The 115,343-nt window shown below is 55.6% G+C and carries 104 protein-coding genes and 1 pseudogene (1 of these 105 running past the window's edge); 46 read left to right on the plus strand and 59 right to left on the minus strand.

Annotated elements, in window-relative coordinates:
• Nucleotides 1-304: 304 nt before the first annotated feature.
• The gene (gmhB, locus tag HFD87_RS13175) at nt 305-865 is read right to left on the minus strand and encodes a D-glycero-beta-D-manno-heptose 1,7-bisphosphate 7-phosphatase (protein ID WP_064691120.1); all 561 of its coding nucleotides are present in this window, start codon (nt 863-865) and stop codon (nt 305-307) included.
• Between the two features lie 189 nt (nt 866-1,054).
• On the opposite strand from gmhB, the gene metN reads away from it, so the two are divergent.
• The 6 genes from metN to proS all read left to right on the plus strand — a co-directional run bounded on the left by metN (nt 1,055) and on the right by proS (nt 6,618).
• A complete protein-coding gene (gene metN / locus HFD87_RS13180) occupies nt 1,055-2,086 on the plus strand; it encodes a methionine ABC transporter ATP-binding protein MetN (protein WP_010254188.1) in 1,032 nt (343 codons plus the stop codon).
• Nucleotides 2,079-2,732 carry a methionine ABC transporter permease MetI gene (locus HFD87_RS13185; protein WP_003852613.1) on the plus strand — a complete coding sequence of 218 codons (654 nt, stop codon included), beginning with the start codon at nt 2,079-2,081 and terminating at the stop codon, nt 2,730-2,732. The genes metN and HFD87_RS13185 overlap by 8 nt, the downstream gene beginning before the upstream one ends.
• A gap of 34 nt (nt 2,733-2,766) precedes the next feature.
• On the plus strand, nt 2,767-3,582 hold the full coding sequence (locus HFD87_RS13190; protein ID WP_010254184.1) for a MetQ/NlpA family lipoprotein: 816 nt from the start codon (nt 2,767-2,769) through the stop codon (nt 3,580-3,582).
• 128 nt (nt 3,583-3,710) lie between these two features.
• The gene (rcsF, locus tag HFD87_RS13195) at nt 3,711-4,109 is read left to right on the plus strand and encodes an Rcs stress response system protein RcsF (RefSeq protein WP_010254182.1); all 399 of its coding nucleotides are present in this window, start codon (nt 3,711-3,713) and stop codon (nt 4,107-4,109) included.
• A complete protein-coding gene (tsaA, locus tag HFD87_RS13200) occupies nt 4,106-4,810 on the plus strand; it encodes a tRNA (N6-threonylcarbamoyladenosine(37)-N6)-methyltransferase TrmO (protein WP_167423539.1) in 705 nt (234 codons plus the stop codon). Before rcsF ends, tsaA begins: the two co-directional genes overlap by 4 nt.
• An 89-nt stretch (nt 4,811-4,899) precedes the next feature.
• Nucleotides 4,900-6,618 (plus strand): proline--tRNA ligase, encoded by a 1,719-nt coding sequence (gene proS / locus HFD87_RS13205; RefSeq protein WP_167423540.1) that lies wholly within the window; start codon nt 4,900-4,902, stop codon nt 6,616-6,618.
• A gap of 232 nt (nt 6,619-6,850) precedes the next feature.
• Here the strand turns inward: proS and arfB are convergent, their stop codons facing one another.
• Complete coding sequence (arfB, locus tag HFD87_RS13210; protein WP_010254175.1) at nt 6,851-7,261, minus strand: alternative ribosome rescue aminoacyl-tRNA hydrolase ArfB; 411 nt, start codon at nt 7,259-7,261, stop codon at nt 6,851-6,853.
• 217 nt (nt 7,262-7,478) lie between these two features.
• On the opposite strand from arfB, the gene HFD87_RS13215 reads away from it, so the two are divergent.
• Complete coding sequence (locus tag HFD87_RS13215) at nt 7,479-7,679, plus strand: YaeP family protein (protein WP_167423541.1); 201 nt, start codon at nt 7,479-7,481, stop codon at nt 7,677-7,679.
• The gene (gene rof / locus HFD87_RS13220) at nt 7,666-7,926 is read left to right on the plus strand and encodes a Rho-binding antiterminator (RefSeq protein WP_010254167.1); all 261 of its coding nucleotides are present in this window, start codon (nt 7,666-7,668) and stop codon (nt 7,924-7,926) included. Before HFD87_RS13215 ends, rof begins: the two co-directional genes overlap by 14 nt.
• Nucleotides 7,927-7,966: 40 nt before the next feature.
• On the opposite strand, the gene HFD87_RS13225 is transcribed toward rof, so the two are convergent.
• The 21 genes from HFD87_RS13225 to rpsB all read right to left on the minus strand — a co-directional run bounded on the left by HFD87_RS13225 (nt 7,967) and on the right by rpsB (nt 31,993).
• On the minus strand, nt 7,967-8,275 hold the full coding sequence (locus HFD87_RS13225) for a cytochrome c (RefSeq protein ID WP_010254164.1): 309 nt from the start codon (nt 8,273-8,275) through the stop codon (nt 7,967-7,969).
• Nucleotides 8,275-9,594 carry a tRNA lysidine(34) synthetase TilS gene (gene tilS, locus HFD87_RS13230; RefSeq protein WP_167423542.1) on the minus strand — a complete coding sequence of 440 codons (1,320 nt, stop codon included), beginning with the start codon at nt 9,592-9,594 and terminating at the stop codon, nt 8,275-8,277. Before tilS ends, HFD87_RS13225 begins: the two co-directional genes overlap by 1 nt.
• A gap of 52 nt (nt 9,595-9,646) precedes the next feature.
• Nucleotides 9,647-10,036, minus strand: coding sequence for a VOC family protein (locus tag HFD87_RS13235; protein ID WP_010671867.1), 390 nt, complete (start codon nt 10,034-10,036; stop codon nt 9,647-9,649).
• Nucleotides 10,037-10,100: 64 nt separating this feature from the next.
• Nucleotides 10,101-12,251: a lysine decarboxylase LdcC gene (locus HFD87_RS13240; protein ID WP_167423543.1), complete on the minus strand. Its 2,151-nt coding sequence runs from the start codon at nt 12,249-12,251 to the stop codon at nt 10,101-10,103.
• Nucleotides 12,252-12,419: 168 nt separating this feature from the next.
• Nucleotides 12,420-13,376, minus strand: coding sequence for an acetyl-CoA carboxylase carboxyl transferase subunit alpha (accA, locus tag HFD87_RS13245; RefSeq protein WP_010254150.1), 957 nt, complete (start codon nt 13,374-13,376; stop codon nt 12,420-12,422).
• A gap of 12 nt (nt 13,377-13,388) precedes the next feature.
• A complete protein-coding gene (dnaE, locus tag HFD87_RS13250) occupies nt 13,389-16,871 on the minus strand; it encodes a DNA polymerase III subunit alpha (RefSeq protein WP_033756640.1) in 3,483 nt (1,160 codons plus the stop codon).
• A 31-nt stretch (nt 16,872-16,902) separates the two neighbouring features.
• Nucleotides 16,903-17,529, minus strand: coding sequence for a ribonuclease HII (gene rnhB / locus HFD87_RS13255; protein WP_022625455.1), 627 nt, complete (start codon nt 17,527-17,529; stop codon nt 16,903-16,905).
• Entirely contained in the window at nt 17,522-18,670 is a 1,149-nt protein-coding gene (gene lpxB, locus HFD87_RS13260; protein ID WP_010254138.1) for a lipid-A-disaccharide synthase, read from the minus strand. Before lpxB ends, rnhB begins: the two co-directional genes overlap by 8 nt.
• Nucleotides 18,671-18,673: 3 nt before the next feature.
• A complete protein-coding gene (lpxA, locus tag HFD87_RS13265; RefSeq protein ID WP_010254134.1) occupies nt 18,674-19,462 on the minus strand; it encodes an acyl-ACP--UDP-N-acetylglucosamine O-acyltransferase in 789 nt (262 codons plus the stop codon).
• Nucleotides 19,463-19,465: 3 nt separating this feature from the next.
• Nucleotides 19,466-19,921, minus strand: a complete 456-nt coding sequence (gene fabZ / locus HFD87_RS13270) for a 3-hydroxyacyl-ACP dehydratase FabZ (protein WP_003852639.1) — start codon at nt 19,919-19,921, stop codon at nt 19,466-19,468.
• Nucleotides 19,922-20,073: 152 nt separating this feature from the next.
• A complete protein-coding gene (lpxD, locus tag HFD87_RS13275) occupies nt 20,074-21,099 on the minus strand; it encodes a UDP-3-O-(3-hydroxymyristoyl)glucosamine N-acyltransferase (protein WP_010254128.1) in 1,026 nt (341 codons plus the stop codon).
• 3 nt (nt 21,100-21,102) lie between these two features.
• Nucleotides 21,103-21,600: a molecular chaperone Skp gene (gene skp / locus HFD87_RS13280; RefSeq protein ID WP_010254125.1), complete on the minus strand. Its 498-nt coding sequence runs from the start codon at nt 21,598-21,600 to the stop codon at nt 21,103-21,105.
• A gap of 110 nt (nt 21,601-21,710) precedes the next feature.
• Nucleotides 21,711-24,122 carry an outer membrane protein assembly factor BamA gene (gene bamA, locus HFD87_RS13285; RefSeq protein WP_010254119.1) on the minus strand — a complete coding sequence of 804 codons (2,412 nt, stop codon included), beginning with the start codon at nt 24,120-24,122 and terminating at the stop codon, nt 21,711-21,713.
• 51 nt (nt 24,123-24,173) lie between these two features.
• Complete coding sequence (gene rseP / locus HFD87_RS13290; protein WP_010671861.1) at nt 24,174-25,520, minus strand: sigma E protease regulator RseP; 1,347 nt, start codon at nt 25,518-25,520, stop codon at nt 24,174-24,176.
• Nucleotides 25,521-25,532: 12 nt separating this feature from the next.
• The gene (gene cdsA, locus HFD87_RS13295; protein ID WP_124889710.1) at nt 25,533-26,390 is read right to left on the minus strand and encodes a phosphatidate cytidylyltransferase; all 858 of its coding nucleotides are present in this window, start codon (nt 26,388-26,390) and stop codon (nt 25,533-25,535) included.
• Nucleotides 26,391-26,408: 18 nt separating this feature from the next.
• Nucleotides 26,409-27,161, minus strand: coding sequence for a (2E,6E)-farnesyl-diphosphate-specific ditrans,polycis-undecaprenyl-diphosphate synthase (gene ispU, locus HFD87_RS13300; RefSeq protein ID WP_010254107.1), 753 nt, complete (start codon nt 27,159-27,161; stop codon nt 26,409-26,411).
• 181 nt (nt 27,162-27,342) lie between these two features.
• A complete protein-coding gene (gene ispC / locus HFD87_RS13305) occupies nt 27,343-28,539 on the minus strand; it encodes a 1-deoxy-D-xylulose-5-phosphate reductoisomerase (protein WP_167423544.1) in 1,197 nt (398 codons plus the stop codon).
• 111 nt (nt 28,540-28,650) lie between these two features.
• Nucleotides 28,651-29,208: a ribosome recycling factor gene (gene frr / locus HFD87_RS13310; RefSeq protein WP_010254103.1), complete on the minus strand. Its 558-nt coding sequence runs from the start codon at nt 29,206-29,208 to the stop codon at nt 28,651-28,653.
• A gap of 143 nt (nt 29,209-29,351) precedes the next feature.
• On the minus strand, nt 29,352-30,077 hold the full coding sequence (pyrH, locus tag HFD87_RS13315; RefSeq protein ID WP_010254099.1) for a UMP kinase: 726 nt from the start codon (nt 30,075-30,077) through the stop codon (nt 29,352-29,354).
• 157 nt (nt 30,078-30,234) lie between these two features.
• Nucleotides 30,235-31,086: a translation elongation factor Ts gene (gene tsf / locus HFD87_RS13320; RefSeq protein ID WP_010254097.1), complete on the minus strand. Its 852-nt coding sequence runs from the start codon at nt 31,084-31,086 to the stop codon at nt 30,235-30,237.
• Nucleotides 31,087-31,267: 181 nt separating this feature from the next.
• Nucleotides 31,268-31,993, minus strand: a complete 726-nt coding sequence (gene rpsB, locus HFD87_RS13325) for a 30S ribosomal protein S2 (protein ID WP_008925636.1) — start codon at nt 31,991-31,993, stop codon at nt 31,268-31,270.
• A gap of 318 nt (nt 31,994-32,311) precedes the next feature.
• Here rpsB and map point away from each other — a divergent pair, with 318 nt between their 5' ends.
• The 4 genes from map to HFD87_RS13345 all read left to right on the plus strand — a co-directional run bounded on the left by map (nt 32,312) and on the right by HFD87_RS13345 (nt 37,352).
• A complete protein-coding gene (gene map / locus HFD87_RS13330; RefSeq protein WP_010254092.1) occupies nt 32,312-33,106 on the plus strand; it encodes a type I methionyl aminopeptidase in 795 nt (264 codons plus the stop codon).
• Between the two features lie 66 nt (nt 33,107-33,172).
• A complete protein-coding gene (gene glnD / locus HFD87_RS13335) occupies nt 33,173-35,827 on the plus strand; it encodes a bifunctional uridylyltransferase/uridylyl-removing protein GlnD (RefSeq protein WP_167423545.1) in 2,655 nt (884 codons plus the stop codon).
• A gap of 83 nt (nt 35,828-35,910) precedes the next feature.
• A complete protein-coding gene (dapD, locus tag HFD87_RS13340) occupies nt 35,911-36,735 on the plus strand; it encodes a 2,3,4,5-tetrahydropyridine-2,6-dicarboxylate N-succinyltransferase (RefSeq protein WP_010671859.1) in 825 nt (274 codons plus the stop codon).
• 224 nt (nt 36,736-36,959) lie between these two features.
• Nucleotides 36,960-37,352 carry a DUF3461 family protein gene (locus tag HFD87_RS13345; protein WP_010254085.1) on the plus strand — a complete coding sequence of 131 codons (393 nt, stop codon included), beginning with the start codon at nt 36,960-36,962 and terminating at the stop codon, nt 37,350-37,352.
• A gap of 60 nt (nt 37,353-37,412) precedes the next feature.
• On the opposite strand, the gene HFD87_RS13350 is transcribed toward HFD87_RS13345, so the two are convergent.
• The 3 genes from HFD87_RS13350 to dgt all read right to left on the minus strand — a co-directional run bounded on the left by HFD87_RS13350 (nt 37,413) and on the right by dgt (nt 41,825).
• Entirely contained in the window at nt 37,413-38,570 is a 1,158-nt protein-coding gene (locus HFD87_RS13350; RefSeq protein ID WP_010254083.1) for a CdaR family transcriptional regulator, read from the minus strand.
• A 184-nt stretch (nt 38,571-38,754) separates the two neighbouring features.
• Nucleotides 38,755-40,200 (minus strand): serine endoprotease DegP, encoded by a 1,446-nt coding sequence (degP, locus tag HFD87_RS13355; RefSeq protein WP_010671858.1) that lies wholly within the window; start codon nt 40,198-40,200, stop codon nt 38,755-38,757.
• 134 nt (nt 40,201-40,334) lie between these two features.
• Nucleotides 40,335-41,825: a dGTPase gene (dgt, locus tag HFD87_RS13360; RefSeq protein WP_010254077.1), complete on the minus strand. Its 1,491-nt coding sequence runs from the start codon at nt 41,823-41,825 to the stop codon at nt 40,335-40,337.
• Between the two features lie 92 nt (nt 41,826-41,917).
• On the opposite strand from dgt, the gene mtnN reads away from it, so the two are divergent.
• From mtnN to HFD87_RS13375, 3 genes are all read left to right on the plus strand, one after another.
• Complete coding sequence (mtnN, locus tag HFD87_RS13365; protein WP_086905233.1) at nt 41,918-42,616, plus strand: 5'-methylthioadenosine/S-adenosylhomocysteine nucleosidase; 699 nt, start codon at nt 41,918-41,920, stop codon at nt 42,614-42,616.
• Nucleotides 42,609-43,403, plus strand: a complete 795-nt coding sequence (gene btuF, locus HFD87_RS13370) for a vitamin B12 ABC transporter substrate-binding protein BtuF (protein ID WP_045140762.1) — start codon at nt 42,609-42,611, stop codon at nt 43,401-43,403. Before mtnN ends, btuF begins: the two co-directional genes overlap by 8 nt.
• Before the next feature lie 123 nt (nt 43,404-43,526).
• On the plus strand, nt 43,527-43,778 hold the full coding sequence (locus HFD87_RS13375) for a hypothetical protein (protein WP_167423546.1): 252 nt from the start codon (nt 43,527-43,529) through the stop codon (nt 43,776-43,778).
• Nucleotides 43,779-43,808: 30 nt separating this feature from the next.
• Here HFD87_RS13375 and erpA read toward each other — a convergent pair whose 3' ends face one another.
• Nucleotides 43,809-44,156, minus strand: a complete 348-nt coding sequence (erpA, locus tag HFD87_RS13380; protein ID WP_010254064.1) for an iron-sulfur cluster insertion protein ErpA — start codon at nt 44,154-44,156, stop codon at nt 43,809-43,811.
• A 203-nt stretch (nt 44,157-44,359) separates the two neighbouring features.
• On the opposite strand from erpA, the gene hemL reads away from it, so the two are divergent.
• On the plus strand, nt 44,360-45,640 hold the full coding sequence (hemL, locus tag HFD87_RS13385) for a glutamate-1-semialdehyde 2,1-aminomutase (RefSeq protein ID WP_010254062.1): 1,281 nt from the start codon (nt 44,360-44,362) through the stop codon (nt 45,638-45,640).
• A 277-nt stretch (nt 45,641-45,917) separates the two neighbouring features.
• On the opposite strand, the gene fhuB is transcribed toward hemL, so the two are convergent.
• The 6 genes from fhuB to hrpB all read right to left on the minus strand — a co-directional run bounded on the left by fhuB (nt 45,918) and on the right by hrpB (nt 57,146).
• Nucleotides 45,918-47,897, minus strand: a complete 1,980-nt coding sequence (gene fhuB / locus HFD87_RS13390; protein ID WP_167423547.1) for a Fe(3+)-hydroxamate ABC transporter permease FhuB — start codon at nt 47,895-47,897, stop codon at nt 45,918-45,920.
• Nucleotides 47,897-48,775 (minus strand): Fe(3+)-hydroxamate ABC transporter substrate-binding protein FhuD, encoded by an 879-nt coding sequence (fhuD, locus tag HFD87_RS13395; protein ID WP_167423601.1) that lies wholly within the window; start codon nt 48,773-48,775, stop codon nt 47,897-47,899. The genes fhuB and fhuD overlap by 1 nt, the downstream gene beginning before the upstream one ends.
• A 10-nt stretch (nt 48,776-48,785) precedes the next feature.
• Nucleotides 48,786-49,580, minus strand: a complete 795-nt coding sequence (fhuC, locus tag HFD87_RS13400; RefSeq protein ID WP_167423548.1) for a Fe3+-hydroxamate ABC transporter ATP-binding protein FhuC — start codon at nt 49,578-49,580, stop codon at nt 48,786-48,788.
• Nucleotides 49,581-49,619: 39 nt separating this feature from the next.
• Complete coding sequence (gene fhuA / locus HFD87_RS13405; RefSeq protein ID WP_167423549.1) at nt 49,620-51,824, minus strand: ferrichrome porin FhuA; 2,205 nt, start codon at nt 51,822-51,824, stop codon at nt 49,620-49,622.
• A 199-nt stretch (nt 51,825-52,023) separates the two neighbouring features.
• Nucleotides 52,024-54,564, minus strand: coding sequence for a bifunctional glycosyl transferase/transpeptidase (mrcB, locus tag HFD87_RS13410; protein WP_010671853.1), 2,541 nt, complete (start codon nt 54,562-54,564; stop codon nt 52,024-52,026).
• Between the two features lie 98 nt (nt 54,565-54,662).
• Nucleotides 54,663-57,146 carry an ATP-dependent helicase HrpB gene (hrpB, locus tag HFD87_RS13415; protein WP_167423550.1) on the minus strand — a complete coding sequence of 828 codons (2,484 nt, stop codon included), beginning with the start codon at nt 57,144-57,146 and terminating at the stop codon, nt 54,663-54,665.
• Nucleotides 57,147-57,182: 36 nt separating this feature from the next.
• Between hrpB and thpR the strand changes: the two genes are divergently transcribed.
• The 9 genes from thpR to panD all read left to right on the plus strand — a co-directional run bounded on the left by thpR (nt 57,183) and on the right by panD (nt 64,240).
• Nucleotides 57,183-57,740 (plus strand): RNA 2',3'-cyclic phosphodiesterase, encoded by a 558-nt coding sequence (gene thpR, locus HFD87_RS13420; RefSeq protein WP_010671851.1) that lies wholly within the window; start codon nt 57,183-57,185, stop codon nt 57,738-57,740.
• On the plus strand, nt 57,718-58,422 hold the full coding sequence (sfsA, locus tag HFD87_RS13425; RefSeq protein WP_167423551.1) for a DNA/RNA nuclease SfsA: 705 nt from the start codon (nt 57,718-57,720) through the stop codon (nt 58,420-58,422). The genes thpR and sfsA overlap by 23 nt, the downstream gene beginning before the upstream one ends.
• Nucleotides 58,423-58,669: 247 nt before the next feature.
• Entirely contained in the window at nt 58,670-59,125 is a 456-nt protein-coding gene (dksA, locus tag HFD87_RS13430; RefSeq protein WP_010254035.1) for an RNA polymerase-binding protein DksA, read from the plus strand.
• A 73-nt stretch (nt 59,126-59,198) separates the two neighbouring features.
• The gene (gluQRS, locus tag HFD87_RS13435; RefSeq protein WP_010254032.1) at nt 59,199-60,077 is read left to right on the plus strand and encodes a tRNA glutamyl-Q(34) synthetase GluQRS; all 879 of its coding nucleotides are present in this window, start codon (nt 59,199-59,201) and stop codon (nt 60,075-60,077) included.
• An 86-nt stretch (nt 60,078-60,163) separates the two neighbouring features.
• Nucleotides 60,164-61,582 (plus strand): polynucleotide adenylyltransferase PcnB, encoded by a 1,419-nt coding sequence (gene pcnB / locus HFD87_RS13440; RefSeq protein ID WP_203583884.1) that lies wholly within the window; start codon nt 60,164-60,166, stop codon nt 61,580-61,582.
• Complete coding sequence (gene folK / locus HFD87_RS13445; RefSeq protein ID WP_159226628.1) at nt 61,579-62,064, plus strand: 2-amino-4-hydroxy-6-hydroxymethyldihydropteridine diphosphokinase; 486 nt, start codon at nt 61,579-61,581, stop codon at nt 62,062-62,064. The genes pcnB and folK overlap by 4 nt, the downstream gene beginning before the upstream one ends.
• Nucleotides 62,065-62,147: 83 nt before the next feature.
• Entirely contained in the window at nt 62,148-62,942 is a 795-nt protein-coding gene (panB, locus tag HFD87_RS13450) for a 3-methyl-2-oxobutanoate hydroxymethyltransferase (RefSeq protein WP_010254026.1), read from the plus strand.
• A 15-nt stretch (nt 62,943-62,957) separates the two neighbouring features.
• Nucleotides 62,958-63,812, plus strand: coding sequence for a pantoate--beta-alanine ligase (gene panC, locus HFD87_RS13455; protein WP_022625439.1), 855 nt, complete (start codon nt 62,958-62,960; stop codon nt 63,810-63,812).
• A gap of 47 nt (nt 63,813-63,859) precedes the next feature.
• A complete protein-coding gene (gene panD / locus HFD87_RS13460; RefSeq protein WP_010254022.1) occupies nt 63,860-64,240 on the plus strand; it encodes an aspartate 1-decarboxylase in 381 nt (126 codons plus the stop codon).
• Between the two features lie 65 nt (nt 64,241-64,305).
• Here panD and HFD87_RS13465 read toward each other — a convergent pair whose 3' ends face one another.
• From HFD87_RS13465 to HFD87_RS13475, 3 genes are all read right to left on the minus strand, one after another.
• Entirely contained in the window at nt 64,306-65,319 is a 1,014-nt protein-coding gene (locus HFD87_RS13465) for an acyltransferase family protein (RefSeq protein WP_010671846.1), read from the minus strand.
• A gap of 424 nt (nt 65,320-65,743) precedes the next feature.
• A complete protein-coding gene (locus tag HFD87_RS13470) occupies nt 65,744-66,514 on the minus strand; it encodes an ABC transporter permease (RefSeq protein ID WP_010254018.1) in 771 nt (256 codons plus the stop codon).
• Nucleotides 66,511-67,440, minus strand: a complete 930-nt coding sequence (locus HFD87_RS13475) for an ABC transporter ATP-binding protein (protein ID WP_010671845.1) — start codon at nt 67,438-67,440, stop codon at nt 66,511-66,513. Before HFD87_RS13475 ends, HFD87_RS13470 begins: the two co-directional genes overlap by 4 nt.
• 108 nt (nt 67,441-67,548) lie before the next feature.
• Between HFD87_RS13475 and can the strand changes: the two genes are divergently transcribed.
• Nucleotides 67,549-68,205, plus strand: coding sequence for a carbonate dehydratase (gene can / locus HFD87_RS13480; protein WP_029519477.1), 657 nt, complete (start codon nt 67,549-67,551; stop codon nt 68,203-68,205).
• Between the two features lie 80 nt (nt 68,206-68,285).
• Here can and hpt read toward each other — a convergent pair whose 3' ends face one another.
• Complete coding sequence (hpt, locus tag HFD87_RS13485) at nt 68,286-68,822, minus strand: hypoxanthine phosphoribosyltransferase (RefSeq protein WP_010254010.1); 537 nt, start codon at nt 68,820-68,822, stop codon at nt 68,286-68,288.
• A gap of 235 nt (nt 68,823-69,057) precedes the next feature.
• Between hpt and HFD87_RS13490 the strand changes: the two genes are divergently transcribed.
• Nucleotides 69,058-70,341 (plus strand): cystathionine gamma-synthase family protein, encoded by a 1,284-nt coding sequence (locus tag HFD87_RS13490; RefSeq protein ID WP_022625436.1) that lies wholly within the window; start codon nt 69,058-69,060, stop codon nt 70,339-70,341.
• On the opposite strand, the gene cueO is transcribed toward HFD87_RS13490, so the two are convergent.
• Nucleotides 70,342-71,940 carry a multicopper oxidase CueO gene (gene cueO, locus HFD87_RS13495; RefSeq protein WP_167423552.1) on the minus strand — a complete coding sequence of 533 codons (1,599 nt, stop codon included), beginning with the start codon at nt 71,938-71,940 and terminating at the stop codon, nt 70,342-70,344. It abuts the gene before it with no gap.
• A 181-nt stretch (nt 71,941-72,121) separates the two neighbouring features.
• Here cueO and HFD87_RS13500 point away from each other — a divergent pair, with 181 nt between their 5' ends.
• The 3 genes from HFD87_RS13500 (at nt 72,122) to speD (ending at nt 74,273) form a co-directional block, all read left to right on the plus strand.
• On the plus strand, nt 72,122-72,469 hold the full coding sequence (locus tag HFD87_RS13500) for a YacC family pilotin-like protein (protein WP_003854673.1): 348 nt from the start codon (nt 72,122-72,124) through the stop codon (nt 72,467-72,469).
• Nucleotides 72,470-72,571: 102 nt separating this feature from the next.
• A complete protein-coding gene (speE, locus tag HFD87_RS13505) occupies nt 72,572-73,435 on the plus strand; it encodes a polyamine aminopropyltransferase (RefSeq protein WP_010253980.1) in 864 nt (287 codons plus the stop codon).
• A gap of 28 nt (nt 73,436-73,463) precedes the next feature.
• The gene (speD, locus tag HFD87_RS13510; protein WP_010253978.1) at nt 73,464-74,273 is read left to right on the plus strand and encodes an adenosylmethionine decarboxylase; all 810 of its coding nucleotides are present in this window, start codon (nt 73,464-73,466) and stop codon (nt 74,271-74,273) included.
• 248 nt (nt 74,274-74,521) lie between these two features.
• Here the strand turns inward: speD and HFD87_RS13515 are convergent, their stop codons facing one another.
• The 3 genes from HFD87_RS13515 to HFD87_RS13525 are packed head-to-tail and all read right to left on the minus strand — an operon-like array spanning nt 74,522 to nt 77,525.
• Nucleotides 74,522-75,286 carry a DeoR/GlpR family DNA-binding transcription regulator gene (locus HFD87_RS13515; RefSeq protein WP_033756597.1) on the minus strand — a complete coding sequence of 255 codons (765 nt, stop codon included), beginning with the start codon at nt 75,284-75,286 and terminating at the stop codon, nt 74,522-74,524.
• A gap of 6 nt (nt 75,287-75,292) precedes the next feature.
• Nucleotides 75,293-76,273, minus strand: coding sequence for a D-threonate 4-phosphate dehydrogenase (locus tag HFD87_RS13520; protein ID WP_022625433.1), 981 nt, complete (start codon nt 76,271-76,273; stop codon nt 75,293-75,295).
• On the minus strand, nt 76,266-77,525 hold the full coding sequence (locus tag HFD87_RS13525) for a four-carbon acid sugar kinase family protein (protein WP_167423553.1): 1,260 nt from the start codon (nt 77,523-77,525) through the stop codon (nt 76,266-76,268). The genes HFD87_RS13520 and HFD87_RS13525 overlap by 8 nt, the downstream gene beginning before the upstream one ends.
• Before the next feature lie 187 nt (nt 77,526-77,712).
• Between HFD87_RS13525 and HFD87_RS13530 the strand changes: the two genes are divergently transcribed.
• The 5 genes from HFD87_RS13530 to HFD87_RS13550 all read left to right on the plus strand — a co-directional run bounded on the left by HFD87_RS13530 (nt 77,713) and on the right by HFD87_RS13550 (nt 83,130).
• On the plus strand, nt 77,713-78,861 hold the full coding sequence (locus HFD87_RS13530; RefSeq protein ID WP_167423554.1) for an iron-containing alcohol dehydrogenase: 1,149 nt from the start codon (nt 77,713-77,715) through the stop codon (nt 78,859-78,861).
• Nucleotides 78,862-78,872: 11 nt separating this feature from the next.
• Nucleotides 78,873-79,757 (plus strand): dihydrodipicolinate synthase family protein, encoded by an 885-nt coding sequence (locus HFD87_RS13535; RefSeq protein WP_167423555.1) that lies wholly within the window; start codon nt 78,873-78,875, stop codon nt 79,755-79,757.
• Between the two features lie 79 nt (nt 79,758-79,836).
• Nucleotides 79,837-81,252 (plus strand): sodium:solute symporter family protein, encoded by a 1,416-nt coding sequence (locus HFD87_RS13540; protein ID WP_031292876.1) that lies wholly within the window; start codon nt 79,837-79,839, stop codon nt 81,250-81,252.
• Between the two features lies 1 nt (nt 81,253).
• Nucleotides 81,254-82,450 carry an exo-alpha-sialidase gene (locus HFD87_RS13545; protein ID WP_154209897.1) on the plus strand — a complete coding sequence of 399 codons (1,197 nt, stop codon included), beginning with the start codon at nt 81,254-81,256 and terminating at the stop codon, nt 82,448-82,450.
• Nucleotides 82,451-82,458: 8 nt separating this feature from the next.
• A complete protein-coding gene (locus HFD87_RS13550) occupies nt 82,459-83,130 on the plus strand; it encodes an SDR family NAD(P)-dependent oxidoreductase (RefSeq protein WP_181955683.1) in 672 nt (223 codons plus the stop codon).
• 61 nt (nt 83,131-83,191) lie between these two features.
• On the opposite strand, the gene yacL is transcribed toward HFD87_RS13550, so the two are convergent.
• From yacL to HFD87_RS13565, 3 genes are all read right to left on the minus strand, one after another.
• Nucleotides 83,192-83,569: a protein YacL gene (gene yacL / locus HFD87_RS13555; protein ID WP_010253973.1), complete on the minus strand. Its 378-nt coding sequence runs from the start codon at nt 83,567-83,569 to the stop codon at nt 83,192-83,194.
• A gap of 190 nt (nt 83,570-83,759) precedes the next feature.
• Complete coding sequence (acnB, locus tag HFD87_RS13560) at nt 83,760-86,357, minus strand: bifunctional aconitate hydratase 2/2-methylisocitrate dehydratase (RefSeq protein ID WP_167423557.1); 2,598 nt, start codon at nt 86,355-86,357, stop codon at nt 83,760-83,762.
• A 553-nt stretch (nt 86,358-86,910) separates the two neighbouring features.
• On the minus strand, nt 86,911-87,420 hold the full coding sequence (locus HFD87_RS13565; protein ID WP_010253965.1) for a phenolic acid decarboxylase: 510 nt from the start codon (nt 87,418-87,420) through the stop codon (nt 86,911-86,913).
• Between the two features lie 105 nt (nt 87,421-87,525).
• Here HFD87_RS13565 and HFD87_RS13570 point away from each other — a divergent pair, with 105 nt between their 5' ends.
• Nucleotides 87,526-88,425, plus strand: a complete 900-nt coding sequence (locus HFD87_RS13570; RefSeq protein ID WP_167423558.1) for a LysR family transcriptional regulator — start codon at nt 87,526-87,528, stop codon at nt 88,423-88,425.
• Between the two features lie 427 nt (nt 88,426-88,852).
• Here the strand turns inward: HFD87_RS13570 and HFD87_RS13575 are convergent, their stop codons facing one another.
• From HFD87_RS13575 to pdhR, 8 genes and pseudogenes are all read right to left on the minus strand, one after another.
• On the minus strand, nt 88,853-89,794 hold the full coding sequence (locus HFD87_RS13575) for an Rpn family recombination-promoting nuclease/putative transposase (protein WP_167423559.1): 942 nt from the start codon (nt 89,792-89,794) through the stop codon (nt 88,853-88,855).
• Between the two features lie 236 nt (nt 89,795-90,030).
• A pseudogene (locus HFD87_RS23005) lies at nt 90,031-90,120 on the minus strand (CRISPR-associated protein Cas1); the annotation flags it as partial.
• Nucleotides 90,121-90,201: 81 nt separating this feature from the next.
• A complete protein-coding gene (locus HFD87_RS13585) occupies nt 90,202-90,627 on the minus strand; it encodes a type II toxin-antitoxin system HicB family antitoxin (protein WP_010253955.1) in 426 nt (141 codons plus the stop codon).
• Nucleotides 90,628-90,653: 26 nt separating this feature from the next.
• A complete protein-coding gene (locus HFD87_RS13590; RefSeq protein ID WP_010253953.1) occupies nt 90,654-90,833 on the minus strand; it encodes a type II toxin-antitoxin system HicA family toxin in 180 nt (59 codons plus the stop codon).
• A gap of 182 nt (nt 90,834-91,015) precedes the next feature.
• Nucleotides 91,016-92,440 (minus strand): dihydrolipoyl dehydrogenase, encoded by a 1,425-nt coding sequence (gene lpdA / locus HFD87_RS13595; RefSeq protein ID WP_010253950.1) that lies wholly within the window; start codon nt 92,438-92,440, stop codon nt 91,016-91,018.
• Between the two features lie 160 nt (nt 92,441-92,600).
• On the minus strand, nt 92,601-94,502 hold the full coding sequence (aceF, locus tag HFD87_RS13600) for a pyruvate dehydrogenase complex dihydrolipoyllysine-residue acetyltransferase (RefSeq protein WP_122459252.1): 1,902 nt from the start codon (nt 94,500-94,502) through the stop codon (nt 92,601-92,603).
• A 14-nt stretch (nt 94,503-94,516) separates the two neighbouring features.
• Nucleotides 94,517-97,183, minus strand: coding sequence for a pyruvate dehydrogenase (acetyl-transferring), homodimeric type (gene aceE / locus HFD87_RS13605; RefSeq protein ID WP_010253944.1), 2,667 nt, complete (start codon nt 97,181-97,183; stop codon nt 94,517-94,519).
• A 101-nt stretch (nt 97,184-97,284) separates the two neighbouring features.
• Nucleotides 97,285-98,049: a pyruvate dehydrogenase complex transcriptional repressor PdhR gene (gene pdhR, locus HFD87_RS13610; protein WP_010253942.1), complete on the minus strand. Its 765-nt coding sequence runs from the start codon at nt 98,047-98,049 to the stop codon at nt 97,285-97,287.
• Nucleotides 98,050-98,564: 515 nt separating this feature from the next.
• Between pdhR and aroP the strand changes: the two genes are divergently transcribed.
• The 3 genes from aroP to HFD87_RS13625 all read left to right on the plus strand — a co-directional run bounded on the left by aroP (nt 98,565) and on the right by HFD87_RS13625 (nt 102,487).
• Nucleotides 98,565-99,920, plus strand: a complete 1,356-nt coding sequence (aroP, locus tag HFD87_RS13615; protein WP_033756570.1) for an aromatic amino acid transporter AroP — start codon at nt 98,565-98,567, stop codon at nt 99,918-99,920.
• A gap of 198 nt (nt 99,921-100,118) precedes the next feature.
• Nucleotides 100,119-101,531 carry a glycoside-pentoside-hexuronide (GPH):cation symporter gene (locus tag HFD87_RS13620; protein ID WP_167423560.1) on the plus strand — a complete coding sequence of 471 codons (1,413 nt, stop codon included), beginning with the start codon at nt 100,119-100,121 and terminating at the stop codon, nt 101,529-101,531.
• Nucleotides 101,528-102,487, plus strand: coding sequence for a family 43 glycosylhydrolase (locus tag HFD87_RS13625; RefSeq protein ID WP_050679548.1), 960 nt, complete (start codon nt 101,528-101,530; stop codon nt 102,485-102,487). Before HFD87_RS13620 ends, HFD87_RS13625 begins: the two co-directional genes overlap by 4 nt.
• Here the strand turns inward: HFD87_RS13625 and ampE are convergent.
• Both ampE and ampD read right to left on the minus strand, forming a co-directional pair.
• The gene (gene ampE / locus HFD87_RS13630) at nt 102,469-103,323 is read right to left on the minus strand and encodes a beta-lactamase regulator AmpE (RefSeq protein ID WP_010253930.1); all 855 of its coding nucleotides are present in this window, start codon (nt 103,321-103,323) and stop codon (nt 102,469-102,471) included. The two genes, HFD87_RS13625 and ampE, sit on opposite strands and share 19 nt — an antisense overlap.
• Nucleotides 103,324-103,339: 16 nt before the next feature.
• Nucleotides 103,340-103,891 (minus strand): 1,6-anhydro-N-acetylmuramyl-L-alanine amidase AmpD, encoded by a 552-nt coding sequence (gene ampD / locus HFD87_RS13635; protein WP_010671836.1) that lies wholly within the window; start codon nt 103,889-103,891, stop codon nt 103,340-103,342.
• A gap of 198 nt (nt 103,892-104,089) precedes the next feature.
• Here ampD and nadC point away from each other — a divergent pair, with 198 nt between their 5' ends.
• From nadC to hofC, 4 genes are all read left to right on the plus strand, one after another.
• Nucleotides 104,090-104,986 carry a carboxylating nicotinate-nucleotide diphosphorylase gene (nadC, locus tag HFD87_RS13640; protein ID WP_010671835.1) on the plus strand — a complete coding sequence of 299 codons (897 nt, stop codon included), beginning with the start codon at nt 104,090-104,092 and terminating at the stop codon, nt 104,984-104,986.
• 174 nt (nt 104,987-105,160) lie between these two features.
• The gene (gene ppdD, locus HFD87_RS13645; protein ID WP_010253922.1) at nt 105,161-105,616 is read left to right on the plus strand and encodes a prepilin peptidase-dependent pilin; all 456 of its coding nucleotides are present in this window, start codon (nt 105,161-105,163) and stop codon (nt 105,614-105,616) included.
• Nucleotides 105,603-106,988, plus strand: a complete 1,386-nt coding sequence (gene gspE / locus HFD87_RS13650) for a type II secretion system protein GspE (protein ID WP_158149560.1) — start codon at nt 105,603-105,605, stop codon at nt 106,986-106,988. The genes ppdD and gspE overlap by 14 nt, the downstream gene beginning before the upstream one ends.
• Nucleotides 106,981-108,180, plus strand: a complete 1,200-nt coding sequence (gene hofC, locus HFD87_RS13655) for a protein transport protein HofC (protein ID WP_167423561.1) — start codon at nt 106,981-106,983, stop codon at nt 108,178-108,180. The genes gspE and hofC overlap by 8 nt, the downstream gene beginning before the upstream one ends.
• A gap of 25 nt (nt 108,181-108,205) precedes the next feature.
• Here hofC and HFD87_RS13660 read toward each other — a convergent pair whose 3' ends face one another.
• Entirely contained in the window at nt 108,206-109,246 is a 1,041-nt protein-coding gene (locus HFD87_RS13660) for a GMP reductase (protein ID WP_167423562.1), read from the minus strand.
• A gap of 234 nt (nt 109,247-109,480) precedes the next feature.
• On the opposite strand from HFD87_RS13660, the gene coaE reads away from it, so the two are divergent.
• Genes coaE through yacG form a run of 3 tightly spaced genes read left to right on the plus strand, consistent with a single transcriptional unit; the run spans nt 109,481 to nt 111,043 of the window.
• Nucleotides 109,481-110,089: a dephospho-CoA kinase gene (gene coaE / locus HFD87_RS13665; protein ID WP_010253911.1), complete on the plus strand. Its 609-nt coding sequence runs from the start codon at nt 109,481-109,483 to the stop codon at nt 110,087-110,089.
• A 4-nt stretch (nt 110,090-110,093) separates the two neighbouring features.
• The gene (gene zapD / locus HFD87_RS13670) at nt 110,094-110,837 is read left to right on the plus strand and encodes a cell division protein ZapD (protein ID WP_033756556.1); all 744 of its coding nucleotides are present in this window, start codon (nt 110,094-110,096) and stop codon (nt 110,835-110,837) included.
• An 8-nt stretch (nt 110,838-110,845) separates the two neighbouring features.
• On the plus strand, nt 110,846-111,043 hold the full coding sequence (gene yacG / locus HFD87_RS13675; protein WP_010253903.1) for a DNA gyrase inhibitor YacG: 198 nt from the start codon (nt 110,846-110,848) through the stop codon (nt 111,041-111,043).
• Nucleotides 111,044-111,078: 35 nt separating this feature from the next.
• Here yacG and mutT read toward each other — a convergent pair whose 3' ends face one another.
• The 4 genes from mutT to lpxC all read right to left on the minus strand — a co-directional run.
• The gene (gene mutT / locus HFD87_RS13680) at nt 111,079-111,474 is read right to left on the minus strand and encodes an 8-oxo-dGTP diphosphatase MutT (RefSeq protein WP_033780583.1); all 396 of its coding nucleotides are present in this window, start codon (nt 111,472-111,474) and stop codon (nt 111,079-111,081) included.
• A gap of 154 nt (nt 111,475-111,628) precedes the next feature.
• A complete protein-coding gene (secA, locus tag HFD87_RS13685) occupies nt 111,629-114,337 on the minus strand; it encodes a preprotein translocase subunit SecA (RefSeq protein WP_010671827.1) in 2,709 nt (902 codons plus the stop codon).
• A gap of 74 nt (nt 114,338-114,411) precedes the next feature.
• Entirely contained in the window at nt 114,412-114,918 is a 507-nt protein-coding gene (secM, locus tag HFD87_RS13690) for a secA translation cis-regulator SecM (RefSeq protein ID WP_231113919.1), read from the minus strand.
• 299 nt (nt 114,919-115,217) lie between these two features.
• Nucleotides 115,218-115,343: the end of a UDP-3-O-acyl-N-acetylglucosamine deacetylase gene (lpxC, locus tag HFD87_RS13695; RefSeq protein ID WP_010253894.1), read on the minus strand. The gene runs 792 nt beyond the window's last position; only the last 126 of its 918 coding nucleotides appear in the window; its start codon lies beyond the right edge, outside the window — the gene reads right to left on this strand; the stop codon is at nt 115,218-115,220.

Raw genomic sequence — 115,343 nt, forward strand, 5'->3', positions numbered from 1 at the left:
CGGAGACGCTGATATCAATCCTGCGAGTGCCCACACAGATTGTCTGATAAATTGTTAAAGAGCAGTGCGAACAGTGCGTTAGCGTCCTGTCGCGAGGTGGCGTATATTACGCTTTCCTCCTGCAGAGTCAACCTCTATTTCAGAAGTTTTTCTCCGGCGGCGCAGTCTCCTGTGCCTCCTGACCCGTTTTCCGTTTCCGGTTTGCCGTGTCAGTGGAGGCGCATTATAGGGAACGGCTCAGATAGCGCAAGTGCAAATTGAGACTTTTTTTCTGTTCGTCTGAAATTTGCACAAAAGCGCCGTTTTACCCCTTTTTAACGCGCGCCGGAAGCTCTGCCAGGCTATTAATCACCCAATCTGCTGCTGCTTCACCTTCAGCAGTGACCGGTTTGCCGCTGCGCACCAGTACTTTCTTGCCGACACCGGCAGCCTGCCCTGCCAGCATATCTTCCAGCTTGTCACCCACCATATAAGAAGCGGCCATATCAATATTCAGTTCTTCCTGCGCCGTCAGCAGCATACCCGGCTGAGGCTTGCGGCAGTCACAGGCCTGACGGAACTCTGCTACTGTTGCTTCAGGATGGTGAGGACAGAAATAGATGCCATCAAGATCAACATCGCGATCGGCCAGCGACCAGTCCATCCATTCTGTCAGCCGCATAAAGGTATCTTCAGTAAACATACCGCGCGCGATGCCAGACTGATTGGTCACGACCACCAGAGCAAAACCCATTGCCTTTAGTTGTTGCAGCGCTTCAATCGTGCCGTCAATAAACTGGAAGTCATCGATCTCATGGACATAGCCATTATCGACATTAAGGGTGCCATCACGATCAAGAAAAATAGCGGGGACTTTATTCGCCACGTAGAAACTCCTGCTGTAAAAATTGCCGATCAGTATCGCATGATTGCTATAAAAGGGAGAATGTCAGATTGAATCACTTCCATTGATTTAGACGTCTGGATGCCTTAACATCCATCCAGCTTTTATACCGAATAAAAGCGACGAGGCTTCCCACACCACGGACAACGCAACACGATAATAAATAACATAATGATTAAACTAGAAAATATCACCAAGGTGTTTCAGCAAGGCACGCGGTCTGTTCCGGCGTTAACGGATGTCAGCCTGCACGTGCCTGCCGGACAGATTTATGGCGTTATCGGTGCTTCCGGTGCCGGTAAAAGTACGTTGATTCGTTGCGTTAACCTGCTGGAGCGCCCTACTTCGGGCCGCGTACTGGTAGACGGTGCTGATTTAACCGCACTCAACGAACGTCAGTTAACCCAGGCGCGCCGCCAGATCGGCATGATCTTCCAGCACTTTAATCTGATGAACTCCCGTACCGTCGCGGGTAACGTCTCTCTTCCACTGGAACTCGGTAATCTCTCCCGCGCTCAGATCACGGCTCGCGTAACTGAGCTGCTGGAACTGGTGGGATTATCAGACAAGCATGATGCCTGGCCCGCCAATCTGTCGGGCGGACAGAAGCAGCGTGTCGCGATTGCCCGCGCCCTGGCCAGCAATCCCAAGGTTCTGCTGTGTGATGAAGCCACCAGCGCACTGGATCCCGCGACGACCCGCTCTATTCTGGAATTGCTTAAAGACATTAACCGCCGGCTTGGGCTGACGATTCTGCTGATCACTCATGAAATGGATGTAGTGAAACGCATCTGCGATCAGGTTGCGGTCATCAGTCACGGTGAACTGATTGAGAAAGATAGCGTCAGTGAGGTCTTCTCTCATCCTAAGACACCGCTGGCGCAGCAGTTTATTCAGTCTACGCTGCATCTGGATATTCCGGATGATTACCAGCAGCGCCTTTCTGCGACCGCCGCTGAAGGCACCGTGCCTCTGCTGCGGCTGGAATTCACCGGTAAATCGGTTGATGCGCCGCTGCTGTCTGAAGCTGCCCGCCGTTACAACGTGAATAACAACATTATCAGTGCCCAGATGGATTACGCCGGTGGCGTGAAGTTCGGCATTATGCTGGCCGAAATGCACGGCACAGAAAGCGATACCCGCGAGGCGATAGCCTGGCTGAAGGAGAATCATGTGAAAGTAGAGGTGTTAGGTTATGTCTGAAGCGATGATGTGGTTGCTGGGACGGGGCGTGTGGGAAACGCTGATGATGACCTTCGTCTCGGGCTTTTTCGGTTTTGTGCTGGGTCTGCCGGTCGGCGTTTTACTCTATGTCACCCGTCCGGGCCAGATTCTGCAGAATCAGGGACTTTATCGCGTGCTCTCCGCGCTGGTGAATATCTTCCGCTCCATTCCTTTCATTATCTTACTGGTCTGGATGATTCCTTTTACTCGCGTAATCGTCGGCACCTCAATCGGACTGCAGGCGGCCATCGTTCCGTTGACCGTTGGCGCGGCACCGTTTATCGCACGTATGGTTGAAAATGCCTTGCTGGAACTGCCAACCGGACTGATTGAAGCGTCACGAGCTATGGGCGCCACGCCAATGCAGATCATCCGTAAGGTTCTGCTGCCGGAAGCGATGCCTGGCCTGGTGAATGCTGCGACCATCACCCTGATTACCCTGGTTGGTTACTCCGCCATGGGTGGCGCGGTGGGTGCCGGTGGTCTGGGCCAGATCGGTTATCAGTATGGTTATATCGGATATAACGCCACTGTGATGAATACGGTATTGGTGTTGTTAGTGGTTTTGGTGTATCTCATTCAATTCTGTGGCGACCGCATCGTGCATGCGGTGTCCCATAAATAAGCCAGCAATATCACATTATTAAGAAGGAAAGGATATGTCTTTCAGATTCAAGAAAATTGCCGCTGTGGGTGCACTGATTGGCGCGATTGCGCTGGCAGGATGCGATCAAAAAGAGAAAGACCCTAACCACATCAAAGTGGGTGTGATTGTCGGTGCTGAGCAGCAGGTTGCTGAAGCAGCGCAGAAAGTTGCCAAAGAGAAATATGGTCTGGACGTTGAGCTGGTCACCTTCAACGATTACGTACTGCCGAATGAAGCGCTGAGCAAAGGCGATATCGACGTCAACGCTTTCCAGCACAAACCGTATCTGGATCAGCAGATCAAAGATCGTGGCTACAAGCTGGTTTCAGTGGGTAACTCCTTCGTCTACCCAATCGCGGGCTATTCGAAAAAGATTAAGTCACTGGATGAGCTGCAGGATGGCGCTCAGGTTGCCATTCCAAACGACCCGACCAACCTGGGCCGTACGCTGCTGCTGCTGCAGAAAGTGGGTCTGATCAAGCTGAAAGATGGCGTGGGCCTGCTGCCAACCTCGCTGGATATCACTGAAAACCCTAAGCATCTGAAAATTGTTGAGCTGGAAGCGCCGCAGCTGCCACGCTCACTGGACGATCAGCAGATCGCGCTGGCGGTTATCAACACCACCTACGCCAGCCAGATTGGCCTGACACCAGCCAAAGATGGTATTTTCGTCGAAGATAAAGATTCACCGTACGTGAACCTGATTGTGGCGCGCGAAGATAATAAAGATGCGGAAAACGTGAAGAAATTCGTCAAGGCTTACCAGTCTGACGAAGTCTACGATGCCGCTAACAAAGTCTTTAACGGCGGCGCGGTTAAAGGCTGGTAATTCAGCTGTTCATCTCCTTAAGGGCGGCGCTATGCCGCCCTTTCTGTTATTGGGTGCCCTGCCCGACTTGTTATTTATTCTTGTCCTTGTTTCAATAACGCCACTTTTTGAAACCTGAGGATGTTGCCATGCGTTTTTTACCGCTCTGCTTGTTAGCATTGATGCTGACAGGGTGTGTTCATGAGTATCACCCGATAAGCAGCGCACCGTCCCGGCCGCAGCAATCCAGTGAACCCACCCGCAAGCCTGTGTCACGACCGGCACCGGTTAAGCTCTATACTGATGCCGCCGATCTGGTCAGCAAGCCGTTCCGCGATCTGGGTGAAGTCTCCGCTGAAGATTGCCAGATGAGTAATCAGAACTCCCCAGCCAACATCGCTACTGCACGTAAACGCCTGCAGATCAAAGCGTCACAGATGAAAGCCAATGCGGTGCTGCTGCATCAGTGTGAAATCGTCACCGGCACGCCAGGCTGCTATCGTCAGGCGGTGTGTCAGGGTTCGGCACTGAAAGTCAGCAATCAATGAGTGAATTCGCCTTTGCGCAAATTGGGGTAATCCGCTCACCGTGGAAGGAGAAGTTTGCCGTACCGCGCCAGCCAGGGCTGGTGCAGGATGGCGGCGGCGAACTGCACCTGCAGCCACCTTACAATCAGCCGGAAGCGGTGCGTGGTCTGGAAGCGTTCAGCCACCTCTGGCTGCTGTTTGTCTTCCATCAGACGATGGAAGGTGGCTGGCGTCCCACGGTTCGCCCTCCCCGGCTCGGCGGCAATGCGCGCATGGGGGTATTTGCGACACGTTCAACGTTCCGTCCCAACCCCATTGGAATGTCGCTGGTTGAACTGAAAGGTATCAGGATTGAAAAACAGCAGGTGATCCTGCAGCTTGGCAGTCTGGATCTGGTGGATGGCACGCCGGTGGTGGATATCAAACCTTATCTGCCCTTTGCCGAAGCGCTGCCCCATGCCCAGGCGGGTTTTGCTCAGGCGGCCCCTGCGGCTGATATGCCGGTTCGCTTCTCTGCGCTGGCCCAACAGCAGCTTCACCAGCAGTCTCGCTACCCCAATCTGGCACGCTTTATCAGTGAGGTGCTCGCTCAGGATCCCCGTCCCGCTTATCGTCAGGGCGAAACGCAGGAACGGGAATATGCAGCCTGGCTGATGGATTTTAATGTACGCTGGCGCATTGACGATGCCGGTACGGAAGTGATCGCTATCGACCCGCGTTAAAACCCGCTTTTGAGCCAGTGATCTCACTGGTACACTAGCCGCCAGCAAAATTCTGTCTGTGACTTTCCGATCAACTGGAACCGTAATCAATGCGTACTACTCAATATCTGCTCTCTACTCAGAAAGAGACGCCTTCCGACGCTGAAGTGATCAGCCACCAGCTGATGCTGCGCGCCGGTATGATCCGCAAACTGGCTTCTGGCTTGTACACCTGGTTACCGACCGGGGTTCGCGTGCTGAAAAAAGTCGAAAACATCGTTCGTGAAGAGATGAACAATGCGGGCGCGGTTGAGATTTTAATGCCGGTTGTACAGCCCGCCGACCTGTGGCAGGAGAGCGGTCGCTGGGAGGAGTATGGCCCGGAACTGTTACGTATTGCAGATCGCCACGAGCGTCCGTTCGTGCTGGGTCCGACGCATGAAGAGGTGGTCACTGACCTGATCCGCAATGAGCTGAGCTCTTATAAGCAGCTGCCGCTCAACCTGTATCAGATTCAGACCAAATTCCGTGATGAGGTGCGTCCGCGCTTTGGCGTGATGCGTTCGCGCGAGTTCATCATGAAAGATGCTTACTCGTTCCACGTCTCCCAGGAGTCGCTGCAGGAAACGTATGACGCGATGTACCGCGCCTATAGCCAGATCTTCAGCCGCATGGGACTGGATTTTCGCGCCGTTCAGGCCGACACCGGCTCCATTGGCGGCAGTGCATCACATGAGTTCCAGGTCCTGGCGCAGAGCGGTGAAGATGATGTGATCTTCTCTACCGATTCTGATTACGCCGCCAACATTGAGCTGGCTGAAGCCGTCGCACCCGCCGGTGAACGTGCCGCGCCGTCGCAGGAGATGCAACTGGTTGAGACGCCAGACGCAAAAACCATCGCGGAACTGATTGAGCAATTCAGTGTGCCTGTTGAAAAGACAGTGAAAACGCTGATTGTTAAAGGTGCTGAAGAGAGCGGTCATGCGCTGGTTGCCCTGCTGGTACGCGGCGATCATCAGCTGAATGAGATCAAAGCAGAGAAGTCAGCTATCGTTGCGTCACCGCTGGTGTTCGCGACGGAAGAAGAGATTCGTGCCGCTGTCGGTGCCGGACCGGGTTCAATCGGGCCAGTAGGTCTGCAGATGCCGATCATTGCCGACCGCACCGTGGCGAAAATGAGTGACTTCAGCGCCGGTGCCAACGTCGATGGTAAGCACTACTTCGGTATTAACTGGGAGCGCGATCTGCCGCTGGCCAGCGTGGCAGATATCCGTAACGTGGTCGAAGGCGATTTAAGCCCGGATGGCAAAGGCACGCTGCAAATTAAACGCGGTATCGAAGTCGGTCACATCTTCCAGCTGGGTACCAAGTATTCTGACGCGCTGAAAGCCTCCGTTCAGGGTGAAGATGGCCGTAATCAGGTGATGAGCATGGGCTGCTACGGCATCGGCATCACCCGTGTGGTGGCGGCAGCCATTGAGCAGAACCATGACGATCGCGGCATCATCTGGCCAGCTGCACTGGCACCTTTCGAGGTTGCGATTCTGCCAATGAATATGCAGAAATCGTTCCGGGTTAAAGAGCTGGCGGAAGAGCTGTATGCCACCCTGCGTGCTAAAGGCGTTGAGGTTATTCTGGATGACCGTAAAGAGCGTCCGGGCGTGATGTTCGCTGATATGGAACTGATCGGTGTGCCACACACCATCGTCATTGGTGATCGCAATCTCGATAATCAGGAGATTGAGTACAAATCACGTCGTGCCGGTGAGAAGCAGATGATTAAGCAGGATGAAATTGTTGAATTCCTGCTGAAGGCTCTGAATAAGTAAGTTCTTAGCGTTAATCAAAGCGGGCTGAATCTGGCCGCAACAGATGAGCTCAACGCGAAGGGAACCGGGTCAGGAGAGGAAAGCGTCCCGCGCCAGGGACGGTGCGGGCCGAGCGGCCATGGATGGCTTTAGCGACTTTCCGATCTGACCCCGTTCCCTGAGCAGGCTCGATCTCTTCGCCGCTCGCCCCTGACGTTGTAAGTACTCAAACGCCCCGCCTGCGGGGCGTTTTTTATTGTACCTTGCCGCGCATCGATTTAGTTGAACTGCGGCGGGCTTTTCCTTCCAGACGGCGCTCTTTTGAGGCGCGGGTCGGCCGCGTGGCGCGCCGGGCTTTTTCCACGGTACTCAGCTCCTGGATCAGATTAACCAGACGTTGCAGCGCCGCTTCACGATTCATCTCCTGACTGCGATACTCCTGCGCCTTGATCACTACAACGCCATCACCGGTAATCAAATGATGAGTGGCGGTGAGCAGCCGCTCTTTATAAAACGCGGGCAGTGAAGAGGCAGCGATATCGAAGCGCAGATGAATGGCGGTGCTGGCTTTATTGACATGTTGTCCGCCTGCGCCCTGAGCACGAATCGCCGTCAGCTCAATCTCACTCTCCGGAATCTCAACCGAACGGGATAGCATAATCATAAGCTCGCTCCCCACACCTTAACCACGTTGACCTCCGATAACCTGTTCATCAAATTAACCTTTTGTGCTCTGATTTATTCCGCCTCAGACAGCGGAATCTGTCACTTTAGCAGTGATTCGCGCACTGTTCCTGCTTTACGCAGGCTGATTTCCTCTAAATGGCTATGATATAGTCGCCAGTTAACCAGAGTATTTACGCTCTGCCGAGGAGGGCCACGTGCAAAATTATTGTGAGTTAGTTCGCCGGAAGTATGCCGAAATCGGCAGCGGGGATTTAGGTTACATACCGGATGCGATTGGCTGCGTATTGAAGGCACTTAATGATGTTGCCGCAAATACTGAGCTAAACTCTTCTGTCAGGGAACAGGCGGCCTACGCCGCTGCTAACTTATTGGTGAGCGACTATGTTGATAAATGAAGCGTACCAACCTATCAATTGCGATGATTACGATAATCTGGAACTCGCCTGCCAGAACAACTGGATGCTGTCGCTGGAAATGAAAGATGGCGAGCAGCTTAAGGCAAAAGCCAAAGAGATCTTTTCACGTAAGAACGTTGAATATCTGGCTATCGATCTTTCCGGTGAACATCGCGAATTACGTCTCGACCATATCGCCAGCTTCACCCATCCCGAGTTGGGTACGGTGGTTGTCAGCGCAGAGTAACCTACGCATTCAGGGCGGGACCTTTCCGCCCTGTTAAACTTCAGGGCTGCAACGAACTGTAGTACGCCGCTAAATCCGCCATATCGCTGTCACTCAATCCCGCCACAAACGCCTTCATGACTTCAGCCTGACCGCCACTGCGTTCGCCCTTTTTATAGGCCTGCAGCGCATGTTCCAGATAAGGTGCGTGCTGCCCGGCCAGGTCAGGATAGAGCGGCACCGCCGCTTTTCCTGCTGCGCCATGACAGGCCATGCAACTGCCCGCTTTCTGTGCGCCGCGCTGCGCATCACCCGCTGCCCATGCCGGTAACACGGTGACCGCTAAACAGGCAATAAGCCACTGTTTCATTATTGTTGTTCTCCTGCGCCGCATGCTCCGTCCCAGACTATCTGCCAGCCCTGCTGATCAGTGGCCGCGCCATCACGGGTGACAAAAAGAGTCGGAACGCAGACCAGCGTCTGGTTATAAAAAATTAACGGCAGCCGTTCACGCTGCCACGGCGGTATCTGCAACTCCTGCCACAGTTTTTTCATTTCCCTTCCGCCACGACGGCCCACCAGATGGACATGACCCTGTGCGTGAAACCGCACGCTGACCTGCTCATCCGGCTCAGGATAGCGCAACAGGCTCTGCGACTGGCTGGCACGCAGCGTGCCAAGATTCTGCGGTAACGCCAGCGGCTGGCAGAGATTGGGCCATGCCAGCTCGGTGTCGCGCAGTGAACTGAACAACGGCAGCCAGTAGAGCTGCTGACGGTAACGACGAAGTTCAGCCTGACCGAATCGCAGCCGGGGCTGCGCATCCTCCCGGCTCGCCATCACTTCGTCGTGGATGCGTTTCAGCGCTTCACGGGACGGCATCGCCCCACCCTGTCCGGCGATCCAGCGCCGCAATAAGGCATTAGCACGCAGCTCACTCATGCCCATTAAGGGTGGAAAGTGCAGGCTGCCATCAGGCTGGATCAGCTCTGCCAGTTGCCCGGTGAGCAGTTCATCCAGCAACTGCTCCTGCTCACTGCACAACGCCGCACTGCGGGCCGTTGCCCCGGCAAAATGGGGCCAGCGCTGGTGAAGCTCAGGCAGCAGCCGCTGACGCAGAAAGTTGCGGTCGTAGCGAAGATCCTGATTGCTCTCATCTTCAATCCACGCCAGCTGATGCGCGTCGGCATAGGCTTCAAGCGACTGTCGCGTCTGATTCAGCAGCGGACGCACCAGCTGATGTGAACCCAGCGTGCGTGTAGCGGGCATCGCTGCCAGCCCGGCGGGACCACTGCCGCGCTTCAGCGCCAGCAGGAATGTTTCGCACTGATCGTCGAGGTGCTGCGCAGTGAGTAACACTTCGCCCGGCTGCAGTGCCGCACTCAGCGCCTGATAACGGGCGGTGCGGGCGGCCGCTTCAATGCCGTTTTCCCTGCCATCAACGTTAACGCGGAGCACTTCACAGGGCAGCTGCCACTGCGCGCAAATCGTCTGGCAATGGGTTGCCCAGCGATCGGCATTCGGGCTAAGCCCATGGTGAACATGCAGTGCCCGCAGGCGCAACTGAGGATGCTGCTGCTGCCAGCCGCGAAGCTGATGCAGCAGCACGGTTGAATCCAGTCCACCGCTGAATGCGACCACCAGGGCGGCATCAGGTTGCAACAGGTTGTCAAAAGCGGGCAAAGACATGGCAGAATCCAGAAAATCGGGCCACTGAATGTCGCCCGCTGAGCGCGCTATTTTACGCCTGATAAAGCTCCAGCGGCAAACCATCCGGATCGGCAAAGAAAGTGCATTGTTTACCGGTCAGGTCATCAATGCGAATCGGCTCGCAGATAACGCCTTTATCGGCCAGCGTCGCGACGGCAGCGGCAACATCTGGCACGGTAAAGGCCAGATGACGCAGGCCACACGCCTCGGGATGGCTGACTCGCGCCGGCGGCTCAGGAAAAGAGAACAGCTCAATGGTATAGCGATCCTGTAGGGCAAGGTCGCCTTTCCAGGAGTCCCGCGCTTCGCGGTAATATTCGCCCATCAGACGGAAACCCAGTACGTCACAATAGAATGCTTTGCTGCGCTGATAGTCAGAGGCGATGATGGCGATGTGGTGAATAGCGGTTAACTGCAACATGTTCAATTACCTGATTCGGGCAGGCTGTCCGCAGACACCCTGCCGCTGATAGTCGTTTAAAGGTTTATGCGAGGTCGTTTTTCAGCACGCGGACGCGATACTCGCCCTCTTCGGTCAGGCTGGCACCGTGAATATCCGTTTCGAAGCCCGGATAATGCCGTCCAATGCTGCACAGCATCAGCAGAAAATCGAGCACCGCGCGGCTCTTCTCAGTAATCATCTCGCCTGGCATCACCAGTGGAACGCCTGGCGGATAAGGCAGAATCATATTGGCTGACACCCGCCCGACCAGCTCGCTGAGTTCCACCGTTTCGATATTGCCCTTCACCTGCTGCTGAAATGCCTGATGCGGCGTCATCTTCATTTCGGGCAGGACATCAAATGCCTGCAGCATCAGACGCGGCAGATCGTGATGGCGGATCAGCTGATGGATCCCCTGCGCCAGTGTCTGAATGCGCATATTGCGATAGAAGTCAGGATCTTCGGCATAGAGATCCGGCAGCATGTTTTTCACCCGCAGATTAAGATCGTAGGCGCGTTTGAACTCGGTCAGTCCGCGCAGCACGCTCATCGCTTTGGTTTTGTCGATGCCGATGCTGAACAGAAACAGCAGGTTATAGGGGCCGGTTTTCTCCACCACGATGCCACGCTCATCCAGAAACTTCGCCACCAGCGCCGCCGGGATCCCCTCTTCCGCCATCTTCCCCAGTTCGCTCATGCCCGGCGTCAGAATGGTGACTTTGATCGGATCCAGGTACATGTGATCGCGATCGGCCTGAGTAAATCCGTGCCACTCTTCGTCGCCGGGCTGGATCGGCCAGCATTGCGCTTCATCAACATCTTCCGGCTGCCAGATATCAAAGAACCAGCTGTCGGACTCTTCGCGCAGGCGCTGGATCTCCCGACGGAAGTGCAGCGCGCGCTCCACCGAGCGATTGATCAGTCGTTTACCGGGATTGCCACGCAGCATGGCAGCAGCAGTTTCAATAGAGGAGACGATGGCGTAATTGGGCGAGGTGGTGGTGTGCATCATGTAGGCTTCGTTAAACGTCTGTTCGTCGTAGTCGCCCTTAATGTGAATCATTGATGCCTGCGAAAACGCCGCCAGCAGTTTGTGGGTCGATTGCGTCTCATACACCACTTTTCCCGGGATGCGGTCGCCACTCATGCCACTTTTACCGGCGTAGATCGGATGGAAATTGGTGTAAGGCACCCACGCTGAATCGAAATGAATCGACGGTACATCCAGTGTCTCTTTGATGTACTGGGTATTGTAGAGCAGCCCATCATAGGTGGAGTTGGTGATCACCGCATGAACCGGCCACGTGGCACGGTCGGTGGCAGCCACCTTGAGCGAAATACTCTCGCGGGTGAACTCCTGCTTCGGGATACCGCCGAGAATACCCAACGCATTGCGGGTCGGCTTCAGCCAGATGGGGATAAGATCGCTCATCATCAGCAGATGGGTCAGTGACTTGTGGCAGTTGCGATCGATCAGCACGGTGCTGCCCGCCGGTGCGGCATACATGCCGACAATTTTGTTCGACGTTGAGGTCCCGTTGGTCACCATGTAACTCTGCTCGGCACCAAAAGTGCGTGCAATGTACTCCTCCGCTTCAAGGTGCGGACCGGTGTGATCAAGCAGCGAACCCAGTTCGGTAACGGAAATTGAGATGTCCGATTTCAGGGTATTGGCCCCGAAGAAATCGTAGAACAGGCAGCCCACCGGGCTCTTCTGAAACGCGGTACCCGCCATATGGCCCGGCGTGCAGAAGGTGTACTTGCCCTCTTTCACATAGGTGAACAACGCTTTAGTCAGCGGCGGCGTAATGTGGTCGAGATAGTCATCGGTATATTGCCGGATATGCAGCGCGATATCGTCGGCGGCATTCAGCGCGTACTCAAAAAAGTGCAGCGGCATGCGCATCTCATTGACGCTGATATCCATCTGCGAGTGGGTGTTGATAAAGGCGTACAGCGGCAGGTATTCGTTGAGCTGATTAATCTCACCGCAGAGTTCCGGACTGTTGTGCGCGTCCCAGTCGAAGATGACGCCGCTGATACGCGGATTGTGCTCGATCAGTTTCAGCAGATCGTCACTGTTTTTCGGGTAAAGCAGCCTGAAGCCTTGCAGATTTAACGCCGCGTCGAGTTCGCGTAACGGTTCATCTTTATAAAACACGCCGTGCGCGCCCATGATCGCCAGAATATTCAATGCCCATCTCCCTGATTATTGTGGAACCGGACAAGCATAACCGCTAACCCGCGGAAGGTGTAGCAAGGCGGCTATCGGATGGCGCTGAAAGAGAGGGGAATAGCGTGCGGAGATAAACCGGCGGCATAAAAAAGCGGACCGGAGTCCGCTTTTATTGATGGGGCTAAATCAGGCGTAGCCGTAGCTCATCAGGCGCTGATAACGACGATCCAGCAGCTCTTCAGTGCTAAATCCATCGAGATCGGCCAGATCGGCCAGCAGCTGCTGCTTCAGTGACTGCGCCATATCAACCGGACGGCGATGCGCGCCACCCAGCGGCTCAGGGATCACCGAGTCAATCAGCTTCAGCTCTTTCAGACGGTGAGCGGTAATGCCCATCGCTTCAGCGGCCAGCGGCGCTTTGTCAGCGCTTTTCCACAGAATAGATGCACAGCCTTCCGGCGAGATCACTGAATAGGTGCTGTACTGCAGCATATTCACTTTGTCGCCCACGCCAATCGCCAGCGCACCACCTGAACCGCCCTCACCGATGACCGTACAGATCACCGGCACTTTCAGGCCAGACATTTCACGCAGGTTGCGGGCAATCGCTTCAGACTGCCCACGCTCTTCCGCGCCCACACCCGGATAGGCACCCGGTGTGTCGATGAAGGTGATGATTGGCATTTTGAAACGCTCAGCCATCTCCATCAGGCGCAGCGCTTTGCGATAACCTTCCGGTGCTGGCATGCCGAAGTTACGGCGAATTTTCTCTTTGGTTTCACGGCCTTTCTGGTGCCCGATGATCATCACCGGACGTCCATCAAGACGTGCAATCCCGCCCACAATCGCTTTGTCATCGGCATAAGCACGGTCGCCCGCCAGCTCATCGAAATCGTCGAAGGCGTTGCGCACGTAGTCAAAGGTGTAAGGACGCAAAGGATGACGCGCCAGCTGAGCGATTTGCCATGCGCCCAAATCGGCGAAGATCTTACGGGTCAGCTCAACGCTTTTCTCACGCAGACGCTGAACTTCTTCATCCAGATTAACGTGTTTATCATCCTGACGACCAATTGAGGTCAGCGAATCGATCTTCGCTTCCAGTTCTGCAATTGGCTGTTCAAAATCCAGGTAATTAAGACTCATAATGTTCCTGTTCTAGTCAAACTCCAGTTCCACCTGCTCCGATCCAATCAACGAGCGCAGATCGTTAAGTAAACGATCGCTGGGCGAAATTCGCCACGCTGCACCAAAGCGCAGCTTCGCTCGCGCGTCGGCTCTCTGATAGTAGAGATGCACCGGAATAGTCCCTGATCGATGAGGTTCCAGAGACTGACGGAGTCGGTTTAATAGCTGGTCATCAATTTGCCTGTCCGTCAGCGAGATAGCAAGTCCGCGCGCGTATTTTTCGCGAGCTTCGTCGATGTCCATGACTTCACGAGCGGTCATTTTAAGGCCACCACTGAAGTCATCAAAGCTGACTTGTCCGCTGACGATCAGAATTCGGTCTTTCTCCAGCAACTGCTGGTATTTATCTAACGCATCGGTAAATAACATCACCTCAAGACGACCGGAGCGATCGTCCAGAGTACAGATACCAATTCGGTTGCCGCGTTTGGTGACCATTACCCGTGCCGCGATCACCAGACCGGCCGCCACGGTAATTTTACCCCGATCGGTAGGATGCATATCTTTCAGCCGCACCCCGCCAACATAACGCTCAATTTCTTTCAGGTACTGATTAATCGGGTGGCCGGTAAGGTAAAGCCCCAGCGTTTCCCGTTCGCCATCCAGCTGCACCTGCTCAGGCCACGGCGTGACGCTGGCGTACGATTTCTCAACCTGCTCCGGCTCTTCCGCCAGTACGCCAAACATATCAGCCTGGCCAATCGCTTCCGCTTTCGCGTGCTGATCGGCCGCTTTTAACGCGTCACTGAGTGAACTCATCAGCGCAGCGCGATGCGGTCCAAGGCGATCAAAGGCCCCGGACATGATCAATTTTTCCATTACCCGACGGTTGATCTTTTTGGTGTCGGTACGGGCGCAGAGATCAAACAACTCGCGGAAATAACCGCCTTCGTTACGGGCGTCGATGATCGCTTCGATCGGGCCTTCACCGACGCCTTTGATCGCGCCGATACCGTAAACGATCTCGCCCGCGTCATTAACATGGAACTGATAGAGACCGGAGTTGATATCAGGCGGCAGAACTTTCAGTCCCATCCGCCAGCACTCATCGACCAGGCCAACCACTTTCTCGGTGTTATCCATATCGGCGGTCATGACCGCAGCCATAAACTCAGCCGGATAGTGCGCCTTCAGCCACAACGTCTGGTAGGAGACGAGTGCGTAGGCCGCAGAGTGTGACTTGTTAAAGCCATAACCTGCAAATTTTTCTACCAGATCGAAGATCTTCATCGACAGTTCCCCGTCGATGCCCATACTTTCGGCACCGTCGCGGAATACAGAACGCTGTTTGGCCATCTCCTCGGGTTTCTTTTTACCCATGGCGCGACGCAGCATATCCGCACCGCCCAGCGTGTAACCGGAGAGAACCTGGGCGATCTGCATCACCTGTTCCTGATAGAGGATGATGCCGTAGGTCGGTTCCAGCACCGGTTTCAGGCTTTCATGCTGCCACTGAATGTCGGGATAGGAGATCGCTTCACGGCCATGCTTACGGTCAATGAAGTTATCCACCATGCCGGACTGCAGTGGGCCAGGACGGAACAGCGCCACCAGTGCGATCATATCTTCGAAGCAGTCGGGCTTCAGACGCTTAATCAGATCTTTCATGCCGCGCGATTCAAGCTGGAACACCGCAGTGGTTTCCGAGCGCTGCAGCATATCGAAGCTTTTCTTATCGTCCAGCGGGATAGAGGCGATATCGATCGGCTCCAGCCCCTGCTTTTCCCTGCGCGGGTTGATCATCTTCAGCGCCCAGTCGATGATGGTCAGCGTACGCAGACCCAGGAAGTCGAACTTCACCAGGCCGGCATATTCCACATCATTTTTATCGAACTGAGTTACCGGGAACTGCCCATGCTCATCACAATAGAGCGGCGCAAAATCGGTGATCTTCGTTGGCGCAATGACCACGCCGCCCGCATGTTTACCGGCGTTACGCGTGACCCCTTCCAGCTTGCGCGCCATGTCGATCAGCGCTTTAACCTCTTCGTCCGCGTCATACATGGCGGGAAGCTGCGGTTCAGCAATAAAAGCTTTTTCCAGCGTCATGCCGGGATCGGGCGGGATCAGTTTTGAAATGCGGTCAACGAAGCCGTAAGGATGTCCCAGCACGCGGCCCACATCGCGAATGACCGCTTTCGCCGCCATGGTGCCGAAGGTAATAATCTGGGAAACCGCTTCACGTCCGTACATATCTGCAACGTGTTCGATCACCTGATCGCGCTTCTCCATGCAGAAGTCGACGTCGAAATCGGGCATCGAGACGCGTTCCGGGTTCAGGAAGCGTTCGAACAGCAGGTCAAATTCCAGCGGATCGATATCGGTGATTTTCAGCGCATAGGCCACCAGCGAACCGGCACCGGAACCACGCCCCGGCCCGACCGGCACGCCGTTGTCCTTGGACCACTGGATGAACTCCATTACGATCAGGAAGTAGCCGGGGAAACCCATCTGGTTAATAACGTTGAGTTCAATCTCCAGACGTTCATCATATTCCGGGCGTTTCTCAAGGCGTTCGGCTTCGTCCGGGAACAGGAACTCAAGACGCTCTTCCAGACCCTCACGGGATTTCACCACCAGATAATCTTCGGTGGTCATGTCACCGGTCGGGAACTGCGGCAGGAAGTACTCGCCAAGCCGGACCGTGACATTACAACGCTTAGCAATCTCTACGCTGTTTTCCAGCGCTTCCGGGATGTCCGAGAAGAGCTCGCACATCTCCTCTTCGCTGCGCATATATTGCTGAGGACTGTAGTTGCGCGGACGCTTGGGATCATCCAGCGTATAGCCATCATGAATGGCAACGCGAATTTCGTGCGCATCGAAATCTTCTGCATTGATAAAGCAGACTTCATTGGTGGCAACCACCGGTATTCCCTCTGCAATCGCCAGTTCAACTGCCGCATGCAGATAGCTCTCTTCGTCCTGACGGCCGGTACGAATCAGCTCCAGGTAGTAGCGATCGGGGAAATGTTGCTGGTAAAACGACAGGCATTGCGAAACCAGGGCATTGTTGCCGCGCAGCAGGCTGCGACCCACATCGCCACGCCGTCCGCCCGACAGCAGGATTAATCCTTCCTGCAATTCAATCAGCCAGTCGCGGTCGATGATCGGTCCGTCCACGCCATACCCACGCTGATAGGCACGGGAGATCAGCAGCGTCAGGTTCTGGTATCCGGTATTACTGGACGCCAGCACGGTAAGCTGTGTCAGCTCATCCCCCATCAGCTCACTGGCAACGTTGAAATCGGCACCAATGACCGGCTTTATCCCTGCGCTATGTGCGCCACCGTAAAATTTCACCAGGCCACAGAGGTTAGTGAAGTCGGTAATCGCGATAGCCGGCATGCCAAGGGCAGCCGCCTTCTTGATTAACGGCCCGGTTTTCGCCAGGCCATCAATCATCGAATAGTCACTGTGGACACGCAGATGTATAAAACGGGGTTCAGCCATATCAGTTTCCGGTTAAAACAGCGTCAGGCTATTAAAGCGTAAGGGTCTGGCGTGCAGCCAGTACTTCAGCATCGAGCAGCGCATTGCGAACGGGCGCAAAACTGCGACGGTGGTGCGGCGTGACGCCATACTGCGTCAGTTTTTCCATATGCAGCGCCGTCGGATAACCTTTGTGCTGCGCAAAACCATACTGCGGGAACAGCAGATCGAGTTCGGTCATCTCCTGGTCACGCGACACTTTGGCGATGATCGATGCTGCACTGATTTCGGCAACCAGACTATCCCCTTTAACTACCGCCTGTGAAGGCATTGGCAGTGCCGGGCAACGATTACCATCAATCAGCACATAATCGGGCTGAATGCCGAGGCCAGCTACGGCGCGCTGCATCGCCAGCATAGTGGCATGCAGAATGTTGAGCTGATCGATCTCTTCAGGCTCTGCGCGTCCCAGACTCCATGCCAGCGCTTTCTCTTTGATTTCGTCATACAACGCGAGGCGGCGCTTTTCAGACAGTTTCTTCGAGTCGGCCAGGCCGGTAATCGGGTTTGCCGGATCGAGGATCACCGCGGCAGTAACGACCGCGCCAACCAGCGGACCGCGCCCCACTTCGTCCACACCGGCAATCAGTCTGGCGACAGGATAGATAAAATCAGGCATTCACCAGCTCCAGTACCGCATCCGCTGCCTGCTCATCGGCGTTCCAGCGGATCTGTTGATGTAATTCATGAAACGTCTGCAGGAGTGTTTCTCGCTCAGGCCCGGCATGCAGCAGCGGATCTAATGCTGCGGCCAGGGCTTCAGGCTGACACTCATCCTGCAGTAACTCTTTGACCAGCTCACGCCCTGCCAGCAGGTTTGGCAGCGAGACGTAAGGGGTTTTGACCAGCCGTTTCGCCAGCCAGAAGGTGGCCGGCTTCATGCGATAACCGACGACCATCGGGCATTTTGCCAGCATACACTCCAGTGCGGCAGTGCCTGACGCCAGGAGTGCGGCATCGCTCGCAATCATCGCCTCACGTCCCTGACCATCAAGCAGATGCATCGGCAGTTCGGGGGCGGTTTCGGCTTTAATCTTCTCAAACTGTTCGCGGCGACGGGCGTTGACCAGCGGCACCACGATTTCCAGTGCCGGATAGTGACGACGCAGCAACTGAGCGGTTTTCAGAAAATCGGCGCTGAGCATTTCCACTTCCGCACCCCGGCTGCCGGGCAGCAAGGCCAGGCAGAGCGCATCATCGGCAATGCCCAGATGACGGCGTGCAGCCAGCTTATCGGGTTGCAGCGGCATGGCATCCGCCATGGTGTGACCGATAAAACGACAGGGAACGTTATAGCGATCGTAAAAAGCTTTTTCAAATGGCAGAAACGCCAGCACCAGGTCGGTGTTACGACCAATCTTAAAGACACGCTTTTGCCGCCATGCCCACACCGAGGGGCTGACATAGTGGATAGTGCGAATGCCAGTGCGTTTAAGATTGCCTTCCAGCGTGATATTGAAATCGGGCGCATCAATCCCGACAAAGACATCGGGTCGGAGTTCGGTAAAACGCCGGGTGAGATCGCGACGGATTGTCAGCAGGCGTCGAAGGCGACCGAGCACCTCGACAATGCCCATCACCGCCAGCTCTTCCATCTCATACCAGGCTTCACACCCTTCTGCCTGCATCAGGGGACCCGCCACGCCGACAAAGCGTGCATCCGGATGACGGGCTTTCAGGGCACGGATCAGACCTGCACCAAGAATATCGCCGGAGGTTTCTCCGGCGACCAGGGCAATCGTTAAGGGACGCGCTGACATGGATTAACGAATTAATCCACGGGTTGAACGGGTGAAGAAATCGTAGAAAGGTTGCACTTCGCTGTGCTGCTGTGCGATGGCTTCGATCTCCGGTTTCACTTCCTCCAGCGTTCTGCCGCTGCGATAGAGCAACTTGTAGGCGTTGCGGATAGCGTGCAACGACTCTTTGCTGAAGCCACGACGCTTGAGACCTTCGATATTGATCCCGAACGGCGTAGCGTGGTTGCCCTGCGCAATAACGTAAGGCGGCACATCCTGCGCCACGCCCGAACAGCCGCCAACCATCACGTGAGCACCGATGATGCACCACTGATGTACCGCTGTCATGCCGCCAATAATGGCGAAATCATCGACCGTCACGTGACCACCCAGGGTGGCGTTGTTGGCGAAGATACAGCGGTTGCCAATCACGCAGTCATGCGCGATGTGAGCATTAACCATCAGCAGATTATCGCTGCCCACTGTGGTGACCTGGCCACCCTGCGTGGTGCCGCGATGAATCGTCACGCTTTCACGGATGCGGTTACGATCACCGATCTCAACCCGTGTTGGCTCACCGGCATATTTCAGATCCTGATTCACTTCGCCAATTGAGGCGAACTGATAAATCTGATTATCTTTACCGATGCGCGTGTGGCCGTTCACCACAACATGTGACTTCAGTACCGTTCCTTCACCGATCTCAACATTCGCACCAATAAAGCAAAACGGGCCAATGTGAACGCGGGCGCCAATAATAGCGCCCTCTTCGATGACAGAACTGGGATGGATAGTGGCTGTTGGATCAATCACGAATTATGCCTCCCGGCTGCGGGCACACATCATGGTCGCTTCACAAACGATTTTCCCGTCGACAGTCGCTACGCCTTTAAAGCGGGTCAGACCACGGCGGGTTTTCTCGAAAGTGACTTCCATGATCATTTGGTCGCCTGGTACCACAGGGCGCTTGAAACGGGCACTGTCGATACCGGCAAAGTAGTAGAGTTCGCCTGGCTCCAGTTTACCTACGCTTTTAAACGCCAGAATACCGGTAGCCTGCGCCATCGCTTCCAGGATCAGAACGCCAGGAAAAATCGGTTTACCAGGGAAGTGCCCCTGGAAAAACGGTTCATTAACAGAAACGTTCTTCACTGCACGCAGGTATTTGTGCTCTTCAAATTCCAGCACGCGGTCTACCAGCAGAAACGGATAGCGGTGCGGCAGCAGCTCTAAAATCTCTTCAATTTTCAGAGTATGAGTTTCAGTAGTCAAAATACTCTTCCTGTCCTAAAAATCTGATGACATCAATAACACGGCCTGCACAGATCAAAATGATCTTCCGCAGGCCGCAAATAGGTTCTGTGGCGCCGGGCTTCCCTGCTTAACATTTTTATTATGAAAGCCGGTCAGTTTTGGGATGGCGGTTAGTCGTCTTTGCCGACCTTGCGCTCGATGGCTTTTAAGCGTTTGCTCATGTCATCGATGTTCATCACCAGCGCTGCAGTTTTGCGCCAGGTTTTGTTGGGTTGCAGCGGAATGCCTGATGAATAGACACCAGGCTCTGTGATAGGACGCATGACCATACCCATACCGGTCACCGTTACTTTGTCACAGATTTCCATATGGCCGTTAATGACGCTGGCACCGCCAATCATACAGTAACGCCCAATTTTCAAACTACCCGCCATGATCACACCGCCTGCAACCGCAGTATTGTCGCCAATAACTACGTTGTGAGCGATCTGGCACTGGTTGTCTATGATAACACCATTGCCGATCAGAGTGTTATCCAGCGCACCGCGATCGATAGTGGTGCAGGCACCTATTTCTACGCGATCGCCGATTATCACCGCGCCTAACTGCGGGATTTTCACCCAGTTACCACGATCGTTGGCATAGCCGAAACCATCAGAACCGATGACGGTACCTGACTGAATCAGGCAATCCTGACCGATTTCAATTTCGTGATAAACAGAGACGTTGGCCCAGAGACGGGTACCGCTGCCGATACGGGTTTTTTTGCCAACAAAACATCCTGCACCAATGACCACGTTATCGCCCAGCTCAACATCCGCTTCGATCACCGCATTGGCGCCAATGGCGACGTTGCTGCCGAGTCGGGCTGAGGGATCGATCACTGCACTGGGGGCAATATTTTGCGCTGGCTGTGGCGTGGTATCGAGTATTTGTGCCATACGCGCATAGGTCAGGTAGGGATCTTTCACCACCAGCGCTGCGGTATTGCACCACTCCAGATCCGCTTCCGTCAGCACCACGGCTGAGGCCTTAATCAGGGCGAGTTGCTCGCGGTAACGGCTGTTTGCAAGAAAAGTGATTTGGCCAGTTGTGGCGGATTGCATAGAAGCAATGCCGGAGATGACGATATCGCCATCTCCGTGCAATTCTGCATCCAACTGCTGGGCTAAATCAGCCAGTCGAATAGATGACATGAATTATTTAACCTGTTTCAGCACGTCAGCAGTGATGTCTTTTGCGTTTGACGCATAAGCCACCGCGTTAGCGTCGATCACGACGTCGTAACCATCGCTGTCAGCGACTTTCTTCACGGCATCCTGAATACGGCTCAGCAGCTTGTTACGCTCTTCCATCTGACGACGGCGATTATCCTGCTCAAAAGACTGGGCTTTTGTAGAGAAAGCTTCACGCTGAGACATGACATCTTTTTCCATACGGCTGCGTTCGCTCGCCTTCATGGTAGAACCGTCACGCTGCAGACGCTGCATTTTGGTTTGCAGATCGCGCTCCTGGCTCTGCAACTCAGTTGCACGGCCTTTGAACTCGTTTTCCAGCTGTTTAGCAACAGTCGCACGTTGCGGTAACTGTTGGAAAATGCTGGACACGTTTACCACTGCAATTTTGTCGGCAGCCTGAACACCAGCGGAGACCGCTAAAGCAAGACCCAGACCTGCGGCACACAACAACTTTTTCACTATAAACTCCTTACCATCAACGTTTGTGTCAGCGACACAGTGTTTGCCCCGGAACAGCAACAGGTGCTGTCCGGCAGCAATACTTCAGCTATGCATCCATGCTCAGAACATTACCAGGTTTTACCAATGTTAAACTGGAACTGCTCTGACTTGTCTCCATCGACTTTCTTCATCGGCTGGGCGTAAGAGAACACCAGCGGGCCGAGCGGTGACATCCACTGTAGCGCAACACCGCTGGATACACGGATATTGTTTGGATCGCTGTAGTCAGGAATGCCCGCCGCACGCGTTTCCGCGGTATTTTCCCAATGGGTATCCCACGCTGTACCGGCATCGACAAACACCGAGGTACGAACCGAGTTAGCATACTTCTCGCTCAGGAACGGCGTTGGCGTAATCAGCTCAAGGCTGGCAATCGCCATGGCGTTACCGCCCACCGCATCGTCAGACTTACAGACGCCATTTGGATCGGCGATTCGGCAGTTCGACGAGTTGTTATTTAAGTAGGCTGCTTTCGGTCCAATGGTGTTGGACTGGAAGCCGCGCACGGTGCTTGAACCACCGGCGTAGAAGTTCTCGTAGAACGGCATCTCTTTGCCGTCGAGACCATCGCCATAACCTACGCGACCACGGCCTAACAGCACCCAGGTACGATCCTGGTTAATCGGCACATACTGCTGAGTATCCAGCGTGGCCTTATAGAAGCTGTTATCCGAGCCCGGAATCGTCACCTTACCGTTCAGGTTGGTACGGTTACCGGACGTCGGGAAGAAGCCGCGGTCAAGGGTGTTATAAGTCCAGCCGTAGTTAAAGGTGAAGTCATCTGCTGAGAAATCACCTTCATCATTGAGCTGCTGCGGCTTGCCGACCGAGTCAAGATAACGCCACATCGCCACCTGAGGCTGCATGTTTGACAGGTCATTGTGGACATAGCCCAGACCGACACGCAGGGTGTTGTTTTCGTTAACCGGGAAGCCAAGCGTGCCATCCAGACCATAACTTTTGTTGGTATAGTCAGAAAGGTCCGCGTTATCTGCTTTAAAGTCGTTGTAGAACAGACGACCACCCAGACTGACACCATCAACGGTAAAGTAAGGGTCAGTCAGCGAGAATTCAGCATAGGTCTGGTAATCGTTCTTGGTCCCGCTGATGCCCACGGTATTACCGGTGCCCAGCCAGTTATCCTGCGTGACGCCGACCTGGAAGCTCACACCACTTTCGGTGCCGTAGCCGACGCCGAAGTTAAAGGTACCGGTGTTACGCTCTTTAACCTTGTAGACCACGTCAACCTGGTCCGGCGAACCTGGCACACGCTGAGTATCCACATCAACGGTTTCAAAGTAACCGGTACGGTTCAGACGCTCTTTACCCTGTTCAACCAGATCGCTGCCCAGCCACGCGCCTTCCATCTGACGCATTTCGCGACGTAACACGGAGTCTTTCGACGTGTCATTGCCTTCGAAACGGACGTTACGGACATAATAACGGTTACCTGCATCCACATTGATATGCAGTTTTACGGTTTTGTCGGCGTCGTTGATTTCTGGCTGTGTTGCCACGCGCGGATAGGCATAGCCGTAGCGGCCCAGCAGTTTCTTGATGTCATCTTCCATTTTCGTGACTTTGGCGCCGTTATAAAGCTCGCCTGCCGGAATCTTGGTCAGATGTTCAATTTCTGCTGAATGGCCCGCCATGCTGCCATTGACGATCACGCCAGCGATTTTGTACTGGTCACCTTCGGTGATGTTCACCGTGATGTAGATGCCTTTTTTATCAGGCGTCAGACTGACCTGCGTTGAATCGATGTTAAAGCGTGCGTAGCCACGATCCAGATAGAAGCTGCGCAGGGTTTCAAGGTCACCCGCCAGTTTCTGCTTCTGATATTTACGATCGCCGACCACGTTCCACCATGGCACTTCATCGCGCAGCTGGAAGCGGGAAATCAGCTCATCGGAGCTAAAGGCTTTATTACCGACGATGTTGATCTGCTGAATTTTTGCAGAGACACCTTCAGTAAAGACCAGCTTCAGATCCACACGGTTACGCGGCAGTGGCGTGACCACGGCTTTCACGTTGGCGGTATATTTACCTACGCTGTAGTAGAAATCCTCAAGTCCCTTCTCGATAGAGGAGATGGTGGTACGGTCCAGCGCTTCGCCGACACGGACACCTGAGGCTTCCAGATTTTGTTTGAGCTGATCCTCTTTCACCGCTTTGTTACCGGTGAAGGTAATGCTGGCAATGGTAGGACGTTCTTTGACCTGGACAATCAGCGTTGTACCGTCTCGCAGGACCTGAACATCCTCAAAGTTGCCAGTAGCGAACAGCGAGCGAATGGTATTTCTGACATCATCGTCATTCACCGTATCGCCAACCCGTACTGGCATGCTCAGCAGAGCCGCGCCGACGGCGACTCGCTGCAGCCCTTCGAAATGAATATCCTTCACTACGAAATCGTCTGCACCGTAAACGGTGGCGCTGCTAAACAGCAGCGACGCTATGAGCAACTTTTTCATCGCCATCGTTGTTATGCGTTTTCCTAACACATCCCTCGAATGTTCGCGTTCCAGCGGTTACAAACGTGAGAAATCATTGAAAAGTGCAAGCCCCATTAACAGCACCAGTAAAATTGAACCGATGCGATAACTAAAGTCCTGAACTCGCTCGGACACCGGTCCACCCTTGATCTTTTCGATCGCCAGGAAGAGCAAGTGCCCACCATCTAAAACCGGCAGAGGGAACAGGTTGATGATGCCCAGGTTGACGCTAATCAACGCCAGGAACATCAGGTAGTAAATCAACCCATACTCTGCTGACAACCCTGCACCCTGCGCAATCGAAATTGGCCCGCTCAGGTTGTTCAGCTTCACATCACCGGTTATTAACTTGCCCAGCATGGAGACGGTGAGCTTCATCAGTTGCCAGGTTTTTACACTAGCCTCACCGATAGCCGCAAACGCGCCATACTGTCTTACCGTCTTGTACTCTTCTGGCAGAGGAACAATGCGCGGAATGACACCCGCAAATCCCGCTTTACTGCCAGATTTCGCTTCTGGCGTCATCGTCAGCGCAATAGACTCACCGCCGCGATCCACCTCAAGCGCCATGCTTTTGCCGGGGTTATCCCGGACCTGCGTGACAAAAGTCTGCCACTGCGATAATGGCTGACCATCGACTTTAACGATCCTGTCGCCTGCTTGCAAACCGGCTTCACTGGCTGGCGAGTTCGCCTGCACTTCTGCCAGCGTGGTCTCAATCTGCGGACCGCGTGGCTGAATCCCTAACGCGACGACCGGATCCTGCTTATCAGGCTCAAACTGCCAGTTACGCAAATCCAGCTGTTTCTGCTGGGTTGCGTCCTCGCCAAATCGAGCCACTGTTAAGGTGGTGCTGCTGTCGCCGATTTTACCCACCAGCGCCATACGCACAGCATCCCAGTCAGGCGTTTCGATACCGTCAACAGCCTTAAGTTCCATGCCGGGCGTAATTTGAGCTTCCGCAGCCACCGAACCGTTTAAAATTTCACCGATTACCGGGCGCACACCGGGCACGCCGTGAATAAACACAACCCAGTAGGCAAAGATGGCAAAGATGAAATTAGCGACAGGACCTGCCGCAATGATGGAGGCGCGTTGCCAGACGGCTTTGTTGTTAAAAGCCTGATGACGAAATTCGGCTGGCACGCTTTCAACACGCTCGTCGAGCATTTTAACGTAGCCGCCAAGGGGAATCAGCGCGATGACAAATTCGGTGCCGTGGCGATCACGGCGCTGCCAGAGCGACTTACCAAAACCAATGGAAAAGCGCTCAACTTTGACGCCACAGCGACGAGCGACCCAGAAATGGCCAAACTCATGAACGGTAATTAATACGCCCAGCGCAACGATAAAGGCGACGAAACTCCAGAGTATGCTCAACATCTTTGCCTGTCCTTAAAGGGTGCGAAACACCAGCAGCAATAAACAGGCAAACACCGGCACCGCCGCAGTCAGACTATCAATACGATCAAGAATGCCACCGTGACCAGGAATCAGATTACCACTGTCTTTGATGCCCGCTTCACGTTTAAACATGCTCTCAGTGAGGTCGCCCAGCACAGAGGCCAGCGTCGCGATAATCGCGCAAATCACCAGCGTACCGGTGGAAACCGTCAGTGGCGCCAGCGTCGCAAACAGCACTGCAATCAGCGCCGAGGTGACCAGACCGCCCAGGAAGCCTTCCCAGGTTTTGCCTGGTGAGACCTTTGGCGCCAGCTTGTGCTTGCCGAACATCTTGCCAAACATATAGGCACCTGAATCCGCTCCCCATACCAGCAGCAACACAAACAGCAGCCACCAGGCACCGGCGAAGTGGTCGGTGTCATAGTGATACTGGCGCAGCGCCACCATGCCCCAGAAAAAAGGGACCAGCGTTAACACGCCAAAGAGTAAGCGAAGTGGACGCGAATGGCGCCAGAAGGCCGCAGAAGCGGGATAGGAGAGCACCAGCAGCAGTGCAACGATCCACCACACCAGCGACGCCCAAAGCGATGTCGCGATCTGTGGCAGATGCACCGTGTGTTGATAAGGTGGCAGCGTAAACTGCATCAGCGCCAGCAGCAGACCACAAAGTACAGCCAGCCAGACGCGCTGTTGCCGTGATGCCATCCCTGCAAACTGGCCCCATTCCCAGGCTGCCAGCATGCAGATAACGATGGTTGTCAGGGCGAAGCCAACAGGCGGTAACCAGAACAGTGCAGCTATTACCAGCGGAATTAATATCAACGCGGTAATCAGACGAGACTTCAGCAAAGGTTACCCCCAGATTGCTCAGGCGCCGCCTGGTGCAGCGCCGCCAAAACGACGCTCCCGCAGAGAGAATGCATTCAGTGCACCTTCAAAAACGTGTTCATCGAAATCCGGCCAGAGCACATCGGTAAAATAGAATTCAGCATAGGCAATCTGCCACAGCAGGAAGTTGCTAATCCGATGCTCTCCCCCGGTCCTTATCACTAAATCCACTGGCGCCAGCTCCTGCATACAGAGCTGCGACGTCAGGCTCTCTTCGGTAATCTGGTCAGGTCGCAGTAATCCTTCCTGAACCTGTTCAGCCAGTTTTTTCACGCCTTCGATAATATCCCAACGGCCGCCATAGTTGGCAGCAATGTTGAGCGTCAGGCCACTATTATTTGCGGTCAGCGTCTCAGAACGGCGAATACGTTCCTGAATACGCGGGCTGAAACGGCTGGTATCGCCAATGACGCGTAAGCGAACATTGTGTTTGTGCAGGCTCTTCACTTCACTATCAAGCGCCCAGACAAAGAGTTCCATTAACGCGGTGACTTCCTGCGGCGGACGACTCCAGTTTTCACTGCTGAAGGCGTAAAGCGTCAGGGCTTCAAGATTGTTACTGACCGCAAAGCTGACGGCACGGCGTACCGATTTAACGCCAGCTTTGTGGCCTGAAATGCGCAATTTTCCCTGATTTTTGGCCCAGCGGCCATTGCCATCCATGATGATAGCGACGTGGCGCGGACCGTTTCCCTGCTGGTCATCAGTGTTGTTGTGATTGTTAGACGACATAACGCTTAACCAATTCCTTTCATCAGAAATGCTGTGGTTTCTGAATACATTGCGCCCGATTCAAATCCCGACACACTCTCAGTGCCGGGCCACACCGAATTCGGTGACAGACCGTGAAACGCGAGCCAGCGACTATATCATTTTCACCTGAAGCGAACAAATGGCCTCATAACGATCGGCATCACGACGTGAAACGCGGCAACATTTCTGTCGCCAGCGCGCGCGCAGTGCGATCGATTTCAAGGACAGCGTCCACCGAATCCGGCTCCGGACACACTTGTGCCGCCATCACCTCACTATTTAGCGCGGCAATGTCGGTGAAGCGGATCTGGTGATTCAGGAAAGCCGCGACGGCAACCTCGTTGGCTGCATTCAGCGTGGTGGTCGCCGCCTGTCCTGCATCACAGGCATCAATGGCCAGTTTCAGACAGGGGTAGCGACTAAAATCAGGTTCTGCAAAGGAGAGCGCCGACATGCGGGTAAAATCCAGCGGCGTCACGCCTGCATTGATGCGCGAAGGCCAGGCCATGCTGTGGGCAATCGGCGTACGCATATCAGGAGAACCTAATTGAGCCAGCACGCTGCCATCGCAGTATCGCACCATGGAGTGAATCACCGACTGTGGGTGGAGTATCACTTCCATCTGCGCTGCGCTGGCATTAAACAACCAACGGGCTTCAATGTACTCAAGACCTTTATTCATCATGGTGGCCGAATCGACAGAGATTTTTCTCCCCATCGACCAGTTCGGATGTGCACAGGCCTGATCTGGCGACATGGCGCTGAGATCCGCTAAATCTGTGTCACGAAAAGGACCACCCGATCCCGTAAGGATAATCGACTCAATGCCATTATCCCGCAGGTCAGCGTAACCTAACTGATGCTGGATGGTAGCCGGTAAACTCTGAAAAATGGCGTTATGCTCGCTGTCGACCGGTAGTAACTGTGAGTTATGATGACGCACGGCCTCCATAAACAAACGGCCGCAGGTGACAAGCGATTCTTTGTTGGCCAGCAGCACCGTTTTTCCGGCGCGAATGGCCGCCAGCGTCGGCAGCAAACCCGATGCGCCAACGATCGCCGCCATCACCTGATCCACCTCATCCAGCGCGGCCAGCTCACAGGCTGCCTGAACGCCGGAGAGCACTTCAGTATTGACCCTGATTGCTCTCAGTCGCTCACGCAACGCAGCGGCGGATGCCTCGTCTGCCATGCAGGCGTAGCGCGGTGTAAAGGCCGCACACTGCTCGGCCATCAGCGCCACGTTATGGCCGGCAACCAGCGCCGTAATCTGATAAAGCGCCGGGTTGGCGCGCACCACCGCCAGCGTACTGGTGCCGATTGATCCGGTGGATCCCAGCAGAGTTAATCGCTTCATGAAGCTATCCGTGTGAAGTCAGCGTGCCCACAGGCACAATGTAAAACGCCGCCAGATGTCGCATTCATACGAATACCTCTCTGTACGGCGTTTTGTCCGGCAGTGATGAGATTAGAAATCCATCAGCTCCGTCTCTTTTTCTGACAGTGCAGCATCAACTTTCTTGATGTACGCATCGGTCATTTTTTGCACTTCATCCTGCGCACGACGTTCGTCGTCTTCGCTGATCTCTTTATCTTTCAGCAGCGCTTTGATTTTATCGTTGGCATCGCGACGGACATTACGTACCGACACACGGCCCTGCTCGGCTTCGCCGCGCACGATTTTAATCAGATCTTTACGACGCTCTTCTGTCAGCGCAGGCAGCGGAACACGGATGTCGGTACCGGCTGAACTTGGGTTCAGACCGAGATCGGACTTCATGATCGCTTTTTCGACTGCCGGACTCAGTGAACGATCAAACACGTTGATTTTCAGCGTGCGTGAATCTTCCACAGTGACAGAAGCCAGCTGACGCAGTGGCGTCGGCGTGCCGTAATATTCGACGACGATGCCGTCGAGCAGCGAAGGTGAAGCACGACCGGTGCGCACTTTGCTGATGGTGGTTTTGAATGCTTCAACGCATTTTTCCATGCGCGTGTCAGCATCTTTTTTGATGTCGTTAATCACGTTGAAACCCTTGGATTCGGTTTGACCTGGCCAGTTCCGGCGTAACCGGAAGCGGGATCGATAATCATCGATAATCCTGACTGGTGCGCGATGCATTATCATCGCGCTGACAGAATATACCTTATTTTATCTCGCCTCGGGTATTAATGCGTAATCAGGGTGCCTTCTTTTTCACCCATCACTACGCGACGCAGTGCGCCAGGCTTATTCATGTTGAAAACACGGATAGGTAATTTGTGGTCACGCGCCAGGGTAAAGGCCGCAAGATCCATCACTTTCAGCTCCTGATCCAGCACTTCAGCATAGGTCAGTTGCTCATACAGCGTTGCGTCCGGGCTTTTCACCGGATCCGCAGAGTAGACGCCGTCCACTTTGGTCGCTTTCAGCACGACGTCCGCTTCAATCTCAATGCCGCGCAGGCATGCTGCAGAGTCAGTGGTGAAGAACGGGTTACCGGTACCGGCGGAGAAGATCACCACGCGGTTGTTACGCAGCAGGCTGATCGCTTCTGCCCAGCTGTAGTTGTCACAGACGCCATTCAGTGGAATCGCTGACATCAGGCGTGCATTCACATAGGCGCGGTGCAGTGCATCACGCATCGCCAGGCCGTTCATCACGGTTGCCAGCATACCCATGTGGTCACCCACAACACGGTTCATGCCGGCCTGCTGCAGGCTCGCTCCACGGAACAGGTTCCCTCCGCCAATCACCACGCCAACCTGGATGCCCAGTTCAACCAGCTCTTTTACCTCTTGTGCCATGCGGTCAAGCACACTCGCGTCGATACCAAAACCTTCAGCGCCTTGCAGGGCTTCGCCGCTGAGTTTAAGCAGGATACGTTGATAAACAGGTTTTGCGTTGGTCGCCATGGTTAGTTCTTCCTGGAAGATTGGGTGTAAAGGAGAAGTAAATTCTGATCGATCATCCGCTTACCGCAATGAAATTGCTATTGGGATGAAACTGAAAACGTATCTGTTGCGATTCACAGACAAAAAAGAACCGCCATCTGGCGGTTCTTTCAAAGCATTAAGACTGTTTGGACATTGCTGCAACTTCTGCAGCGAAGTCAGACTCAACTTTCTCGATGCCTTCACCAACTTCGAAGCGGATGAAGTTGATAACGTCAGCGCCCTGCTCTTTCAGAGCCTGGCCAACGGTTTTGCTTGGGTCGATAACGAAAGCCTGACCAGTCAGAGAGACTTCGCCGGTGAATTTCTTCATACGGCCTTCAACCATCTTCTCTGCGATCTCTTTTGGCTTGCCAGACTGCATCGCGATGTCCAGCTGAACCTGGTACTCTTTATCAACCACGTCAGCAGAAACGTCTTCTGGCTTAACGAATTCAGGCTTGCTTGCCGCAACGTGCATCGCGATCTGTTTGATCAGATCTTCGTTAGCGCCTTTGGTTGAAACCAGAACGCCGATACGTGCGCCGTGCAGGTAGCTGCCCAGCTCTGCGCCTTCCAGGATAGCAACGCGACGGATGTTGATGTTCTCACCGATTTTAGCAACCAGTGCAACGCGCTCTTCTTCGAACTGCGCTTTCAGAACTTCAACGTCGGTAACGCGATCAGCTGCAGCCACATCCAGAACTTTGTCTGCGAACGCCTGGAAACCGCCATCTTTTGCAACGAAGTCAGTCTGGCAGTTTACTTCCAGAATCACGCCGTAGTCGCCAACGATCTTGGTTTTGATTACGCCATCAGCAGCAACGTTGCCTGCTTTTTTCGCTGCTTTGATTGCGCCAGACTTACGCATGTTCTCAATCGCCAGCTCAATGTCGCCATTCGCTTCAGTCAGCGCTTTTTTGCAATCCATCATGCCAGCGCCAGTACGCTCACGCAGTTCTTTTACCAATGCAGCGGTAATGTCAGCCATTCCAGAATCCTCGGTTCGTGCCTGTGTACGTTTGCACCAGCAGACACTTATTTGCGGAAAATTTACTCTGTCCCGCCGTCCGGTTGGGGGCGTGACAGACTTAGATAAAATAAAGGGGCCAGTATAGGCCCCTTACAGATCACATCTGAATGCTAAGGGCTCTTATGCAGAGCAAACCTTATTAAGCGTTTTCTAAAGACGCTTCTTCAGCTTGCTCAGCCAGGTCCTGAGAGCGGCCTTCGCGAACGGTGGTCGCAACGGCAGTCAGGTACAGGTTTACAGCACGGATCGCATCGTCGTTACCTGGGATAACGAAATCAACGCCATCTGGATCTGAGTTGGTATCAACGATAGCAAATACCGGGATACCCAGGTTGTTTGCTTCTTTGATTGCGATGTGTTCGTGGTCAGCATCGACAACAAACAGCGCGTCTGGCAGACCGCCCATATCTTTGATACCGCCCAGGCTGTTTTCCAGCTTGGCCAGCTCACGCGCACGCATCAGCGCTTCTTTTTTGGTCAGTTTGTCGAAAGTACCATCCTGAGACTGAATCTCCAGATCTTTCAGACGCTTGATTGACTGACGCACGGTTTTCCAGTTAGTCAGCATGCCACCCAACCAGCGGTGGTTTACGAAGAACTGGTCGCAGCTCAGTGCAGACTCTTTTACCGCCTGAGCAGCAGCACGCTTAGTACCTACGATCAGGATCTTACCTTTACGGGAAGAGATCTTGTTCAGTTCAGCCAGAGCTTCGTTGAACATAGGTACAGTTTTTTCCAGGTTGATGATGTGAACCTTGTTACGAGCACCAAAGATGAATGGCTTCATTTTTGGGTTCCAGTAACGGGTCTGGTGACCGAAGTGAACACCAGCCTGGAGCATGTCGCGCATGGAAACAGTTGCCATGATAAAACCTCTAAAGTTTGATTGGGGTTGGGCCTCCATGTATCCCATACGACCGACCTCTTTCAAGGCACCCCGGCGTATGTGTCGATACATGTGTGTTTTATTACACATAATGAGAGTTATGCGTTTCCTGCTGACCGAAACGGCCATACAGAGAATCGTCGGCGCGCTTTATACCACAACCAGCCCAGGGACGCCAATAAATGATCGCTGACGGAGGTCAGCGCGTTCTCTATTTGGCAGCCCATTTGCTGGCTGCTAACATGACAGCACAGAACTTATTATTGTCGAAAATTTCGACAACTGCGGATTAATTTAATGGCAATTTCAATTAAAACCCCTGAAGAAATCGAAAAAATGCGCGTCGCGGGCCGACTGGCCGCCGAAGTGCTGGAGATGATCGAGCCTTACGTAAAACCGGGTGTGACCACCGGTGAACTGGACCGCATCTGCCACGATCACATTACTCAAAAGCAACAGGCCGTCTCCGCCTGCCTCGGCTATCACGGCTTTCCGAAGTCGGTCTGCATCTCGGTGAATGAAGTGGTGTGCCACGGGATCCCCAGCGATGATCGTCCGTTAAAAGATGGTGATGTAGTGAATATCGATGTCACCGTAATTAAAGATGAATACCACGGTGATACCTCAAAGATGTTTATCGTCGGTAAGCCGACCATTCAGGGCGAACGCCTGTGCCGTGTCACGCAGGAGAGCCTCTATCTCTCACTGCGTCTGATCAAGCCCGGCATCCGCCTGCGCGAACTGGGCCGCGCCATCCAGAAATATGTTGAAGCCAACGATTTCTCTGTGGTGCGCGAATATTGCGGCCACGGTATCGGCAAGGGTTTCCATGAAGAGCCTCAGGTGCTGCATTACGATGCCGATGATGGCGGCGTGGTACTCCAGGCAGGTATGACCTTTACGGTAGAACCGATGGTCAACGCCGGGGATTACCGCATCCGCACCATGAAAGATGGCTGGACGGTAAAAACCAAAGATCGCAGCTTGTCCGCGCAGTATGAGCATACTATTGTGGTGACGGAGAACGGCTGTGAGATTTTAACCCTGCGCAAAGACGACACGCTGCCCGCTGTGCTCGTCGCCGAAGGGTAATTCCCCCATTACAGATCAAGCCGGCGCTGAGCCGGCTTTTTTTTGGCTAAAAAAGAGAAGAGCTGCATGAGCGTGAGTCTGTCAGAAGATGTGAAAAACGGTCTGGTCGATTCGCCAGCCGAATGGGGTGACGACCAGCTGACGCGTGACATTCTGAAGCCGCGGCTGGAGCAGTTTCAGCAACATCTGGCCGCCGCGTTTGATGCCGGTGAACCCGTTGAGCCGCTGATTGATGCCCGCACGCTGTTTATCGATCGTCTGCTGCGTCGCCTGTGGCGCTTTTTTGGCTTTGATGAGATGCCGGCTATCGCGCTGGTCGCCGTTGGCGGCTATGGCCGTGCCGAGCTGCATCCACTCTCTGATATTGACGTCCTGATCCTGAGCCGCCAGCCGCTGAATGAACAGGCTGCGCAGCGCACCAGCGATCTGTTAACGCTGATGTGGGACCTTAAGCTGGAAGTGGGTCACAGCGTCCGCACGCTGGAAGAGTGCCTGCTGGAGGGGTTATCTGACCTGACCGTTGCCACCAATCTGATTGAGTCACGCATGCTGACCGGCGATGTGGCGCTGTTTCTGGAATTACAGAAAAACATCTTCAGCGACGGTTTCTGGCCCTCATCCTGCTTTTTCGCCGCCAAAATTGAAGAGCAGCAGGAGCGCCACAAGCGTTATCACGGCACCAGCTATAACCTCGAACCGGACATTAAAAGCAGCCCAGGTGGCCTGCGGGACATTCATACGCTGCAGTGGGTCGCCCGACGCCATTTTGGCGCCACCACGCTCGATGAGATGGTCGGCTTTGGTTTCCTCACCGACGCGGAGCGCAGCGAACTCAACGAATGTCAGGCATTTCTCTGGCGCATCCGCTTTGCCCTGCATCTCTCCCTACCCCGTTACGATAACCGCCTGCTGTTTGATCGCCAGCTCAGCGTGGCACAACGCCTGAATTATCAGGGCGAGGGCAATGAGCCGGTCGAGCGGATGATGAAAGATTTCTATCGGGTCACGCGGCGTATCGGCGAACTGAATCAGATGCTGCTGCAGCTGTTTGATGAGGCGATTCTGGCGCTCTCCACCAGCGAAAAGCCCAGGCCTATTGATGACGATTTCCAGCTGCGTGGCGATTTGATCGACCTGCGCGACGAAACGCTGTTCCGGCGAGAGCCGCAGGCGATTCTGCGCATGTTCTACGTCATGGTGCGTAACGACAGCATCAAAGGGATCTACTCCACCACCCTGCGTCACCTGCGCCATGCGCGTCGTCATCTTAAACAGCCGCTGTGTCAGATCCCGGAAGCGCGCCGCACCTTTATGTCGATTCTGCGACATCCCGGCGCGGTCAGCCGGGCGCTGGTACCGATGCATCGCTACAGCGTGCTGTGGGCTTATACGCCGCTGTGGGGCCATATCGTCGGACAGATGCAGTTCGATCTGTTTCACGCCTACACCGTAGATGAGCACACCATTCGGGTGTTGCAGAAGCTGGAAAGTTTTGCCAATGAAAGCACCCGTCCGCAGCATCCACTGTGCGTCGAGTTATGGCCGCGCCTGCCGCAGCAGGAGCTGTTGCTGATGGCCGCGCTGCTGCATGACATTGCCAAAGGGCGCGGCGGCGATCACTCTATTCTCGGCGCGCAGGATGCGCTCGACTTTGCTGAAATGCACGGCCTCAACTCACGTGAAACCCAGCTGGTGGCCTGGCTGGTGCGTCATCATCTGCTGATGTCGGTGACAGCACAGCGGCGCGATATTCAGGACCCGACGGTGATACAGCAGTTCGCCGAGGTGATGCAGAATGAGAACCGGCTGCGCTATCTGGTTTGCCTGACCGTAGCCGATATCTGCGCCACCAATGAAAGTCTGTGGAACAGCTGGAAGCAGAGCCTGTTACGCGAGCTCTTTTTCGCCACCGAGAAGCAGTTGCGACGCGGCATGGAAAACAGTCCGGATCTGCGTGAGCGGGTGCGTCATCATCGCCTGCAGGCGCTGGCGCTGCTGCGGATGGACAACATCGATGAAGAGCGTCTGCACCAGATCTGGAATCGCTGCCGCGCTGACTACTTCCTGCGCCATACGCCGAATCAGATCGCCTGGCATGCCCGTCACCTGCTGGTTCACGACCTGAAAAAACCGCTGGTGCTGGTCAGTCCGCAGGCCACGCGCGGCGGGACTGAAATCTTTATCTGGAGTCCCGATCGCCCGCACCTGTTTGCCGCCGTGGCAGGTGAACTCGATCGCCGTAATCTCAGCGTGCACGATGCGCAAATCTTTACCAGCCGCGACGGCATGGCGATGGATACCTTTATTGTGCTGGAGCCGGATGGCAGCCCGCTCTCTCCGGATCGCCATCCGATGATCATTCAGGCGCTGGAGCAGGCGATAACCCAGTCAGAGTGGGCGCCGCCGCGTACCCGCCGTCCGTCGGCCAAACTCAGGCATTTCAGCGTCGATACCGAGGTCAATTTCCTGCCGACACATACCGATCGTCGCAGCTATCTGGAACTGGTGGCGCTGGATCAGCCAGGCCTGCTGGCGCGGGTCGGTGAAGTCTTTGCCGATCTCGGAGTCTCACTGCATGGCGCACGCATCAGCACCATCGGCGAGAGGGTCGAAGATTTGTTTATTCTGGCCAACAGTGAACGTCAGGCGCTGGATGAAGAAATGCGCAAAGCGTTGCAACAACGGTTGACAGAGGCCCTTAATCCAAACGATAAAGTGTGACCAGACTCGATTTGTAAACATTAATCTCTTTACTTGTGTCGGGTTATTGACCGGCATCGCACATGACAGATCAGGAAAAAAATATGCAACAGTTACAGAGCGTTATTGAATCCGCCTTCGAACGTCGCGCTGACATTACACCCGCCAGCGTTGACAGCGAAACCCGTGATGCCATCAACCAGGTGATCGCCCTGCTGGACAGCGGTGCACTGCGCGTTTCTGAGAAGATCGACGGCGAGTGGGTAACGCATCAGTGGCTGAAGAAAGCCGTACTGCTCTCTTTCCGCATCAATGACAATCAGGTGATGGAAGGTGCAGAAACCCGCTTTTACGACAAAGTGCCGATGAAGTTTGCTGGCTGGGATGAAGCGCGTTTCAAAGAAGCCGGTTTCCGCGTCGTGCCGCCTGCGGCTGTGCGTCAGGGTGCCTATATCGCCCGCAACACGGTGCTGATGCCTTCTTACGTCAACATTGGCGCCTTTGTTGATGAAGGCACCATGGTGGACACCTGGGCAACCGTTGGCTCCTGTGCACAGATTGGTAAAAACGTTCACCTTTCTGGCGGCGTGGGTATCGGTGGCGTGCTGGAGCCGCTGCAGGCGAACCCGACCATCATCGAAGATAACTGCTTCATTGGCGCGCGCTCTGAAATCGTTGAAGGCGTGATTGTTGAAGAAGGTTCCGTGATCTCAATGGGCGTTTACATCGGTCAGAGCACCAAAATCTATGACCGCGAGACCGGCGAAGTGCATTACGGCCGTGTTCCTGCGGGATCCGTGGTGGTCTCAGGTAACCTGCCCTCTAAAGATGGCAGCTACAGCCTCTACTGTGCCGTAATCGTGAAGAAAGTGGATGCGAAAACGCTTGGCAAAACAGGTATTAACGAGCTGCTGCGCACCATCGACTGATTTAAGCGACGGGCTGGTTTCCAGCCCGTCATCTTTTCTTTACAGTGATTCCTGAACAACATGCTTCGCGTCGCGAATTAACTGGTGCGTTTAGTTTTTATCCAGGTCATAATCCGCGCCAGTTAAATCCTGTCGCGCAATGTTCATCCCGCTTATTTATGTCTACAGTTGACGGACGTCATGAACAAGTCTGCGCGCTTCTCACTTTTGATGGAAACAACGCTATGTATGACAATCTGAAAAGCTTAGGTATCAGTAACCCGGACGACATTGACCGCTATAGCCTGCGTCAGGAAGCCAATAACGACATTCTGAAAATCTACTTCCGCAAAGATAAAGGTGAGTTTTTCGCGAAGAGCGTCAAATTCAAATATCCGCGCCAGCGCAAAACGGTTGTTGCCGATCACGCGACCCAGGGCTACAAAGAAGTTCAGGAAATCAGCCCGAATCTGCGTTATGTCATCGATGAACTGGACCAGATTTGCCAGCGCGATCAGGTTGAAGTGGATCTGAAACGCAAAATTCTGGATGACCTGCGTCACCTGGAAAGCGTGGTTTCTCACAAGATCACTGAAATTGAATCGGATCTGGAAAAATTAACCCGTAACGGTCGTTAATTTCCTGCCCGACCAGAGAGGCCAGCATTGCTGGCCTTTTTTATGCCGCAAATCTGCACTTCAGCCCTGCTCATCCAGTTGCAAAGCAACATAGAGCAACAGCCTGTCATCAAAATGGCCTAGATTCAGTCCGGTCAGTTCAGAAATCCGGTTCAGCCGGTATTCCAGCGTATTACGATGAATGAACAGCGCACGCGCGGTGGCGCTCGGCTGGACGTTATGGGTAAACCAGGCGATCAGCGTGCGGCGCAGCAAGCCGTTGTTATCCATGCTCTTGAGCTTCGCCAGTGGTCGGGCGAGCTCATTGGCCTGCCAGCCACCCCGCAGGCTGTCGAGCAGCACGGGCAGCACCAGATCCTGATAAAAATAGCTGCGCACCTCGGGCATACGTTGCTTGCCCACCATCATCGTGGTGCGCGCCGTCCGGTAAGAGCGTGCGATGCTGCCGGGTCCGGTAAAGAAGTTGCCCAGCGCGATACGCATCCGAAGATGACCGCTCTCTTTCATCCGCTGTAGTAGCTGCTCTACGCGGCGGCGATGATCTTCCTGATCGTGACGCCCATGCCCATTAAGGGCCGGTTTCAGCACCACCATTTCGGTCAGTGACACAATCGCGATCAGATTGTCCCGCTCCGGCGTGGTCAGCAGCGTTTGCAGCTGCTGTAACTCTGACATCGCGCTGTCTACCCCGAGCTGACCACTATCCACTTCCACCACGGCGACCACACGCGGCTGATTGAGATCGATACCGAGCCGCTGCGCCCATTCGGTCAGCTGTGGCGACAGGGTATCGCTGCGGATCAGGTTCAGCACCAGCTCTTCACGCAGACGGCTGTCCTGCGCCAGCATATGCAGCAGCCGGGCCTGCTCCAGCATCATCTCTGCGGTCATGCAGACCAGCTCGCCATAATGCCGCAGCGCCAGCGGCTCGCCGGTCAGGCCGATCACCCCGACGATGTCACCATCAATGCGCAGCGGCAGGTTAATGCCAGGCCGCACGCCATGAAGATGTTTAGCCACGGCCTCATCGATGTCGACAACGCGCCCCTGAGAGAGCACCAGCAGTGCACCTTCGTGCAACTCCCCAATACGTTCCCGGTCACCGCTGCCGATAATCCGGCCCCGCGCATCCATCACGTTGACATTGCTGTCAATAATTTTCATGGTGCGCGCCACGATATCCTGTGCCAGCCGGGCATCAAGGTGATAGGTAGCCATCCATTACTCCTGAAAAGAGGGGGGAGAAACAGAATACGCATGCACAGCACGCAGAACATTGTGCAATTGCACAGAGCCAGGCCGTCATTTGCCGAATTTGCGGTGAGCATCACACTCTGACGAGGCAGAAAGTGGACATAAAAAAGGCGGACCGCAGTCCGCCTCTTCATCCGTTGCTGTTCGCTTACTGCATCAGCAGATAGATACTGCTGTCGCCGCGTTTCACATTCAGCGCCAGAACGGACGGCTTGCTGTCGAGAACTTTGCGCAGCTCACCCAGGTTGGTCACTACCTGCTGGTTAACACCCTGGATCACATCGCCCTTTTTCAGGCCGATACGCGCCGCGGCACTGCCCGGTTTCACGTTATCAACCCGGACACCTTTGGTACCCGCTTCGATATTGCTGAGATCGGCGCCTTCAATGCCAGTGTAGATGGTCGCGGACTGCACTTTTGACTGGCTGCTCTGCTGCAACTTAACAGAGACATCGACCGGTTTGCCGTCACGCAGCAGCCCCAGTTTCAGGGTGGTGCCAACCGGCAGTGAGCCCACTTCCGCACGCAGCGAAGCAAAGCTGCTCAGCGGTTTACCGTTCATCGACACAATGACGTCGCCCGCCTTAATACCGGCTTTGGCGGCCGCTGAGTCTGGCAGCACCTGGCTGACAAAGGCACCACGTTGTGCGTCGACCTTCATCGCTTTTGCCAGCTCAGAGTTCAGCTCAGTCCCCTGCACGCCCAGCTCGCCGCGTTTCACCTGACCAAACTCGACCATCTGTGCCGTCAGGTTTTTCACCATGTTGCTGGGGATAGCAAAGCCGATACCGATGTTGCCGCCATCGGGCGCCAGAATGGCGGTGTTAATCCCGATCAGTTCACCGTTGAGGTTAACCAGCGCACCACCGGAGTTGCCCCGGTTAATGGCCGCATCTGTCTGGATAAAGTTTTCGTAGTTTTCCACGTTCAGGCCACTGCGTCCCAGCGCGGAGACGATACCTGAGGTGACCGTTTCACCCAGACCATAAGGGTTGCCGATCGCCACGGTATAATCGCCGACGCGCAGGTTGTCAGAGTCAGCGATTTTGACTGCGGTAAGATTTTTGGCTTCCTGCAGCTGAATCAGGGCAATGTCAGAGCTGGGATCTTTACCGATGACTTTGGCGTCATAGCGACGACCGTCGCTGAGCTGTACCTGAATTTTGGTGGCATTATTCACGACGTGGTTATTAGTTACCACATAGCCTTTGTCAGCGTTAATGATGACACCCGATCCCAGAGCACGGAATTTTTCCTGCTGTGTATCAGGCACTGGCGCGCCGCCGTTACCGCCTGCACCGTCGCCGTTCTGGCACATCGGTGAACCCTGGAACGGGGAACCATCCTGGCAGAATGGCGAATTGTCGCCAAAGAATTGCTGAAATTGCTGCGGCATACGCGGGGTTTTCACCGTGGTGGTCCCCTCGACGCTGATACTGACCACAGACGGCATCACCTTCTCCAGCATCGGTGCCAGACTTGGCTGTTGCAGGCTATCGGAAGAGGCCGTTTGCGCAGCAGAAACAGTAACAGGGGCGAGCGCCATGCTCAGGCTCAACGCCAGCGCACTTAACATTAAGGTCTTTTTTTTCATTTTTCGTTTCTCAATAAGATTACTGTTCAGACCATTGCTGTGGTCGAAAGGTGAGATAAATGTTTTAGCGCGAAGTTCCTTTAAAAGTTTAAGGCAAAAGTAAAAATTTATTCGCGCTCTTTACAATTGGCGGCTTATTCTACCGCCATCAGTCGCCGGTACTCATCCCAGGCATAGAGATCGGTCATACCACTGATATAATCCTGAATGAGCCGGAAGCGATAATAACGTTCCCACAACAGACGCTGATATTTATGTTCTACAACCAGATTACGCATCTTATGCAAATAGGCTTTACGGTGTTTACCCGAGAGCTTATGAAAAAGCCGGGTTTCGATCGGATGCTGACGGAGGAAATCTTCATTTATCAGCGTGGTAAAGGCTTCGTAATTAAGGCGCATCAGCGGCTGATAGATCTCCAGCAGCCCTTTAATCACCCGGTAACCCTGCAACTCCAGCTGCTCTACTTCAGAATGATTAAAGACCTGCTGGCGCGCAACGGTTTTAAACAATTGCAGTAAGCGGCCCTCTTCACCCTCATCTTCCAGTAGCGCATGGTTAAAACTTCCATCGAATATAGCAGGAAGATTATCAACAAAACGTTTCACCGCATAGCTTACCAGCACGCTCTGAACATTTACGCGGAGTGACATAAAAAATTGATCGCTGCGGCTTCGGCGTTTTTTACTGCAGGCTTCACGCCAGGCTTCGCCAATAGTCCGGCTGAAAGCGTCATTATTTTTAACCGGCCCCCAGGCTTTATTGAGAAACTCATACAAACTTTCAACATTAAAGATATCTTTTTCTACAGCGTCGTCCAAATCGGCAATACAATAGGAGATATCATCCGCAGCTTCCATTATATAAGTCAGCGGAAAACGGTGGTGTTCTTCCATATTGGTGGCAGCACGCAGGTCGGCAATATAATCCTGCTCAGAGAGATAAAACCCAGGCTTCTTCATGAGTACGCTAAATTCGGCGGGCTTTTCCCCCTGCCACCAGGCAGGCGCGGTATATTTCAGGATGCAGGCGACCTGAGAATAACTGAGATTCAGTTGCAGCAGCGTATGCACCATCCGGATCGCCTGCGCATTGCCTTCAAAGTGACAGAGATCCTGGCGGATCATGGCGTTGAGTTGATCAAAGGCTTTACGCTGTGCTTCTCCTTCCACGCCGGCCACCAGCGGATCCACCAGCTCGGCTGAGAGGTTCTCTTCAAACCAGTCGTTAATCGCCGCCTCGCCAAAATGGCCAAAAGGTGGATTACCGACATCATGCATCAGACAGGCCATCTCTATCAGACTTTCAAACGCGCCTTCCAGCTCATCAAGACCATACTGCGCCAGCCCGCCCTGCATCTTCAGGGTTTGCAGGATCTCTTTGGTGATGTAACGCCCGGTCTGCTGCACCTCCAGCGAATGCGTCAGGCGGGAACGAACGGCAGCGTTACGCTCCAGCGGAAACACCTGCGTTTTTTGCTGCAAACGCCGGATTGCGGCGGAGTTTATAATCCTTCCGCGATCGCTCTCAAAATGGCGCGTAATGTAATATTCGCCTTCCGGTTCCTTGCGGCTGTTATAAGGGCGCGAGAAGCTGATCTTCTTCCTGAAATTGATCGCTGACATGGATTACCCCTTATTTTTTCGTGAATTAATCCCCTGAATGCCATGGTAGACTATGCCCTAAATTTTGATTCTTTACATTAGCGGAACTCACTATGAAAGCAGGCATTATTGGCGCGATGGAGCAGGAAGTCACACTGCTGCGCGACAAAATTGAAAACCGTCAAACGCTGTCGCTGGCGGGTTGTGAAATTTATACCGGCACCCTGCAGGGCGTTGAGGTGGCTCTGCTGAAATCGGGCATTGGTAAAACCTCTGCCGCGCTGGGTACCACGCTGCTGCTGCAGCTCTGCAAGCCGGATGTGGTGATCAACACCGGTTCGGCTGGCGGTTTAGCGCCGTCGCTCAGCGTCGGTGATATCGTGGTGTCAGAAGAAGTGCGTTATCACGATGCTGACGTCACCGCTTTTGGTTATGAGCCGGGTCAGATGGCGGGTTGTCCGGCCGCGTTTGTGGCAGACAGCAAGCTTATCGCCGCTGCAGAAGCCTGTATTAAGCAGCTGGATCTGAATGCCGTACGCGGTCTGGTGGTCAGCGGTGATGCCTTTATCAATGGTGCCGAACCGCTGGCGCGCATTCGTAATCTGTTCCCGCAGGCGATTGCCGTTGAGATGGAAGCCACCGCTATCGGCCATGTCTGTCATCAGTTCCAGGTGCCTTTTGTGGTCGTTCGCGCCATTTCCGACGTGGCCGATAAGCAATCTCACCTCAGCTTTGATGAGTTCTTAAGCGTTGCGGCGAAGCAATCTTCGCTGATGGTGGAGAACCTGCTGGCGCATCTGGCGCGTGGCTAAAACGCGACTCCTCTGCTGGCTGCTGCTGCTGAGCGGCAGCCTGCTGGCTTCACCGCCACGCGTGATTACCCTCTCCCCCCATCTTACCGAACTCGCCTTTGCTGCCGGGATTACCCCGATTGCGGTCAGCGCCTGGTCCGACTATCCGCCGCAGGCGAAACAGATTGAGCAGGTCGCAAACTGGCAGGGCATCAAGGCTGAACGTATTCTGCAGCTTAAGCCGGATCTGGTATTAGCCTGGCGAGGCGGTAATCCGCAGCGTCAGATTGACCAGCTACAGCAGCTCGGCGTGCCGGTTAAATGGATTGATCCGCTGACGCTGGATGAGATGTTCACGGCGCTGGCCGATCTGGGCCACTGGAGTCCCAGACCGGAGCAGGCAACTCGCGCTGCCCGCCAGTTACGTCAGCAGGAAGCCGCGCTGCGTCAGCGCTATGCTCATCTGACTGCGGTTCCGCTTTTTTTGCAATTTGGTCAGCAGCCCCTGTTTACCGCCGCCAGAGCCACGCTGCAGAATGAAATTATTACGTTATGTGGTGGCAGGAACATCTTTGCTGACAGCCGCGTCAGCTGGCCGCAGGTCAGCCGTGAGCAGGTGCTGATGCGCCATCCTCAGGCCGTTGTGACGGGTGGCAGTGCGCAGCAGGCGGAAAACATCCGGGTGTTCTGGCGACCGCAGCTGGATGTACCGGTGATTGCCATCAACGAGGACTGGCTTAGCCGGCCAGGCCCGCGACTGCTGCTGGCCGCGCAGCAACTCTGTGCGGCCCTGCATCCCGATGAATAAATCAGCGAATTGATTAAAGTCACTGCGATTTTTGCCGTTGATCAATACCAGAGACGAACGCGCCACGTATGCTCGCCGTCCTTTTAGCGCTCCGGCGCTTTTTTAAAACACCAGGAACCTTATATGACCAGAGCACTGCTGCTGGCCATAGGGCTGTCGATCGCCGGTTCTGCCTTTGCAGGATCGATAAATGGCTCTATTGGCGCCAGACTTGTCATCTATTCACGCTGTGAAATCAGCACGGCTAACGGCCAGCCCGCACCGCAGATCAACTGCGGCAGACAGGCAAGCGCGCAGCCGCGCGTAACAAACGGCCAGATTCAATCGCAGGGAAGTGTGAAGCAAAGTAACCGGCTGGTCACAATAGAATGGTAAACGAGGCCGTCTGTATGACGGCCTGCATTATCAGATACTGAAGGAAGAGCCACAGCCACAGGTGGTTTTGGCATTCGGGTTGGTCACGATAAAGCGTGAGCCTTCCAGACCTTCCGTGTAATCCACTGAACCGCCCACCAGATATTGCAGGCTCATCGGATCAACCACCAGTGAGACGCCCTGCTTTTCAATCGTCATGTCGCCATCATTCATCTGGTCATCAAAGGTGAAGCCGTACTGGAAACCACTGCAACCGCCACCGGTGATATAGACGCGAAGTTTCAGCGCCGGGTTCTCTTCGTCGGCAATCAGGTTCTTCACCTTGGTGGCTGCGGCGTCGGTAAACTGCAACGGCAGTGCTACTACTTCATCACTCATGTTTTACTCCGGTAAACGCCCAGGTCAGAAAACGACCTTAATTACACTATTATCAGCCAGCACCTCAGCGCAATCAAGCTCTGCCCTTCGCACTCTGTGCCGCTTTCACTCCTGTTAAGGGCACAGAGGGTGAATCCACCTTTCGTCTGCTGCCCCTCTTCCGTAGAATGGCGCAATATTTTTATGAACCGCTGGAGCCGAAAATGAGTAAGTCCGAACAACTGTTTGCCGAGGCACAACGCCTGATTCCGGGTGGGGTAAACTCGCCAGTACGCGCATTTACCGGTGTGGGCGGCGTTCCGCTGTTTATTGAACACGCTGATGGCGCCTATCTCTATGACGCTGACGGCAAAGCCTATATCGACTATGTCGGCTCATGGGGTCCGATGGTGCTGGGTCATAACAACGCGGCGATCCGTAACGCCGTGATTGAAGCGGCACAGCGCGGCCTAAGTTTTGGCGCACCGACCGAAATGGAAGTGACCATGGCGCAGCTGGTGTGTGAGCTGGTGCCGAGCATGGAGATGGTGCGGATGGTCAACTCCGGCACCGAAGCGACTATGAGCGCTATCCGTCTGGCGCGTGGCTTTACCGGCCGCGATAAAATCATCAAGTTTGAAGGCTGCTACCACGGCCACGCCGATCATCTGCTGGTGAAAGCCGGCTCCGGTGCGTTAACACTGGGTCAGCCGAACTCGCCGGGCGTACCGGCCGATTTCGCTAAACATACCCTGACCTGCACCTTTAACGATCTCGACTCAGTGCGCAGCGCTTTTGAGCAATATCCCGAGTCGATTGCGGCCATCATCGTTGAGCCGGTGGCTGGCAACATGAACTGCATCCCACCGCAGCCAGAGTTCCTGCCGGGTCTGCGTTCACTGTGTGATGAGTTCGGCGCACTGCTGATTATTGATGAAGTGATGACCGGTTTCCGTGTCGCGCTGGGTGGCGCGCAGGCTCATTACAATGTGCGCCCTGATTTGACCTGTCTCGGGAAAATCATTGGTGGCGGCATGCCAGTCGGTGCATTCGGTGGGCGTCGCGAAGTGATGGCAGCGCTGGCCCCGACCGGTCCGGTTTATCAGGCGGGAACGCTCTCTGGTAACCCAATCGCCATGGCGGCGGGTTTCGCCTGCCTGACGCAGATCGCGCAGCCGGGTACCCATGAGAAGCTGGATGCCCTGACCCGCAAGCTGGCAGAGGGTCTGCGTGAAGCAGCACAACAGCAAAATATCCCGCTGGTGATTAACCATGTTGGCGGGATGTTCGGCCTGTTCTTCACCGATGCTGACAGTGTGACCTGTTACGCCGATGTAACCCGCTGCGATGTGGAGCGCTTTAAAACCTTCTTCCACCTGATGCTTGAGGAGGGCGTTTACTTTGCGCCTTCAGCCTATGAAGCGGGCTTTATGTCGCTGGCGCACAGCGAAGAGGATATTCAGCGCACTGTCGACGCCGCGCGTCGTTGTTTCGCGAAGCTGTAATTGCGGCAGCGTTAAAGATGAAGACCGGCAGCAGCCGGTCTTTTGTTATTGATGAGGCTTGCCCCGCTCTGTTGTGAGAGGGTGCACGCACAGGAAACAGGGTCAGATCGGAAAGGCGCGAAAGCCGTCATCCATGACTCGCTCGGCCCGCGCCGTCCCTGGCGCGGGACGCTTTCCTCCTCTGACCCAATTTCCTGCGCATTGAGCTTCTTCGTTGTTGTCAGATTCACCCTACTTTGGATCTGGCCGGCGTCTGAAACCAGCCTGCTTTTTCCTCTTAACCTGAACGCCGCAGCAGCCAGATAAAGTAAGGCGCGCCTAAAAAGGTCGCCATCAGCCCGGCTGGGATCTGATCCGGGAATGCCAGCATCCGTCCGCACCAGTCAGCCAGCACCATCAATCCCGCCCCCAGTAATCCTGACAGTAGCAGTTGCGGTAACGCCCGCCGGAATCCCAGCATGCGCGCCATATGGGGCGCCATTAGTCCGACAAAACTCAGCGGACCGATAGTCAGTGTCGCGCTGGCGGTCAGCGCGGCCGCCAGCAGCAGCAGACTCAGCCGCGCAGGCGTCAACGCCATACCGGCCGAGCGTGCGGTAGCGCTTCCCAGCGGCAGCAACGTCAGCCAGCGACTGGCCAGCGGTGCCAGCGACACCAGCACCAGCGCGCAGATTGCGCTCTGAACCGCCTGAGTGCCGCTGATGTTATAGGTCGAGCCGGAGATCCAGCTAAGCAGCCCGCCCATACGCGGATCGCCGCTGGCCAGCAGCAGCATCAGCAGAGTGACAAAGGCGCTGTTGAGCGCCATGCCCGCCAGCAGCATCCGCTCCGGGGAGAAGCCACCACGACTGGCTACAGCCATGATCACCAGCAGCGTCAGCGCGGCACCCAGCGCTCCAGCGGGCAGCAGCCATGCCAGCGCATCGCCCGGCACAAAGAACATCATGACGACGACGCCACAGGCGGCACCCGAACTGATACCCAGCACTTCCGGGCTGGCCATAGGATTGCCGGTGAGCCGCTGAATCAGACTCCCCGCCACGCCCAGCATCAGGCCGGTCACCAGCGCCGCCAGCACGCGCGGTGCGCGCCACGGCATCAGCGACTGCAGCATCTCGCCCGCTGACCAGACCCAGCCCTGCGCATTGCGCCCAAACGCCAGACCGCCCCAGCCCAGCAGCGCCATAACAGCAAGACCGATCAGCGCCCAGCGCAGCAGGTTCTGTCGCTCGGCGGGCACGTTGTCACCCTGATTCAGCGCAGGCGGCACTGAACCCGTGCGCAGTCGCGGCAGCAGCCACAGCAGAATCGGCACGCCGAGCAGCGCGGTAGCCGTGCCGGTCGGCATATCGCGCCAGTGCACGCTGAGCCATAACACACAACTGTCGGCCAGCCACAGCAGCAGCGCGCCAGTCACAGGTGCCAGCAGCATCCGGGTGATGAGCCGGCGTCCACCCAGCAGCTTTGCCAGCAACGGCGCAAACAGCCCGATAAAGCCGATGATACCGGCGACGTTCACCAGTTGTGCGCTGAGCAGGATCGCCAGCCCGAGGCCACCGATACGCGCGACTGAGAGCGACAGGCCGAGGTTTTTCGCAATGCCATCATCCAGCCCCATCAGCGTCAGCGGACGCAGCAGCGCCAGTGCCAGCAGCAACGCCAGCAACAGGCGCGGCCAGAGTTGCTGCACATTTTCCCAGCTCATCTGATTCAGCGCGCCCGTGCTCCACAGAAACATGTTCTGCAGCTGATCGTGATTGAAGATCGCGAAGATCTGATTCACCGCGCCGCTGTAAAGGCTCAGCACCAGTCCGGCCAGAATCAGCGTGACCGGCGACAGACGTTTGCCCCAGGCCACACCAAACACCAGCGCCCCTACCAGCAGCGCACCGATAAGCGCAGCAAACTGCTGTGTCAGCGCCCCGCCCGGCAGATGCCACAGCGTCGCCACGGTAATGCCCAGCTGTGCGCCGGAAGAGACGCCGAGCGTGGTTGGCTCCGCCAGTGGATTCCGCAATATCTGCTGAAACAGCAGACCGGCAAGACCCAGTCCGGCTCCTACCAGCAGCGCCAGCACCGTGCGCGGCAGCAGGCTGTAGTGCAACACCATCTGCGGCAGGCTATCGACCGACGGTGACCAGAATGCCTGCCACCATTCAGCCTGAGGCAGCGCCTGGTTCAGATTAATCAGCGTCAGGCTGAGTGAGAGCAGAAACAGCAGGCTAAGGAGGCCTGCGGGAAACAGAGCATGGCGCATCAGTGCGTCTCCAGCGCGCGTTCCAGCGCGCGAACAAAGTGCAGCGCCGAGAGCGTCGCACCGTAATACCAGACCGCCGGGACGCGCTGAAAGCGCCCGGTGCGGACAAACGGCATGGCCTGCCACAGCGGACTGCGCATCAGTTGCTGCATCTCCACGTCGTTGTCGTGATCAAAGCAGATAACCTCCACCTCCCCGGCCTGCGCCAGCTGTTCAATGCCGACCACCGCGCTGCCCCAGAAACTGGTCTCGCCCTGCCAGCCATTTTTCAGGCCCAGCAGGGTCATCACCTCCAGGAACAGACTGTTTTTACCGAAGGTAATAGCATGGCGACTGTCGAGCAGTGACATCAGCAGAATCGTGCGTCCGGCATAGGGCGCCAGCCGCTGACGCGCCGCTGCCAGTTCCGCATCGACCTCGCGCAGATGCTGCTCCGCACGCTCGCTTACGCCCAGGCGCGTCGCCAGCTGACGCAGCGATGCGCGCGCGGCGGTAAAAGGTTTCCCATCGCCGCTGTGGAGGTCGAAGCCCATGATGGGCGCGATGCGCGTCAGTTTTTCTTTCGGCGGACCGTAGCCGTTGGAACAGAGGATCAGCGACGGCTGCATTTGCGCCATCAGCTCAAGATTGGGTTCGGTGCGCAGACCGACGTCGATCACGTCCGCAGGCAGCTTCGGCTCCCCTACCCAGATGTTGTAGTTGTGCAGATCGGCCACGCCCCAGGGTGTGATGCCCAGCGCTATCAGCAGTTCGGTGGGGAGCCACTCCAGTGCAATAATCCGCCCTGGATTCGGCGTGGCAGCACGCAGGGGAAGCGCACAAAACAGCGGAGAGACTGCCAGCGCCAGCATCAGTCGGCGGCGATTAAGATCGGGCATCATCCTCTCCTTAACAGACAAAACTGACCGGCGCCCCGCCCTGCGGGTGCGGTAAAATGCCCATCGGAATGCCATAAATCGCACCGAGCACCTCAGCCTGCATAATCGCCTCTGCGTCACCTTCGGCAATCATCGCGCCCTGACGCAGCGCCACCAGATGGTCGCAGTAGCGTGCAGCCATATTGATATCATGCAGCACCGCAATCACGGTTAAGCCGCGCTGCTGGCTCAGATCTTTTATCAGCGCCAGCACCTCAACCTGATGGGCAATATCCAGCGCCGACGTCGGTTCATCCAGCAGCAGACAGCGGCTGTTCTGCGCCACCATCATCGCCAGCCAGGCGCGCTGACGCTCGCCCCCCGAAAGACTGTCCACCAGCCGCCCGGCAAAGGGCTTCAGCCCGACCTGAACAATCGCATCCTCTACCCGATCGCGATCTTCCTGACCGAACCGTCCCAGCGCGCCGTGCCAGGGATAGCGGCCAATCGCTACCAGCTCACGCACCGTCATCCCTTCAGCGGCCGGTAACTGCTGCGGCAGATAGGCCACCTCGCGGGCAAAGGCTTTGCTGTTCCAGCGCCCGACCGGCTGCTGATTCAGCAGCACCTCTCCGCTGCTGGCCGCATGATGACGGCCCAGCATTTTCAACAGTGTCGATTTGCCCGAGCCGTTGTGACCAATCAGCGCGGTCATTTTGCCCGGTGGAAAAGTCAGCGACAGGGGCTGGAGGAGAGTGCGGCCCGGCACCTCGAAACTGGCGTTTTCCAGCGTAAAGGTCGCCTCTTCTGCGTGAGGATGCGGCATGGTTATCCCTGTGAACGGGCGCCGAAGCGCCCGGTTAAATCAGAATCTGAAGGTCGCGGTGCCGACAATCTGGCGTTCCGCCCCCCAGTAGCAGGCGTATTCACGGTAGCAGCTGGCGACATAGTCACGATCGAACAGATTGTTGACGTTGACGCCCACTGTCGAGCCTGGCAGACCGAAACGGCCCAGATCATATTTCAGCGCCGCATCCACCGTGGTGTAACCGGCAACTTTAAAGTTCTGGTTCTGCTCGGTGCCGGTGCTGTAGAGACCCTGGCTCTCGCCGACATAACGTACACCCGCGCCCACGGTCACGCCTGACAAGGCGGTCTCATGGAAGGTGTAGTCGCTCCACAGTGAGGCCATATGCTTCGGCACCTGCACCGGCGTTTTGCCTTTCAGCTGGGTGTCTTCGGTATATTCTGCATCGGTGTAAGTGTAGGACGCCGTCAGGTTAACGTTGGCATTCAGCGCCGCTTTGGCTTCCAGCTCTACGCCGCGTGACCGGATTTCACCGCTCTGAACACTGAAATTTGGGTGATTCTTTGTATCCGGATCGGCAGTCAGGTTTTTGGTTTTGGTCAGCTGATAAAGCGCGGCGGTGAGCACCACCGGACGATCTTTCGGCACATACTTCACGCCCGCTTCATACTGCTTAGCACGTGAAGGATCAAATGCCTGACCCTCATAGGTTGAACCCGCATTCGGAATAAAGGCTTCGCTGTAGCTGAAGTAAGGCGCGATACCGTTATCAAACACATAGTTCAGACCGCCGCGCCAGGTAAAGGCCTGATCGTTCTGGCGATCCACGCTATCCGCCACCCGATCGTAAACCGAGTTCATGGCATAGTCGTAGCGGCCACCCAGCGTGAGCACCCAGCGGTTCCACTCCATCTGATCCTGAGCATAGAGGCCGGTCTGACGCTGCTTGTTGAGATGCTGATAAGGACCAAATGGCGTTACGCTGTTATCACCATATTGCGGATTAACCGCATTCAGGCTGGAGGCAGTGCCAAACTGTGCGTCGATATCATTGCGGGTACGCTGGAAGTCCACGCCCAGCAGCAGCGTATGATCAACCTGGCCGGTGGCGAATTTCGCCTGCGCCTGGGTATCGACCGCCAGTTGGTTGAGTTTCTCTTCTGAAACCGCCGAACCGCGCGTGATTTCCTGAGTCGCCGGCAGGAAACCATTGCCATAAATGCTGCGGTAATCGGTGCGCAGATCGGCATAACGCAGGTTCTGGCGCAGCGTCCAGGTGTCGTTAAAGCTGTGCTCGGCGTTATAACCGACCATTTTGGTGTTGCGTGAAATCTTGTTGCTCTGCTCGCCTTCATCGAAGTTGGTCGGCAGTTTGTACTGGCTGCCATCAGCGCGGGTGATCGGTACCACCGTGCCCTGACGCGGCAGCCAGCCGTAATAACCGGTTTCTGGCTCGTTCTGGAAATAGGTCAGCAGGTCAATGCGGGTGCGATCGTCGGGACGCCAGCTGAATGCCGGTGCGATGGTGTAGCGCTTCTCTTTGTTCATCGCCTGCTGCGAATCCTGACTGCGCGCCTGACCGGTCAGGCGATAGCTGTAGACGCCGTTATCATCCAGCGCACCGCCAAAGTCAAAGCCGGTCGAGAACAGGTTGTCATTACCCATCTGGAACTGTACTTCACGCAGGGTTTCCTGGGTCGGACGCTTGCTCACCAGCGAGACCACACCACCCGGATTGCTTTTGCCGTAGAGCACCGACACCGGGCCGCGCAGCAGTTCAGCGCGTTCCAGGAAGTAAGGATCGATGGCAAACTCAGAGTAGTTGTCACCCTGCAGTTTCAGACCATCCAGATACTGATTGGTGTTGGTTTCGCTGAAACCGCGAATCGACAGCGCATCAATCACGTCTGAGCTGCCCCGGTTACCGGTCAGCACGCCAGGCGTGTAGTTAAACGCCCCTTTCACGCTGGTTACGTTACGCATCTCCATCTCTTCACGGGTGACCACGGAGATGGACTGCGGATTTTTTTCAATGGGGGTATCAGTTTTGGTCCCGGTGGCGCTGCGTTTCGCTGCCACGGTGGGTGCTGGTCCCCAGGCGCTTTCCGCCTCGACGCCGCTGCCGCCATCAGCCGAGACGACCATCGTCTCCGTCTGCGCGGCGTAAAGAGAGGAGCTCAGGCTCAGTGAGATCATGATGCCCAGAAGCGGTCGGGAAAATGTTTTTTTGGTGTTGTCAGAAAAAGTCGTTCGCGCATTCATAAAAGTGTCTCTTAACAATAGGCTCAGGCAGGCGAATCGAAACGATAATGATTATTATAACGCTTAGATAATATGCGAAATTCAGCAGGCACTGCAAGAAGAAATCCCAGTAGTGACGCCGTTTGCAGGCCGATTGACGCGTATTGATCAGGAACAAAAAAAGGGCGCCGAAGCGCCCTTTTTAACCTGTCTGACTGATTTATTTGCCAAACATATCTTTTATCCACCCTGCTACGCCGTCGCTATCTTTCTGCTCCTGCTGTTGCTGGGCCGGTTGTTGCGGCTGCTGCTGTTGCTGTTGTTGCTGCTGCTGATCGAAGAGCTGTTGTTGCTGCTGAACCTGCTGCTGCTGTTGCTGACACAGCGCATTCGGATCCAGCGCCCACACTGGCAGAGAACGCCAGGTGCTGCTGCCCGTGCCGCAGACAAAGTTACCGGCAGAATCCACATTCATCAGCGACACATCTTCCGGCGGCGTCAGCTGTAACGGCATCGGGGCCTGAATGTCCAGGTAGCGACGGTAGAGCTGCATCGCGCCGCTGGCACCATAGAGTTTGGTCGGCTGGTTGTTATCGCGTCCCACCCAGGTGATCGCCACTTCTTTACCATCAATACCGGCAAACCAGCTGTCCACCAGATCGTTGGTGGTACCGGTTTTGCCCGCCAGATGCGCATTCGGGAAACGCGCGCCCAGTGCACGGGCGGTACCGTGGTCAGCCACCTGTTGCATGGTGTAGAGCGTCAGATAAGCGGCCTGCGCCGGCTCAACACGCTGCGCCTGCGGATAGCTCTGATAGAGCACGCTGCCATCTTCCGCAATCACCGAACGCACCGCTGACAGCGACGCGCGGTTGCCGCCGCTGGCAATCGACTGGAACGCCTGAGCCACTTCAACCGGCGTCAGGTTTAAGGCACCCAGCAGCATCGATGGCACCGGATGCAGCTGCTCTTTCGGCACGCCCAGCTTATTCCAGGTATCCACTACCGCATCCAGCCCCAGCGTCATGCCGAGGTTTACGGTCGGCACGTTCATTGAGTTGGTCAGCGCATCCACCAGCATCACTTTGCCGCTGAAGCGACGATCGTCGTTCATCGGTTTCCAGATGCTGCCGTTTGGCTGCTTCAGCGCAATCGGCTCATCGGCGATCCAGCTGTTCAGCCGGTAGCTGTTTGGCTGACTCAGCGCGGTCAGGTAAGTCGCCGGTTTCGCCAGTGAGCCGATAGAGCGGCGTGCCTGCAGCGCACGGTTGTAACCCGCATACTGTGGATCGGCACCGCCGACCATGGCGCGGACTTCACCGCTGAAACGGTCAACCACCACCATCGCGGTTTCCAGATCTTTCAGACCACGCTGTTTTTTCAGCGTCGGAATGCCATCGATCACCGCCTTTTCGGCCGCATCCTGCGACACCGGATCCAGCGTGGTGAAGATTTTCACCCCGGAGAGATCTTTCACCTTGTCGCCCAGTTTCGCCTGAAGCTCGTTACGCACCATCTGCATAAAGGCCGGCTGCGGCGTAATCACGCCGCCTTTCGGCTGCACGCCCAGCGGACGGGCCGACAGCATGTCATACAGCTCCTGGTCGATCACTTTCTGCTGCTGCAACAGGCGCAGCACGAGGTTGCGTCGTTCCAGCGCCAGTTTCGGGTTACGCCACGGATTATAGAGCGACGCGCCTTTCACCATGCCGACCAGCATCGCCTGCTGATCCAGACTCAGCTCATCAACCGGACGGCCAAAGTAGTAGAGGCTGGCCAGCGGGAAACCGCGGATCTGATCGCTGCCAGCCTGACCGAGATAGACCTCGTTCAGGTAGAGCTCCAGGATGCGATCTTTGCTGTAGCGCGCATCCATGATCACCGCCATGTAGGCTTCACGCGCTTTACGCCATAGCGAACGCTCGTTGGTGAGGAACAGGTTCTTCACCAGCTGCTGCGTCAGCGTACTGCCGCCCTGCACCGCTTTCCCGGCCGTGATGTTCGCCAGGAAGGCGCGGCCAATGGAGTAAGGGCTGATGCCATCATGCTCATAGAAATGGCGATCTTCGGTGGCGATCAGCGTATCGACCAGCAGATCCGGGAAACCGGCGCGCGGTACGAAGAGTCGCTGTTCACCGTTCGGCGACTGCAGCATGGTGATCAGGCGCGGATCGAGGCGGAAAAAGCCAAAATCACGACCGGTTTCAAGGTTTTTAATCTCGCTCAGCTCATCTTTACTGAAGCTCATGCGCGCGTGGATCTGCCCCTCTTTACTGTCGGGGAAATCAAACGGGCGACGCAGCAGATCGATGGTGTTGCCCTTCACCGAAAACTCGCCAGGGCGGGTAATACGGGAGACTTCGCGATACTGAGTACCTTCCAGCAGCGCCACCATTTCACTTTTGTTGTAGGCCATGCCGGGTTCCAGGCTGACCATGCGGCCATAGACGGTGGCGGGCAGTTGCCACACTTTACCGTCAATCCGGCTGCGAATTTCCGAGTCGAGGTAGATGCCCCACGCGGCCATGACCACCACAAACACCAGGAACAGTTTGATTACCCATCCCAGCCAACGGCGTTTGCCGCGCGGCGGTTTTCCACCTTTACCTTTACGTGGCACCGGCGCTTCCTCCTCGTCATCATTAAAATCGTCCTGATCGATATCCTGTTCGATATCCCTGCGTCGTCCCCGGCCCGCACTGCTGCGCGGCGGCAACGGTTTACCTTTGCGCCCTATTGGTTCGCGATCGTTCCCAGACATTACTTTTCTTCTCCAGGCAGTGCTTACGGCAGCGCCGCTACTCTAACTGCTTTCTCGCGTGCCGCATGGCAGAACCCTCTGAATTCGATCCAGCGGACTCAACCCTGCGGGGACATTTTTTTGGTTCGCCTTGTTGGCAAGGCGGTGGCCGGATCCTCGGGCCAGGGATGTTTAGGATAACTTCCCTTCATCTCTTTCCTGACCTCCGGCCAGGCACCGCGCCAGAACGCCGCCAGATCGCGGGTGATCTGCAACGGGCGCTGGGCGGGCGATAACAGCTCCAGCACCAGCGGAATTCGTCCTTCCGCCACGGTGGGATTCTGCGCCTCGCCAAACATCTCCTGAATCCTTACCGCCAGCGCGGGCGGCTTCTCCGCATCGTAGCGGATTGGCAGCCGGCTTCCGGTGGGCACAGTGTAATGAGTTGGCAGCACAGTATCCAGCCGCTGACGCTGTGACCATGTGAGTAAATGTAAGAGTGCCGTGGTCAGGTTCACCGCCTGCAGGCTGCGGAGATCGCGTACCGCTGACATCTGCGGCAACAGCCACTGCGACAGGCTCTCAAGCAGCGTTTCATCGTCGGTCGCGGGCCAGCTCTCTTCCGGCAGCCACCGGGCCGCACACTGGATTCGCAGACGCAGCTGTTCGGCCTCCGGCGTCCAGCCCAGTACCGACAGACCTTTTTCGACGATCCAGCGCAGCATGGCCGCGTGCAGCACCTCCGGTTCCGGGCGCGCCATCGGCTGGGTTTTCAGTATCAGCGCGCCAATCTGCTCACGTCTGAAAGCACGCAGCGTGCCTTTCTCTTCGTCCCACTCTACTTCGGTCCGGCGCTCAATCAGGGCGGGCTGCTGCTGGCACAGCGTTTCAATATCGACCGGCAGTGCCAGCAACATCCGGGCATCCGGTGTGGCACTGCCCTGCAACAGAGCAGGCGCAATCAGCCACTCATTACGCGTCAGGCCATCCTGCTCATCGAGTCTGGCGCCCAGCCCGTTGGCCAGCTGATAGCGACCGCTCTGATCGCGTCGCCGCGCCAGCCGATCGCCAAAGCCCACCGCCAGCAATCCGGCGAAACGATCTTCATCGATGCGCCCGCCACGGATTTTAAGCCGCTGCTGCCACTGCTGCGCCCGCCGCTGCCATTGCGCCTGCGGCCGATGCAGCGCATCACGCAGGTCGGTGCTGCCGCTGCGGGGAGGATCTTCCAGAATCGCCACCAGCAGCGCGGCGCTGGCGACCGCATCCGGCTCATCGCTTGCGGCACACAGTATGGCGGCGAGTCGGGGATCGCATCCCAGCTGCGCCATGCGCCGTCCCAGCGTGTTGAGCAGGCCGTTGTTGTCCAGTGCTCCCAGTCGGGTCAGCTGCTGCTGCGCCGCATCCAGATTTCTGGCGGGCGGCTGGTCCAGCCACTGCAGCTGTTGCGGCTGGGTACAGCCCCACTGCAGCAGATCCAGCCACAGTGACGAGAGATCGCTGTTAACGATTTCCGGTTCACTCTGCGCCGCCGCTCGTGATGCCTGCTCCTGCGGCACCAGATGCAGGCAGAGTCCCGGCATCAGTCGCCCGGCGCGACCCGCTCGCTGGATCATCGATGCCTGGCTGATTCGCTGGGTCTGCAGACGCGTCACGCCGCTGCGGGCGTCAAACAGAGCGCTGCGTTCCAGCGCACTGTCGACCACCAGCCGAATCCCCTCAATGGTCAGGCTGGTTTCGGCGATATTGGTGGCAAGCACCACTTTGCGGCGGCCGTCGGCAGCAGGCAGAATTGCCCGGCGCTGCGCCGCCAGCGGCAGTGCGCCATAGAGCGGCGTCAGATCAACGTCGTCACTGATGCGTGATTCCAGCTCGCGCTTCACCCGTTCGATCTCCGCCACACCCGGCAGAAACAGCAGCAGCGAACCGCTCTCATCCCGCAGCAGCTGGGCGACTTCACGCGCGACCGCCTCTTCAAAACGCACATTCTGATTCAGTGACGCGTAACGCCGCTCAACCGGATAGCTGCGCCCTTCTGAGACGATCAGTGGCGCATCCGGCAGCAGCGCCGCCAGCCGGGCGTTGTCCAGCGTGGCGGACATCAGCATGATTTTAAGGTCGTCGCGCAGCCCCTGCTGTACATCAAGCAGCAGCGCCAGCGCCAGATCGGCCTGCAGGCTGCGCTCGTGAAATTCATCGAGGATCACCAGCGACACGCCTTCCAGCATCGGGTCGTGCTGAAGCATGCGCGTGAGCATGCCTTCGGTCACCACTTCCAGCCGGGTCTGTGGCCCGACGCAGCTTTCGCCACGCATCCGGAATCCCACCGTGCCACCCGGCTGCTCGCCGAGTTGCTCCGCCAGCCGCTGCGCCACATTACGCGCCGCCAGCCGACGTGGCTCCAGCATGATGATCCGTCCCGGCAGCGCCGCCTGCTGTAACAACTGCAGCGGCAGCCAGGTTGATTTGCCTGCCCCCGTGGGCGCGGCCAGCAGGATTTGTGGGGCGTCACTCAGCGCCGCCAGGATGTCAGGCAGCACCGCGCTGACCGGTAAATCGCTCACAGCAAACTCCGCTTCTGCCTGTGCTAAGATGGCGCGCATTGTAGCATCCATCCGTGATATTTGCCGGAGAGCGCCATGGCGACACAACGCTTATTTTTTGCCATCAGCCTGCCTGACGAGATGCAGCAAGAGCTGGTGCGCTGGCGGGCCGATACCTTTCCTGCGGAGGCGGGCCAGCCGGTGGTCGCGGCGAATCTGCACCTGACGCTGGCGTTTCTGGGTGAAGTTGCGCCGGAAACCTCACAGCGCCTGCAGACGCTGGCCTCCCGTATTGTGCAGCCCGGTTTTGATCTCGACCTGGATGATGCCGGACACTGGCCGCGCCCCGGCGTGGTCTGGCTCGGCTGCCAGCGCGCGCCACGCGGTCTGTTGCAGCTCGCCAGCCTGCTGCGGGCCCAGGCCGCCCGGCATGGCTGTTACCAGAGCCCCCAGCCGTTTCATCCGCACATCACGCTGTTACGCCACGCCACGCAGCCGGTGACGTTACCGCCGCGCGGCTTTCACTGGCGTTTTCGCGTCTCTACCTTTTCTCTGTTCGCCTCTGAATATGCCCGGGGCCGCACCCGCTATCGCGCCCTGGCTAGCTGGCCATTACATTCTCAGGATCCACATGCACTTCTCTCCGCCCCTTAAACCCGCCCGTCTGATTGCCCGTTACAAACGTTTTTTGGCCGATGTGGTGACGCCAGAGGGCGACGTTCTGACGATTCACTGCGCCAATACCGGCGCCATGACCGGCTGCGCCACGCCGGGCGATCGGGTCTGGTACTCGACGTCCGACAGCCTGACGCGCAAATACCCCCACAGCTGGGAGCTGACCGAAACGCAACAGGGCCACTGGATCTGCGTGAATACGCTGCGCGCCAACCAGCTGATGGCTGAGGCGCTGGAGCAGGAACGGCTGCCGGCGCTGGCCGGTTATACGCATCGTCAGGCGGAAGTGAGATATGGCACTGAAAAAAGCAGAATTGATTTCCTGCTCAAAGCAGAGGCCCGGCGCAACTGCTATATTGAGGTGAAATCCGTAACCCTTCTACATGAAGGAAAAGGGTATTTTCCGGATGCGGTGACGATTCGAGGACAGAAACACCTGCGTGAACTGGCAACAGTTGCGGCAGAGGGTCATCGGGCCGTTTTGTTGTTTGCCGTTTTGCACTCGGGGATTGAGGACGTTTCTCCGGCACGTCACATTGATGTGGCGTATGCAGAACAACTGGCTCAGGCGCAGCAGGAGGGCGTAGAGGTTTTAGCGTATCAGGCAGACTTATCGGCGGAGGGAATGTTTCTTAAATCGCCGATCAACGTAACCTTGTAATATCTTTTGCAATTTTATGTGTTAAGAATGTTCTGAGCTAAGGGCCAATTACGCTGTTCCTCACAGGCTTGTCAAGGTGTGTTCATGAAGAATTGCCAACCCTGACTGCTTCTGTTATTTATAGCGGCCTGTTTTTTTCCCCAATGGGGGATCGATGTACCCCGCAGACGTTAAATGCAGGCTGGCAGCAAGGCCCCTGCGAGACGAAATTCGAAGGGTATAGTGCGTGTTATCCAGGAGAAGCAACATGCAAGAAGGTCAAAACCGTAAAACATCGTCCCTGAGTATTCTCTCTATTGCTGGCGTCGAACCTTATCAGGTGAAGCCTGGCGAAGAGTATATGAATGATGCGCAGCTGACCCATTTTCGCAAGATTCTGGAAGCCTGGCGTAATCAATTACGGGACGAAGTCGATCGTACCGTTTCTCATATGCAGGATGAAGCCGCTAACTTCCCGGACCCGGTTGACCGTGCCGCGCAGGAAGAGGAGTTCAGCCTGGAGCTGCGTAACCGCGATCGCGAACGTAAACTGATCAAAAAGATCGAGAAGACGCTGAAGAAAGTTGAAGATGACGACTTCGGCTATTGCGATTCCTGTGGCGTTGAGATTGGTATCCGCCGTCTCGAAGCCCGTCCTACTGCCGATCTCTGCATCGACTGTAAGACGTTAGCAGAAATTCGTGAGAAACAAATGGCCGGCTGATGCCGCGTCCAGCCTGTTACCACGCAGTGGAACAACTGCTGTTTTGTCCGCTGCGTGGTCACTTCTGAAACCTATGTCATCCTCCTGTATCGGTCGCTTCGCCCCTTCTCCCTCTGGTGAACTCCACTTCGGATCGCTGATTGCTGCCCTGGGCAGTTACCTGAGCGCGCGTGCGCAAAACGGCGTCTGGCGGGTGAGGATTGAAGATATTGATCCGCCACGGGAAGTGCCGGGTGCCGCCAGCCGTATCCTGCATCAGCTGGAGCACTACGGTTTAGAGTGGGATGGCGAGGTTCTGTGGCAGTCACAACGTCATGAGGCCTACCGTGACGCGCTGGCCTGGCTGCAGCAGCATCGTCAGAGCTATTACTGCACCTGCCCCCGGCGTCGCATTCAGCAGATTGGCGGTTTCTATGATGGTTACTGCCGTGAACGGCAACGCGGACCGGAGAATGCCGCGCTGCGTTTACGCCAGCATGCGCCGGTCTTTGCGTTTGACGATCGTCTGCGTGGCCGTGTGGAGGCGGACAGGCGTCTGGCACAGGAAGATTTTATTATTCACCGCCGTGATGGCCTGTTTGCCTATAACCTGGCGGTCGTTGTCGATGATCATTTTCAGGGCATTACCGAAGTGGTTCGCGGCGCAGATTTGATTGAGCCGACGGTGCGACAGATTGCGCTCTGCCAGCAATTTGGCTGGCCGGTGCCTGACTGGCTGCATCTGCCGCTGGCGCTTAACCACGATGGTCATAAGTTGTCGAAGCAGAATCATGCACCTGCGCTGCCGGATGGCGATGCCAGACCCCTGTTGGTGGCGGCGTTACGCTTCCTCGGACAGCCGGTTTCAGGCGGCTGGCAGGACTTAACGCAGGACAAACTGCTGTCTGATGCGGTGTCGCAGTGGAATATCGCTTTGATGCCGCAAGAGAACGCCCTGAAACCGGATGCATAGACAACAGCATTCTCAAACGGTTCTCAACAGGCTATGATTAGCCGCTGATTTTACCTACACCCTAATTGCCACTGTCGAGGTGTCCCATTTTTACCCGAGTAGCTAATTTTTGCCGGAAAGTCCTGAAGCGTGATGAAGAGGAAGCCCCAGCAGAGGTTGAACCAGAGCGTCTGATGACCATCATTCCTCGTGAAAGCCATACCATCTCACGTAAAGACATCAGCGAAAATGCCCTCAAAGTGCTCTATCGCCTGAACAAAGCCGGTTATGAAGCCTATCTGGTAGGCGGTGGCGTGCGCGATTTGCTACTGGGGCAAAAACCCAAAGATTTCGACGTGACCACCAATGCCACGCCTGAGCAGATGCGTAAGTTGTTCCGCAACTGTCGCCTGGTTGGCCGTCGTTTCCGTCTGGCGCACGTGATGTTTGGCCCGGAAGTGATCGAAGTCGCCACCTTCCGTGGACATCATCAGGCGGAAGAGCCGGAAGAGGATCGCAACAGCTCGCAGCGTGCCCAGAGCGGTATGCTGCTGCGCGACAACATCTTCGGCTCAATCGAAGATGATGCCCAGCGACGCGATCTCACCATCAACAGCCTCTACTACAGCGTGGCTGATTTCAGCGTGCGTGACTATGTCGGCGGCATCAGCGATCTCGAACAGGGCATCATTCGCCTGATTGGCGATCCGGAAACCCGCTACCGCGAAGATCCGGTCCGCATGCTGCGCGTCGCGCGCTTTGCTGCCAAACTCAATATGAGCATTGCGCCGGAAACCGCCGAGCCGATCCCACGTCTGGCCTCGCTGTTGCGTGATATTCCGCCTGCTCGCCTGTTTGAAGAGTCGCTGAAGATGTTGCAGGCTGGCTACGGCTACAGCACATATCTCAAGCTGTGTGAATATCAGCTGTTCCAGCCACTGTTCCCGACGCTGGCGCGCAACTTCACCGAAAACAGCGACAGTCACATGGAGCGGATGCTGGCGCAGGTGCTGAAAAACACCGATAACCGCATTCACAACGACATGCGCGTTAACCCGGCGTTCCTGTTTGCCGCGATGTTCTGGTATCCGCAGCTTGAAACGGCAGAACGCATTGCGCAGGAGAGTGGCCTGACCTACTTCGAAGCTTTTGCGATGGCGATGAATGATACGCTGGACGAAGCCTGCCGTGCGCTGGCGATTCCGAAACGTATTACGTCGCTAATTCGCGATATCTGGCTGCTGCAGTTACGCATGTCCCGCCGTCACGGTAAACGCGCCTGGAAACTGATGGAGCATCCGAAATTCCGCGCCGCTTACGATCTGCTGGCGCTGCGGGCGGAAGTGGAAAATAACCCGGAGCTGCTGCGCCTGAGCCAGTGGTGGGGTGAATTCCAGGTGGCTGCGCCGCCGCATCAGAAAAACATGCTCAATAACCTGGGTGACGATCCGGTGCCGCGTAATAAATCGCGTCGTCCGCGCCGCCGTCCTTCCGCACCGCGTCGTGACAACCAGAACGTCTCATGACACGGGTTTACCTCGCGTTAGGCAGTAACCTGGCCGATCCGCTGCATCAGGTTGATGCAGCGCTGACCGCACTGGATGCGTTGCCGCAGACGCAACGCATCGCTACCTCGCCGTTCTACCGCACGCCGCCTTATGGCCCGCCCGATCAGCCCGATTTTCTCAATGCCGCCGTGGCGCTGGAGACCGATCTCAGTGCAGAAGCGCTGCTTGACCATACCCAGCGGATCGAGCAGGAGCATGGCCGGGTGCGCAAGGCAGAACGCTGGGGTCCGCGCACGCTGGATATCGATCTGATGCTGTTTGGCGAGGCGCACATCAACACGGAGCGGCTGATCGTGCCGCACTATGATCTGCTGAATCGCGCGTTTATGCTGGTGCCCCTGCTGGCGATTGCGCCAGACGCCCGCCTGCCCGACGGTCGCGCACTCAGCACAATCCTGGCTAACCTCGACAGTAGCAGCATCGTGCTGTGGCACGGCTGAGCAGACAAACGCACATCTCTGATTCCGCTCTTTCACGCTATCCAGTAAACTGCGCCCATCAGAATTCCTGAGTTGAGAGCGCCATGAAACCCACCACGATTTCACATCTGCGTCAGGCGAAAGCCAGCGGTAAAAAATTCGCGACCCTGACCGCCTACGATTTCAGTTTTGCCCGCTTGTTTGCCGATGAAGGCATTCAGGTGCTGCTGGTTGGTGATTCTTTAGGGATGACGGTGCAGGGGCATGATTCCACCCTGCCGGTCACGGTCAGCGACATCGCCTATCACACCGCCGCCGTGCGCCGTGGCGCACCACAGGCACTGCTGCTCGCCGACCTGCCGTTTATGAGTTATGCCACGCCACAGCAGACCTTTGACAACGCCGCGCAGCTGATGCGTGCCGGTGCTAACATGGTGAAGCTGGAAGGCGGCAGCTGGCTGGCTGAGACCGTGCAGATGCTGACCGAGCGGGCCGTTCCGGTATGTGGTCATCTGGGCCTGACACCGCAGTCGGTCAATATCTTTGGCGGCTATAAAGTACAGGGCCGGGATGAAGCCGGTGCAGAGCAGTTGCTGGCCGATGCGCTGGCGCTGGAAGCCGCAGGTGCACAGCTGATGGTGCTGGAGTGTGTGCCGGTGTCGGTAGCGCAGCGGATTACCGACGCGCTCACCATCCCGGTGATCGGTATCGGTGCCGGCAATGTCACCGATGGTCAGATTCTGGTGATGCATGACGCGCTGGGCGTGACCGGCGGCCACATTCCCAAATTTGCCAAAAATTTCCTGGCGGAGACCGGCGATGTTCGCGCGGCGATTCGCCACTATATCGCCGAAGTCGAGGCCGGAACCTATCCGGCGGCAGAGCACAGTTTCCAGTAATCCAGGAGAGTCACCGTGTTGATCATTGAAACGCTGCTGATGCTGCGCCAGGAAGTCCGACGCTGGCGCCAGCAGGGTAAACGCATTGCGCTGGTGCCGACCATGGGCAACCTGCATGAAGGTCACCTGACGCTGGTGGATGAAGCACGGGCGCGCGGCGACATCGTGATTGTCTCGATCTTTGTCAATCCGATGCAGTTCGATCGCGCCGATGATTTAGCGCGCTACCCGCGCACGCTGCAGGAAGATTGTGAAAAGCTGAATCGCCACCAGGTTGACGTGGTCTTCGCCCCCTCACCTGCTGAAGTCTATCCGCAGGGCGCGCAGAATCAGACCTTTGTTGAGGTGCCGGTGCTCTCTTCCCTGCTGGAAGGGGCCACACGTCCAGGTCATTTTCGCGGTGTGGCCACTATCGTCAGCAAACTGTTTAATCTGGTACAGCCCGATATTGCCTGTTTCGGTGAAAAGGATTTTCAGCAGCTGGCTATCATTCGTAAGATGGTGGCCGATATGGGCTTCGACATTGAGATTGTTGGTGTGCCTACGGTGCGCGCTAAAGATGGCCTGGCGCTGAGTTCGCGCAACGGCTACCTGACGGCAGATGAGCGTAAGCTGGCACCGGTCCTGAGCCAGGTGATGCATCAGATGGCGACGCAGCTGGAGAATGGCGAGCGTCATGTTGACGAGATCATTGAGGCAGCCAGTGAGGCACTGCTGGCGCAGGGATTGCGTCCTGATGGCCTGGCGATCTGTGATGCGGAAACGCTGCAACCGCTGACGGTGGACAGCCAGCGCGCGGTGGTGCTGATGGCCGCCTGGCTGGGCAAGGCCCGCCTGATTGATAATCAAACCGTTGACCTGACGCAGTAATTCATCCCGCTGCAGGTTATTTTATTTCTCTGACAAGGTTTCTGGCTATGATTCGCACAGTTCTGCAAGGCAAATTGCACCGCGTGAAGGTGACGCAGGCGGACCTCAATTATGAAGGTTCCTGCGCTATCGATCAGGATTTCCTGGATGCTTCCGGCATTCTGCAATATGAAGCGATCGATATTTATAACGTCACCAACGGTCAGCGCTTTTCCACCTACGCTATCGCGGCTGAGCGTGGCTCGAAAATCATCTCGGTCAACGGTGCGGCCGCCCGCTGCGCCTGCGAAGGCGATATTTTAATTATCTGCTCCTATGTGCAGGTAGACGATGCCGAGGCGCGTCAGTGGCAGCCTAAGGTCGCCTATTTTGAAGGTGACAACCAGATGAAGCGTCTGGCGAAAGCGCTGCCGGTGCAGATCGCCTGATTAAAACCTGATTAAAAAAGGGCCGCCGGTAAAACGGGCGGCCCTTTTTATTTCTGCTGCAGTAATTAAACCGGTTTGGTTGTCATCGGCTTCGATGACTTTTTCATCGTAAAGAGGAAATTAAACCAGCCGCGTTTTCTCATCAGACATAATGTCCACGGTAACGCCAGCGCCACCAGGAACGCCGAAATAAACTTCAGGTCATTTACCCAGGCTGACGGGCTTTCAAACTTCACAATCTTACTGAAGAACTGAATCGCCAGATAATGCGACAGATAGAAGACGATAGAATTGACGCCTATGTAGTAGACCAGTTCAGACTTCAGTTTCAGCGCAATCCAGACAAAGAACGGAACCGATAATAGTGCCAGCGGTGACAATAACGCCTGGGAATGACGCTCCAGCACAAAGATATTCAGGCAGGAGAGCAGCACAAAACTAATTACTGAGATAAACAGCGTCGGGCCATGCTGCACTTTCTCCGCGATATCCACCTGCTTCCTCACGACGTAATCGCCGAGATAGAAGAATACAAACAGATAAAGCGATTTATTGATGTGGGTATTGTCGAAGCTGGCAAACACCCCATCCGCCTCAATCGCTGGCAGCGCCCAGCTCAGCGTCATACAGATGGCAAACACCAGCAGGAACGGCAAGTGACGGGCAAAGATAATCACAATAAAGAAGATAAAAAGCGAATGCAGGAACCAGGTCATATCACCGCCACCGGTCAGGTGGGAGAGAATAATATTCATCGGTGATTGCGGCGTATTAGCCATCGAGCTGAACAGGATTTTCAACCCGCCGTAGACGGCAACCCAGACCACAAATGGATAGAGAATACTGCGCACCTTGTTATTAAAAAAAGGACCCAGGCCTTTTCTTAACCCGGCATCGACAAATAAACCCGAAACAAAGAACATCAGCCCCAGCCTTACCGGTGCCAGCATCTCATTTAACAGGCCGCTGAAGGCGGTAAAGTGTCCGGCGTTATTATGTACGGCAATAGTGCTGTGCAAAAAAATGATTGCGAGAATACTCAATCCCCGCAGATTATCGATCCACGTTATACGATTCATCTTTTCCTGCCTTTGATTAAAAACTGGCCCTGATTCGGTTGCCATTTTTCTTATTAAGAAGACTCTTAGCCTACTCATTCGTCCCTGAGCAGAGGAATAACCTTATTCCGGCGCTATTCTGATAATTCATAATCAAATAAACAACAGCCAGACTTTAAGGCTATTCTTAAAAAATATTTAATAGTTAAGAATCATTCAGATAGCGAAAGATGTCAGAGTATTATCAGATAATACTTAGGGTTATTTTTTGTGAGCAAGGGTGTAAGCGAGGCGTCGGGCGGCTTCAGAGACAAAATATAACGAATGAGGCGGGTTTTAAGGTGATTTTTAAGGCCAGGCAGAACCGTAGTCAGCGTGATTTGCTCTCCACCCAAAAAAAAGCCACGCCCTTATCGCAGCGTGGCCCTTACCATTCAGCTTAACGTCAGGTGCGTAATCCGCGCCCGCGCTGTATCAGCGCATAGACCAGCCAGTAGAACACCAGAATAAAGGCCACCAGCACCGAGAGGGTAAACACCAGCGGCACATCATTAATGCCGAGGAAGCCATAACGGAATCCGCTAATCATATAAACGATTGGATTGAGTTTAGAGACAGCCTGCCAGATCGGCGGCAGCAAACTCAGTGAATAGAATACGCCGCCCAGATAAGTCAGTGGCGTCAGCACAAAGGTCGGGATCAGGCTGATATCGTCAAAGGTGCGCGCAAAGACAGCGTTCAGCAGACCTGCCAGTGAAAACAGAATCGCGGTCAGCAGCAGCGTGACCGCCACCATCGTCCAGGAATGCACGTGGAACGGCACAAAGAACAGCGAGATGGCCGTCACCAGAATACCCACGCAGACACCACGCGCCACGCCGCCGCCAACATAGCCGGCAATGATGATGTGGGTCGGCACCGGCGCGACCAGCAGCTCTTCAATGTTGCGCTGGAACTTGGCGCTGAAGAACGACGACGCCACGTTGGCATAGGCGTTAGTGATGACCGCCATCATGATCAATCCCGGCACGATGAACTGCATATAGCTGAAGCCGTGCATTTCACCGATGCGCGACCCGATCAGGTTGCCAAAAATGATGAAATAGAGCGTCATGGTGATGACCGGCGGCACCAGCGTCTGGATCCAGATGCGGGCGAAACGGTTAACCTCTTTGGCCCAGATGCTCTTCAGCGCCACCCAGTAGAGATGTGTCATGCTTTTGCTCCTGTTTTTCCCTGCGTCGTCAGACCCACAAACAGCTCTTCAAGACGGTTGGCTTTATTGCGCATACTCAGCACCTGCACACCCTGCGCGCTAAGCTGGCTGAAGACGCTGTTGAGCCCCTGCTCACGCAGCACTTCCACTTCGAGCGTTGAGGTATCGGTCAGCCGGTACTGGAACCCTTCCAGCGAGGGCAGCGGACTGCGCGGTGCCAGATCCAGGATAAAGGTTTCTGATTTGAGCTTGGAGAGCAGCCCTTTCATTGAGGTGTTCTCCACCAGCTCACCGCTCTGGATGATGCCGATGTTGCGGCACAGCATCTCCGCCTCTTCCAGATAGTGGGTAGTGAGAATAATGGTCGTGCCTTTGGCATTGAGATCTTTCAGGAACACCCACATCGAGCGTCGCAGTTCGATATCCACGCCAGCGGTGGGTTCATCCAGAATCAGCAGCTTAGGCTCATGCATCAGCGCACGGGCGATCATCAGGCGACGCTTCATCCCGCCGGAAAGCATGCGTGCACGTTCAGCGCGTTTTCCCCACAGATCGAGCTGCTTCAGATACTTTTCTGCCCGCTCATTGGCTTCACGACGCTCAACGCCATAGTAACCCGCCTGATTAACGACGATTTGCATCACCGTCTCAAACGGGTTGAAGTTAAACTCCTGCGGCACCAGGCCGAGCTGGCGCTTGGCATTCACCACATCTTTTTCAAGATCGTAGCCAAACACCCGCACGCTGCCCTCGGATTTGTTAACCAGCGAACTGATAATTCCGATGGTGGTCGATTTACCGGCACCGTTTGGCCCCAGCAGCGCATAAAAGTCACCCGCTTCAACGTTAAGATCGATGCCCTTCAGCGCCTGCACGCCGCCGGGATAGGTCTTGGTCAGCCGGGAAAGTTCCAGTGCATAAGTCATTCTGCATCCATACCCTGTTTTGATGGCATTGCAATGCCGTTTAAATTTATCAGGCCCTGTCATATAGTACGCGCGCGCACTCTGCGCAGTAACCGGTCGCTCAACACCATGACAGACATCAACACCCTGATCAGAAACAACCGCGAATGGTCAAAATTACTGGTTGAAGAAGATCCCAGCTTTTTTGAGCGGCTCGCCCAGGCACAAAAACCGCGCTTCCTGTGGATTGGCTGTTCTGACAGCCGGGTTCCTGCCGAACGTCTGACCGGGCTCGAACCCGGCGAACTCTTCGTTCACCGCAACGTGGCCAATCTGGTAATCCACACCGACCTGAACTGTCTGTCCGTGGTGCAGTACGCTATCGAAGTGCTGGAAGTGGAACACGTTATCGTCTGCGGCCATTACGGCTGCGGCGGCGTGCAGGCGGCGATGGATAACCCGGAACTGGGATTAATCGACAACTGGCTGCTGCACATCCGCGACCTCTGGTACAAGCATAGCGTGTTGCTGGGGGAACTCCCGCCGGATAAGCGCCTGGACAAACTGTGCGAAATCAACGTTATTGAACAAGTCTATAACCTGGGACACTCCACCGTACTGCAATCTGCCTGGAAACGCGGAAAGGATGTCTCCCTGCACGGCTGGGTATACGGCATTCAGGACGGCTGTCTGCGTAACCTTGATGTGACGGCAAACAGCCGGGAGATCCTCGAACAGCGCTACCGCCACGGCATTGCTAATCTGCGGAAGAACGGCGAGGCCTGAGCCGATCGCAGCGTAAAGCGCGGCATAGCCTACACCAGGCAACAGGTGCAGGCCTTGGAAGAATGTGCGGTAGAGCGGTATCAGGATTCCAGCGGCACCACTTTGCCAATATAAGGCAGATGGCGATAGTGCTGAGCATAGTCGATACCAAAGCCCACCACGAACTCATCCGGAATCGCAAAGCCGACATATTCGACGTTCACTTCGACTTCACGGCGCTCTGGCTTATCCAGCAGCGTACAGATCGCCAGGGATTTTGGCTGACGCAGTTGCAGAATCTCTCGCACTTTGCTCAGGGTGTTGCCGGAGTCGATGATATCTTCGACGATCAGCACATCCTTGCCACGGATGTCTTCATCCAGATCTTTCAGGATTTTCACATCACGCGTGCTGGACATCCCGCTGCCGTAACTGGAAGCCGTCATAAAGTCGACTTCATGCGGCACATCGATGGCGCGACAGAGATCAGCCATGAACATAAAGGAGCCGCGCAGCAGCCCCACCAGCACCATATCGCTGCCGCTGTCGCGGTAGTGGTCGTTAATCTCTTTGCCCAGTTCAGCGATGCGCGTGGCGATTGCCTGTTCAGGGATCATCACTTCAACAGTGTGTTTCATTGCGTTCAGCCCGGTTACGTCAGAAAAGCCCCGGAGTCTATCACAGACGCAGCAGCGACGGCTGCGCGGCCCCATAAGCAAACGATTACGTCGCGAAAATTATTACCCGCCGCCTGCGGCTCGCTGAAATGCGCATTACCTTAGAACATTCTGGCATTTACCAGCATGATTCGCTGCATGGTAGCCTTTATCCAACAGATCGTTACCCTACTCGCGCCGCTGGCCGGAGATCACAATGACTTCATCTTCAAGCAAAAAAACGCATATCGGCGACAGGCCGCTGCACCCTGAAACCCAGATGCTGAACTATGGCTACGATCCCCGCCTCTCTGAGGGTGCGGTGAAGCCGCCGGTATTTCTGACCTCGACCTTTGTCTTTGACAGCGCCGAAGAGGGACGGGATTTCTTTGATTACGTCTCTGGCCGACGTGAGCCGCCGGAAGGCAAATCGGGTGGGCTGGTCTATTCCCGCTTTAACCACCCTAACAGCGAAATTGTAGAAGATCGGCTGGCGGTCTATGAGCAGGCGGAGAGCTGTTCGCTCTTCTCTTCCGGTATGGCCGCCATCTCCACTGCCCTGCTGACGTTTGCCCGTCCGGGCGAGGTGATCCTGCATTCCCAGCCGCTGTATGGCGGCACCGAAACCCTGCTTAGCAAGACGCTGCACAATCTGGACATCAAAGCAGTGGGTTTCAGCGACGGCAATGATGAAGTCAAAGTGCGTGAAGCCGCTCAGCAGGCGATGGCCCAGGGCCGGGTAGCGGTGATCCTGATTGAAACGCCAGCGAATCCCACCAACAGCCTGGTCAATATCCGTCTGATGGCGCGTATCGCTGATGAGATTGATCAGCAGCAGGGTTCACGACCGATTATCGCCTGTGACAACACGCTGCTCGGCCCGCTGTTCCAGCAGCCGCTAACGCTGGGCGCTGACCTGTCGCTCTACTCGCTGACTAAGTATGTTGGCGGTCACTCTGACCTGATTGCAGGCGCGGCGATGGGCAGTAAAGCGCTGATGGCGAAAGTGCGCGCCCTGCGCAGCGCTATCGGCACGCAGCTGGATCCGCACTCAAGCTGGATGCTCAGCCGCTCGCTGGAAACGCTGTCGCTACGCATGGAGAAAGCCTGGCAGAATGCGGAAGCGGTCGCGGCGTTTCTGCGCGATCACCCTAAAGTGGCGAAGCTGCACTGGCTGCCCTATCTGGATGCGGAGAGCGCCGAAGGGAAAACTTATCGCGAGCAGTGCAGCGGTGCGGGTTCGACCTTCTCATTTGATATCGTCGGCGATCAGCCCGCTGCGTTCCGTTTTCTTAATGCGCTGTCGCTGTTTAAGCAGGCGGTAAGCCTGGGCGGGACCGAGTCGCTGGCCAGCCATCCTGGCAGCACCACCCACTCCGGCGTGCCGCAGGCGGTGCGTCAGCGTATTGGGATCACTGACGCCACGGTGCGGCTGTCGATTGGCATCGAAAACGCCGGCGACCTGATTGAAGATGTGAAGCTGGCGCTGGATCAGGCGTAATCAGCTGACGGTAAAGCCCAGCATCATGCCGGTGTCTTCATGCTCCAGCAGATGGCAGTGGGCCATGTAAGCGTGTTCTGCGGCGGCGACATAGTTGAAGCGTACCAGCACTTCACTGCGCCAGCCGTCGACATTCACCATATCCTTCCAGCCCTGCCGGTGCGGGGCTGGCGGTTTGCCGTTTTCTGAAAGAATACGAAACTGGGTGCCGTGAATGTGGAACGGGTGCAGCATCGCGTCGCCTTCACCTGAAATCGTCCACTTCTCGTAATCACCCAGCTTCACCGCAAACGACGGCTTCGTCATATCAAAGGCCTGGCCATTAATCTTATTGCCGTTGCGGAAATCGTAACCGGCGGGCGGCGTATTGCCGTGCATGCTGTGATCCATGCTTTCCATAGGCGGCATCGGCTCTGCCGTCGTTTTCTCCTCCGGCGTCTGCGACATCGTGTGATGACCGCCCTTGCCCATCGCTTTCTCGCCGTAGCGCTGCATCAGCGCCTGCATGCCCTGCTGGTCCAGCTGCGGGTCCATCATCAGCTGCAGCCAGCGTGTCGTCAGGCCGTCTGTTGAGGGTAGCGCTGGCAGCGTCGCCAGCTGATCCGGCAGCGTGGCGCTGGCCATCACCCGCAGCGGCAGGATCTGCACCAGCGGCAGCGGCTGGTCAAACGGCGGCAGCGTCATGCCCATCTGCTCTGTCGGCAGCGTCACCAGATCGAAGCTCTTACCATCAGAGGTATCGATCATCACCTCAAAACGCTCGCCCGACAGGATCGGCAGCGAGTCGAGCTTTACCGGCTCGGCCAGCAGGCCACCATCGCTGGCGATCACGTAGAGAGGACGTTTATCACTGGCGGCAACATGCAGCGAACGGGCATTGCAGCCGTTGAGCAGGCGCAGACGCAGCCAGCCACGCGGCACCGCATGCTGCGGATAGTGCACGCCGTTGGTCAGCATCATATCGCCAAACCAGCCCACCGCGGCGCGCATCACGTCGAGCTGATAATCAATGCGGCTGCCATCTTTGGTCAGTTGCTTATCCTGAAAAATCAGCGGCACATCATCCACACCCCACTGCGAGGGCAAACGCAGCGTTCCGCTCTCTTTATCTTCCAGCAGGATCAGTCCCGCCAGCCCCTGAGCCACCTGATGCCCGGTCTTGCCATGCAGATGCGGGTGATACCAGCAGGTTGCAGCGGGTTGATCGGGCGTAAAAGAGACCTGACGCGAGCCGCCAGGCGCAATCACCGCCTGCGGGCCGCCATCCACTGCGCCGGGGATTTCCAGCCCGTGCCAGTGCAGGGTGGTCGCCTCACTGAGCCGGTTATGGATGTTTACCGTCACCGGTTTGCCACTCTGCATCTTCAGCACCGGCCCCAGCAGGCTGCCGTTATAGCCCCAGGTCGGCACCGCTTTGCCGTTCCACTGGGTGGTACCCTGCATCGCGGTGAGGCTGTAGCTGCCCCTGGCATCGGGTTCCAGCAGAGACGGAATCGGCAGCAGCGGACGGGTGGCTGCCATCAGCGAACGGCTCCAGAGCGGTAATGCTCCGGCTGCACTCAGTGCGGCAGTGAGTTTCAGGAAATCGCGACGTTGCATGGTGATCATCCTTGTGGCATCAGAGCGCACAGCCTAAACCCTGACCTTATGGGAAGGTCAAGTCTTACCCGTACGAATCTGACGAAAAAAGGCGGTGCAGCGGCCCACAGCGGCAAATTAATCGAAAACCTGAGAGCAACTGTGCTAACGTCATTAGCAATATCCATTGAAGAGAACGACTATGAAGCAAAGTATCAGGATCCTGCTGCTGACGGGACTCCTTGGCTTCTCCTCCACCAGTTTTGCCCTGAGCGAATCCGAAGCGGAAGATCTGGCCGATCTGACGGCGGTTTTCGTCTATCTGAAAAATGATTGTGGCTATCAGGATTTACCGGACGCGCAGATTCGCAAAGCGCTGGTCTTTTTTGCTCAGCAGAACCGCTGGGATTTAAGCAACTACAGCAACTACAACATGAAAGCGCTGGGTGAAGATAGCTATCGCGATCTCAGCGGCATCGCCATCACCAACGACAAAAAGTGCAAGTCACTGGCCCGCGATTCGCTGAGCCTGCTGGCCTACGTCAGGTAACGATTCTTCCCTCTGCAGCCGGACATTGACCGTGCAACCACGGTCAGTGTTAGCTATCATATGCCGCCCATCTTCATGGCGATGTCATCAGAGGAGAGCACCATGGCCCACAATGAAACGTGGTATGAAACCCTTCATGCCGGTTTTGGCCAGTATTTCACGGTTGATAAAGAGCTGTACCGTGAGAAGACTGCGCATCAGGATTTAATCATTTTCGAAAATGCCGCGATGGGCCGCGTAATGGCGCTGGACGGCGTCGTTCAGACCACCGAACGCGACGAATTTATCTACCATGAAATGATGACCCACGTTCCGCTGCTGGCGCACGGCGCGGCGAAGAGCGTTCTGATTATCGGCGGCGGTGACGGCGCAATGCTGCGTGAAGTGTCACGTCATCCCGGGATCGAAAAGATTACCATGGTGGAGATCGATGCGGGCGTGGTGACCTTTTGCCGCCAGTATCTGCCGAACCACAGCGCGGGTGCCTATGACGATCCGCGCTTTACGCTGGTGATTGATGACGGGGTGAACTTCGTTAATCAGACGCAGGAAAAGTTTGATGTCATTATCTCCGACTGCACCGATCCGATTGGTCCGGGCGAGAGTCTGTTTACCTCGGAATTTTATGCCGGGTGCAAAGCGGCCCTTAATGAAAATGGCATCTTTGTGGCGCAGAATGGCGTCTGCTTCCTGCAGCAGGATGAGGCCGTTAACAGCCATCGCAAGCTGGGACATTACTTTGCGGACGTCAGTTTCTATCAGGCGGCGATTCCGACCTACTACGGCGGCATTATGACCTTTGCCTGGGCGAGTGATAATCCGGCGCTGCGCCAGCTCGACACCGCGACTTTAAAGGCGCGTTTCGAGGCCGCTGGCCTGACCTGCCGTTATTACACGCCAGCAATCCATACCGGCAGCTTTGCCCTGCCGCAATATCTGTTGAATGCGTTATCCGCCGCGTGCTGATAGTGCATTTCTAAGGGGGTGAACGAAATTGCAAAAGCTAAAACTACATGGCTTCAACAACCTGACGAAAAGCCTGAGTTTTTGTATTTACGATATTTGCTATGCGAATACTGAAGCTGAACGCGATGGTTACATCGCCTACATTGACGAACAATATAACGCTAACCGTCTGACGGAAATTCTGACTGAGACCTGCTCCATTATCGGGGCTAACGTGCTCAACATTGCGCGCCAGGATTATGAACCGCAGGGGGCCAGCGTCACGATTCTGGTCAGCGAAGAGCCGATCGATCCGAAAGATATAGATAACTCAGAGCACCCCGGTCCGCTGCCCAACTCGGTGGTGGCTCATCTCGATAAAAGTCATATCTGCGTGCACACCTATCCGGAGAGCCATCCGGCAGGCGGCCTGTGCACCTTCCGTGCGGACATTGAAGTCTCAACCTGTGGCGTCATTTCGCCACTGAAAGCGCTGAACTATCTGATCCACCAGCTGGAGTCCGATATTGTCACCGTCGATTACCGGGTGCGAGGTTTTACCCGTGACGTGAAAGGGATGAAGCACTTCATCGATCACGAGATCAATTCGATTCAGAACTTCATGTCTGAAGATATGAAAGCGATGTATGACATGGTGGATGTGAATGTCTATCAGGAAAACATCTTCCATACCAAGATGTTGCTGAAAGAGTTCGACCTTAAACACTACCTGTTTAACACCCGCCCGGAAGATCTCACTCCGCAGGAGCACAAGCGCATTACCGATCTGCTCTGGAAAGAGATGCGCGAGATCTACTACGGCAGAAATATCCCCTCAGTGGGCCTGAAGACCCTCTGATTATCAGGCGCGCAGCGTTATAGCTCATAACCTGCGCGTCTCCTTCCCTCTTGTTCCCCCTGCTTTTTCATCACGGCAACTGCCTGACTGAGGTTTGAACGGGTTTCGGTGGACACACCCGCGACTACGCGCGAAGAGAATGATGCGTACGCGCGTTAACGGCGCGTTTTAACGGCGAGAGATAAAGATAAACGCGCGGTGCTGCTCTCGTCCTGCTGATCAGGTCAGAGCAACATGGCGCGTTCTGTTCATGCGGAGGTCAGCGCCAGCGTAATCCCGCGCTCGCGCAGCGTGCGGCAGACAGCCTCATCTAACCGGCTATCGGTCACCACATCCGTCAGGTCATCCACCGGAGAAGCGCAGAATAGCGACCAGGAGCCATATTTACTGCTGTCCGCCAGCAAGACCCGGCGAGCCGCATTGGCCAGAAGATCGTGTTTCAGCCCCGCTTTCTCCTCAGTCGGCGTGGTAATGCCGCGCTCAAGGCTCCAGGAGTTACAACTGACAAAGGCGATATCGGGATTGATGCTGCGCAGCAACCGCCGTCCATGTTCGCCCACACAGGACTGACTGGAGTCGTCGATACGTCCGCCGATAATCGTCACTTCGATCTGCTTAAACTCAGACAAAAACAGTGCAATGTGCAGATCGGCAGTGATGACCCGCAGCGGCAGATGCGTGAGCTGCCGCGCCAGCTCCAGCATAGTGGTGCCCGCATCCAGCACGACCGCATCGCCCGCCCGGACAAAGCTGGCGGCACATTCTGCAATCGCCTGCTTCTCGGCCAGGTTACGCTGCATCTTCTCCAGCGTGGTCGGCTGGGCAGGAATAAAACGATTCAGGGTAACGCCGCCATGACTGCGGCTGATCACGCCCTCTTTATCCAGCTTAATCAAATCACGGCGAATCGTGGCGGGTGAGGCGGAAATCGCACTGACCAGTTGCTCAACAGTCACCAGATTATGGCTTTTCAGGTAATCCATAATCTGGTCAAGACGGCTCTGTCCCTTCATATATCCCTATGCGAGCTGCATCGCGAGTTTAATAGAGATCGCCATGCTGTCAGACTTCGCTTTACCTGTCCAGGCGATATCAAATGCGGTGCCATGGTCAGCAGAGGTACGGATAAACGGCAGGCCTGCGGTGATGTTGACGCCATCATAAAAGCCCAGCAGTTTAAGCGGAATATGCCCCTGATCGTGGTACATCGCGACCACCATGTCATACCGTCCATCCTGGCACTGCAGGAACACCGTGTCTGGCGGACAAGGTCCGTAGACATCAATCCCCTGCGCTTTCATCGCCTCAATAGCGGGTGCCACGGTGGTGATCTCCTCATCGCCAAACAGGCCGTTCTCTCCGGCGTGCGGATTAACGCCCGCCACGGCGATACGCGGGGCGCTGTAACCGACACGACGCAGGAAAGTGTCCGCCATACCAATCACGGTTTTGATGCGCGTCTGGTTCAGCGTGTCCAGGAACTTACGCAGCGCAATGTGGGTCGTGACATGAATCACTTTCAGCTTATCGGTGTAGAGGACCATGGCGTAATCTTTGGTCCCGGTAAGATGCGCCAGCAGTTCGGTGTGACCAGGATAGAGATGGCCCGCCGCATGCAGCGCCTCTTTGTTCAGCGGCGCGGTGGCAATGGCATGCACGTCGCCCGCCAGTGCCAGCTCTGTAGCACGCTTCACGCAACGCCACGCCAGATCTCCCGCCTCTTTCTGCACCACGCCAGGTTTCAGCGCGTCGGGATCGGCCAGAGGCTCATCGATGACGTTGATGATGCCGGGCGCAAACCGCGCATCCTGCACCCGGTCCAGCACCCGCAGCTCGGCCTGTGGCGTAATGTTCATTGCCATAATGCGGCGCAGCGTACTGGCACAGCCAATCACCACCGCAGGGATGCCATTCAGCTCACCTTCAGAGAGTGACTTAATGATGATTTCCGGGCTGATGCCCGCTGGATCGCCCATGGTGATCGCAATAATTTTACTCACTCGACTTCTCCTCAATAAAACCAATGGCTGCTACCAGGGTATTTTCATCACCAAAGCCACCCGCTTTGGTCATCACCGGCAGAGTAAATTCACTGTTAAGCAGAACCCCGTGCGGCACACAGCCCGCCACCAGACCCTGAATTTTAAAGCCGCTGGCCCCCAGTGCCTGGGCAACGGCAATCGCCACGTCGCCTCCCGACAGATAGAGCGCATGCGGCAGCTGTGTCCGGCACAGGCTGTGAGTCATTTCGCCCAGCAACAGACTGATCGCTTCGCCCAGCTGCTGGCGGGTCACGCTGTGCTGCTGGCTGAGATGCTCAATGTCGTGACGCTGGGATTCATGCTGGCAGGTGCGGATCACCGTATGGCGACCGGCACGCAGTGCGGCGGCAGCCTGTTCGATCCAGCGATTCCGGTCGGGCCAGGCGGGCTGCTGAAACAGCTGGCGGATATCGACATCTACGATCTCAACTGCCCGCTGGTTAAGCAGCGTGGCGATCTGCTGCTGCGCGCTGCTGCTCATCGATCCCACTACCGCCAGCACGGGCCGCGACGGGCGAACAGAGAGCGCTGCGCCCAGCGCATCGCTTAACCCGGCTGCTCCCACCAGCAGCGGCTTCTCTGTCAGCCGCGCCGCAGCGATTATCAGTCGCGCCAGATCGGCTTCATTTTCGGCATCCACCACCACCACGCCGTGCGCCGCCGCTAACACCGCATCAAGCCGATCGCTGCGCAGCGTCGGGAGATCGATCTCCGTGCCGTCGATCTGCATCTGATCGAGTACGCGGGCGCTGAGGATCGGGGTTTTAGGATCGCTGGCAAATTCGGTGTCTGTCAGTAACCGCTGATTGACCCACACTTTACCTTCGCGTGTGGTGCGGCCCAGTCGTGGCACGGCCGGCGCAACCAGCGCCAGCCTTTTGCCGCTGGCTCGCAGCGCAGCCGCGGTTTCAGCACCGACGTTGCCGCGCAGCGTGGAGTCGATCTTTTTAAACAGCCAGCCCTGCTGAAGCTGTGCGGCGAAGTGCTGCACCACCTGAGCCACGCGCTCTGCGGCCTGGCTGGCGCTGACTGCCCGACTGTCGGTGCTGATAACCAGCACATCCGCAGCGTCCTCTGGCAACGGCGCCTCAGTGCCAAACAGCACATGTACGCGGGCGCCAGCCTGTGCCAGTCCGCTACCCGAATCGTTGGCACCGGTAAAGTCATCGGCGATGACCAGCACCGGGGTTTTCCATAATGATGAGCCCATCCTCACTCCTGTCAGGCGATTGCCGCTGCATTTGATTATATTCAATCATGATTGATTATATGTGAGCAAGTTCAAATTAATCGAAATCGATATGCCTTATAAAATTAGCCACAGAGAGTGACTGACTTCGCATTGCGCTGAGCAAGATTAATCATCCGCTCAGACAGGACAGAAATAAGGGTATGAAATGAACATTAACAGCACAGTGATTAGCGGTTATCAGGCGTTAAACGACATGCGCTATCTGCTGAAGGGGATATCGACAGCAGTCGTGGTCACTGACCGGAACATTGAGGCGATTCCGGCAGTGCAGGCGCTGATGGGTCAACTTCGGGATCAGATTCCGGGTATCAGCGTGGTCAACAGCGTCCCGCCTGAACCAAGCCAGCATGATGTGGCAGCGATTATCGCGACGCTCTCCCGGCCCCATGTCGATATGGTGATTGGCATCGGCGGCGGCAGCGTGCTGGATGTGGCGAAGCTACTCTCAGTGCTGTGCATCGACGCCGCGCCTTCGCTGGACGCCCTGCTGGCAGGCGAAAAACCGCAGCGCCGTACCCGTTCAATACTGATCCCTACCACCGCAGGCACGGGTTCTGAAGCGACGCCCAATGCGATCCTGGCGATCCCGGAGAAAGAGACCAAAGTCGGCATTATTTCACCGGTGATGCTACCCGATGTGGTGGCCCTGGTGCCGGAACTGACCACCAGCATGCCGGCCCACATCGCCTCTTCAACCGGTATTGACGCCCTCTGCCATCTGATTGAGTGCTTTACCGCCAATGTCGCCAACCCGGTCAGCAACAACTATGCGCTGACTGGGATGAAGAAACTGTTCGCTAATCTCGAAACCACCCTGCGCGAGCCAGAAAATTTGCAGGCACGCCTGGAGATGCTCTGGGCTTCTTATTATGGCGGTGCATCGATTGCCCATGCCGGGACACATCTGGTGCATGCCCTCTCTTACCCGCTCGGCGGCAGATATCATCTGCCACACGGCGTCGCCAACGCCATCCTGCTGGCTCCCTGCATGCGCTTTGTCCGTCCGGCGGCGGTGAGCAAATTCGCTCAGGTCTATGATCTGCTGCCCGACGCCGACGTCCGTTTAAGCGATGAAGCGAAATCACACGCGCTGGTCGACTACTTCACCGCGCTGGTAGCGCGGCTGCAGCTGCCTGCCAGCCTGGAAGCCCTGGGCATCAGCCCGGATCACCTGCCCTGGTTAGTGGAAGCCGCGCTCGACGTCCAGCGTCTGATGAACAACGTGCCGATGGCGGTCACCGCCGACGATGTGCGCGCCGTCTACCTGACGCTTTTCCCTTCCTGCCAGGCGTAATGAGGATTGTCATGAATAAGAAAATAAACGGCGTACTGACCGCCATCGTCACCACTTTTGACCGGGAAGGTGCCTTTGATCCGGAGAGGCAGCGCGAACAGGTCAGACGCCAGATCAACGCCGGTAACGGCATCTTCTGCGGCGGAACCAACGGCGAATTCTTTGTGCTGAACGAGCAGGAGAAGATCGCGGTTACCACCACCTGCGTCGATGAAGTTAACGGCCAGGCGTCGGTGGTGGCGCATATCGGGGAGATTTCGACCCGTGAAACTATCCGGCTCGGCAAACAGATTGCCCGCCTTGGCGTAGATGCTGTTTCCGCGATCACCCCGTGGTTTGTTCCGCTTAAGCAGCAGGAGCTGATCGACCACTATCAGCGCGTGGCTGACGCGCTTACGGTACCGCTGTTCCTCTACAACATCCCGGCGCGTACCGGCAATACCTTGCAGCCAGAGACCGTTCGTACGCTGGCCGCGCATCCGAACATCATCGGCATTAAAGATTCAGCAGGCAGCTATGAAAGTCTGAGCGGCTTTCTGCAGGCTACCGCCGACTGTCAGGACTTTGCTGTGCTGAACGGCCCGGATTCGCTGATCCACCAGGGTTTTGTGGATGGCTGCTCCGCCTCAATTTCCGGGCTGGCAAACGTGGCACCGGGGGCGATTAACGCCATCTGGGCGCGCTTCCATGCGGGCGATATTGCCGGTTCGCATCAGGCACAGGAGAACGTCACCGGCCTGCGCACCGCGCTTTACAGCATCGGTTTCTCACCGGCCGCCGTGAAAAAAGCGGTCAGCCTGCAGGGCTTTGAGGTGGGTGAAAGCCGCTATGCGGTGCAGTTCAGCGCCGAAGAGCAGCAGCAGATCCGCCAAATCGTGAACCACTACCTGCAATAACGTCCATCACCTTTGCACCCTACCGGTCAGATGAGAACGAACCTGATGGTCGCCATCTGCCAGAACAATCGAGGTCATGATGAAAGCATTTTCAACTGAGAGCACCTTACTGATCGTCGGCATGGTGGTCGCCTATATCCTGTTCACCACCTGGCTCACCTGGCGGCTGCGCAGTAAAACCAGCGGCGACTTTATGGAAGGCTCGCGCGCCATGCCTGCTTTTATCGTCGGCATTATGCTGATGTCTGAATATATCGGGGCAAAATCCACCATCGGCACCGCGCAGGCGGCCTTTGAAGATGGCTTCGCCGCCTCATGGTCGGTGATTGGCGCGGCAATTGGCTTCCCGCTGTTTGGCCTGATACTGGTCAAACGCATCTACAACACCGGAAAGATCACTATTTCCGGTGCTATCGCCGAGAAATATGGCAGTTCGACCAAAAATATTATTTCGCTGATCATGATCTATGCGCTGTTGCTGGTGAACGTCGGTAACTACATCAGCGGCGCGGCGGCGATCTCCACCGTACTCAAGATCGACCTGACCCAGGCGGCTTTTATCACTGCGGTGGTCAGCACCTTCTACTTTGCATTTGGCGGCATGAAAGGCGTGGCCTGGGTCACGCTGCTGCACAGCGCCATCAAGTATATGGGGATCCTGATTATCCTCTATGTGGCGCTGAAGATGACCGGCGGCGTCGCCCCAATGATGGAAAAAATGCCGGCGTTCTACTGGACATGGGATGGTCACGTCGGTGCCAGTACCATTGTGGCCTGGCTGATCGGGACCGTAGGTTCGATCTTCTGTACCCAGTTTGTGATTCAGGCGATCTCCTCCACCAAAGATGTGAAGTCAGCGAAGCGCGCCACCTGGGTCGCCTTCTTCTTCTGCCTGCCGATTGGTCTGGCGATGGCGCTGATTGGCGTGGCAGCGAAGTTTGCTCACCCGGATATCAAGAGCCTCTATGCGCTGCCGGTGTTTCTGCAGGATATGTCACCGTGGCTGGCGGGCATTGTCACCACCTCGCTGGTGGCCTCGATTTTCGTCAGCGTCGGTACCGTGGCGCTGGCCATCGCCTCGCTGGTGGTGAAAGACTTTTACGTGCCTTATCGTAATCCTACGCCAGAGCGCGAATTTAAAATGACACGCTGGATCTCGATTGGCATCGGCTTCTTCCCGCTGCTGTTTGTTCTGTTCTTCCCGGAAGTGCTGAAGCTCTCGTTCTTTACCCGTGCGATTCGTCTGTCGATTACCGTTGTGGCGATCATGGCGTTCTACCTGCCGTGGTTTAAGAGCACACGCGGCGCCAATGCCGGTCTGATTGGCGCCTGCGTTGTCACTTCCGTCTGGTTCCTGATGGGTAACCCGTTTGGTATCGACAATATGTACGTGGCGCTGATCACCCCGGCAATTATTATGGTGATTGACCGCTGTATCCCGTCACGCCAGTCTCAGCCTCAATCGCAACACAATGCACAAAACAGTGGAGCCTAAAATGACTCAGGAAACCGTCACCGCAGAACGCACCGGCCTGCTTGCGCCTCACCCGCAGGATAGCGCGCAGCAGGTTGCGATGCTGCCCTCCTCCTGCCCGCAAAACCACGCGGCTAACCTGCTGCCGCTGCCCGATGGCGATCTGCTTTGCGTCTGGTTTGGCGGCACGCAGGAAGGGATTGCCGATATCTCTGTCTGGTGTTCACGGCTGCGAAAAGGCAGCGATCGCTGGAGTGAAGCACAAAAACTCTCTGACGATCCGGGCCGTTCAGAACAGAATCCGGTGCTGTTTCTCGATCCCGACCAGGTACTGTGGCTGCTGTGGACGGCGCAGAAATCGGGCAATCAGGACACCGCGATTGTTCGCTATCGCCAGTCTCACGATCTGGGCCAGAGCTGGGGGGAGATCAAAACGCTGCTGGATAAGCCTGGCACCTTTATTCGCCAGCCGATTGTGGTGCTGCCCAACGGTAACTGGTTGCTGCCAGTGTTTTACTGTCTGACCCAGCCCGGCGAAAAGTGGGTCGGCAGCTATGACGTGAGCGCGGTAAAAATCTCAGAAGATAAAGGCCAGAGCTGGCGCGACGTCAGCGTGCCTGACAGCACCGGCTGCGTTCATATGAACGTTACCCTGCTGGATGATGGCTCGCTGCTGGCGCTCTACCGCAGCCGCTGGGCTGACCACATTTACCAGAGCCGCTCATTTAATCAGGGCGAAAGCTGGAGCGCGCCACAGCCGTTATCGCTGCCCAACAATAACTCCTCAATTCAGGTCACAACACTGCGCAATGGTCATCTGGCGCTGGTGTTCAATGCCATGAGCGCCGAAGGTGCCAGCGAACGCCGGTTGTCGCTGTATGACGAAATTGAAGACGATGAAGAGGAAAGTGATGTTGCCGTCGCCGCTGAGCCGGTGGTGCACAGTGGTCGCACCGCTTTCTGGGGTGCGCCTCGTGCGCCGATGACGCTGGCTATCTCCACGGATGGCGGTAAAAGCTGGCCGCTGCAGCGCAATCTGGACGAGGGCGATGGCTACTGCATGACCAATAACTCCCAGCAGAAATTAAACCGTGAGTTCTCCTATCCCAGCATTAAACAGGGCCTGGATGGCGAACTGCATATCGCCTACACCTGGTATCGCCAGGCGATTAAATATGTGCGGGTCGCGGAGTCATGGGTGAAGGGAGGTGATGCGTGATTGAACGGATGGCGCTGGTGACCGGGGCCAGCTCCGGTATCGGTCAGGCGATTGCTGACCGTTTACTCGATGAGGGCTGGCAGGTTATCGGCCTGAGCCGCTCGGCGATAAGCCGGGCAGAAGCGGGCTGGCAGAGTCATCAGATCGATATCAGTGACAGCGCCGCACTGCAGGCTTTACTGGACGCGCTGCCGGTGCCGCAGGTGGTGATCCATGCAGCCGGTATGATGCAGGCCGCGCCGCTTGGGGAGCTGGATCTGAGTGCCAGTACACGCTTATGGCAACTGCACGTTGCCGCTGCTGAGCAGCTGGCGAATCATTTTGCACCGCGGATGCGTGTGGGCGGCAGAATTGTGCTGCTGGGCAGCCGGACATCAGGCGGGGCGGCGGGCCGCAGTCAGTATGTCGCCACCAAATCGGCGATGATCGGTATGGTGCGCAGCTGGGCGGCGGAACTCGCTCCGCGCGGCATTACCGCCAATATTGTGGCGCCAGGCGCCACCGAAACGCCGATGCTGCAACAGCCGGGCCGTGCCAGTTCACCGCCCCGTCTGCCACCCATTGGCCGCTATATTCAGCCGCAGGAAGTGGCCGGGCTGGTCGATTTCCTGCTCTCCCCTGCGGCGGCGGCGATCACCGGCCAGCAGCTGGTAATGTGTGGCGGTGCATCGCTGAGTTAGTTAACAGGCCGGGCTGCTGAGTTCGCCCGGCCTTATAACCGTAAAGGATTGCCTTACTGTCTTACCGTACGGGTTTGCCGTACTGGTTCATAAACTGGCGATAAGCAGCGATCACCAGCTGAAAATCTTCAATGCCGCAGAACGAGAGGCTCTCTTCGTCATAGTAGTTCATCCCCTCTTCCATACCGTCATCTTCCAGAGCCAGCAGGTTGGCGCGGATCATCACCTCCTCTTCATCCAGCAGAATGGTGTACTCGCTGCCGATCCGCTGCCACTGACGTACGCTGCCTTTGACATCTTCAATGGCGGCTTCAACTTCATCCAGCAATCCCGGATCGTTTTTGACCTCTTCGTTGAACCAGTGGCCGACCGCTTCATGATCCATCGACATGCGAACCTTAATCTGTCCGGTCACATCGCGTAAAAATTCATATTCCATCGCCCGTTCCTCTCAACGTCGTCGTCTCACCTGGTAAGTGTCCGTGCTGCTCTCGCGGCAAAGTGTGACACGTCGCGCATTATTACAGGCTGTCTGCCGAAAGCCAGCTTTTGATCGTCTCTCTACCCCATGCTGAGACGAAAAAAAGGGGCGAATCATCGCCCCTTATTCATGCCTGCAAGGTGAAGAATCAGACCGCGGTCTGGAAAATCACACCATCAGCTTTGTCGGTGTACTGCGTCAGCTGGTCGAAGTTGAGATAGCGATACGTGTCGCTGGCCGTTTTATCGACCTGCGCCATGAATTGCTGATACTCATCCGGCGTTGGCAGTTTGCCAAGCAGAGACGCGACCGCAGCCAGCTCCGCTGACGCCAGGTAGACGTTAGCGCCGTTACCCAGACGGTTCGGGAAGTTACGGGTCGAGGTAGAGACCACTGTCGAACCATCTGCAACACGTGCCTGGTTACCCATGCAGAGTGAACAGCCCGGGATCTCGATACGCGCACCGCTTTTGCCGAATACGCTGTAGTAGCCTTCTTCGGTCAGCTGTGCCGCATCCATCTTGGTTGGCGGTGCCACCCACAGACGGGTTGGCAGCTGGCCTTTGTGGCTATCCAGCAGTTTACCCGCAGCACGGAAGTGACCAATGTTGGTCATGCATGAGCCGATAAACACTTCGTCGATCTTCTCACCCTGAACGTCAGAGAGCAGACGTGCATCGTCCGGATCGTTTGGCGCACAGAGGATTGGCTCTTTGATTTCAGCCAGATCGATTTCGATCACGGCGGCATATTCAGCATCGGCATCCGGCTCAAGCAACTGAGGATCGGCCAGCCATTTCTCCATACCGTCAATGCGACGCTCCAGCGTACGACGATCGCCGTAGCCTTCTGCGATCATCCACTTCAGCAGCACGATGTTAGAGCTGAGGTATTCGATAATCGGCGCTTTATCCAGCTTGATGGTACAGCCCGCAGCGGAACGTTCTGCTGACGCATCGGACAGCTCAAACGCCTGCTCGACTTTCAGATCCGGCAGACCTTCAATCTCCAGGATGCGACCAGAGAAGATGTTTTTCTTACCTTTCTTCTCAACGGTCAGCAGACCCTGTTTGATGGCATACAGCGGAATGGCATGAACCAGATCGCGCAGGGTAATGCCCGGCTCCATCTTACCTTTGAAGCGCACCAGAACCGATTCCGGCATGTCGAGCGGCATTACGCCAGTCGCGGCGGCAAACGCCACCAGGCCTGAACCCGCCGGGAAAGAGATGCCGATAGGGAAACGGGTGTGCGAGTCACCACCGGTACCGACGGTATCCGGCAGCAGCATACGGTTCAGCCAGCTGTGGATAATGCCGTCACCCGGACGCAGTGACACACCACCGCGGTTCATAATGAAGTCTGGCAGCGTATGGTGCGTGCTCACATCCACCGGCTTCGGATACGCGGCGGTGTGACAGAACGACTGCATCACCAGATCGGTCGAAAAGCCCAGGCAAGCCAGATCTTTCAGCTCGTCACGGGTCATCGGGCCGGTGGTATCCTGCGAGCCAACCGAGGTCATCTTAGGTTCGCAATAGGCACCCGGACGAACGCCGGTCACGCCACAGGCGCGGCCAACCATTTTCTGCGCCAGTGAGAAACCACGGGTGCTCTCCGCGACATCTTTCGCCTGACGGAATACGGTGCTGTGCGGCAGACCCAGCGACTCGCGCGCTTTGGTGGTCAGGCCGCGACCGATGATCAGCGGAATACGGCCACCGGCGCGCACTTCGTCAATCACTACTTCGGTTTTGAGCTCGAAGCTGGCCAGCAGCTCATTGGTTTCGTGGTTGCGGACTTCGCCTTTGAATGGATAGATGTCGATCACATCGCCCATGTTCAGGTTATTTACGTCCACTTCAATGGGCAGTGCGCCCGCATCTTCCATGGTGTTGAAGAAGATGGGTGCAATTTTGCTGCCCAGCACCACGCCGCCGCCTTTTTTATTTGGCACGTTCGGGATGTCGTCGCCCATAAACCACAGCACCGAGTTGGTGGCGGATTTACGTGAAGAACCGGTTCCGACAACATCACCGACATACGCCAGCGGGAAACCTTTGGTCTTCAGAGCTTCGATCTGTTTGATCGGACCGATATTGCCCACTTCATCAGGCTCAATGCCTTCACGGGCATTTTTCAGCATCGCCAGGGCGTGCAGAGGAATGTCTGGACGTGACCAGGCATCCTGGGCCGGAGAGAGATCGTCGGTGTTGGTTTCGCCAGTGACTTTAAACACGGTAACCGTGATCTTCTCTGCCAGTTCAGGCCGTGACAGATACCATTCCGCATCTGCCCAGGATTGCATCACCTGCTTCGCGTATTCATTACCCGCTTTCGCTTTCTCTTCGACATCATAGAAGTTGTCGAACATCAGCAGCGTGTGTGAAAGGGCTTTCGCGGCAATCGGAGCCAGTTTGCTATCGTCCAGCGCCTCAATCAGCGGATGAATATTGTAACCGCCCTGCATGGTGCCAAGCAGTTCAACCGCTTTTTCAGAAGATATCAGAGGAGAGGTTGCTTCGCCTTTGGCGACAGCCGCCAGGAAACCGGCTTTGACATACGCCGCTTCATCGACGCCAGGTGGGACGCGGTTGACCAATAAATCGATCAAAAATTCTTCTTCACCCGCAGGTGGATTTTTTAGCAGTTCAACCAGCGCGGCCATTTGGGAAGCCTCTAAAGGCTTAGGTACAATTCCCTGGGCAGCACGCTCGGCAACGTGCTTACGGTATTCTTCTAGCACGACGTTATCCTCGCTCTCATTATGTAGGGCTTTCCGACCACCTTGCTCACTTATGGAGAACAATCTTCCCTTTCTCGTCCAGGTTGAGGTGCCCGGTTTCGCGGAGGGCAGAATAGCAGTATTTCGTCTGTTTGTTAATCTGTTTACAAAAATACAACATAATCCACTACGGCCATTCTGCCCGCTTAACTCCCTGCATCAGCCAGCTGAGTCGGCTGAATGGGTCTCTCTGCAGCGTACCGCATTCCACACAAATGGCTGCAGGTTTATGTCAGTTTTGCCGTGGCTTTAGCGAAGTGATTCAGGGAAATAGATAACTGGCAGGAATAGAAGCCGGCGTGTTTATGGGGTACAGCGGAGGTGAGCTCAGGAGGATAACAACACCAGGCCGGAAATCAGCCTGATGCAACTGAAACCGAATCTGTCCTGCTGATTACTACTGATAAAACCCGGGTCAATAAATCTCCTTTTCATCCTGCCAGGTTACACGTCAGAAGCTACCAGACAGAGACTGCTATTCAGAAGAGGTCGTCATGACCTCTTCTGTGCATGTTTAATTTTTCAGATTTTCCGGAAAATTGGCGGGCAACTGGTCAGGCGGACAGTCGATCACGCTTTCGTTATTTTCACCCACATCACGGATTACGGTCAGCGTTGCGAACTCATCAATCACTTCGGTTGGATAAGCCGGACCCGCTTCGCGGAATTTTGCCATCTCTTCCAGATGATCATTCTGGAAGCAGACGGTTTTCTCCGGATTATTCATTACCCAGCGCGGGAAGAAGATGGTGCCGTGGAAAATTTTATCAGCCAGATTAACGGCCAGGCTGACATCGGTTCCGGTTGGTTCAGTCCAGGAAACTTTATAGACATCCTGCGCCAGACGGACAACATAGACATGCTGATTTTTAACCCAGCGATTACCGACCATACCGCTGTGAATGCGATAGTCGATGGTGCTGGCATTTTTAATGTAGAGCTCGTAATTCCAGCCGTTGTCATAGGTGTAAACCAGATGTTTGCCGACGATGCCAGACAGGTCATGTTTATCGAAAGTGCTCATGGTTAATTCCTCATTTGTTTTCCTTGAGGAGATTATTGCGCGTTACAAAACCGATGAATAACGCTATTTTTAGCACTAAATAATTTAATTTTTAGATGAGTGAGTATGTACAAGACAACACTCGAACAGTGGTATCTGCTCGACGCAGTAGTGAATGAGGGGAGTTTTGCGCTGGCAGCGGAGAAGAACAATCGCAGCCAGTCCTCACTGAGTTATCAGCTGAGCCTGTTACAGCAGCGGCTAGGTTTGACTTTGCTACAGCAGGAGGGCCGCCGCGCTGTCCTGAGTGCAGAGGGACATCAGTTGCTCGCGCAGGTGCGTCCGCTGCTGGAGGGATTCGGCGCGCTTGAGGCGCAGGCCAGTGCACTGCAACGCGGCGAGCGTTCGCGCATCGATCTGATGGTCGATGCGACTCTGCCCAAACCCTTGCTGTTCGATGTGCTTCAGACCTTTCAGCAACGCTATCCGCATGTCCGCATCTGGTTCAGCGAAATCGTCCGAAGCGAGACGCCGGACAGACTGGCGGAGCATCAGGCTGATCTCTGGCTGGTGGCGCAATATGGCGACACGCCTTTAGCAGGCGAAAGCCTGATGAGTGTCGATTTCGTCGCCGTCGCCCATCGCGACCACCCGCTGCACCGCGAATCCGCCCCGCTTAATGCTGCTACGCTGGCACGCTGGCCCTGCATTACCATTCTGGATCGTCAGCAACAGCAGCAGTCAGAGGTCAATGGCGATCAGGCGGAGAACTGGTCATTCACGACGCTGTCGGCAGCCATTGAAGCGGTCCAGCATCAGTTAGGTTATGGCTGGCTGCCGGAACAGAATATCACCGCGCAGTTAGAGAGCGGTGAGCTCCGTTCCCTGCCGCTGTTACAGGGCCGCCGACGCAGTAGTTCGCTGGTGATGTATATCAATGAAGAAAGACTGCCCGGCAACAGCGCCATTGCTGCACTGGCACAGATGTTTATTGAACGGGTGGCTGCATGGGAGATGCGTGGTTAGATGAAGGTTAGCTTGCTGCCTAATCTTCTGAGAATTAGAATGTCAGAGTGCCACCGTCCAGCATCCCATATTGTGTTTACCGGCTGTACTGGAAACAGTGAAAGGGATAAGCCAGACCTTAGCCGGCCCCTGAATTTTAGCATCCAGGAAGGTTATGCCCTGCTGATCTGCAGCCCTCTTCGCTTCCTCCCAGGAGCGCCACCTATCCTGATGTTTAAGCCAGGAGACCCGGTAATTTTGTCATAACAGTCGAATTGCTTTGTGATGAGTTTCGGGAATGGCAGAAAAGCACGCTCGTAATTATAGTCAGTTAACCCGGGAGACTGTGTCAGCGCACTGACTGATGAGCAGCGCCTGCGTTTCATTAAATTTGTTAAGCCCTGTAGTGCAGGGCTTTACGTTGCCGAGCCGTTTTCTGACATCAAAATCAGTGACGGATCTGTGAAAGTTCATCTTCTGAGAGACCGGTCATTTTCATGACGGTGTTACGGTCGATGCCGTTCTGCAGCATAGTGCGGGCAACCTCGAGTTTGCCTTCATTTCGGCCTTTCTCGATTCCACGCTGTTCACCAAGCTGAATACCTTTCTCGATACCTTTCTCGATGCCCTTCTGCTCCAGCTGCTGTGCGATGGTCATAAGTGCGTCTCCGTGTTGCGGCACTCGCTGTGCCAGTTCGCGCACGAAGGCTTCGGAGTCAGCCGACTCGCCTGCCTGCAGTAAATAGTGTATCAGCGCTGTTACCTGGGGTGAAGAAAGATAATCGGCCATCAGTAACGTGGCCAGCCGATCGGTGAGAGTCGCGATGTCACGCTGATGAATGTGCTTCTGTAACAGCGTCAGCGCCGCCATGCTGCGGTGCCCCATGATTTCCTCATCCGGGATCACCGTGACATCCACCAGTGGAAAGGCGCTGCCATAGAGGTTTTCCGCCAGCGAAGGGTCTTCAAATTCGTCGAGCCAGCGTGTTGAATACGGATAAGGGCTGCGTTTGCCGGTATAGAACAGTACCGGTATAACCAGCGGCAGCTGCTTATGGCCCGCTTCAAGGTGGCGGTGCATAGCCGCCACAGCGTATCGCATCAGCCTGAATGCCATATGCCTGTCCGGCGCAGACTGATGCTCAACCAGGACGTGTATGTACCCATCCCCGTTACTGGTCTTCAGGCTGTAGAGGATATCGCTGAAATACTGGCGAAGATCGTCTTCAACGAACGAACCGGATTCAAGTTTCAGGGTGCTGAGGTCGCATATAGCGCGCAGTTCGGCGGGCAGATGCAGTTCCATGAAGTCGCGGGCAATGTCCGGCTGTGAGAGAAACTGCCGGAAAGTGGCATCGTGAGGTGTGGGAGTGCTGTTCTTTTTTTTCATCGGGCCTGACTCTGATATTCACATTCGTAGGGGATCACAGGCCAGATGTCTGGCCACCTCCATCATCAATGCGGTTTATCCCCGCTTGAGCGGGGAACACTCTTAATGTATGTGGCTGTAAAATATGATGATTTTACCCTCATAAAAAAATCACCACTAAATTCACGTATTTAAAGATCAGTAACTCACTGATTTGTAAGAGTCAGGAAGAGAATCAGCTGCAGTCCATCCAGATTCACCGGAATATGCATTCTTACGCCGGTTTTATCAATCTGGATAAAAGCATCATCAAAGACATCAACCTGACCATACGGGAGAAAGATCATAGCAACGGCTTAAGGGGTAAAAACTCATAAAAGGTGCCTTTTGATTCCTCTGCCACCAATAAATTTAGCTATCACTCAGACTTACTTTTGAGGCCTGTTAATCGGAGCAGTAATACGCTCAAGCGCTACCTGAGCCAGAAAGCCCGAGCGACTTTTGTATTCGGGGTGTGAAGCCACACAACGATCAATCCGATCAATTAACGACCTGGGTAAAGTGACATTGATTTTTTCAGAGCCGCCCAGCAAGCGAATGACATCTACATCAACCAATGCCCAGATATAACCCTGATAGTCAGGATTCGTGGCCAGAGTCTCAATGGTGGACACGGCAGGGATCTCATGACCGAGCTCTACACATAATTCGATATGCCCTGTGATAGCCTCTTTGGCGTTTTTAATGGCTTCATCAAGAGTATCCCCGGCAGAGAAACACCCTGGTAAATCGGGGACGATTACGCCGTATGCGTGTTCGTGATCACCCGCTTCAATCGCGATTGGATAAAACATATTCATACCTCTACGGGCAAGCGGGATTAAATTCTCGCTTGTTTCCTGATGCTCTTTACCGTACCGATCGGTAAGTCTTTTTTAGGATGGGGTACTGTAACCAGCCCCGGTTTTGTCGGATGTGTGAAATGGTGATGGCTACCGTTAATCCCTGTCAGAACCCAGCCATCAGCCTTCATTTCGGAAATTAACGTGCTGCTATCCATCCCTGTGTCCTGTCGCGTCCTGATGAAAGCACGATAACTCTAATAACTCTCACAGGCAACGTTTTCAGGGTTATTGGGGTTACCTTTAGTCTTAACCCAAATCGATTCTTGCCATACAGCACCAAACTCCAGGCGAAAAAAAAGCCCCCATAACGGGAGCTTTCTTCTTTAGTAGCAGAAAGTTATTTCTTCTTCGCTTTCGCGTTAGGCAGATCGGTGATGCTGCCTTCGAAGATTTCTGCCGCCAGACCGACTGACTCATGCAGGGTCGGGTGAGCGTGGATGGTCAGCGCAATATCTTCCGCATCACAACCCATCTCAATCGCCAGACCGATTTCGCCTAACAGCTCGCCGCCGTTAGTACCGACAATCGCGCCACCAATAATCCGGTGCGTCTCTTTGTCGAAAATCAGTTTGGTCATACCGTCTGCACAATCAGAAGCGATAGCACGGCCTGAGGCTGCCCACGGGAAGGTGGAGGTCTCGTAGCTGATGCCCTTCTCTTTCGCTTCTTTCTCGGTCAGACCGACCCAGGCAACTTCTGGCTCAGTATAGGCAATTGAAGGGATCACTTTCGGATCGAAGTAGTGCTTCAGACCAGAGATCACTTCTGCCGCCACGTGGCCTTCGTGCACGCCTTTGTGCGCCAGCATTGGCTGACCGACGATGTCGCCGATAGCATAGATGTGTGGCACGTTGGTGCGCATCTGCTTGTCGACGCGAATGAAGCCGCGATCGTCCACTTCCACGCCCGCTTTACCGGCATCCAGACCTTTACCGTTCGGCACACGACCGATGGCCACCAGCACCGCGTCATAACGCTGCGCTTCGCCTGGTGCTTTTTTACCTTCCATTGAAACGTAAATGCCATCGTCTTTTGCTTCAACGGCGGTCACTTTGGTTTCCAGCATCAGGTTAAATTTCTTGCTGATTTTCTTGGTAAAGACTTTCACCACGTCTTTATCCGCAGCCGGGATAACCTGGTCGAACATCTCAACCACATCAATCTCTGAACCCAGCGCATGATAAACCGTCGCCATTTCCAGACCGATGATGCCGCCGCCCATGACCAGCAAGCGCTTCGGCACTTCTTTCAGTTCCAGCGCATCGGTAGAGTCCCAGACGCGTGGATCTTCATGTGGAATGAATGGCAGTTCGATTGGACGTGAACCCGCAGCGATAATGGCATTATCGAAGTTGATGGTGGTCGCGCCGCCTTCTCCTTCAACCACCAGGGTGTTAGCACCGGTGAATTTGCCGAGGCCGTTAACCACGGTGACTTTACGACCTTTTGCCATTCCTGACAGGCCGCCAGTCAACTGGTTGATAACCTTCTCTTTCCAGCTGCGAATCTTGTTGATATCAGTAGATGGCTGGCCAAACACAATGCCGTGCTCTTCAAGGGCTTTCGCCTCTTCAATCACTTTAGCAACGTGCAGCAGCGCTTTAGATGGGATACAACCGACGTTCAGACAAACACCACCCAGGGTGCTGTAACGCTCTACCAGTACGGTTTCCAGACCTAAATCCGCACAACGGAAGGCTGCAGAGTAACCTGCAGGACCTGCCCCAAGTACTACGACCTGGGTTTTAATCTCTGTACTCATCATGACCTCTTAATTGATATCCGGCGGGTCAGACTTTCTTATAATGCCCTTGTTCCACCGGGACTTTCACCGCAAGAGTTTACAGAATTGTTAACAAACTGCCAACCGCGGCGCGACGAATCGTTACAGGAAGGCCGGCTTCCGCCGGCCTTCTTTACATTTACATAACTAAACGACGAATGTCAGACAACATATTGCCGATGATGGTGATGAATCGTGCACCATCAGCACCGTCGATTACGCGGTGGTCGAAGGAGAGAGAAATCGGCATCATCAGACGCGGAGTAAACTCTTTACCGTTCCACACCGGCTCCATCGCCGATTTAGAGACACCCAGGATAGCCACTTCCGGCGCGTTCACGATCGGCGCGAAGTGCGTGGTGCCCAGGCCGCCCAGGCTGGAGATGGTGAAACATCCGCCCTGCATGTCGCCCGCTGTCAGCTTACCGTCACGCGCTTTCTTCGAAATCGCCATCAGTTCACGCGACAGCTCGGTGATGCCTTTCTTGTTCACGTCTTTGAAGACCGGAACCACCAGGCCATTTGGCGTATCAACCGCCACACCGATGTTGATATATTTTTTCAGCGTTAGTTTCTGCGCATCTTCAGACAACGAGCTGTTGAAGCGTGGCATCTGCTCAAGCGCCGCCGCGACCGCTTTCATGATGAACACCACCGGGGTGTACTTCACATCCAGCTTACGCTTCTCTGCTTCAGCATTCTGCTGCTTACGGAAGGCTTCCAGATCGGTGATATCGGTTTTGTCGAAATGCGTAACGTGCGGGATCATTACCCAGTTACGGCTCAGGTTCGCGCCAGAAATTTTCTGGATACGACCCAGTTCGACTTCTTCGATTTCGCCAAATTTACTGAAATCAACTTTCGGCCATGGCAGCATGCCTGGCAGACCGCCGCCGCTGGCTGCAGCTGGTGCCGCTTCAGCGCGTTTCACGGCCTCTTTCACGTAAGTCTGCACGTCTTCTTTCAGAATGCGACCTTTACGGCCGGTGCCTTTGACTTTCGCCAGGTTAACACCGAACTCGCGCGCCAGGCGACGGATCACCGGGGTAGCGTGAACGTAAGCGTCGTTCTCTGCGAACTCACCTTTGCTTTCCGCTTTAGCTGGAGCGGGTGCCGCGGCTTTAGCGTCAGATTTGGCAGCAGGGGCCGGTGCGGCTTCCTGTTTCGCGGCCGCAGGGGCAGCCGGAGCAGCACCTTCGACTTCGAACACCATGATCAGTGAGCCGGTGCTGACTTTATCGCCGGTCGCCACTTTCAGCTCTTTGACGGTTCCTGCAAACGGCGCAGGCACTTCCATAGAGGCTTTGTCGCCTTCAACCACAATCAGTGACTGCTCAGCTTCAACTTTGTCGCCAACTTTGACCAGGATCTCGGTAACTTCAACTTCATCACCGCCGATATCCGGAACGTTAACGTCTTTTGCGCCTGCAGCCGCGGCAGGTGCCGATGCCGCTTCTTCTTTCACTTCTGGCTTCGCGTCAGAGGCCGGTGCTGCGCCTTCTGCTTCAAAGACCATGATGGCTGAACCGGTGCTGACTTTGTCGCCGGTGGAAATAGTGATCTCTTTGACCACACCCGCGAACGGAGCCGGGACTTCCATCGACGCTTTATCGCCTTCCACCACAATCAGTGACTGCTCGGCTTCGACTTTGTCGCCAACCTTAACCAGAATCTCAGTGACTTCAACTTCGTCACCGCCGATATCCGGCACAGCCACTTCTTTGCTGGCCGTGGCCGCAGCAGCGGCTGGCGCTGGCGCCGCGTCCGCTTTTTTCTCTTCGGCGGCGGCAGGTGCTGCTTCCGCAGCGCCTTCAGCATCAAACACCATGATCAGTGAGCCGGTCTCAACTTTGTCACCGGTAGAGATTTTGATCTCTTTCACTACGCCAGCCTGCGGCGACGGCACTTCCATTGAGGCTTTGTCGCCTTCCACGGTGATCAGCGACTGCTCGGCTTCCACCTTGTCGCCAACTTTCACCAGAATCTCGGTGACTTCAACTTCGTCAGACCCGATATCCGGTACCTTAATTTCGATAGCCATTACTCTATTACCTCTTAAGCCAGACGCGGGTTAACTTTATCGGCATCGATATTGAATCGGGTGATCGCGTCGGCCACCACTTTCTTCTCGATCTCGCCGCGTTTAGCCAGCTCACCCAGCGCGGCAACCACCACATAAGATGCATCAACTTCAAAGTGATGACGCAGGTTCTCACGGCTGTCAGAGCGACCAAAGCCATCGGTACCCAGCACGCGATAATCGCTGGCCGGGACATAGCTACGAACCTGCTCAGCGAACAGTTTCATGTAGTCGGTTGAGGCGACAGCAGGTGCGTCGTTCATCACCTGAGCGATGTAAGGTACGCGCGCTTCTTCTGTCGGATGCAGCATGTTCCAGCGCTCACAATCCTGGCCATCACGTGCCAGTTCAGTGAACGAGGTGACGCTGTAGACATCAGAGCCGATACCGTAATCTTTCGCCAGGATCTGCGCAGCTTCACGCACATGACGCAGGATAGAACCTGAGCCCAGCAGCTGCACTTTGCCTTTGCTGCCGTCTACCGTTTCCAGTTTGTAGATACCCTTACGGATACCCTCTTCTGCACCAGCGGGCATTGCTGGCATATGGTAGTTTTCGTTCAGCGTGGTGATGTAGTAGTAAACGTTCTCCTGCGCTTCGCCATACATACGCACCAGACCGTCATGCATGATGACAGCGACTTCATAGGCGTAAGAAGGATCGTAGGAGATACAGTTCGGGATAGTCAGCGACTGAATGTGGCTGTGACCATCTTCATGCTGCAAACCTTCGCCGTTCAGAGTAGTACGACCTGAGGTGCCGCCGACCAGGAAGCCGCGCGCCTGTTGGTCGCCCGCCAGCCACATCAGATCGCCGATACGCTGGAAGCCGAACATCGAGTAATAGATGTAGAACGGGATCATCGGCAGGTTGTTGGTGCTGTAAGAGGTCGCCGCAGCCAGCCAGGATGAACCTGCGCCCAGCTCGTTGATCCCTTCCTGCAGGATCTGGCCTTTCTCATCTTCTTTGTAGTAAGCAACCTGCTCGCGGTCCTGCGGGGTGTACTGCTGACCGTTCGGGCTGTAGATACCAATCTGACGGAACAGACCTTCCATACCAAAGGTGCGCGCTTCATCGGCGAGGATCGGAACCAGGCGATCTTTGATCGACTTGTTCTTCAGCATCACGTTCAGGGCACGTACAAAGGCGATGGTGGTTGAGATCTCTTTGTTCTGCTCATCCAGCAGCGCACTGAACTCTTCGAGTGCTGGCATTTCCAGCTTTTCAGTGAACTTCGGCTGACGTGTTGGCAGGTAGCCGCCTAACTTCTCACGCTGACCGTGCAGATACGTGTGCTCTTCAGAGCCCTTTTCAAAGGTCACGTACGGCAGTGATTCAATTTTGTCATCTGCAACTGGCACGTTGAAGCGATCACGGATATAGCGCACGCCATCCATGTTCATCTTCTTCACCTGGTGGGCAATGTTTTTGCCTTCCGCGGTGTCGCCCATACCATAACCTTTGATGGTATGCGCCAGGATCAGTACTGGCTTGCCTTTGGTGTCCTGCGCTTTTTTCAGTGCCGCGTAGATTTTCTTCGGATCGTGGCCGCCACGGTTCAATGCCCAGATTTCATCATCGGACAGATCTTTAACCAGCGCGGCGGTTTCCGGATATTTACCAAAGAAGTGCTCACGCACATAGGCACCATCACGGGATTTGAAGGTCTGGTAGTCGCCGTCGACGGTTTCGTTCATCAGCTGAATCAGCTTGCCGCTGGTATCTTTGCGCAGCAGCTCATCCCAGCGACCGCCCCAGATGACCTTGATCACTTCCCAGCCAGCGCCGGCAAAGATGCCTTCCAGCTCGTTGATGATCTTGCCATTACCGGTAACCGGGCCATCCAGACGCTGCAGGTTGCAGTTGATGATGAAGACCAGGTTATCCAGTTTTTCACGGGTCGCGATGGTGATCGCGCCTTTGGATTCTGGCTCATCCATCTCACCGTCACCCAGGAAGGCGTAAACGGTCTGAGCAGAGGTATCTTTCAGGCCACGGTGTTCCAGATACTTCAGGAACTTCGCCTGGTAGATAGCCGACAGCGGACCCAGACCCATTGATACGGTCGGGAACTGCCAGAATTCCGGCATTAATTTCGGGTGCGGATAAGAAGAGAGGCCTTTACCGTCAACTTCCTGACGGAAGTTATTCATCTGGTCTTCGGTCAGGCGGCCTTCAAGGAACGCACGGGCATAGATGCCGGGAGAGATGTGGCCCTGGAAATAGACCAGATCGCCGCCATCCTTCTCACTGCGCGCGCGGAAGAAGTGGTTGAAGCACACTTCATAAATCGTCGCAGAAGACTGGAAGGAGGACATGTGGCCGCCGAGTTCCAGATCTTTCTTCGATGCGCGCAGCACCGACATGATGGCGTTCCAGCGAATTGCGGAACGGATACGACGTTCAAGAGAGGTATTGCCCGGATAATCGGGTTCATCTTCAACGGCAATAGAGTTGATGTAGTTGCTGATTGCAGAAGATCCTGCAGCCACGTTTACGCCGCCTTTGCGGGCTGCACCCAGTACCTGATCAATCAGATACTGTGCACGTTCAACACCTTCTTCACGGATGACCGATTCGATCGCCTGTAGCCAGTCACGAGTTTCAATCGGATCCACGTCATTGTGTAAACGTTCTGACATGGGTGTGTTCCTTATCTGTGTCTAATACGTTGAATAATCGGGAGCCTGTTAAAGCAGATGCAGGCAGGCTCGTCTGATGTCAGTACGATCTTTGTCGCACGTTATTCCTTACGTTGCTGTAAACGACGCAGGGAGCGTTCTCGACGGCTCTGCTCCCGACTTCTGTCCAGCAAGATTTCCTCTATGAACGCCAGGTGACGGTGTGAAGCCTCGCGCGCTTTTTCTGGCTCACGAGCCACAATCGCCTCAAAGATTCTGGCGCGGTGACCGCTCACTTTTGCCAGCATTTCCCGGCGCGAGTAGAGCAATTCGAAATTCTGGCGAACGTTTTGTTCCAGCATAGGGCCCATTGAGCGTAGCAAATGTAAAAGCACAACATTATGGGCCGCTTCTGTGACAGCGATCTGATACTGCATCACTGCGTCCGCTTCGGCGTCTAAATCGCCGCTGTCCTGCGCCTGCTGGATATTCACATGGCAGTCGCGAATGCGCAGCAGGTCTTCCTCTGTGCCGCGCAGCGCCGCGTAATAGGCGGCGATGCCTTCTAAGGCATGGCGCGTTTCCAGCAGATCAAACTGTGATTCCGGATGGTCGGCGAGAAGCTCAACGAGTGGATCGCTTAAGCTTTGCCAGAGATTCTCCTGCACGAACGTTCCGCCACCCTGTCGGCGCAGCAATAATCCTTTGGCTTCTAAGCGCTGGATCGCTTCGCGGAGAGACGGACGTGAGACATCGAATTGTTTGGCGAGTTCGCGCTCAGGCAGCAGCTTCTCTCCCGGACGCAGGGTCCCTTCCATAATCAGCGATTCGAGCTGTTGCTCGATAGCGTCGGAGAGTTTAGGTTGGCGAATCTTACTGTAAGCCATCGTCCCTTCTTATTAAGCCAATCGTCCGGAGTAAATTGGTAATACCAATTGCAAAGAGGTGCCGGTAAAGTAACAAAGTATTCACCTTGTGTCTATATGGTGTCTGCGACATTCACCTGCCCCCAAAGCCTGTGCTGGCGCTAACTTGCGGTTAAAAAAATGAAAAATTCGCGTTACCGCAAATGTTAAATAATTTCACTTTTACCAAACCTTACACCCGCTTAGCGCGTTAGCGCAGCGGCAGACATAAGTGAAAGCTATTCGTCATTAACGGAATTTCATGGCAGAAGTTGCTGTGGGCAGACGTGACCAGGACGGCGTTTTTTCAGTCAACTCTCAGCACGAAAGGCGAAAGCAGGTGCAAAGCGATTCGCTTATCACTATTCTTGTCGCCAGGGTAGCAGATGGCACTATTCAGCACGCCAGATACCGTAAAATAATCAATACGTTATTGTAACTACTTCATTACAGCGTCCTGCGCTGCGAACGAAGAATAAAAACATCACGAGGTTTGTATGGAACAACAGCAAGGCGAAGCGCTGAAACGTGGTCTTAAGAACCGCCATATTCAGCTCATCGCGCTGGGTGGTGCAGTGGGAACCGGCCTGTTTCTGGGCAGTGCATCGGTCATTGAATCCGCCGGACCGGCCGTAATTCTGGGCTATGCGATTGCCGGTTTTATTGCCTTTTTAATCATGCGTCAGTTAGGCGAAATGGTCGTGGAAGAGCCGGTCGCCGGCAGCTTCAGCCACTTCGCGTATAAATACTGGGGCAACTTTGCAGGCTTCGCCTCGGGCTGGAACTACTGGGTGCTCTATGTGCTGGTCGCCATGGCGGAACTCACCGCCGTTGGCAAATATGTCCAGTTCTGGTGGCCAGACTTTCCGACCTGGGCTTCGGCTGCCATCTTCTTCGTGATGATTAACGCTATCAACCTGACCAACGTGAAAGTGTTTGGTGAGATGGAGTTCTGGTTCGCCATCGTTAAAGTGGTTGCGGTGATTGGCATGATCCTGTTCGGAGGCTGGTTGCTGTTCAGCGGTCACGCGGGTCCGCAGGCTACCGTGCGCAACCTGTGGGAACAGGGCGGATTTTTCCCGCATGGCATCGGCGGTCTGGTGATGGTCATGGCGATTATCATGTTCTCGTTTGGTGGGCTGGAGCTGGTAGGTATCACCGCCGCTGAAGCGGATAACCCGGAAGTGAGCATTCCAAAAGCGACCAACCAGGTGCTGTGGCGTATTCTGATTTTCTACATTGGTTCGCTGGCGGTGCTGCTGTCACTGATGCCGTGGACGCGTGTCACGTCAGAAGTCAGCCCGTTTGTCTTTATCTTCCATGAGCTGGGCGATGCCATGGTGGCGAATGCGCTCAACGTGGTCATCCTGACAGCGGCGCTGTCGGTCTATAACAGCTGCGTTTACTGTAACAGCCGTATGCTGTTTGGTCTGGCACAGCAGGGTAATGCGCCAAAAGCGCTGCTGAAAGTCGATCGTCGCGGTGTGCCGGTGTTAACGATTCTGGTCTCTGCTGTCGCTACTGCGCTCTGTGTGCTGATCAACTATCTGATGCCGGGTGAAGCGTTTGGCCTGCTGATGTCGCTGGTCGTCTCTGCGCTGGTGATCAACTGGGCGATGATCAGCCTGGCGCACCTTAAGTTCCGTCGTAAGAAAGATAAGCAGGGCGTAACCACCCGCTTTAAAGCGCTGCTCTATCCGGCGGGTAACTGGATTTGCCTGATTTTCCTGGCGGCGATTCTGGTACTGATGGCGACCACGCCGGGCATGGCGATCTCTGTCTGGCTGATTCCGGTCTGGCTGGTGATTCTGGGCGTGGGTTACTTTATCAAGAACCAGACACAGAAAGCCTGATGCTTTACCACGTGCTGCGACCTCCTGCGGGGTTGCAGCACGTCATCCGCGCCTCCCTGCCCGTCTCAACTGCCCCGATCCAGTTCACACTTCTCTCCCCGCAACTGTTTTGTCCATCTTCATAACGAATTACTCCCGTTCATCTCGCTGATTTCCTGCCAATAATTCCTGTTCACACTGGATGCGCAGGAGAAAACCATGAAAGGTACAGCCCTCCCGTTTCGGGAAAAACTGGGATATGGCATGGGCGATGCCGGATGCAACATGATTGGCGGTGCCATCATGCTGTTCCTGAACTACTTCTATACCGACGTTTTCGGCCTGGCCCCGGCGCTGGTGGGAACCCTGCTGCTCTCGGTCAGAGTGCTCGATGCGGTAACCGATCCGATTATGGGCGCGATCGCCGATCGCACCCAGAGTCGCTGGGGTCGCTTTCGTCCCTGGCTGCTGTGGGTTTCCGTACCTTACGTCGTGTTCAGCGTATTGATGTTCACCACGCCAGACTGGACCTATCACAACAAGGTGATCTGGGCCTTCGTCACCTACTTCCTGATGTCACTGACCTACACGGCGATTAACATTCCTTACTGCTCTCTGGGCGGCGTGATTACCAACGATCCCGGTGAGCGCGTCTCCTGCCAGTCATACCGCTTTGTCATGGTCGGCATCGCCACGCTGATACTCTCTCTGTCCCTGCTGCCGATGGCAGAGTGGTTCGGTGGCGAAGACAAAGCGCGCGGCTACCAGATGGCGATGGCGGTACTGGCAACCATTGGCCTGGCGATGTTTCTGTTCTGCTTTGCCACGGTACGTGAACGTATCCGCCCTGCCGTGCCGAGCAATGATGACCTGAAAAAAGATCTGCGTGACGTCTGGAAGAATGACCAGTGGGTACGCATTCTGCTGCTGACCTTCTGTAACGTCTGTCCCGGCTTCATCCGTATGGCGTCCACCATGTATTACGTGACCTGGGTCATGGGCCAGTCGACGCACTTCGCCACGCTGTTTATCAGCCTGGGTGTGATTGGCATGATGGTCGGCAGCACGCTGGCGAAATTGCTCACCGATCGCTGGTGCAAACTCAAAGTCTTCTTCTGGACCAATATCGCGCTGGCACTCTTCTCCAGCGGTTTCTACTGGATCGATCCCCACGCCACCGTGATGGTCGTGATCGCCTACTTTGTGCTGAATATCCTGCATCAGATCCCCTCTCCGCTGCACTGGTCACTGATGGCCGATGTGGATGACTACGGCGAATGGAAAACCGGCAAACGCATCACCGGCATCAGCTTCTCCGGCAACCTGTTCTTCCTCAAGGTGGGACTGGCGGTTGCCGGTGCGATGGTCGGCTTTCTGCTGTCGATCTATGGCTACAATGCGGGCGCTAAACAGCAGTCGCCTGAGGCGATTAACGGCATCATGCTGCTGTTCACCATTATTCCTGGCGTCGGCTATCTGATTACCGCAGGTGTGGTACGACTGATGAAGGTCGACCGCAAAATGATGATTACCATCCAGCAGGATCTCGCGCTGCGCCGCGAAAACTTCCATGAGTTACACACCGTTCGCCTACGCGACGGTGTTGTCACGCCAACCGGAGATGTTAAATGACCGCAATCTTGCCGAATCCTTTTATCGAGCAGCGTGCCGACCCCTTTATCCTGCGCCATGAACAGTACTATTACTTTGTGGCATCGGTGCCGGAGTATGACCGGCTGGAGATCCGTCGCGCCACGACGCTAGCTGGCCTGCGCAGCGCCGAGCCGGTGGTCGTCTGGCGCAAGCCCGAGAGCGGTCCCTTTAGCGAGTTAATCTGGGCACCTGAACTGCACTACATTGACGGACAGTGGGTCATCTATTTCGCGGCAGCACCGACGCGTGAAATCAAAGAGGGACTGTTTCAGCACCGGATGTATGCGCTGGTGTGTGAGGCGGAAAATCCGCTGCAGGGGGAATGGCAGCCCTGTCGCCGGGTCTTCAGCCAGTTCGACAGCTTCTCACTGGATGCTACCCACTTCGTGCATCAGGGTAAAAACTGGTATCTCTGGGCGCAGAAAGATCCATTGATTCCCGGCAACTCTAACCTCTATCTGGCTGAGCTGCTTAATCCCTGGACGCTGAAAGGCACGCCGGTGATGCTGAGCCGGCCAGAATATGAGTGGGAGTGCGCAGGCTTTAGCGTTAATGAAGGACCGGCGGTTATTCGTCACGGGGATCGGCTGTTTGTGACCTACTCTGCCAGCGCCACCGATGAGAATTACTGTCTGGGGATACTGTCGATTGACGTTGATGCCGACCCGCTTGATGTCGCCGCATGGCAAAAGTCTGCACGGCCGGTGTTTGTCTCCAGCTGGGACAACCATCAGTATGGACCGGGTCACAACAGTTTTACCCAGGATGAGGCGGGACGCGACGTGCTGGTATACCACGCGCGTAACTACACTGAAATTGAAGGCGATCCGTTATGGGATCCGAACCGCCATACCCGACTGAAATATTTCAGCTGGCGGGAAGATGGCACGCCTGATTTCGGCGTGCCGCCTGCCGATTACACCAGCGTGCCGTAAATCGTCAGCAACGCGACAGCGACCACCAGTACCAGTGAGGTACGTTTCGCTAACGCCACGGCAACCCGTGGCGTTTCGACTTTATCGGTGTGCGGATCGCGTGACAGTGAGAACTGCGCCAGAGTCGTCAGCACCTGATACTGAGAACGATGCCGATCGGTCAGCGAAGCAAACCAGGCGGGCAGCGCTTTTTCGCCATGACCCAGCAGGGCGTAAGCCACACCCGCCAGCCGCGCAGGGATCCAGTCGAGAAGATGCAGAATGGCATCCACGCCAGATTGTGAACGCGCCATCGGTGTTCCATGCTTTGCCAGCCAGCCTTGCCAGGCCCGCAGAAAAGCGTAACCCACCAGCAGCACTGGCCCCCATGGACCGCCCGCCACCAGCCAGAACATTGGCGCAAGGTAGAAACGGAAGTTTATCCAGATCAGGGCATTCTGCAGTTCACGCAGGAACTCGCGCTCGCTGCATTCCACCGGCACGCCATGAATCAGCGTCAGTTCAGCCGCCATCGCCTGATGCGCAGCGTCGTCGTCATGACTGGCTGCTTTCAGGTAGCTGTGGTAGTGCTGCCGCACCGAACCGGCACCGATACAGAGCAGTCCGGCAACAATCCAGAAGAGCAGCTGCAGCACGCCAAACAGCAGCCCTTTCAGACTCCAGATCACCAGCGCGGTCAGCGCCATCGCCAGCACGGTCATCAGCAGGGTACGCATCATTGAGAAATGGTGGCGCTGGCGAAAGATCGGCTCCAGCCGGTGTTCGAGCTGCCAGTGCTCGCCCAGTTTAAACAGGCGCTCCCAGCCTAAAACCAACAACAAGGTAAACAACGTCATACTGACTCCGCAAAAATCAGGATTTTTGCTGCGTTAACAGCTGTTTGTAGTAGTCCCAGTCAAAAGCAGGTCCGGGATCGGTTTTGCGTACCGGTGCGATGTCACTGTGCCCCGTGATACGTGCAGGCGTTAACGGGTAGTGTTGCAGCAGTAATTGCGTCACCTGCTGCAAGGCCCGATATTGCGCCTCGCTATAAGGCTCACTGTCTGTCCCTTCCAGTTCGATGCCTATGGAGAAGTCGTTGCAGTTCTCACGTCCTTCGAACTGCGAAATGCCTGCATGCCAGGCGCGTTTATCAAAGGGGACATACTGCACGATCTCCCCGTCACGGCGAATAAGGCAGTGTGCCGCCACTTTCAGCGCGGCGATATCCGCAAAATAGGGATGGGCATCGGGCGGTAAGGTGCCGGTGAACAGTTTATCGATCCATGGCCCGCCAAATTCACCGGGTGGCAGGCTGATATTGTGGATCACCAGCAGTGAAGGTGCCTCATTATCAGGGCGTTCGTTGCAATGCGGCGACGGCACATGACGCACGCGGGTCAGCCAGCCCTGTTTGATTTTCATAGCGGTTTTCCTTATTTCACCTGGCTGAGAATAGCATGAATAATAAAGGATTCTTGCTTCTTAGTGTGCCGGTCTGATGACATTCACGCACTGCGTGTTAAGGATACTAAACAAAATACTATCAGTTGCTGGAACCGAATGGCGGTTCAGGCTATTGTGACCGCCTCTGTCATTTCCCCTTTCAGGAGTAAAACGCCTATGTCATCCCGTGGTTATGATCCCGACAGCCGTCGTCAGGCGCTGATTAAACGCATTGAAAGTGACATTCCGGATAGTGTTGCGCTGGCGTTAAAAGAGGATCTCGGGGGCGAGATCGACGCTGACCGCGATATCACCGCGCAGCTGTTACCCGCCGATACCCAGGCCGATGCGCAGGTCATCACCCGCGAAGCCGGTGTTTTCTGTGGTAAACGCTGGGTTGAAGAGGTGTTCATTCAGCTCGGCTCACACGCGACCCTGATCTGGCATGTCGAAGATGGTGATCAGATCGAGGCTGACCAGCTGCTGTTTGAAATCGAGGGACCTGCCCGGCTACTGCTGACCGCCGAGCGAACGGCGCTTAATTTTGTGCAGACGCTCTCAGGCGTTGCTACCGAAGTCAGCCGCTATGTCGCGCTGCTGGCGGGAAGCCAGACGCAACTGCTGGACACGCGTAAAACCCTGCCCGGACTGCGGACTGCGCTGAAATATGCCGTGTTGTGCGGCGGTGGCAGTAATCATCGGCTGGGCCTCTCTGACGCTTATCTCATCAAAGAGAACCATATTATTGCCAGCGGTTCGATTCGGCAGGCAGTGGAAAGAGCGCAATGGTTGCAGCCCGATGTGCCGGTTGAAGTTGAGGTGGAATCGCTGGAGGAGTTACGTCAGGCGCTGGAAGCGGAAGCCGATATCGTGATGCTGGATAACTTCAGCCTGGAAGCGATGCGTGCCGCCGTCGAACTTAATCAGGGTCGGGCGTTGCTGGAGGTCTCCGGTAACGTCACCGAAACCACCCTGCCACAGATCGCCCTGACCGGCGTGGACTATGTTTCGGTTGGCGCGCTGACCAAGCATGTGCGGGCGCTGGATCTCTCGATGCGCTTTAAACAAAAATAGCCTGCCTCGCCGTCACTCAACACGGTGATTTTGCGACCCTGCTTCCGGCGCAGTTTCGACTGCGCTGTAAGTCTGAAATCTGTTCACATCACGCTTTCCAGTTTGCCCATCTCTGCCTGTCTTTTACTGCTCCCGATTTTTAACCTGTCGCCTTCTTAATACGGAGACGATGTGATGAATTATCAACGTGGATTTACGCTGGTTGAACTGATGATTGTGGTGGGTATTGTGGCAATCTTAAGTGCCATCGGCCTGCCCGCTTATCAAAATTATCTGCAGCGTGCTGCCCTTACCGACATGCTGCAAACCATGGTGCCCTATAAAACCGCTGTTGAGCTTTGCGCCATGGAGCGCGGCGGCCCGACGCAGTGCCAGGCCGGAGAAGCGGGTATTCCTGCTGCCAGGGGATCGCGCTATGTCTCAGCACTGAGCGTGACCAACGGGGTCATTACGCTGACCGGCCAGGAGAGCCTGAATGGGCTGAGCGTTGAAATGCTGCCTCTCTGGGACAGCACCGAGGGCGGCATCAGCTGGCAACGCAGCTGCACCAGCAGCAACAATAGCCTGCGTGACAATTGCCTGCAGCAGTTCCGCTTTGCGGATAAAGGAGCCAGCGATGAGCAAGCCTGATGAGGCGATCGCGGCATTATGTCAGCGCTATCGCGCCCTGGTTTTGCACCATGATGCCAGCCAGCTGCGTGTTGCCGTCGCGGAGAGCGTGCCGCCAGGGCTGGCTGAAGCCCTCCATTTTGCCAGCCAGTGTCAGATTGAAATTGAATGCTGGCCGCAGGCCCGGCTCGACCAGCTTCAGCACGCTGACACACCGCTGGTGGCGCGCGAAGAGGCGCCCACAGAATCAGCGATCGAAGCGACACAGCTGATCCTGCGTCAGGCGCTGGAGCGTCGCGCCTCTGATGTCCATATCGAACCCGGCCGTGATGGCCTGCGGGTGCGTTTGCGTATCGATGGCGTATTGCACCCTCTATCTTCCCTGCCCGTCACCCAGCCTGCTGCGCTACTGGCGCGACTGAAGATCCTCGGCGGACTGGATATCGCCGAACGCCGGTTACCGCAGGATGGTCAGTTCAGTCTGGAGATCGCCGGTAAACCCGCCTCTTTTCGCCTGGCCACCTTACCCATCTACGGTGGTGAGAAAGCGGTGGTCCGGCTGTTGCAGAGTGAAAGCGCGGCGCTGTCGCTGGATAAGCTCGGCTTACCCGCCGCGCAGTTGCGCCTGTTCTGCGCCGCGCTGGCGCAGCCGCAGGGGCTGATTCTGGTCACCGGGCCTACCGGCAGCGGCAAGACGTTTACGCTCTATAGCGGACTCAGTGCCCTGAATACGCCGGAAAAAAATCTGTGCAGCGTTGAAGATCCGATTGAGATCCCCCTGCCCGGCGTTAATCAGACGCAGATCCATGCTAAAAATGGCCTCGATTTTAACCGCGTGCTGCGGGCGCTGCTGAGACAGGATCCAGATGTAATCATGGTCGGGGAGATCCGCGATGCTGAAACGGCGGAGATTGCGGTTAAAGCGGCACAGACCGGACATCTGGTGCTGTCAACGCTGCACACCAACTCCACCGCCGAGACCCTGACCCGGCTACGACAGATGGGTATTCCCGGTTATCTTCTGGGGTCGGCGCTGAAACTGATTGTTGCTCAGCGCCTGGTTCGACGCCTCTGTCCCCACTGCCGTCAGCCCGCTCAGGCGGTGGCGCACTATCCTGCGGAACTCTGGCCCGGTACCTTGCAAACCTGGCGAGCTCCCGGCTGCGACCACTGTTTTTCCGGCTATTTTGGCCGGCTGGCGCTGTTTGAACTGCTGCCGATCAATGCCAGGCTGCAAAATGCGATCGCCGCCGAAATGCCGCTGGAGAATTTGCTCAGCCTGGCGAAACAGCAGGGATTACGCACCCTGCTGGTTTCTGGCCTGGAAGCGGTAAGCCGGGGCGATACCTCGCTGGAAGAGATGCAACGGGTGATTGGGCTGGACGATGGCTGATGCGTCTTTATTTCGCTGGCAGGCGGTCGATAGCCAAGGCCAGTTAGTCAGTGGCCAGCTACTGGCTATCGACAGTGATAACCTGCTGCTGATGCTGGCGCAGCGCGATCTTCTGCCGGTGAGCTGGAAACGAGAAAAAGTGTGGCGTCAGAGGGAGTGGAAGTGGCAGCACAAAACCGATCTGATTCGTCAGCTGGCAACCCTGCTCAAAGCGGGACTGCCGCTGGCAGAGAGTCTGGCTTTACTGGCTGAGGGCCATCCGCATGCAGGCTGGCGTGCTCTGATGCTTGTCCTGCATCATCGGGTACTCAGCGGCGCCCCTTTTTCTCAGGCTTTACGTGAATGGCCGCAGATTTTTCCGGCACTCTATCCGGCCCTGATGGAGGTGGGCGAACTGACCGGTCAGCTGGATACCTGCTGCAGTGAACTGGCCCGGCAGCAGATCCGGCAACAGCAGTTATGGCATCAGGTGACGAAGGCGCTGCGTTATCCTCTGTTCATTCTGCTGGTGGCGATTGCGGTCACCTGCGGCATGCTCCTGTTCGTTCTGCCAGAGTTCGTTGCCGTCTATGACTCCTTTGATGCCCCTCTGCCCGCCTTTACGGCAGCGGTAATGCAGTTATCTGCCGCGCTTCAGGAGTGGGGAGCGATGTTAGCCATCGGCGTATCGCTGATGCTGGTGGCATGGCATCAGTTACGACGACGCTCTGCGGGCTGGCAGCGCCGTGAGCAGGCGATTTTCCTGCGCATCCCGCTGCTTTCCGGGTTATGGCGTGGCACGCAGCTGACGCAGATCTACACCATTCTGAATCTGACACAGCGTGCCGGGTTAACTTTGCTACAGGGACTGGCTGCCGTTGAAGTGACGCTCTCATCATTGCTATGGCGGGAAGCAATGGCCGGACTGCAGCAGCACATTGCTCAGGGGAATCCTCTGCATCAGGCGCTGATGCATCATCCGCTGTTCACACCATTATGCGGTCAGCTGGTTCGCGTCGGCGAAGAGGCGGGCGCGCTGGATTTAATGCTGGCTCGTCTGGCGGAATGGCATGAGGCAGAAACCCGTGAGCGCGCTGACACACTGGCTGCTTCGCTGGAACCGATGATGATGGTGGTGATTGGCGGCATTGTCGGCACGCTGGTGATTGCGATGTATCTGCCGGTGTTCGGGCTGGGTGATGCGATGCATTAAGGGGCGCAGGCTGCGCCCCGGATAACTATCGGTTGAAAACGCGGTTTTCCTGCTCATTAACCCGAATAAAGGTGGTGCGCTTGGTCAGCTCTTTCAGCCGCTCCGCCCCCACATAAGTGCAGGCGGTACGCAGTCCACCCAGGATATCACGCGCGGTGTCAGCAACCGGGCCACGTAATGGCAGCTTCACCGTTTTACCTTCTGCTGCGCGATATTGCGCGACACCGCCAACGTGACGCTTCATCGCCGATTCGGAACTCATGCCGTAAAACAGCATAAAGCTTTCGCCATTCTCTTCGACCACCTGCCCTTCACACTCATCATGTGCCGCCAGCATGCCACCCAGCATCACGAAGTCGGCACCGCCGCCAAACGCTTTCGCAATATCGCCAGGCACTGAGCAGCCGCCATCACTGACAATCTGTCCGCTTAAGCCATGCGCCGCATCGGCACATTCAATGACAGCGGAAAGCTGCGGATAGCCCACGCCGGTTTTCACCCGGGTTGTACAGACCGAACCCGGGCCAATGCCGACCTTAACGATATCCGCGCCAGAGAGAATCAGCTCTTCCACCATTTCGCCCGTTACCACGTTACCGGCACAGATGGTTTTAGCCGGGAAGGTTTCACGGGCGCGCTGCAGAAAATCAACAAAATGCTGAGAGTAACCATTGGCCACGTCGATACAGATAAACTGCAGATCGTCTGACAGCGCCATAATCGCAACCAGTTTATTGAGATCGGCCTCCGAGGTGCCGGTTGAAACCATCACATGTTGCAATACCGTCGCGGGAACGCGCTGAATAAACGCACGCCACTCATCTACGCTGTAATGCTTATGGACGGCCGTAAGGATATTGAAGCTGGCCAGCGCCTCAGCCATTGAAAATGTGCCGACGGTATCCATGTTGGCGGCGATAATCGGTACGCCGCTCCAGCTCAGGCCCGAATGTCTGAAGGTAAAGCTGCGTTCCAGCTCAACCTGTGAGCGACTTTGCAGCGTGGAGCGTTTGGGGCGGATTAAGACATCTTTAAAGCCCAGTTTTAAATCTTCTTCAATACGCATAAACAGTGTCCTGGTAAGTGGCAATGAATCGTCGTTCACGAAGTAAGCACAGCTCCAGTGACGTTATGATACGCGCCTCTCGCTGCGCGACAAGACTGCGAATTTCACTTTATTTACGCTACAATCCGTTAAATTTAATTGTGCTTTATCGGTGTGATCTGACGCGCATTTTTGCATTTTTTATACAGATCATTACCCTGAAGCCCTGTCGAAAAGAGAAGTCAGGTGAGAAACATGCCCTATATCGTCGCGCTTACAGGGGGGATCGGCAGTGGTAAAAGTACGATTGCCCAGGCATTCGCAGCGTCTGGCGTGGAAATTATTGATGCTGACCTGATAGCACGTGAAGTTGTCGAACCCGGCACACCCGCTTTGCAGGCCATTCAGGCGCGCTATGGCACGTCGATAGTAACTGATGAGGGGAAGCTTGATCGTAGCCGGCTTCGCGACATTATTTTTCAGCAGCCGGAAGAGAAAAGCTGGTTAAACGCGCTGCTGCATCCACTGATTAATGCCCGGACGCGTCAATTGATCGCCGAAGCCACCACACCTTATGTGCTCTGGGTGGTGCCGCTACTGGTGGAAAATCAGTTACAGCACCAGGCTGATCGGGTACTGGTGGTGGATGTCGATGAGGCAACTCAGTTAGCGCGCACCCGGCAGCGTGATCATCTTTCCGTCGCGCAGGCGAAACGCATTCTTGCCGCACAGGCGACGCGCCAGCAGCGCCTCGCCTGTGCCGATGACATTATTGATAACAGTGGCGAGCCCGACGACGCCTTGCCGCAGGTTGCCGAACTCCATCAGCGCTATCTCAGGCTGGCGGCAACGAAACAGGATTAATACCATGAGCACACCCGTTCTGTTTGAACACCCACTGAATGAAAAAATGCGAACCTGGTTACGGGTTGAGTTTTTGATCAATCAGTTAGATGAAATTGTCCCACTGGATAAAACCGTTAATGCGCTGACCTTTTTTCGCCTGATTAGCGAGCTGCTCGACATTTTTGAGCGTGGCGATATGCGTACTGAATTGTTAAAAGAGCTGGAGCGTCAGCAGCAAAAGTTACGTGCATGGGCTGATGTGCCAGGTGTTGATATGACGCTGGTTAATGCCCTGCGCGATAAACTCAAAATTCAGTCAACGCAGTTGATGAATGCCCCACGTATGGGCCAGCAACTCCGCGAGGACCGTCTGATTGCCCTGGTGCGGCAGCGCCTGAGCATCCCTGGTGGATGCTGCAGCTTTGATTTGCCGGGCCTGCACATCTGGCTCCATCTGCCGCAGGAAGCACGCGATGCGCAGGTCGAAGCCTGGATGCTGACGCTGGAGCCACTGCATCATGCGCTGGCGATGATACTGGATCTGATCCGCCAGTCCGGCGCGTTTCATGTGCAGACCAGCCTTAATGGTTTTTATCAGGATAATGCCGAAGGCGCCGATCTGTTGCGACTGCAGTTGTCGCTGGAGGATGCGCTCTATCCACAGGTGTCCGGACATAAAAGCCGCTACGCCATTCGTTTTATGCCGCTTGATAGTGAGCGTGGTGAAGTTCCGGCCCGCCTTAATTTTCAACTGGCCTGTTGTTAGAGGTAAAAATGCAGCAAGAAGTGATGACCGTTGCCTGTCCGCAGTGCGGCAAAGATGTGATCTGGGATGAACTCAGCCCGTGGCGCCCCTTTTGCAGTAAGCGCTGCCAGCTCATTGATTTAGGTGAGTGGGCCGCAGAAGAGAAACGCATTCCCAGCCGCGACGATATGAACGACAGTGACAACTGGAGTGAAGAAGATCGCTGACAGCCGAACCGGATGGGGCACGCTGCCCCATCCGCTCAGAGTTCGCCGGCGATCAGACGCGCAATCAGCTGATGATTCGCGGGCGGAAACTCCTCCGCGACCAATGCATGCTGATCAACCCAACGCTGCGGCTGACCCTCTTTGCCCCACGGCTCTCCTTTCCACCCTTCAACCAGAAAGAAATGCAGCGTCACCCGCAGATCGTCATAGCTGTGGTCTGCATGACCAATCGGGCGTGCCTCGGTGACCTCAATCCCGGTCTCTTCCTGAAGTTCCCTTATCAATCCCTGTTCGGCGCTTTCGCCCACTTCAATCTTACCGCCAGGAAACTCCCACTTGTTCGCCATGTAAGAGGTCGCCGCGCGCTGGGCAAGGAAAATTTGTTTACTGGCATTGCGAATGATGCCAACTGCAACCTGCAGGTGCTTCATGGAGACTATCCGGTAGTAATGGGTGAATGAAGCCTGATTTTAGAGCATGACGTAGCGGATGTTAACCGCTTTAGCTCAGCGGAGTCGCTGTTGCCTGGGTGGCAGAGACCATAAAAAAAGGAGCCAGCGGCTCCTTTTTTATTAGCATTCAGTCTCAGGCGATGCGGCCATGACACTGCTTGTACTTTTTACCGGAACCACATGGGCAGGGATCGTTGCGGCCGACTTTGCGTTCGCCACTCTGCTCCGCCACAGGCTCTGCTGCTGCCAGCAGATCCTCTTCAACATGGCTCAGCTGCTGTTGCTGTGCCAGACGTTCAGCTTCTTCGCGACGTTGTTGCTCCATCGCTTCAACTTCTTCTGGCATGCGCACCTGGACTTTGCTCAGTGTACTGATCACTTCGTATTTAAGAGATTCAAGCATCGCAGCAAACATGGCGAAGGATTCACGCTTGTACTCCTGTTTCGGATCTTTCTGCGCATAGCCGCGCAGATGGATGCCCTGACGCAGATAGTCCATCGCGGCCAGATGCTCTTTCCACAGCGAATCCAGCGTCTGAAGCATCACGCCTTTTTCGAAGTTGCGCATCATTTCTGCGCCAACGATCTCTTCTTTCTCAGCGTAGCTTTCCATAGCATGGGTCATGATGCGCTCACGCAGCACTTCTTCATGCAGGTCAGGCTCTTTATCCAGCCACTCTGCAATCGGCAGGTTCAGATCGAAGTCAGTGCGCAGACGCTCTTCCAGGCCTGGCACGTCCCACATCTCCTCCAGCGACTGCGGCGGAATGTAAGTATCGATGGTGACTTTGTAGACGTCGTGGCGAATGCTGTTGATGGTTTCGCTAACGTCAGACACATCCAGCAGCTCGTTACGCTGACTGTAGATGGCGCGACGCTGGTCATTAGCCACATCATCATATTCCAGCAGCTGCTTACGAATATCGAAGTTACGGCTTTCAACTTTGCGCTGGGCATTGGCAATCGCTTTGGTGACCCACGGATGCTCAATCGCTTCGCCTGGCTTCATGCCCAGTTTACGCATCATATTCGAGACGCGGTCTGAGGCAAAAATACGCATCAGCGCATCTTCCATCGACAGGTAGAAGCGAGAAGAACCGGCGTCACCCTGACGACCTGCACGACCACGCAGCTGGTTGTCGATACGACGCGATTCGTGACGCTCAGTACCAACGATGTGTAAACCACCTGACGCCAGAACCGCATCATGACGAATCTGCCATGCCGCTTTAATCTCTTCGATTTGCGCTTCAGTTGGCTCTTCCAGTTCGGCCACTTCAGCGTGCCAGCTGCCGCCCAGCATAATATCTGTACCACGTCCGGCCATGTTAGTGGCGATAGTGACCGCACCCGGCTGACCAGCCTGCGCCACGATATCCGCTTCGCGGGCGTGGAATTTGGCGTTCAGAACGTTATGTTTGATACCGGCACGGGTCAGTTCGTTAGAGACCACTTCTGATTTTTCAATCGAGATGGTTCCCACCAACACCGGCTGACCATTGGCGGTGCGCTCACGGATATCTTCGATAATGGCATCGATCTTCTCTTTCTCGGTCATGTAGACCAGGTCAGCCAGATCTTTACGCACCATCGGACGGTTGGTCGGCACGACAATGGTGTCGAGCTTATAAATGGAGCTGAATTCAAATGCTTCGGTATCTGCGGTACCTGTCATACCGGCCAGCTTCTCGTAAATACGGAAGTAGTTCTGGAAGGTGATAGAGGCCAGCGTCTGGTTCTCGTTCTGGATCTCAACGCCTTCTTTCGCTTCAATCGCCTGATGCAGACCATCAGACCAGCGACGACCCTGCATGGTACGGCCGGTGTGTTCATCAACAATCACCACTTCGCCATCTTTCACGATGTAATCAACATCGCGGGTAAAGAGTGCGTGCGCACGCAGCGCCGCGGTGACGTGGTGCATCAGCATGATGTTGGTCGGAGAGTAGAGTGACTCGCCCGCTTCCATGATGCCCTCGCTGACCAGCAGCTCTTCCACTTTGACCAGACCGCGCTCAGACATGTGAGCCTGACGTGCTTTTTCATCGACCCAGAAGTCGCCTTCACCCTGATGGGTTTCGGTATCTTCTTTATCCTGGCGAACCAGATGAGGGATGATCTTGTTCACTTTGGTGTAAAGCTCAGAACTGTCTTCTGCCGGACCAGAGATGATCAGCGGCGTACGCGCTTCATCGATCAGGATGGAGTCGACCTCATCCACCAGCGCATAGTGCAGTTTACGCTGTACACGCTCTTCCGGGCTGAAAGCCATGTTGTCGCGCAGGTAGTCGAAGCCATATTCGTTGTTAGTGCCGTAGGTGATGTCTGCTGCGTAAGCTTCACGCTTTGCCACCGCCGGCAGGCCCGACATGTTGATACCAATGGTTAAACCCAGGAACTCAAACAGCGGACGGTTGTTTTCCGCATCACGCTGTGCCAGATAGTCGTTGACGGTAACCACGTGAACGCCTTTGCCGGACAGCGCATTCAGGTAGGCTGGCAGCGTTGCGGTCAGCGTTTTACCTTCACCGGTTCGCATCTCAGCAATGCAGCGATCGTTCAGCACCATGCCGCCGATCAGCTGCACGTCGAAGTGACGCATCCCGAACACGCGTTTACTCGCTTCACGCACGGTTGCGAACGCTTCCGGGATCAGGCTTTCCAGCGATTCACCTTTTTTCAGGCGTTCGCGGAACAGATCAGTTTTCGCTTTCAGTTCATCATCAGAGAGCTTCTCAAAATCGGGCTCCATCTTATTGATGACGTCCACCACTTTACGCATACGACGCAGGGTACGATCGTTACTGCTACCAAAAACCTTGGTTAATATTTTGCTTAACATAGTAAATATATTCTCAATTCAGCCGGAGCATTCCGGACTGCGAAATCTTAACAGAGTGAATAAAACCAAAAATATTAGCAGAACAAACGGGCAGGTCCGGCGCGAATGCCATGCACGCTGGCATGCCACTCTACCCATGAACGGGTAACGGCCGTGAAAAGAGGCGGCGTAGAGATCTGCTGCGGTGCAGTGTGCAGCGCAGAATGTGATGTCAGTAAACTATGCAGTGAGTCGATCAGCGCCAGCTTTTGTGCCGCCAGCGGTAATGCCTGTTGCTCCGCCTGCGCCTGGGGCGCCAGCGTGAAAGAAAGATGACGAATAACGGTACGGATGGCGTGCTGATGCCAGTAATCCACGCTGAAGCTCGGGCGTCGGGACGCTTCCTGCAGCCGGATCAGGTGATCAAAGCGTGTGGCATTGCCAAGAAAGAGACTGCTGGCCGGAGATTCAGACGACGCGTTGAGTTCGGAGCTTTGCGCACAGGCTGGCAGGCCAAAGCTGGCCGCTACCATCCCTAACAGGAGATGAGGCCAGAAGTAGCGTCTACCTAATTGTCGCCAGCGCAGAAGAATCCCGATCACAACCTTTCCATCGCGCATGCTCTGTTGCGCTCTTGTTTTCTGGTACCCGCCGCGAGCCGCAACGGATTTCGGCCTGTAAAAGCGCCACAGATAGTATCATTAATGTGGGGCATCCACACCTGGGATTAAAGTGATGGCGAGAGAAAACACGTGTGATTGTTCAGCAAATCAGCAGAACAGACAACGCTTTGCGAGCGAGGTCGCAGTCATCAGGCGTGTGATAAGAGGCAATAAAAAACGGCTGGCGCCGCTGACCGGAGAGGGTGTCAGCATAACCAGCCGTTTCACGTTCCGGGGTATTAAGCCAGAACCAGATTCGGTGCTTTGAATGCCAGCGGCAGTTCAGCTTCGTCTTCGAAGGTTGCCCATTCCCAGGCTTCCTGCTTAGCCAGAACCGCTTGCAGCAGCTTGTTGTTCAGCGCGTG

The organism is Pantoea sp. EKM21T, assembly GCF_011800405.1.
Classification (GTDB): domain Bacteria; phylum Pseudomonadota; class Gammaproteobacteria; order Enterobacterales; family Enterobacteriaceae; genus Pantoea; species Pantoea agglomerans.

What these genes read in the sequence shown, in the direction of transcription:
- metN (WP_010254188.1), top strand. Translation starts at nt 1,055, where the DNA reads ATGATTAAACTAGAAAATATCACCAAGGTGTTTCAGCAAGGCACGCGG.
- HFD87_RS13185 (WP_003852613.1), top strand. Translation starts at nt 2,079, where the DNA reads ATGTCTGAAGCGATGATGTGGTTGCTGGGACGGGGCGTGTGGGAAACG.
- HFD87_RS13190 (WP_010254184.1), top strand. Translation starts at nt 2,767, where the DNA reads ATGTCTTTCAGATTCAAGAAAATTGCCGCTGTGGGTGCACTGATTGGC.
- rcsF (WP_010254182.1), top strand. Translation starts at nt 3,711, where the DNA reads ATGCGTTTTTTACCGCTCTGCTTGTTAGCATTGATGCTGACAGGGTGT.
- tsaA (WP_167423539.1), top strand. Translation starts at nt 4,106, where the DNA reads ATGAGTGAATTCGCCTTTGCGCAAATTGGGGTAATCCGCTCACCGTGG.
- proS (WP_167423540.1), top strand. Translation starts at nt 4,900, where the DNA reads ATGCGTACTACTCAATATCTGCTCTCTACTCAGAAAGAGACGCCTTCC.
- arfB (WP_010254175.1), bottom strand. Translation starts at nt 7,261, where the DNA reads ATGATTATGCTATCCCGTTCGGTTGAGATTCCGGAGAGTGAGATTGAG.
- rof (WP_010254167.1), top strand. Translation starts at nt 7,666, where the DNA reads ATGTTGATAAATGAAGCGTACCAACCTATCAATTGCGATGATTACGAT.
- HFD87_RS13225 (WP_010254164.1), bottom strand. Translation starts at nt 8,275, where the DNA reads ATGAAACAGTGGCTTATTGCCTGTTTAGCGGTCACCGTGTTACCGGCA.
- tilS (WP_167423542.1), bottom strand. Translation starts at nt 9,594, where the DNA reads ATGTCTTTGCCCGCTTTTGACAACCTGTTGCAACCTGATGCCGCCCTG.
- HFD87_RS13235 (WP_010671867.1), bottom strand. Translation starts at nt 10,036, where the DNA reads ATGTTGCAGTTAACCGCTATTCACCACATCGCCATCATCGCCTCTGAC.
- accA (WP_010254150.1), bottom strand. Translation starts at nt 13,376, where the DNA reads ATGAGTCTTAATTACCTGGATTTTGAACAGCCAATTGCAGAACTGGAA.
- dnaE (WP_033756640.1), bottom strand. Translation starts at nt 16,871, where the DNA reads ATGGCTGAACCCCGTTTTATACATCTGCGTGTCCACAGTGACTATTCG.
- rnhB (WP_022625455.1), bottom strand. Translation starts at nt 17,529, where the DNA reads ATGCCTGATTTTATCTATCCTGTCGCCAGACTGATTGCCGGTGTGGAC.
- lpxB (WP_010254138.1), bottom strand. Translation starts at nt 18,670, where the DNA reads ATGTCAGCGCGTCCCTTAACGATTGCCCTGGTCGCCGGAGAAACCTCC.
- lpxD (WP_010254128.1), bottom strand. Translation starts at nt 21,099, where the DNA reads ATGTCATCTATTCGACTGGCTGATTTAGCCCAGCAGTTGGATGCAGAA.
- bamA (WP_010254119.1), bottom strand. Translation starts at nt 24,122, where the DNA reads ATGGCGATGAAAAAGTTGCTCATAGCGTCGCTGCTGTTTAGCAGCGCC.
- rseP (WP_010671861.1), bottom strand. Translation starts at nt 25,520, where the DNA reads ATGTTGAGCATACTCTGGAGTTTCGTCGCCTTTATCGTTGCGCTGGGC.
- ispU (WP_010254107.1), bottom strand. Translation starts at nt 27,161, where the DNA reads ATGTCGTCTAACAATCACAACAACACTGATGACCAGCAGGGAAACGGT.
- ispC (WP_167423544.1), bottom strand. Translation starts at nt 28,539, where the DNA reads ATGAAGCGATTAACTCTGCTGGGATCCACCGGATCAATCGGCACCAGT.
- pyrH (WP_010254099.1), bottom strand. Translation starts at nt 30,077, where the DNA reads ATGGCGACCAACGCAAAACCTGTTTATCAACGTATCCTGCTTAAACTC.
- tsf (WP_010254097.1), bottom strand. Translation starts at nt 31,086, where the DNA reads ATGGCTGACATTACCGCTGCATTGGTAAAAGAACTGCGTGAGCGTACT.
- rpsB (WP_008925636.1), bottom strand. Translation starts at nt 31,993, where the DNA reads ATGGCAACTGTTTCCATGCGCGACATGCTCCAGGCTGGTGTTCACTTC.
- map (WP_010254092.1), top strand. Translation starts at nt 32,312, where the DNA reads ATGGCAATTTCAATTAAAACCCCTGAAGAAATCGAAAAAATGCGCGTC.
- glnD (WP_167423545.1), top strand. Translation starts at nt 33,173, where the DNA reads ATGAGCGTGAGTCTGTCAGAAGATGTGAAAAACGGTCTGGTCGATTCG.
- dapD (WP_010671859.1), top strand. Translation starts at nt 35,911, where the DNA reads ATGCAACAGTTACAGAGCGTTATTGAATCCGCCTTCGAACGTCGCGCT.
- HFD87_RS13345 (WP_010254085.1), top strand. Translation starts at nt 36,960, where the DNA reads ATGTATGACAATCTGAAAAGCTTAGGTATCAGTAACCCGGACGACATT.
- HFD87_RS13350 (WP_010254083.1), bottom strand. Translation starts at nt 38,570, where the DNA reads ATGGCTACCTATCACCTTGATGCCCGGCTGGCACAGGATATCGTGGCG.
- degP (WP_010671858.1), bottom strand. Translation starts at nt 40,200, where the DNA reads ATGAAAAAAAAGACCTTAATGTTAAGTGCGCTGGCGTTGAGCCTGAGC.
- dgt (WP_010254077.1), bottom strand. Translation starts at nt 41,825, where the DNA reads ATGTCAGCGATCAATTTCAGGAAGAAGATCAGCTTCTCGCGCCCTTAT.
- mtnN (WP_086905233.1), top strand. Translation starts at nt 41,918, where the DNA reads ATGAAAGCAGGCATTATTGGCGCGATGGAGCAGGAAGTCACACTGCTG.
- HFD87_RS13375 (WP_167423546.1), top strand. Translation starts at nt 43,527, where the DNA reads ATGACCAGAGCACTGCTGCTGGCCATAGGGCTGTCGATCGCCGGTTCT.
- erpA (WP_010254064.1), bottom strand. Translation starts at nt 44,156, where the DNA reads ATGAGTGATGAAGTAGTAGCACTGCCGTTGCAGTTTACCGACGCCGCA.
- hemL (WP_010254062.1), top strand. Translation starts at nt 44,360, where the DNA reads ATGAGTAAGTCCGAACAACTGTTTGCCGAGGCACAACGCCTGATTCCG.
- fhuB (WP_167423547.1), bottom strand. Translation starts at nt 47,897, where the DNA reads ATGCGCCATGCTCTGTTTCCCGCAGGCCTCCTTAGCCTGCTGTTTCTG.
- fhuD (WP_167423601.1), bottom strand. Translation starts at nt 48,775, where the DNA reads ATGCCCGATCTTAATCGCCGCCGACTGATGCTGGCGCTGGCAGTCTCT.
- fhuC (WP_167423548.1), bottom strand. Translation starts at nt 49,580, where the DNA reads ATGCCGCATCCTCACGCAGAAGAGGCGACCTTTACGCTGGAAAACGCC.
- fhuA (WP_167423549.1), bottom strand. Translation starts at nt 51,824, where the DNA reads ATGAATGCGCGAACGACTTTTTCTGACAACACCAAAAAAACATTTTCC.
- mrcB (WP_010671853.1), bottom strand. Translation starts at nt 54,564, where the DNA reads ATGTCTGGGAACGATCGCGAACCAATAGGGCGCAAAGGTAAACCGTTG.
- hrpB (WP_167423550.1), bottom strand. Translation starts at nt 57,146, where the DNA reads ATGCGCGCCATCTTAGCACAGGCAGAAGCGGAGTTTGCTGTGAGCGAT.
- thpR (WP_010671851.1), top strand. Translation starts at nt 57,183, where the DNA reads ATGGCGACACAACGCTTATTTTTTGCCATCAGCCTGCCTGACGAGATG.
- sfsA (WP_167423551.1), top strand. Translation starts at nt 57,718, where the DNA reads ATGCACTTCTCTCCGCCCCTTAAACCCGCCCGTCTGATTGCCCGTTAC.
- dksA (WP_010254035.1), top strand. Translation starts at nt 58,670, where the DNA reads ATGCAAGAAGGTCAAAACCGTAAAACATCGTCCCTGAGTATTCTCTCT.
- gluQRS (WP_010254032.1), top strand. Translation starts at nt 59,199, where the DNA reads ATGTCATCCTCCTGTATCGGTCGCTTCGCCCCTTCTCCCTCTGGTGAA.
- folK (WP_159226628.1), top strand. Translation starts at nt 61,579, where the DNA reads ATGACACGGGTTTACCTCGCGTTAGGCAGTAACCTGGCCGATCCGCTG.
- panB (WP_010254026.1), top strand. Translation starts at nt 62,148, where the DNA reads ATGAAACCCACCACGATTTCACATCTGCGTCAGGCGAAAGCCAGCGGT.
- panD (WP_010254022.1), top strand. Translation starts at nt 63,860, where the DNA reads ATGATTCGCACAGTTCTGCAAGGCAAATTGCACCGCGTGAAGGTGACG.
- HFD87_RS13465 (WP_010671846.1), bottom strand. Translation starts at nt 65,319, where the DNA reads ATGAATCGTATAACGTGGATCGATAATCTGCGGGGATTGAGTATTCTC.
- HFD87_RS13470 (WP_010254018.1), bottom strand. Translation starts at nt 66,514, where the DNA reads ATGACACATCTCTACTGGGTGGCGCTGAAGAGCATCTGGGCCAAAGAG.
- HFD87_RS13475 (WP_010671845.1), bottom strand. Translation starts at nt 67,440, where the DNA reads ATGACTTATGCACTGGAACTTTCCCGGCTGACCAAGACCTATCCCGGC.
- can (WP_029519477.1), top strand. Translation starts at nt 67,549, where the DNA reads ATGACAGACATCAACACCCTGATCAGAAACAACCGCGAATGGTCAAAA.
- hpt (WP_010254010.1), bottom strand. Translation starts at nt 68,822, where the DNA reads ATGAAACACACTGTTGAAGTGATGATCCCTGAACAGGCAATCGCCACG.
- HFD87_RS13490 (WP_022625436.1), top strand. Translation starts at nt 69,058, where the DNA reads ATGACTTCATCTTCAAGCAAAAAAACGCATATCGGCGACAGGCCGCTG.
- cueO (WP_167423552.1), bottom strand. Translation starts at nt 71,940, where the DNA reads ATGCAACGTCGCGATTTCCTGAAACTCACTGCCGCACTGAGTGCAGCC.
- HFD87_RS13500 (WP_003854673.1), top strand. Translation starts at nt 72,122, where the DNA reads ATGAAGCAAAGTATCAGGATCCTGCTGCTGACGGGACTCCTTGGCTTC.
- speE (WP_010253980.1), top strand. Translation starts at nt 72,572, where the DNA reads ATGGCCCACAATGAAACGTGGTATGAAACCCTTCATGCCGGTTTTGGC.
- HFD87_RS13515 (WP_033756597.1), bottom strand. Translation starts at nt 75,286, where the DNA reads ATGAAGGGACAGAGCCGTCTTGACCAGATTATGGATTACCTGAAAAGC.
- HFD87_RS13525 (WP_167423553.1), bottom strand. Translation starts at nt 77,525, where the DNA reads ATGGGCTCATCATTATGGAAAACCCCGGTGCTGGTCATCGCCGATGAC.
- HFD87_RS13530 (WP_167423554.1), top strand. Translation starts at nt 77,713, where the DNA reads ATGAACATTAACAGCACAGTGATTAGCGGTTATCAGGCGTTAAACGAC.
- HFD87_RS13535 (WP_167423555.1), top strand. Translation starts at nt 78,873, where the DNA reads ATGAATAAGAAAATAAACGGCGTACTGACCGCCATCGTCACCACTTTT.
- HFD87_RS13540 (WP_031292876.1), top strand. Translation starts at nt 79,837, where the DNA reads ATGAAAGCATTTTCAACTGAGAGCACCTTACTGATCGTCGGCATGGTG.
- HFD87_RS13545 (WP_154209897.1), top strand. Translation starts at nt 81,254, where the DNA reads ATGACTCAGGAAACCGTCACCGCAGAACGCACCGGCCTGCTTGCGCCT.
- HFD87_RS13550 (WP_181955683.1), top strand. Translation starts at nt 82,459, where the DNA reads ATGGCGCTGGTGACCGGGGCCAGCTCCGGTATCGGTCAGGCGATTGCT.
- yacL (WP_010253973.1), bottom strand. Translation starts at nt 83,569, where the DNA reads ATGGAATATGAATTTTTACGCGATGTGACCGGACAGATTAAGGTTCGC.
- HFD87_RS13565 (WP_010253965.1), bottom strand. Translation starts at nt 87,420, where the DNA reads ATGAGCACTTTCGATAAACATGACCTGTCTGGCATCGTCGGCAAACAT.
- HFD87_RS13570 (WP_167423558.1), top strand. Translation starts at nt 87,526, where the DNA reads ATGTACAAGACAACACTCGAACAGTGGTATCTGCTCGACGCAGTAGTG.
- HFD87_RS13575 (WP_167423559.1), bottom strand. Translation starts at nt 89,794, where the DNA reads ATGAAAAAAAAGAACAGCACTCCCACACCTCACGATGCCACTTTCCGG.
- HFD87_RS13585 (WP_010253955.1), bottom strand. Translation starts at nt 90,627, where the DNA reads ATGTTTTATCCAATCGCGATTGAAGCGGGTGATCACGAACACGCATAC.
- HFD87_RS13590 (WP_010253953.1), bottom strand. Translation starts at nt 90,833, where the DNA reads ATGGATAGCAGCACGTTAATTTCCGAAATGAAGGCTGATGGCTGGGTT.
- lpdA (WP_010253950.1), bottom strand. Translation starts at nt 92,440, where the DNA reads ATGAGTACAGAGATTAAAACCCAGGTCGTAGTACTTGGGGCAGGTCCT.
- aceF (WP_122459252.1), bottom strand. Translation starts at nt 94,502, where the DNA reads ATGGCTATCGAAATTAAGGTACCGGATATCGGGTCTGACGAAGTTGAA.
- aceE (WP_010253944.1), bottom strand. Translation starts at nt 97,183, where the DNA reads ATGTCAGAACGTTTACACAATGACGTGGATCCGATTGAAACTCGTGAC.
- pdhR (WP_010253942.1), bottom strand. Translation starts at nt 98,049, where the DNA reads ATGGCTTACAGTAAGATTCGCCAACCTAAACTCTCCGACGCTATCGAG.
- aroP (WP_033756570.1), top strand. Translation starts at nt 98,565, where the DNA reads ATGGAACAACAGCAAGGCGAAGCGCTGAAACGTGGTCTTAAGAACCGC.
- HFD87_RS13620 (WP_167423560.1), top strand. Translation starts at nt 100,119, where the DNA reads ATGAAAGGTACAGCCCTCCCGTTTCGGGAAAAACTGGGATATGGCATG.
- HFD87_RS13625 (WP_050679548.1), top strand. Translation starts at nt 101,528, where the DNA reads ATGACCGCAATCTTGCCGAATCCTTTTATCGAGCAGCGTGCCGACCCC.
- ampE (WP_010253930.1), bottom strand. Translation starts at nt 103,323, where the DNA reads ATGACGTTGTTTACCTTGTTGTTGGTTTTAGGCTGGGAGCGCCTGTTT.
- ampD (WP_010671836.1), bottom strand. Translation starts at nt 103,891, where the DNA reads ATGAAAATCAAACAGGGCTGGCTGACCCGCGTGCGTCATGTGCCGTCG.
- nadC (WP_010671835.1), top strand. Translation starts at nt 104,090, where the DNA reads ATGTCATCCCGTGGTTATGATCCCGACAGCCGTCGTCAGGCGCTGATT.
- ppdD (WP_010253922.1), top strand. Translation starts at nt 105,161, where the DNA reads ATGAATTATCAACGTGGATTTACGCTGGTTGAACTGATGATTGTGGTG.
- gspE (WP_158149560.1), top strand. Translation starts at nt 105,603, where the DNA reads ATGAGCAAGCCTGATGAGGCGATCGCGGCATTATGTCAGCGCTATCGC.
- hofC (WP_167423561.1), top strand. Translation starts at nt 106,981, where the DNA reads ATGGCTGATGCGTCTTTATTTCGCTGGCAGGCGGTCGATAGCCAAGGC.
- HFD87_RS13660 (WP_167423562.1), bottom strand. Translation starts at nt 109,246, where the DNA reads ATGCGTATTGAAGAAGATTTAAAACTGGGCTTTAAAGATGTCTTAATC.
- coaE (WP_010253911.1), top strand. Translation starts at nt 109,481, where the DNA reads ATGCCCTATATCGTCGCGCTTACAGGGGGGATCGGCAGTGGTAAAAGT.
- zapD (WP_033756556.1), top strand. Translation starts at nt 110,094, where the DNA reads ATGAGCACACCCGTTCTGTTTGAACACCCACTGAATGAAAAAATGCGA.
- yacG (WP_010253903.1), top strand. Translation starts at nt 110,846, where the DNA reads ATGCAGCAAGAAGTGATGACCGTTGCCTGTCCGCAGTGCGGCAAAGAT.
- mutT (WP_033780583.1), bottom strand. Translation starts at nt 111,474, where the DNA reads ATGAAGCACCTGCAGGTTGCAGTTGGCATCATTCGCAATGCCAGTAAA.
- secA (WP_010671827.1), bottom strand. Translation starts at nt 114,337, where the DNA reads ATGTTAAGCAAAATATTAACCAAGGTTTTTGGTAGCAGTAACGATCGT.